Below are 115,343 nucleotides of genomic sequence, written 5' to 3'. Positions count from 1 at the left end.
TGTCGGCACCTTCGCGCTCCAGGCGCTGATCAACCAGTACGGGGACAAGTCCGAACTGGTCGACTGGATGTTCAACAAGCCCGGGGCCACCTTCGCCACCGAGGCCAGTCTCAAGGGCGCGACCGTCTTCAAGAAGTGGGCCGACGCCGGCTACTTCCCGTCCGACGTCAACGCGATCAACTACACGACGATGGTGGCCAACTTCCACGCGGGCAAGGGCCTGCTGATGTTCGACGGAAACTGGGACGCCGCGGGAACCGACAAGGCGATGGGGCAGGGTGCCGCCCGGTTCTTCCTGGCTCCTCCGGCCACCGCCGGCGGCCCGTACGTCGCGATGGGCGCCGCGAACTCGTTCGCCATCCCGGCCAAGGCGAAGAACGCCGACGCGACGGCCTTCTTCCTGAACTGGATCCACACCGACCCCAAGGCCCGGCAGATCGTCGTCGACGTGACGGGCGCCTCCCCCGGCGGCGACCCCTCGCAGGCGATGCCGGAGGGGAAGAAGGGTTCGCTGACCGAGCAGGTCCTCTCGGCGTCGGCGAAGGTCGGATCCGACGACGGATTCGTCGACTTCATGGCCAACACCACGGCCGGGATCTACGCGGGCGCCTTCCAGCCGGACGAGCAGAAGCTGCTGACCAGGCGCATGGAGCCCAAGGCGTTCGTCGACTCCATCCAGGAGTACTACGTGAAGGAGCTGGCCGGTTCATGAGCGACGATGCCCGTAGGCACGAGGCTCCGCCCCTGACGGCGGCGGCCCCCGGCCGGGCCGGAGAGGGCGCTCACGCCACGGGCGTCGGACCAGCTCCTCGCCGGCACGGCCGTTCCTCCGCGCGGGGGGAGGCACGGCGCAGACTCACCGTCGGCTGGCTCTTCGTCCTCCCCGCCCTGGCGTTCTTCTGCGCCTTCGTGATCTATCCGCTGATCACGGCCGTGCGGTACTCGCTCTACAGCTGGAACGGCATCGGCGCCGCCACCTGGACGGGCATCGACAACTACGTCCGGGTCTTCACCGAGCCGGAGTTGCTGATATCGATCGTCAACGCGTTGATCCTCATCGTCTTCTTCACGGTGATCCCGGTCGCCGCCGGCCTGGCCCTGGCGACCCTGATCCGTACGATGCGGCCCGGCCCCTTCGCCACGATCGCCCGTACGGTGCTGTTCCTGCCGCAGATCATCCCGCTGGTCGCCGCCGGTATCGCCTGGTCGTGGATGTACGCGCAGACCGGCACCATCAACACCATCCTCGACTCCGTCGGCCTGGGCTTCCTGTCCCGGTCCTGGCTGGCGGGCTTCGGCACCGCGCTTCCGGCGGTCGGCCTCATCGGTTCCTGGGTGCTCACCGGCCTCTGCACGATCCTGCTGCTCACCGGCATCGGAAAGATCGACGCCTCCCTCTACGAGGCGGCACGGCTCGACGGAGCGGGCTGGTGGCGGGAGTTCGTGACCGTCACCCTCCCCGGGCTGCGGCGCGAGATCGCCGTACTGGTCACCATCACCGTGATCGCCGCGCTGAGCAGCTTCGACATCATCTACACCACCACCAAGGGCGGTCCGGGAAACAGCACCCTCGTCCCCGGCATCTCGATCTTCCGGCTCGCCTTCACCCAGAGCGAAGTCGGCCTGGCGTCCGCCTTCGGCATCGTCCTCCTGGCACTGGTCCTCCTGGCAGTGCTGCCCGTTCAGCTGCTGGCAAGGGAGCGAGACTGATGATCGTCAACAAGGCGGAAGTGATCGTCGGACGCGTCGTCCTCGTCCTGGTGCTGATCCTGACCCTGCTGCCACTCGCGGGAATGCTCTCCGGTGCCCTCCAGCCCGCGGACCGCATCCCCGACGGGTTCTCCTGGCCCAGCGATCCCCAGTGGGGCAACTTCGCCGTAGCCTTCCGGACCGCGCACGTCTGGCAGTTGCTCGGCTCCAGCACGCTCATCATCCTCGGCGTCGTACCGCTCAGCCTGCTCCTGTCCTCACTGGCCGGATACGCCCTGGGCAATCTCCGTATCCGAGGCGGGGGATTCGTCTTCGCCCTGCTCCTGCTGGGCCTGACCATCCCCTTCGAGGCGATCATCATCCCCATCTACTACGAGATCAGCGCCCTGGGGCTGCTCAACACCCAGTGGGCGATCATCCTTCCGCTGATCGGGCTCTACATGCCGTTCAGCGTCCTGTGGATGCGCGCCCATTTCGCCGGGGTGCCCACCGAACTCTCCGAGGCCGCGCGCATCGACGGGGCCGGCACCTTCCAGGAGATTCGCCGCATCCAGCTTCCGCTGGCCATGCCCGCCCTCTCGGCCCTGGCGATCCTGCTGTTCCTGTGGACCTGGAACCAGTTCCTCCTGCCGCTGGTGCTGGTGAACGACCCCGACAAACGCACCATGGCGGGCGCGCTCGGCGCGTTCCAGGGGCAGTACCTCAATCAGCTTCCGCTGCTGTTCGCCGGAGCGCTGATCATCATGCTGCCCACCATCGTGATCTACGTGGTCTTCCAGCGCCAGTTCATCAAGGCGCTCCTCCAGGGCGCGGTCAAAGGCTGAAACACCCTCTCCTCCTTCCCGTCACCCTCACCGGCGCGGCGCACTCACCACGGCGACCGCGGCCACAAGGACGTCATATGACATTTCGCCTGGATCACGCCTGGGTGTGGGACTTCTGGTTCGCCGACGACGGCGACACCTTCCACCTGTACTACCTGCACGCCCCCAAGAGCCTGGGCGACCCGGAACTGCGGCATCGCAACGCCCGGATCGGGCACGCGACTTCGGCGGACCTGACCGAATGGCGGGACCACGGGCCGGTCCTCGGCCCCGGGGCACCCGGGGCCCACGACGAGACCGCCACCTGGACGGGCAGCGTCGTCCGCGGCCCCGACGGTGTCTGGCGGATGTTCTACACCGGAGCCCGCTTCCTCGACACCGGCGGCAACGTCGAGAGCATCGGGGTGGCCCTCTCCACCGACCTGCACACCTGGACGAAGCAGGACGGGCCGGTCTGCCGGGCGGACGGTCGCTGGTACGAGAAACTGGCGGACGCCACCTGGCCGGAGGAGGCGTGGCGCGACCCGTGGGTGTTCCCCGACCCGGCGGGCGACGGCTGGCACATGCTCATCACCGCACGGGCCGGCCACGGTCCCGCCGACGACCGGGGTGTGATCGGGCACGCGACGTCACCGGACCTCCAGGAGTGGACGGTCCGGCCACCGCTCAGCCGGGTGGGCGCGGGCTTCGCGCACCTGGAGGTCCCCCAGATCGCGACCGTCGACGGCGAGACCGTCCTGCTGTTGTCCTGCGACACCCCCCGGCTGTCCGCCGCACGCCGCGAGGCCGACCGGGTCGGCGGTATCTGGAGCGTCCCCGCCCCTGCGACCCTGGGTCCGTACCCCGTGGAGGAGGCCCGGCTGGTCCTCGACGAATCCCTCTACAGCGGGCGGCTCGTCGAGGACCGGACCGGCCGGACCGTCCTGCTCGCCTTCCACAACTCCGGATCAGACGCCGGATTCCCCGGCGCGGTGTCCGACCCCATCCCCGTCAGCTGGTCACCGGACCGCCGCGGCCTCGTACCCCTGACCCTCCAGAGCGAAAGCACCCCGACATGAACACCCGTATCGAGGGCGGCACATCCCCGGGATTCGCCTCCCTCGCGGATGCCTTCGCCGACGCCTTCACCGGCAAGGACGGCATGGGCGCGGCGCTCTGCGTCAGGGTGGGCGGCGAGACGGTCGCCGATCTGTGGGCCGGAACCGCCGACGCGCGCGACGGGTCGCCCTGGACGAAGGACACCACCAGTGTCATCTTCTCCTGCACCAAGGGCCTCACCTCGATTCTCGCGGCCCGCCTCGTCCAGGACGGCCTCCTCGGATACGAGGACCCCGTCGTCGCCCACTGGCCCGAGTTCGCCGCCGCCGGCAAGGAACGGATCACGGTCGCCGATCTCCTCGCCCACCGCTCCGGGCTCTCGGCGCCCCGCGATGTCCTGTCCGTCGAGGACGTCGTCGACTGGGACCGTGTCACGGGCCTGCTGGCGGCCCAGGAACCGTTGTGGCCCCGGGGTGCGGGACACGCCTACCACGCCCTCACCCACGGCTGGCTCGCCGGTGAAGTCGTCCGGCGCGTGACCGGCGGAACGGTCGGTCAGTACTTCGACGAACTCATCGCCACGCCGCTGCACGCCGACGCGTGGATCGGTCTGCCCGACTCGGCGCGGGATCGGGTCGCCCGGCTGCGGGTCGGTGCGAGCCTCACGGCGCTCGTCGCGCGGCAGGCAGCGGCGCGGCCCGCCGGGGAGGTCGACTGGTCCGATCGGGCCATGACCCTCGGGAACGCTTTCCCGACCGAACTCGTCGACGGCGAGCGCGGCTTCAACGACCCACGGATACGGGCGGCGGAGCTGCCGGGAGCGGGCGGCATCGCGTCGGCGCGGGCACTGGCCGCGATCTGGTCGTCCACGGTGACGGAGACCGACGGAGTACGGCTGCTGGACGCCGGCACGGTCGCGGACGCCATACGACCGCAGACCGAAGGCACCCCGGTCTTCGGCGGTCAGCCGCCGTTCCCCCGGTGGGGCATGGGCTTCCAACTGCCCTCCCTCGCCCGCGAGTACCTCGGTCCCGCCTCCTTCGGACACGACGGCGCGGGCGGGCAGGTCGCCTTCGCCGACGTGACGCACCAGGTCGGATTCGCGTTCCTGACCAACCTCATGGAAGCGGGCGACGACCACCGGGCCACGTCGATCGTGGACGAACTCCGCCGTATCCTCCGGGGGTCGGGACGCGGACAGGTGCCTGTGCTCCCTTCCGGGCGAGTCGTCTGACCCGGATCAGAACGCGAACACGGCCCGTCTCGGGTGCGGGATGCCGTGCGGGCCGGACGGAACGGTGCACGTTCGGTGTCCCTGTTCCGCCGGCTGCCCGGCGGACAGCCTTGTCGGCCGGAGGGCCGACAGAGCGGGTCCGTCAGGGCCGTTGCCCGTCCGGGTGGGCGGGGCGGGCCGTCGCGACGAGGCGGCGCAGCGAGTCCTGGGCCGGTGGACCCCAGGTGGGTTTCCCGTTGGGGAGGCCACGGACGCCGTCCTCGCCGATCAGCATGCCGGCGAGGGCGCGCAGCACCGCCCAGCCCCGGGCCCGGCGCAGGGTGGCGGCGTCGACGGTCGGTCGGTACGCCCGGTGGAAGGCGGCCGGGGCGCCGCCCGGCAGCAGGATCCAGGGGGCGGCGAGGTCGCAGGCGGGGTCGCCCGCGCAGAGGTCGCCGAGGTCGATCGCCCCGCAGAGGGTGCCGTCCGCGGTGAGGACGTCGGCGGGGTGGAGGTCGCCGTGCAGCCACAGCGGCGGGCCCTGCCGGTCGGGCGCGGCGACGGCGTCCTCCCAGACGGCGCGGACGGTGTCCGGGTCGGTGATCAGCCCCGCCCGGGTGACCGCGTCGAGCTGCCCGGCGAATCCCTCGTGGTGGCGCGACCGCGCGGCCGACGCGGCGACGTACGAAGAACCGGAGCCGTAGCCGACTTCGATCAACACCGCGCGCCTGCGCACCCGGCTCGGCCCGCCAGGCGGGACCTGTCGGGCACCCCCTACGAAGCGCTGGCGTGCAGCCCGGCGAAACGGGACGTCAGCCAGACCGGGTCCACGATGGCCGAGCCGACCACGACGGCGTGCGCGCCTGCGGCGAAGGCCGCGCGGACGTCGTCCGGTGTCGCGTAGCCGCGCTCGGCGACGACCGGCACTCCGGCGGCGGCCACGAGGTTCTCGACCAGGCCGAGGTCGGGCAGCGGGCCGGTGTTCGCCTTGGCGGGGTAGCCCATGGTGGACGAGCTGACCATCGCGGCGCCCGCCGCCACGGCGGTGCGCGCGTCGTCGATGCCCGGCACGCCCGCCTTGACGGGTCTGCCCAACGCGACGAAGGACGCGACGAGTTCGGACAGGTCCTGCCCGTCGTGGCGGCGGGCCGCCGAGTCCGCCTCCAGTTCGAGGACGTCGGCGCCGGCCTCCACGAGGGCGGCGGCGTGGTCCCGGGTCGGGGTGATGCGGACGACCCCGCCGTGCGAGCCGTCGATGCTCACGGCGAGCACGGGGAGGCCGGGGACGGCGCGTTTCACGGCGCGTACGGCGTCGGGGCCGTCCATCTTCACGGCGACGGCGCCGCCGGCCTGCGCGGCGGCGGCCAGCCGGACGATGTCCTGGACGTGCTGCCAGGGTGACTGGGGCGAGGGGGTGAGCGAGACGATCAGCCCGCGGGGAACGAGGTTCATGCCGTGAACTCCTCTCCGGCGACCAGGACGCGCGCGACGGCGACGTTCTCGTCCGTCACGATCAGGTCGGCCGGGCCGCCGAGGGTGAGTTCCCCGGCGCCGGTGAGGCCGTAGAAGCGGGCGGGGGCCCGGCTGGCCAGGTTCACCGCGCGGTCGACGGGCCAGTCGTGCTCGACCAGCTTGCGGACCTGTTGCAGCAGCGTGACCGTGCTGCCCGCGAGGGTGCCGTCGGGCAGGCGCGGCACGCCGTCGGTGACGGTGACCGTGAAGCCGCCCACGGTGAAGGCACCGTCGCCCGCCCCGGCCGGGGACGCGGCATCGGTGACGAGCATGATGCGGTGCTCGGCGGCCTTGAGCGCGAACAGCGAGGTCTCGCGCGCCAGATGGATGTCGTCGGCGATGAGCTGGATGGCGACCTCCTCCCGGTTGAGCGTCGCGCCCGCGATGCCGGGGGCGCGGTGGCTGAACGGGATCATGCCGTTGAACAGGTGGGTGACGGCGCGGGCGCCCGCGTCGAAGCCCGCGTACGCGGTGGCCGTGTCGGCGCCCGAGTGCCCGGCCTGCACGATGACGCCCTGCCCGGCGGCCCAGGCGATCAGCTCGGGCGCGCCGGGCAGTTCGGGGGCGACGGTGATCGTGCGCAGCGGCCCGGCGTCGAGGAATCGCCGCACGAGACCGGTGTCGGGGTCGCGGAGGTATTCGGTGCGGTGCACGCCGCGGTGGTGCGGGGACAGGAACGGGCCTTCGGCGTGGACGCCGACGATCTTCGCCCCGCGTGGGGCGGAGCGCCGGAGGTCGCCGAGTACGCCGAGCTGGCGGACCACGTTGTCCTCGGAGTCGGTGATGAGGGTGGGCTGTACGTGGAACACGCCGTCCCGGGTGAGCGCGGCCAGCGCCTGTTCGAACTCCGGGGCCGTCGCGGCGTTGAAGTCGACCCCGCCGTACCCGTTGACCTGGAGGTCGACCAGGCCGGGCAGGACGTACCCCGTACCGGTCGACGGGAGGCCGACGCGTACCAGCCTTCCGTCGTCGATCTCGACGTCGCCCTTCACCCAGGCGCCGGCGACGACGGCGCCGCGTGCGGAAACTCTCATGGATACAACCTCGCAAGATGGGGTACGGCGCCGCGGCCGGGGGGTTCCGCCGCGGTCTGGGGGTGGTGTGCGGGGGCGGCCTGGCCCTGGAGGGCGGCGCGGAAGCGGTAGCGGTCGCCGCGGTAGACGCTGCGGCACCACTGCACGACCCGGCGGTTCTCGTCGAAGGTGGTCTGGACGATCTCCAGGACGGGGTCGCCCGAGGTGAGGCCGAGCCGCTCGGCGATCTCGGGGGTGGCGCCGCGTGCCTCGATGACGCAGTCGGCGCGGACGGCGTGCAGGCCGTACCGCTCGGCGAGTGTGGAGTAGAGGGAGGCGGTGGTGAAGTCGTGGTCGCTCAGTCCGGGCGCCGGGCCCTCGGGGATGAGGGAGAAGTCGATCAGGGTGGGGATGCCGTCGAGGTGCCGCAGCCGGACCAGTTCGACCACGGGGGCACCGGGCGCGACACCCAGCAGGTCGGCCTCGTCGAGCGAGCTCGCGCGGGTGAGGCACTTCAGCACCTTCGAGGTGGACGTCAGGCCGTTCGCGGCGGCGAGGTCCGAGAAGCTCACGAGCCCGGTGGCGCCCTCCTCGATCGACTCCGCCTCCGGCTCGCCGGGCCGGAGCGAGGCGGGCGCGGGCGTCTCCGCGCGTACCCACCGGGCACCCGCGACGACGGTGACCAGCCCGGCCGTCTCCAGGTCCTTCAGTGCCTGGCGGACGGTGACCCGGCTGACGTCGAACTGATTGGCGAGAACCCGCTCGGAGGGCATCCTCGATCCGGGGGCGATGACCCCCGACTCGATGCGTTCCCTGAGGTGTTGGGCCACCTTGCGGTGCAGTGCTGGCGAAGTAGACATAGACCTGATTGTGTCCGTTGGAAGGGAGGGGGAGGGACGGCTCCGGTGGCCCGTGGGCGGCCCGTGCCGTACGGAGGCGGGTGTCCGACGGCCGGGCCGGTGACGGCTATTCGCCGTCGTCGAGCTTGGTGCCGGTGTCGAGGAAGAGGAACTCGTCGGGGTCGATGCCCCGTTTCTCCGCCGCGCGCAGTGCCACGTGTTGCAGGAGCGCCGCCACGAAGATCGGAATCTCCAGGGGGCTTCGCGTCTCGACCGGCACCACCAGGGTGCGTTCGCCGTGTGCGACGGGGGCGCCGGTGCGCAGTTCGACGATCTGGCGGCCGAGCGAGCCGAGGGCCCGGACGATCTGCCCGTCGTCGGGGCCGTCGAGGACGAGGTGCAGGGTCGAGGGGTTGGTCGACTCCATCAGCCCGTGCAGGTACTGCCGGGTCTCGAACGACGCGGCGGGCACCCGCACCACCTCGCGCAGCAGCAGCGCGCCGCCCTCGACCGCGCCGTACTGGTCGGCCGGGGCCACCAGATCGATGATCGACGCGGCCGACAGCCGGTCCGCGATCTCCTCGGTACGCGGGGAGTTCGCGGTGAGGAAGGCCGCCAGCCGTTCGCCCAGGGTGAGCCAGGACGCGGACGGTTCGCCGTCGGTCCAGCTCTCGGCGAGCATCGACACGGCCATCGCCGAGGCGGTGAACCCGATGGTCGAGGCGAGGCTGTCGGGCAGGTCGCCGAGGGTGAGGACCGAGTCGGCGGCGGAGGCCATCGGCGAGTCGGTGACGTTGACGACGGCGAGCCTGCGGCCCGGGGCCGTACGCATCACGTCGACGGTCTCGCGGCTGCGGCCCGACTGCGACAGGGCGATGAGCGTGGCGTCCTCGTCGAACGGTCCGGCCTCGGCCGCGTTGAGGCGGACGCTCGGGATGCCGTGTGCGGAGAGGTGGGCGGCCGGGGCGGTGAGGGCCGCGAGGCTCGCGCCGATACCGATGAAGGTCACCCGGGCGGGCCGGCCGGCGGTGGCCGCCGCGGCGAGCGCCCGCTCGCGCAGGACGGGGGCGACCTCGGTGAGCCGGCCGGTCTGGTCCAGCACGCCCTCCTCGAAGGGGATGAAACCCTGTCGCAGAAACGCGTTGACACTCATCGGCCGCTAGCCGCCCTTCCTCGTCGTGCCAGGGAATCGATCACGACGGCGACGACGAGTACAGCGCCGGTGATCACGTATTTGACGGCGGAGGTCTGGTTGAGCAGATCCATGCCGTTGGACACCGCTCCGATGACGAGCATGCCGAGCAGTGCGGAGTAGGCGGTGCCGCGCCCGCCGAAGAGGCTGGTGCCGCCGATGACGGCGGCGGCGATCGCGTTCAGCAGGATGTCGCTGCCGCCGCTGGCCTGGTTGACGGCGAACAGGCGGGAGGCCGCGAGTACACCGCCGAAGGCCGCGAGGGACGAGGCGATCGTGAAGGCGACGACCTTGACCGTGCCGACCTGGATGCCCGCCCGCCGGGCCGCCTCGGCGTTGCCGCCGACGGCGAACAGCTTGCGGCCGAAGGTCGTTCCGCGCAGCAGTATCTCCACGAGCACCACGAGTCCGACGAAGATGAGCAGCGACAGGGGGATGCCGTGCCACCGCGCGAAGACGGTCGTCGCCACGAGGATCACGGCCGTGATCACGGCCGCGGGCACCAGGGTGCCGGTGAGCGGTCGTACGGTCAGCCCCCGCTCGCGCCGCCGCGCCGCGGTGCGGAACGCCCTGCCGAGGGTCGCTGTCGCGTAGAGCAGGGCGATCACGTAGCCGCTCCACGCCGGGAGCGTGGTGTTGGCGAGGGCGGCGATGGGGCCGTCGTAGGGGATGTTGATGGTGCCGTGGTTGCCGAGGACGAGCAGCTGGCCGCCCTGCCAGGCGAGCAGGCCGCCCAGGGTCAGCACGAACGACGGAACGCCGAGCTTGGTGAAGATGAAGCCGTGGAACAGGCCGATCGCGGCGCCGAAGACGACCGCCAGGACGATCGCGAGGACCGGTGGCCAGCCCCTGTTGATGCTCAGTACGACCATCGAGGCGGAGGTGATCCCGCTCACCGATCCGGCGGAGAGGTCGATCTCCCCGATGATCAGGACGAAGACGATGCCGAGCGCGATGACGCCGGTGGAGGCGATCTGGAGGCTCAGGTTGGAGAGGTTCTGCGGGGAGAGGAACCGCTGGTTCGCGATCTGGAAGACCAGCGAGATGACGACGAGTCCGAGGATGACGGGCAGCGGTCCGAAGTCGCCGGTGCGCAGGCGCTGGACTCGCTCCCGTACCCAGCTGCCCTCCGCCGGTGGTGCGGGCGGCACGGCGCCCTGCCGGGGTGGGCGGTCGGTGGCGGTGTTCGTGGTCACGGTCATCCTTCCTCGGCCCGGTCGCGGCGCAGCTTCCGGCGCTTGTGGGCACTGCTGTCGGCGATGCCCGTGATGGCGGCGACGACCTGCTCCTCGGTGGTTCCCTCGACGGGGAACTCGGTGACGCTGCGGCCGAGCCGCAGGCACACGATCCGGTCCGCCACGTCGAAGACGTCGGCGAGGTTGTGGCTCACCATGAGGACGGCGTGGCCCTCGGCGCGCAGCCGCTCGATGAGTTCGAGCACTTCGGCGGTCTGCTCGACGCCGAGCGCGGCGGTGGGCTCGTCCAGGATGACCAGTCGCGGGTCGCCGAGCAGGGACCGTGCGATGGCGACCGACTGGCGCTGCCCGCCGGAGAGTGACGAGACGGGGGCCCGCAGGTCCTTGATCCTCACGGAGAGCCGCTTGAGCAGCCCGACGGCGATCTGTTCCATGTCGAGGGCGCTCAGGAAGCCCCCGTGGTGCTTCTCGCGCCCGAGGAACAGGTTGGCGACGATGTCGAGGTTGTCGCACAGGGCGAGGTCCTGGTAGACGGTCGCGATGCCGAGGCGGGTCGAGTCGATGGGCTTGCGCGGGGACACCTGCTCGCCGTTCACGGACATGGTGCCGCCGTCGCGGGGGTGTGCTCCGGAGACCGTCTTGATCAGGGTGGACTTTCCGGCCCCGTTGTCGCCGACGAGGGCCACGACCTCTCCGGCGGCGACGCTCATGCTGACGTCGCCGAGCGCCTGTACGGCGCCGAAGCTCTTGCTGATGTGCTCCAGTTCGAGCACGGGAGGCGGGCTTCCGCCCGTCTTCTGGACGGTCGGTGTCATCGGCCGTCTCCTTTCGTGTTGCTCGGGTCTGCGGCGGCGACCACGACCGGCCGGGCGCGGTGCCACGCGGCCGCGCCGACGAGGCCGGCGTCGTCACCGCACCGGGCGGCGCGCACCTCGACGTCCCAGGAGACGTGCGAGGTGCCGGTGGAGCGGATACGGCGGTCGAGCTCGTCGAGGAGGTGGGCGCCGGCCGCGCGGGCGAGCCCGCCGCCGACGACCAGGACGTCGGGCGAGGCGACGTGGCACAGGAGCACCGCAGCGGCGGTGGCCGCGTCGGCGATGTCGGCGAGCGCGCCGGCCGCCAGGTCGCGGGCGTGCCGTGTCTCCGGGGCGGTGCCGGTGGCGGCGGCGAGTTCCCGCAGGGTGCGGTGGTCGACGTCCCTGCCGAGTTCGCGGGCGGCCTGTCGTACGCGCTGCCCCGAACCGAGGTCCTCGATCATGGGGCGGTCGGCGCCGAGCAGGTGCAGGAATCCGATCTGGAAGCCGGACAGGCGTCCGGACAGTACGCGGCCCTCGCTCACGACCGCCGCGCCGATCCCGGTGGACAGGGTGAGGTAGGCCGTGGTCGTGGTGGTGCTTCCGGCGCCGAAGTACGTCTCGCCGATGGCGGCCAGTTCGGCGTCGCCGGCCAGTTCGACGGCCAGTCCGGTGACGGCGGCGAGGTGTGCGGCCGACAGCCGGTCGAGGTCGGTGGCCGGGAGGTTCCGCGCCACGTGCAGCCGGCCCCGGACGTGGTCCACCCGTCCGGGCAGGCCGACGACCGCGGAGACGGCGTCCGTACCGGCGGCGGTCCGGGTCATGAGGTCGGCGACCTGCTCGTGCGCCGCGCCGTGCCGGACGGGCTCCTTGAGCCGGGCGGTCAGGGCGCCGTTCCGGTCGACGAGCGCCGCGCGGACCGTGGTGCCGCCCAGGTCCACTGCTACGTACTGGGCGGCATCACCGGTGGGGAGGGTGGTCACTCAGCTGAGTCCCGCCTTGACGCACGCCTTCTTGTAGTCGGCCGTGCAGATCTGGTCGACGGTCAGATAGCCGCTGTCGATCAGGATCTCCTTCATGTTCTCCATCGTCACGGCGATGGATTCGAGCAGGTAGGCGGGCACTTTCTGGGCGCCGTCGTCCACGGTGCCGTTGAGCAGGTCGCCGGAGGGCTTCTTGCCGGTGGCGAGCGCGGCGGCGGCCCTGGCGCCGATCTGCGCCTCGGTCTCGACGGGCAGGTACGTGCTCTCGTAGAGGTCGCCGGCCACCATGTTCTGGATGGCGTCGAGCTGGGTGTCCAGGCCCGTGACGGGCGGCATGGGCTTGACGCCCGCGCTCTTGAGCGCGGCGATGACACCGGTGGCCATGCCGTCGTTGCCCGCGTAGACGCCGTCGATGTCGGACGCGCCGAGCTTGGTGATGGCCTGCTGCATCTGGTTCTGCGCGTTGGCGGCCGACCAGCCCTTGGTGTCGTACTCGGCGGCGACGGTGAAGCCGGACGAGTCGATGGCCCCGTGGGCGCCCTCCTTCTCGGGCTTGGCGCCGGAGTCGACGGGGTCGCCGTTCATCATGACGACGTTGCCGGAGGTCTTGCCGTCCTTCTTCAGCTTGTCGAGCAGTGACTGCATGCCGACGGCGCCCTGCTGGACGTTGTCGAACTTCACCGCGTAGTCGACGCCCGCGTTGTAGATGACGCGGTCGTAGCTCATGACCTTCGCGCCCTGGCGGCGGGCGCTGGCGACCGCGGCTCCGGCGGCGTTGGAGTCGACGGGGTCGATCACCAGCACGCTCGCCCCCTCGGTCAGCGCCGACTCGGCCTGGCTGAGCTGCTTGCCGGCGTCGCCGGCGGCGTTGTAGTAGCGGAGCTGACAGGTGGGGCAGCTCTTGGCGAGCTCCTTCTCGAAGGTCGGCTTGTCCCGCGCCTCGTACCGCGCGGTGGCGTTCTCCGGGAGCAGGAGGGCGACGATCGGGTTCTTCTTGGCGTTGCCGACGGCGGAGCTGCCGGAGCCGGACGCGTCGTCCGTTCCGTCGGAGCCGCTCTGTCCGCACGAGGCCAGCAGGAGGGCTCCCACCGCGGCCACCCCTACGACGGCCATGCGTCGGTGCGAATGAGAAGTAACGTTCATGAGTGTTTTGTCCCCCTCGGGCCATTTGTGGCGGAGTGATGTGACGCACGCTAGAACCGGGGGCAACCACTGGTCAACCCTTTGGTATCACGTATCGATAACTGAACTAGACCACTGGTATTAGTCGCCTCTGGCCAGGCCATCTCCACCTGGCCCTTTCGCATGACGCGCGTCGGGAGCGACTTCGACCCGGCCGGCACTCGGCCGCGAACCCCTCGGGTCCACATCTGGTCCGAACCAGTGGTCATATACCTGGCGGGCCTGCGGGCAGCCCGCGCGGGCCCGCCCGCGCATGCCGACAAGGCCGTCGCCGCCGCTGCGGCCACGGCCTCGTGGGCGGTGCTTCCGGACCCGGTCAGGACCGCCCGGTGTACAGGTCGTCCGGCATGTCCGGGGTGATGCCACGAGCGGTCAGGGAGGTCACGTAGTCGTGCCGGATGCGGGGGTCCTCGCTCTCGTACGGGAGGAGGCTGCCGCCCTCGTGGACGGGGACCAGCACGCCGGGGCGGCCGTCCACGATCGGGTTGCCCGCGCGGCGGACACCCGTCGGGTGTTTCACCCCGCCGCGGAAGGCCAGTTGACGGGCCGCCACCCGGCCCGTGTTGAAGTGCTGGTGGAACCATTTGCTCGGCGGGCTGTAGAGCGAGCCCTCGCCCCACTCGACGCGGACGACCCGGTCGCCGTTGCCGCTCTCGTACGGGCGGCTGCCCGCCTCCTGGGGCCAGATCAGGACGTAGCCCTCGGACCGGAGGCCGTACAGGATGGCCCCGCCCAGGTGGTGGTGCGCCTTGTGGTAGCGGCCCACCGGCCAGGAGGTGATGTGGGCGGCGATGGTGTTGCCCGCCATCTCGAAGACCGTCGCGTCGACCCCTCTGCCCTTGACCCCGAGGGAGTCCAGCGCGATCTCGTTGATGTCGGCGACGAAGTTGGTCTCGGCGATGCCGCCGAAGTAGTTCTCGTAGCGGGTGCTGTGCGCGTAGTACGTGCCGCCGGGCTGGAAGCGGTCGGTGAAGCGGTAGTCGTTGGCGAAGACGAAGTCCTCGTTGTGGAACAGGTCCAGCACCATCGGCGCGTCGTTGACGGCCAGATAGACGACCGGCTCGGAACCGGTGTTGTGCAGGACGTACGAGCAGTTGAGGGGGATCGCGAAGAAGCTGCCGCGCTGCCATTCGAAGGACGTACGGCGGGAGTCGCCGGGCAGCCAGACGTCGGCCGTGCCCCGCCCGGCGAGCACGGTGACGAACTGCTGGTGCAGATGGCGCTGGCGCTCCAGCGAGCGGCGGCCGGCTATCTCGCCGATCTGCGTCCCGGTGAAGCCCTCCATGCCGTGGAGCTGGACGAAGGCCGCCCGGCCGCCGGTCCGCGCCCAGTCGGCGCGCTCCAGTTCCCGGACGTCGGCGACGCCGTACCCGCGGTGGACGGGCAGGCCCTCCTTGCGCATCCAGCCGTCGTAGAAGGTCTCCCGTGCCCGGCCACCGTTCGCTGTCATGCCCGATTCCTCACTGTGTTCCTCGCTGTGCCGTGGAACTCCGCCATGCGCGGCTCGACGCCGTTGTCGGCGCACGCCTCGCGGTACATCTCGCGGACGGCCGGGCTCTCGTCCGCGTAGTCGATCTGGTCGCCGCCGAGCCGGGTGCTGACGGAGGACATGGGCAGTCCGGTGGCGGGGTCCCGGCGCGCGTTCAGATGGCGCAGCGCGAGATAACGGGCCGGTGCGGGGCCGGTGTTGAAGTGCTGGTGGAACGTGTCGCCCGGTGGGACCACCAGGGAGCCGGCGGACCAGTCGAAGCGTTCGACGGGCTCCCCCTCCTTCCACATCAGGCTGTATCCGGTGCCGCCGAGGATGACCACATGGGCGCCGGGCGCGTGACGGTGTGCCTTCTTGTAGGTGCCGACGGGGAATTGGGACACGTGCGCCATCATCGTGTTGCGGGCGAGCCGGAACTGGACGTTGGTGCCGCCCGCGCCGCGTTCGCGGTAGTCCACGAGTCCGAACTCCCGCACGTCGGGGACGAAGTTGCTCTCCCAGAGCCGGCCGGTGAGTGTGCCCTCGCCGCCGAAGTAGCCGGCGGCCCCGGAGTAGCGGGCGGTGAAGTCGTACGGGCAGTCGAAGACGAACTCCGCCTCGTCGAACAGGTTGATGACGACGGGGGCGTTGGTGACGGCGAGGAGGGTGGCGGGCTGTTCCCCGCTGCCGTTGAAGTGCTGGTAACGGAGGTTCAGCGGGATCGCGAAGAGCGAGCCGGTCCCCCACTCGAAGCTGCGCGGTTCCCCGCCGGGTCCCCAGACCGTGGTGCTCCCCCGGCCGGAGAGCACATGGATCATCACCTCGTGGAGGTGCCGTACGGGGTGCAGGGACCCGCCCGCCGGAATCCGGCTCACGTAGCAGTCGTTGCTGCGGTCGCTGTCGTCGTGGTTGATGAAGACGCCCTCCCCGCCCACGCGTGCCCAGGGTTTGAGCGGCAGTGCCCGCAGGTCGGGGATGTGGAAGCCGGGGACGACGTCGATTCCCTGGCCGCGTGACCACCGGGCGTAGGCGGTGGGCCGTTTCGGGGACCGCACGGGACCACCGGGACCCGGGGGCTCCGGGGTCCCCCCGTCCGGCCCGGTCACTGGGGGCCGAGCAGGTCTACGAGCATCGTCTGGAGGCGCTTGACGTCCTTGGTCAGGACGTCCCAGCCGTAACTGTCGTAGTACTCGGTGCCCTTCTCGGGGACGGTGGCGTCCAGATCGGCCGGGACGGGCACGTCCGCGCGGTTGCTGGGCACCTGGAGGGCGTTGGTCCACACGGAGTTCCCGTCCTTGCAGACCAGCCAGTTGACGAGCAGCTTGGCCGCGTTCGGGTGCGGGGCCTTGTTGTCGATCGCCAGCAGGCTCGATCCGCCGGTGGAGACGGCCGGGGCGCCGGTCAGCTTGATCTGCTTCAGCGGCAGTCCCTCGCCGAGGGCCTCGGCGGTCTCCGCGGTCTGGAGGGACAGGCCGAAGGCGTACTTGCCCCGGGCGATGTCGTCCAGTTCCTGGCGCTGGTCGGTCAGCAGGGTCGGCTTCTGGTCGACGTAGAGGGACTTGACGAAGTCGTCGCCGTACGCCTTGTCGAAGGAGCCCACGTCGTAGATGGCGCCGCCGTTGGAGCGCGGGTCGTCCACGACGATCTTGCCCTTCCACTTCGGGTCGAGCATGTCCTCGAACGAGGTCAGATCGCCGTCCTTCACCAGATCGGTGTTGACGACGACGCCGGAGTCGACGTACGTGGAGAGCTGGAGGATCTTGTCCTGCTCGGGGTCGACCCACTTGGGCGCGCCGTCGCGCCAGTTCCCGGCGGTCAGCAGCGCGGGGTCGAGCGCCTCCTTGAGGGAGCCGATCCAGCCCTCGCCGTAGTAGGTGGCGGACATCGTGTTGCCGCCGCCGCCGAAGACGTCGTGGGTGTAGACGCCGGCCTTGCGTTCGGCCTGGAGCTTGGCGGCGATGTCGCTGTTGCGTCCGCCGACGTAGTTGACCTTGACGCCGTACGTCTTCCGGAACTCGCGCGGGACGTCGGTCCGTACGCTGCCGTCCGGTGTGCCGGTCATGACCACCTCGCCCTCCTTCGCGGCGGCTTTCGCGAGTGTGCCGTTCGGGTCGGGGCAGCCCGCCGTGACCTTCGGGCCGTCGGCTCCCGGCGCGGCGCCGCCGTCCGCCGTGTCGTCGGACGTGCCTCCCCCGCAGGCTCCGACGAGCAGCAGTACGGCGGCGGGGAGGAGGAATCTGGCTTTTGTCGTCATCGGAACTGCCCTCACCTGTTCTCGGTGCACCTGAGCGATTGGTCTGCTGATGTCGGGACCATAGCCATGGAGTTCTCACCCGAGGAATGGTGGCGACAGATATTCCTTTAGCGGGAATCAGAGGGGGCGATGCGAGGTACGGGCCGGGCCGGGTCAGCGGAGTACGGCGGCCTCGGCCTCGACCGGCAGGGTCATCTCGCCGAGCCGGCTGATCGAGGTGCGCAGCACGTCGCCCGGCACGATCGGGCCGACACCGGGCGGCGCTCCGGTGAAGATCACGTCGCCGGGGTGGAGCGTCATCATGCGCGAGGCGTAGGAGACGATCCTCGGTACGGAGGTGAGGAGCGCCGAGGTGTTGACGGCCTGCCGGGGCTCCCCGTTGCAGGTCAGGAGGATGTCGAAGTCGGCCGGGTCGCCCGCCTCGTCGCTCGTGGTGAGCCAGGGTCCGAGCGGGCTGAAGGTGTCGTAGCTCTTGCGGCGGGAGCGGTCGGCGGGGCTGCGGACGGTGATGTCGAGTCCGATGGTGTAGCCGAGCACATGGGTCGGCGCGTCCTCCACGGCGATGTCCTTGCCCCCGGCGCCGATGACGACGACCAGTTCGGACTCGTGGTGGATCTCGCTGCCCTCGGCGAGCACCTCGCGCGGCAGGACGATGCCGTCCTCGGGGCCGGCGATCGAGGAGGGGGACTTGAGGAAGACGTCGAAGTTCATCATCCAGGACTCGACCTGCCCCAGGGTCCGTTCCTGGACGGCGTGCATCTCCGCGACGTGTTCCCGGTAGTTGCTGGCGGCAGCGATGATCTTCGTCGGGCCGAGGACGGGCGCGGCCAGCCGGACGGATTCCAGCGGCAGCGCCGGGCCCTGGCGGGCCGCCGCGCGCAGGGCGGGTTCGAGGGAGGCGAAGTCCCGGCACATGGCCCGCCACCAGCCCGCGAGGAGCGGATCGGGCTCGTGCGGCCAGGGCAGGGCGTCGGTGACGTCGACGACGTGGTCGCCGGTGACGACGCCGAGACGGTGGTCGTCGAAGATCGCGAGTCTCATGTGCTCACCGGTTCCTGGTCGGAGGCGACGGTCTCCGGGGACCCGGAGCGGGGAAGCTGCGCGGGGACGAAGACACCGGTGACGTCCTGGGGGGCGTCCAGGGGCTGTTCGCGGTAGACGCCGAGGGCCCGCAGGACGGGGCTGTCCCCGATGCCGAAGAGGTCGGCGCCGTCGGCGCTGGCGTGCTCGGCGGCGGCCCAGGACGGGACGACGAACATGTCGCCGGCCGACCAGTCGAAGTGCCGGCCGTCGATGACCGAGCTGCCGGACCCCTGGTACACGACGAAGACGCTGTTGCCGGTGCGGCGCAGCGGGAGCGTCGCGGCGCCGGGCCTCAGCCGGTGCATGCCGCAGCTGAGCGTCGGCATGACGCTGGCGCCGGTCTCGGGGTTGACGTACTCCAGGCTGACCATCGGTTCGCCGCTCGCGGCGGCGAGCCGGGCGAGTTCCCGGTCGGTGTCGGGCCACCGGTAGACCAGCAGCGGGGAGTGAGCGGTGGTCAGGACGTCGCGGACGGCGCCGTCGACGTAGCGCGGGCCGGGGCCCGCCGCCGTCTCGGACCGGTTGTGCGGATCGGTGTCGGGCTGCCGGAAGTCGGGGTACGGCTCGAAGAACACCGCGTCGAGTGCCTCGATCATGGGCAGGTCGAGCCCGTCGAACCAGAGCATCGGTCCGTCGCTGGCGCTGCTGTGGTCGTGCCAGTTCCAGGACGGGGTGAGGATCAGGTCGCCGGGGTGCATGTCGCACACGTCGCCGTCGACGGTGGTCGCCACGCCGTCCCCGGAGAGGATGAAGCGGATGGCGCCGGGGCTGTGGCGGTGGGCGGGGGCCGTCTCGCCGGGGCCGAGGCACTGGATGGCGCCCCACAGGGTCCCGGCGGCGTAGGGCAGTCCGTCGAGTCCCGGGTTGCCGAGGCTGAGGACGCGGCGTTCGCCGCCGCGCTCGACGGGGATCAGGCGCAGTGCCCGCCCGGCCAGTTCGGCCAGCACGCCCGCGCTCCACAGCCAGGGGATCGCGCGGGGGCGCGGCGTGGGGGGGAGCAGGTCCCGGGTGACGGTCCACAGCGGTCGCAGGTCGACGGCGGCCAGGTCCTCGTAGAGGGAGGCGAGTTCGCGCTCCTCCGAGGGGTCTTCCGCGGAATCCTCCGCCGGGTCCGGCGCGGGCTCCCGCCCCGGGTCCGGTACGCGGTCCTCCCCGGCCCTCGCGCGTGGGGTGTTGTCGAGTGTCATGGGTCCTCTTTCGCCTGCGCCGTGCCCGGTGGGGCCCGGCGGCAACGGTCGGGTCAGCTGGTGGCGTCCGCCGCCTGTTCCCGGTGGCGGACGTCCTGGGGTGGCAGGCCGATGCCGAAGCGGGCCACCGATTCGAGCAGGGAGGCGCGCCGGCACCAGGCGCGGGCCCGGTCGGGGTCGGCGGCGACGGCGCTCAACTCGGCGTGGTTGGCCTGTCGTCGGGCCTCGTCGCGTTCGCTGATGCGCTCGGTGTTGCGTTTGGTGTCCGCCTGGACGTACTCGACGGCCACCTGTCGGCGTATCTCGGCGAACGTCTCCAGTTCGGCCGTCGCGTCGGCGCCGTCGAGCAGCACGCGGGCGAGCCGGCGGGCGAGGTCGACGGCGTCGTGGATGCCGCTGTTGAGACCGACCCCGCCGAGCGGGCTGTTGATGTGCGCGGCGTCGCCGATCAGCGCGCAGCGCCCGGCGACGAAGGTGTCCGCGACCCGCTGGTGCACGTTGTAGATCTGGCGGTCGCCGATCTCGTAGCCGCCGGGCAGGGGCGCGATGCCCTGGAGCCGCGCCTGCATCTCGGCGGGGTCGGTGGCCTCCTCGTACGTCTGGCCGACCGGTACGGGGTACACGGCGCGCCAGGATTCGACGGTACGCAGCAGGAAGAGCCATTCGTCCGGATCGGCGACGTAGTTGACGTCGGCGATGTCGGGGATGAGGGCGCGGAAGTCGGCGGAGGTGCTGGCGATCAGGAACCGCTCGGGGTAGGTGAAGCCGGTGAACCGCACACCGAGCAGCCGCCGGGCGGTACTGCCGGCGCCGTCGGCGGCGACGAGGAAGCTGCCGCGCAGGCTCACCGGCCCCGAGGGGCCGCGCCCCTCGACGAGCACGCCCTCGTCGTCCCCCGTGATGCCGGTGGCCTCGATGCCGTAGGACAGGGTGGCGTCCGGTTCGTCGGCGAGCCGGGCGACCAGCATGCGCACCAGATGCTGCTGGTTGAGCTGGAGCCGGTGGGGGTACTTCGTCTCGTCCTTGAGGACGCCGAAGTCGAACTCGGCCACCAGACCCTCCCGCCGGTCGCGGTACTGGTAGCGGGGCACCGTCAGTCCTTCGGCGTGCATCCGCGCGGCCACGCCGAGTTCGTCGAGGAGTTCGAGCGTGGGCGGATGGAAGGTCGACGCGCGCCAGTCGGTGCGCGGCTCCGGTTCCCGCTCGACGAGGTGGACGCGTACCCCCGCCCTGGTGAGCGCCCAGGCCGCGGTGACGCCGACGGGGCCGCCGCCCAGGACGATCACGGGCGGCTCACGATGATTCGACACGAATGTCATAGCCCAAACCTTAGTGATTGTTCCGCGCCACGAAAGAGTTGGCGCTACTATTCCGGCATGAAGAACTCAGTGCACGATGAACCTCACCACCCCGTCCCGCAGTCGGCGCAGACGGGTCTGTCATCGGTCGACAACGCCCTCCAGTTGCTGCACCTCATCGGCGAGCGGCGGGCACTGCGGGTCGCGGACGCCGCCGACGAACTGGCCGTCGCCCGGTCCACGGCACACCGCCTGCTGACCACGCTGCGCAGGCACGGCTTCGTGACCCAGGACAAGCCGAACGGTGTCTACCGGCCGGGCCGCGCCCTGTTGGAGATCGGACTGGCGGCGATAGGCCGCGTCGACATCCGGCACGCCGCGAGGCCCGTACTGGAAAAGCTCAGCGAGGACACCCAGGAGACGGTCAGTCTGCTGCTGCTGGAAGGGGACTGCGTCCGGTTCATCGACTGTGTGGAGGGCTCCCGGTCGGTACGGGTGGCCACCCGTACCGGGATCGTCCTGCCCGCGCACTGCACGGCGGGCGGGAAGGCGATCCTGGCGGCGCTGCCGGCCAGTGACCTGGGCCGGCGCTACCCCACCAGGCAGCTGGACACCCGTACGCCGAACTCCATCTCCACCTGGGGAGAGTTGACGTCCGAACTCGACGAGATCCGGGACAGCGGGTTCGCGGTCAACTTCGGCGAGGGGGAGAGCAGCATCTGCGCCGTGGGGATGGCGGTCTACGATCTGATCGGCTATCCCCTCGCGGCGATCGCCGTGGCCGTTCCCAGTTCCCGGCTGGAGAACCTCGAACAGGCCCGGGAGATCGCCCCCTTGCTGGTGCGGGCCCAGGAGTCGGTGCGCGACGCGCTCAACGAGACGGACTGAGCGGGGCTGCGGGGCCGGCCGCGGTCCGGCCCGTACCGTCGTGCCGTTCACAGCGAGAACACCAGGGACTTGAGGGAGACCGGTACGGTCCCCGACTTGGCGAGCACGGCGCCGATGTCGACATGGTCGAGTTCGGTGACGCTGATGCCGTCGACGGAGACGACCGGCACGGTGACGCCCTGGTCCAGCAGCAGGGCGCCGACGGACCTCGCGATGTCCCCCTCGAACAGCAGGCACAGCGGCAGCCCGGCCGCGATCCGGTCGCCCAGACCGCGCCGGACGCCCCGGACGAAGGCGTCCAGCCGGGGAAAGCTCGGCAGCCCGGTCCACCGGAATCCGAAGACCAGCGGGTCCTCCGGTTCCATGTCGATCCGCGCCAGATGACGGGTGATCGCCTCGGCGACCCGGTCGGCGTCGACCGTCTCCCCCAGCTCCACCTCGGGGCGCACGACCCGCAGATTGTGCAGCGGGAGCAGCGCGGGATCGCCGATGTGGATCGTGTTGCCGCTCACCTGCACGGTGTACTGGGACGCTCCGAGCACCGTGGCCCTGATGGCCCGGCCGCCGTTCTCCACCGGGCCGGGCAGCCGGCCGGTGCGGGCGGCGAGCGCGCGGCCGAGGAAGGGCCCCAGATCGCCGAAGTCCCGTGACTCGCGGCCGTGGACGTACTCCGCCACTCCCCCGGAGAACAGCACGGCGTCGTAGGGCCCGTGCTCGGTCAGCGGATCGGTGAGCCGGAGACCGGCGAGGGAGAGGGCGCCCGCGTGGATTCTTTCGGAGGATCCGCCGGTCCCGGGGAGGGCGGTGACCTCGGCGAGGACGGCGTCGGCCATCAGCTCGGCCAGTGCGGCGAGTTCACCCGGCGTGGTCCGGTCGCCCAGCGACCAGTCGTGGCCGAGCGCCGCCGCCAGGCGTCTGCCCGCCGGTTCCAGGCGGACGATCCGGCCGTCGCCGTCGACCACGATCAGCCGGGCGCCCAGATGGAGCGCGGCGGTCGACCGTACGGTCCCGGACTCGGCCACCGACAGTTTGGTGGTGCCGCCGCCCATGTCGATGTTGAGCACCCGCGCGTGGCCCCGCTCGCTCCTGGCCACCGCGCCCGAACCGTGCGCGGCGAGCGTCGCCTCCATGCCGTGTCCGGCGGTGGCGCAGATGAACCGTCCGGTGCGGGACGCGAACAGATCGGCGAGGGCGCGGGCGTTGTGGCGGCGGGTGGCCTCGCCGGTCAGGATCACGGCGCCGGTGTCGACGTCGTCGGCCGAGACACCGGCCGCCGCGAACGCCTCCTCCACGATGGTCCCGAGGGCCTCGCCGTCGATGGTGAGCCCCTCGGCGTACGGGGTGAGCACGACGGCCGACTCGTGGACGATCTGCTTGTCCACGACGGCGTAGGCGCTGGAGAGTTCGCGGCCGAGACGGCGCAGCGTCAGCCGGGAGAAGAGCAGTTGGCTGGTGGCCGAGCCGATGTCGACACCGACGCTGGTCAGCACGATCTGGTCGCGCTCCCAGAGGGGGTGGTCCGGGTCCTCGGGCCAGATGCTCACACCGTGGTCGTGGTCGTGGTCGTGCCCGTCGTGGCCGTGGTGACCGTCGTCGCGGTGATGCCCGGGTGCGTGTACGTGGTCGTGCCCGGGTGCGTGTACGTCGTGGTCCACGTGGTCGTGGTCGTGATCGGGTGCGTGGTCGTGCTCGTGCGCGGATGTGTGCTCGTGGTCGGGTGCGTGTACGCGCTCGGGTGCGTGCTCGTGCTCGTGCGCGGATGTGTGCTCGCGGTCGGGTGTCCGCGGCTGCCGGGCCGGGTCCGTCGCGGTCGTGTCCGTCATGTCGCCACCCCTTCCTCGGCGAGCCGCCGGTAGTAGCGCCAGGCGGAGTCGATCAGTTCGGGCCTCGTCCGGCCGTCGCCGACGACCGCCTTCTCGTCGGCCGGGTCGATGCACCGCGGCTCACCCAACTGCCGTGCCAGGAAGTTCAGTTCGGCCAGCTCGTTGAGTTTGACGACGTTCAGCGCCGCCTCCTCGGGGCTCCGGCCCACGGTCGTGACCCCGTGCCCGCGCATCAGACAGACGTCGGCGGGCCCGAGCGCGGCGGCCAGTTCGTCCCCCAACTCCGGGGTGTTGACCAGCACGGCCCGCCCGTACACCGGAACGCCCCGGCGCAGCAGCCGCAGGGCGTACGGGTCGTACGCGCCGATCACCGGGAGCAGCGGCACGTCGCAGACACCGAAGATCACCGGCATCGTCGGATGGACGTGCGCCACGCTGGTGACCTCCGGGCGTGCCCGGTACACCGCGAGGTGAATGGCGATCTCCTGGGGGGCCTTGAGTCCCGGCCCGCCGGAGAGCGTCGTGCCGTCCCGGTCGACCACGACGACGTCGTCGGCGGAGGCGTACCGGAGCCCGGATTCCGCGGGTCCCCGGGCCTTCACCGCGACGGTCCCGTCGTCCAGGAGGACGCTGACATGGCCGGCCGGCTCGCGGGTGAGTCCCAGACGGCCGAGGACACGGCAGGCCGCCGCGACACGCTCGGCCGGGGACGTCATCTCGTCCGGCCTTCGGCGACGGCCACCCTGGCCTGGCCCTGGGAGACGTCGAAGGTGACGCGTGACTTCTCCGGGTCCCGGATGAGGGCCATCGGGTCCTCGCCCGCCCGGACGCGTTCGATCTGCCGGCGCAGCAGCCGCCGGTACATGGCGATGCCCTTGTCCTCGGCGCCCAGGGTCTCCTTGGTGCGGTCGTAGATCGCGCCCTGGGTCTCCCAGGCCATCCGGTCCTGGCTGGTGAAGGTGGTCATGGTGTGGTCGCCGTCGGCGGTCATCTCCGAGGGGACCCGTACGACGCTGGGCTCCTCGTCGTGCACGCGCTCCTCGCCCGGCCGGTCCGGCAGCAGACCGGCCCGGATGAGCATGGTGTGTTCGTCGTCCACGGGCACCCGCCAGTGCATCGCCTGGAGCGGGCCCTCGGGGAGCCGGAGGATGTTGGGGAACACCAGCGGGTGCCCGGTCTCCTCCTCCAGGTCACCGGCGTTGTCGCGGTAGACGCGGCGCTTGATGATGCCCCACTCGAACTCCTCGAAGGAGTACTTCTCGATGGGGCGGTAGTAGTAGCTGCCCCGGTCGATGCCCTTGAGGTGCATGGTGTGGCCGTGCAGCCAGAAGGTGTGCACGGTGTCGACGGCGTTCTCCATCGGCTGGAGCCAGTTGCACCGCAGGTCCTCCTCCACATACAGGGTGAGGTGGCCGTCGCGGCGGTCGAGCACGTCCCACTCCGGCAGGACGGGCGGTTCGCCGGGGCCCATGTAGGTGAAGAGGAGGCCCCGGTAGGCCCGTACGGGATAGGCGGCGATCCTCGCGCGTTCGCGGGCCCGCCGGTTCTCCTGCTCGAAGGGCTGCTCCAGGCACTGGCCCGTGCGGTCGTACTTCCAGCCGTGGTACGGGCAGCGGATCTCGCACCCCTCCACGAAGCCGTAGTAGAGCGACACCCTGCGGTGCGCGCACGACTCCGCCACCAGGGCGTAGTCGTGGTCGTCGGTCAGATAGACCACCAGGTCCTCGCCGAGGATGCGGACGCGCTTGGTGCGCTTGTCCGGCGAGAGGTCGGCGGTGAGGGCGAACGGCTGCCAGTAGCGGCGCAGCAGGTCACCGGCGGGGGTGCCGGGGCCCACACGTGTAAGGAATGCGTTCTCGGCTTCACTGATCATGGTCGTGCTCCTCTTGATTCGGCGGGACCCGGCGCGGGGGCGGCGGCGGTGACCGCCGCCGCTCCCGGCACGGGGCCCCGGCGCAGGGCCGCCAGCAGCATGGCGGCGACGCTCTGCCGGAGGTCGTCGCGCTCCCCGGGGCCCCGCGCCGCCCATCGGTCGACGAGCCGGCGCAGGTACGGCGCGGCGTCCGCGTCCGGGAGGGTCTCGATGAGCGGCTCGATGTCGCGTCCGAGCTCCTCCAGGTAGTCCCACGTCCGGTCGTCGGCCGGGGTCCAGCCGAGGCGGGCCTGGAGCGCGTTGAGATAGCTCCAGAAGTCGATCGCCAGCGTCGGTCCGTCGGCCGCGACGTGGAAGTCCTCGTCGAAACGGCGTTCCAGGCTGATCATGGTCAGCCGGTCCGCAGACCGGCCCGCTCGTAGAGCGGTCCCATCCGGCTCTCGGCGCCGTTCTTCGCGAGATCGGCCTCGAAGGTCGCGCGTACCGAGGGGTCCTCGTCCTGGTACTCGATCTGGTCGCCGCCCTCCGTGGTGGGGCGGTCGATCAGGAACTGCTTGAACAGCGGGTACTTCTTGCTGCCCCAGCGCAGGGCGAGGTAACGGGCGGGCGTGGTACCGGTGTTGAAGTGCTGGTGGAACCAGCGCTCGGGCGGCACCACGATCGAGCCCCGCTGCCAGTCGACCTTGCGGACCGGCTCGCCCTCCCGCCAGAGCAGGGAGAAGCCGGTGCCGCCGAGGATGATCACATGGGCGCCGGCGTTGTGCCGGTGTGCCTTCTTGTACGTGCCGACGGGGAACTCCGACACATGGCCGCAGAGGCTGTTGTCGGCGATCTCCAGCATGACGTTGCTGCCGCCGGCGCCGCGCGCGGCCCACGACTTCAGCTCGATGCCGGCCGCGTCGGGGATGAACCTGCTCTCCCAGACGCGCGACTGGTAGGCCGTCCCGGCGCCGCTGAAGTCGTCCTTCTGGGCGCCGAACCGGTCGGTGAAGTCGAAGTCGCAGTCGTAGACGAACGAGCGGTTGTGGAACATCCGCATCACCAGCGGGGCGCTGGTGACCGTGTAGAACCGGGCGGGCTCGGATCCGCTGCCGTTGAAGTGCTGCGCGTACGCGTTGAGGGGGACGGAGAACACGCTCCCGGCGTTCCACTCGAACGTCGCCTCCGCCCCGGCGGAGTTCCACACCCTGGTCGAGCCCCGGCCGGACACGACGTAGGTGATCTCCTCGTAGAGATGGCGCTCGGGCGCCATCTGCCCGCCGGGGGCGATCTCGATGATGTGGGCGTCGTTGACGTCCTCGGTGCCCTCCAGCCGGGCGACCGCGGCCCGGCAGCCGCGCCGGGCCCAGTCGCCGAGTTCGACGGTGCGCAGGTCCTCGATGAACAGCCCTTCCACGACGGTCAGTCCCTCGTCCTTCAGCCATTGTTCGTAGGCCGTCGGGCGCTGGATCGTGGGCAGTTCGGTTTCCGCCGACGTCATCAGCGTGTCTCCCTGTGAGCTAGTTGGTGCCGATGAGGCTGGTGATCAGGTCCGTCGCGTCCTTGACGCCCTTGGTCAGGAACTCCCACGAGTTGGCGTCGAAGTAGTCCTCGCCGTCCTTCGGGACCTGCCACTCGGGCAGGTTCGCGGGCGGCTCGACGTCGGTGCGGGTGCTGATGCTCCCGTACGCGTCGTTCCACGCCTTGTTGCCGTCCGGGCAGGCCAGCCACTGGGCGAGGACCTTGGACGCCTGGGGGTGCGGGGGCTTGTCGGAGACGGCGAGGAAGCCGAAACCGCTGGTGGTCTGGAGCAGGTCGGGCAGGACGACCTGGACGGGAAGTCCGTCGTCGGCCGCCGTGTCGACGTCCAGCTGGCCGAGTCCGAGGGCGATCGGGTACTTGCCGCGTGCCAGGTCGTCGGTGCCCTGCCGGGAGTCGGTGAGCAGGATCGGCTTCTGGTCCTTGTAGAGCTGCTCGACGAACGCGTCGCCGTACTCCGGGTTGTCCTGGAACATCCCGACGTTGTAGATCGCGCCGCCGGGGCTGCGCGGGTCGATCGTGGCGATCTTGCCCTTCCACCTGGGGTCGAGCAGGTCCTTCCAGGTCTTGATCTCGTCCGGCTTCACCTTGTCGGTGTTGATGACGATCGGGACGCTGATGTAGCGGCTGATGCTGAGGATCTTCTTGTCCTGGTCCACGAAGGGCACGGTCCCGCCGCGCCACGGCTTGGTGTCCAGTTCCTCGGGGGTCAGCACATCGGTGAGCGGGGCGATCCAGTTCCGCGCGTGGTAGGTGTTCGCCATGGTGTCGGCGCCGCCCACGAACACGTCCTGGGAGTACAGCCCGGCCTTGCGTTCGGCGTCGAGGCGGGCCGCGTTGTCCTTGCCGCTGGTGCCGATGTAGTCGAGGTCGATCCCGTACGCCCGGGTGAACGCCTCGGGCAGTTGCCGGCGCACGGTGTCGGTGGGCGGGCCGGACATGACGACCTTGCCCTCCTTCTTCGCCGCGGCGACCAGTTCGCCCGAGGGGTCCGGGCACTGGCTGCCGGCCTTGGCGGGCGCCTTGCCGGCGCTCGTCGTGGCGACCGAGCCGTCGCCGCCGCCGCACGCTGTCGCGGAGAGGGCCACCGCGGCCCCTGCGGCGATCAGCTTCCAGTTGTGGTGAGCGAGGAATGCTTTGATGACGCACCTGCTTTCACTGCGGAGGGAAGTGACGGGCCGGGACCGGTGGCCGGGCGGCGGAACCGCGTACGCGATCCGCGCAGCCGGGACCGGCTGAGCGCGCGGGACAGCAGCGCCACCCCGACGGTGATCATGCTGATGATCACGCCCAGTACCGATGCCTGTTCGAGCACGCCACTGGTGCTGTATTCGAGGAGCAGGATCGACAGCGGCCGGGAGTCGTTGCTGCTGAGCAGGACGACGGTGCTGACGTCACTGACGGCGGAATGGAAGGTCAGAACACCCGCCGCGGCCACCGAGGGGCCGAGGAGCGGGAAGAGGATGTGGACGTAGGCCCGCGCGGGGCCGGCGCCGCAGATCCGCGCCGCCCGGTCCAGATCGGGGCTGACCTGGAGGATCGCGGCCTTCAACTGCTGGGTGCCGGTGGCCATGTGGCTGATCACCAGGGCGATGGTCAGGCCGAACAGGTTGCCGTACAGCACGGTGCGCAGCGGGGTGCCGAGGTAGACCCAGAGCAGTCCGAGGCCGAGCAGCATGCCCGGTACGGCGGCGGGCAGCCACGCCATGATGTCGATGCCGCCCCGGGCGGGCAGTTCGCTGCGGACGACGACGAAGGCGATGACGAAGTAGACGAGGACGCCGACCAGGGTGGCGATGAGACCGATGGTCAGGGTGTTGCGCACCGAGGAGGCGAAGAGGTTGTCGTTGAACAGCGCCGACCAGTGCGCGGTGGTGAAGGGGTCGCTGAGCTGGAAGAAGCCGAACCGGCGCATGAAGGAGCCGAGGAGGATCGCGCCCATCGGCAGGACGACGCTGACGGTCGCGTAGAGCGAGAGGACTCCGGCGACGACCCAGCGGCGTACCCGGCCGAGCCTGATGGGTTCGTCGTTGTAGGTGTGCGCGCCGACGGTGACGTAACTGCGGCTGCGTACGGCGTACCGCTGGATGACCGCCAGCGCGACGAGGACGGGGATGAAGACCGAGCCGAGCGCGGTCGCGGTGCCGAACTGGGGCGGGGAGGACTGGAGCCAGTTGTAGATCTGGGTGGAGTAGACGTTCAGCCCGATCGGGGTGCCCAGGAGCAGTTCGATCTCGAAGGTCTTGAGCGAGTAGACGAAGCTGAGCAGGGTGGCGGCGACGATGGCCGGGCGCATCATCGGCACGGTGATCCGTACGAGGGTGGTGAGGCGGCTCGCGCCGCACATCTGCGCGGCCTCCTCCATGGACCGGCTCATCCGGCGGAAGGCGGGCACCAGCAGGATCACCATGATCGGCACGGTGGTGGCGGTGAGATGGGTCCAGATGATGCCCCAGTAGCTGTAGATGTCCAGCGGGCCGTCGCTGATGTCGCCGAGGCCCGGCAGCCATCGGATCGCCTGGTTGAGCACGCCGTTGGCGGGGTCGAGGAGCAGGATCCAGCCGAGGGTGACGGACAGCGAGGGGATGAAGAAGGAGAACCAGAGGACGACTTCGATGATCTTGCCGCCGGGCATGTCGGTGCGTGCGATCAGCCAGGAGATGACGGTGGCGATCACCATGCCGATCAGGACCCTCGGCACGCCGAGTCGCAGGGTGTTCCAGGCGGACTCCCACATGGCGCCGTTGGCGAAGGCGTGGCGCCAGTTGTCGAGTCCGTAGCGGGCGGCGTCGCCGGGGTCGGCGACGTTGAGGCTGTTGAACAGCAGCAGCGTGACGGGGACGACGGTGACGGCGCCGACCAGGATCAGGACCGCGGTGCCGGTGAGCCGGGAGCCGCTGGAGCGGCGGGCCCTGGCGAGTCGTCCGACCGGTCCCGGCAGTGGTGCGATGTCGTCCGGTCCGGCCGGCGGCAGGACGGCGGTCACAGGGGCCACACCATGGCGCGGGCCGGGTCGGCCTGGACGAAGACGGTGTCGCCGGGCCGGTGCACCACCCGGCGCGGGGCGCTCAGCAGGACGTGGGAGCCGGCGATGTCGAGGACGTACTCGAAGCTGTCGCCGAGGTAGGCCGTGGACAGCACCCGGGCGGCGATCTGGTTCGGCGCGGGTCCGTCGTCGTGTCCGGGCAGCAGGTCGACGTCCTCGGGGCGCAGATACACGCCCACCCGGTCGCCGTTCGCGAGGTCGGCCGGTACGTCGGGGCCGACGATCTCGCCGACCCGGCCCGCCGGGGTGTCGAGCTGGATCAGGCGCCGGCCGGACTCCCCGGAGAGCACACCCTCCACGACGATGAGCCGGCCGAGGAAGTCACGTACGAACGCGGTCCTCGGGTTCTCGTACAGCTCCATCGGCCGGCCGATCTGCTCGACCTTGCCGTTGTTCATGACGGCGAGGCGGTCGGCCAGGGACAGTGCCTCGTCCTGGTCGTGGGTGACGAAGAGCATGGTGATGCCGAGTTCCTGGTTGAGCCTGCGGATCTCGCGCCGCATCTGGACCCGGAGCTTGGCGTCGAGGTTCGACAACGGCTCGTCCAGCAGCAGCAGATCGGGGGTGTAGACCAGGGCTCTGGCGAGGGCGACGCGCTGCTGCTGACCGCCGGACAGAAGGGTGGCGGGCCGTTCGGCGACGGCTTCGAGTCCGGTGACCGCGAGGATCTCCTCGACCCTGCGGCGCCTTTCGGCGCGCGGCACCCGGCGCATACGCAGCGGGAATCCGACGTTCTGGGCGACCGTCATATGGGGCCAGACGGCATAGGACTGGAAGACCATCGCGATATTGCGTTTCTCCGACGGGAGAAATGTGCCCCGGTCGGCGTCGGCGAGTGCCCGGCCGCGCATCGAGATCGATCCCCGGTCGATCTTCTCCAGGCCCGCGATCATCCGCAGCGACGTGCTCTTTCCGCAGCCGCTGGGGCCCAGCAGGGCGAATATCTCGCCCGCCTTCACGTCGAGGTCGATCCCGTCGACGGCGACGACTTCCTTGAACTTCCTGGTCACGCCGGACAGCTGGAGCTGAACGGCGGGCTCGCCGGAAACCTCGTCCACGGGCGCGGTGTGCCGGCCCCTGAGGCGGTCTGTCGTGCTCGCCCACATAGACATCTGTGACTCCTCGGAACAGTCCTGGTTCACACGACCTTAACCAGGAATACCTTATAGAGAAATACTCATTCTCTAAGTTCTTCGATATGGAATTCAGGCCCGGGGGCGGTGGCGGAACACCGGAGAGGGACAGCCGGAGATCCGGCTCAGAGATCCAGAGTGAGAAGGTCCGAGGCCGAGCGGCCGACGCAGATCATCATCGTGTCGCCGCTCTCCCGCTCCTCGTCCGACAGCACGGTGTCGTGGTGCTCCGGCACCCCGGCGAGGACCCGCGTCTCGCACGAGCCGCAGTAGCCCTCCTCGCAGGAGAACCCCACGTCGGGCGCGACCTCTCGGACCACGTCGAGCAGCGTCCGGTCCGGCGGGACCCGCACGGTCAGGCCGCTGCGCCGCAGCTCCACCGTGAAGGCGGCGGCGGCCGGGCCCGCCTCGCCGGCCGGCGTGGCGCCCGGCGGCGCGCCGAAACGCTCGACGTGCAGGGCGTCCGGCACGGCCGCGCAGGCATCGGTGACGGCCCGGACCATGCCCTCGGGGCCGCAGCAGTAGACGGCGGTGCCCGGCGGCGCGGCGCCGACCAGGTCCGTCAGGGGCAGCAGGCCGGACTCGTCCTGCGGGACGAGATGGACACGTGCGGCGCCGAGGTCCGTCAGTACGCCGGTGAACGCCATGCTCGCGCGTGAGCGTCCGCCGTAGTGCAGCTCCCAGGAGGCGCCGTCGGCGACGGCCCGCCGGATCATCGCCAGGACCGGTGTGACGCCGATGCCCCCGGCGAGGAAGAGGTAGTGCGGGGCGGGGACCAGCGGGAAGTGGTTACGCGGTCCCCGGGCCCGCAGCGTCCGGCCGACCAGCGCGGTGCCGTGCACCTCCACGGATCCGCCCCGGCCGCGTTCCTCACGGAGCACCGCCACGGTGTAGTGGCACGGGTCGTCCGGCGGGCCGCACAGGGAGTACTGGCGGACGGTGCCGCTGGGCAGCCGCAGATCGATGTGGGCGCCCGGTTCCCAGGGCGGCAGGGCGCCGCCGTCCGGGTCGGCCAGGGTGAGGGAGACGACGTCGGTCGCCTCCAGGCGGACCTGTTCGACCAGCAGCGGCCGGTCGGCGAGGGGGTCGAGTGGGGTCATGGCGGCTCAGTCCGTGCCGTCCGGGTCCGGCGGGCCGGCCGGCCGGAAACCGTAGATGTCGAGGGTCAGTTCGCCCGTGCCGATCCGGGCCAGACAGCCCGCCTCGGCGGCCTCGCGGGCGAGCCCTGCGGCCAGCACCGCCCCGGCCGCCGCCGCCGGGATCACCACGACGCCGTCGGTGTCCGCCACGACGAGGTCGCCGCGTTCGACGGTGACACCGCCGAGGGTGACGGGTGTGCCGACGGTGCCCGGGTCGTCCTTGACGGTGGTGCGGATCGCGACCGCCGAGCTGAAGACGGGGAAGCCACGCGCGCGCAGCTGGTCCACGTCGCGTACCCCGCCGTCGATCACCAGGCCCCGGACGCCGCGCGCCTGCGCGGCGGCCGTCAGCACCTCGCCCCAGTAGCCGCAGTCCTCGCCCCGCCCGTCGACCACCAGCACGTCGCCGGGCCCGGCCTGTTCGAGGACGAGATGCAGGGGGAGGTTGTCGGCCGGGGCGGTGGAGACGGGCAGGGCGCGGCCGACGAGCGCGGCGCCGGGCCAGACGGGGCGGATACGGGGCGGCAGGAAGCAGTCGAGCTTCGACGCCTCGTACAGGGTGGCGGTCCCGAGCCGCAGGAAGACGTCGGAGTCGGTGCCGTCGGTGTTCTCGTGGGGACCGGTGTGCTCGGTCCGCGTGTGCGCGGCGGTCGTCATGCCTGGCTCCTCATGCCTGGTTCCTCTGGAGGAGGTGGTAGCCGTGGGCGGCACGCGACTCGGCCAGGGTGCGGCCGGCGAGCACGTCCTCGACGATGCGGGACTCGCGTTCGTGGATGGAGTGGCAGATGTCCGCCAGTTCGTCCTCGACGTCGGGGGGTACGGTGACCGCCCCGTCGCCGTCGGCGATGATCAACTGGCCGGGGACCACCTGGATCCCGGCGACGCCCACCGGGCACCCGACGGCGCGCACCTCGACCCGGTCCTTGCCGGTACGCATGTAGCGGCCCCGGGTGAAGAGCGGATAGCCGACGTCGAGTGCCCGCCACACATCGCGGCAGACGCCGTCGATCACCGTGCCCGCGATGCCCCGGTCGTGGGCCATGGCGGTGAGGATGTCGCCCCATACGGTGCAGTCGGTGCGGCCTCCGTTGTCGAGCACCGCGACGTCACCGGGCGCCATGTCGTCCAGGTAGTCGCCGACTGTGCCGGCCGGGCGTCCGGCGGCGACGTACGAGACGGTGTAGGCGCGGCCGAAGATCCGCGCGCCGTCGGACAGCGGGGCGATACCGGGCAGACAGCCCTCCCGGCCGAGCCGGTCGAGCGCGTCGGAGACGGTGGCGGTGGAGTAGCCCGCCAGGGGGTGCGCCGGTGTGCCGGCCGTCACCGGCTCGCGGGGGACGGCGGCGGGGCCGCCGGTCACGGCTTCCTCGGTCACGGGGTGCTCTCCTCGACGGTGGGGAATCTGCTGTCGTGCATGACCTCGGCGACGGGCCGCCCCCGGGCGACCTCCTCGGCCATGGCGGATTCGCGGGCGACGAGGCGTTCGGCGAACGCGACGATCCGCTCGGCGTCGGCGCCGGGGACGAACGCGACCCCGTTGCCGTCGGCGACGACGTAGTCGCCGGGGCCCACGGTGATCCCGCCGAAGTCCATCGGCTCGTCCATGGCGTGCTGGACGATCCGCCCCCGCGCGCTGACGGGCACCACGGCCCGCGCGAAGACCGGCAGACCCAGTTCCCGGCTCTCGCTCACGTCCCGGCAGGCGCCGTCGACCACGACACCGGCGATGCCCCGCGCCGTGGCGGCGCGGCTGAGGATGCCGCCCCAGCAGGACACGTCCGGCCGCCCTCCGTTGCCGATGACCAGGACGTCCTCCGGGCCCGAGACATCCACCGCGGCGGCGGCCACATGACCCGCCGGCCGGTCGGAACGGCGCGGGCCCACCTCGACGGTGCGCACCCGGCCGGCGACGACATGGCGTACCGGCCATACCGGCGCGGGGCCGAGCGTCACCGCCGAGACCCCGTGGGCGTCGAGTGCGTCGGAGATCGCGCACGAGTCGAGGGACCGCAGCCGCTCCACGAGCGAGGCGTCCGGTGCCCGGTCGCCGGCCGTCATGACGCCTCCCCGGAACCGGCGGTGTCCGGGAGGGAGTCGGCCTGCCAGGTCATGAAGGCCATCGCGCACCCGGTGCCCGCCTCCGACCGGTAGCACGGCTCGTAACCGATCAGTTCGGCAGCGAGCGGGGAGGCAGCGGGCACGGAGGCACCGGGGACGGCGGGACCGGGTGTGGCGGCGGCCTGGAGCGGTGGGGCCTGGAGCGCGCCCGCCACGACGATCCAGTTGCGCATCTCCGAGGTACCCGAGCGCAGCACGGCGTCCGGCAGGGCGCACAGATGGCCGGTGTCGCGGCCGGTCAGCGCGGTCAGGAAGGCGCGGTCGAGTTCCTCGTCCACGACGAAGTGGCTCAGCCCGCCGGAGGCCACGATGCCCACGCGCAGGTCGCGCGGGTAGCTCCGGATCGCCTCGCCCAGGGCGACACCGAAGTCGAAACAGCGCCGGGCCGAGGGCGGGTTGGGCTCCCAGAAGGTGTTCACGAAGACCGGCACCGTCGGGGGTGCCTCGCCGCCGCCCAGCACCTGCTCGAAGACGAAGCCCCAGCCGTGCGGGATGCCGGAGTTGCCCCATTCGCCGGGGGGAAGTTCGCGGGAGGCGGCCGGGTCGAACCCGGCCGCGGAGGTGTGCTCGATCAGATACCGGGCCAGCTCGGCGTCGCCCGCCCGGACCGTGCCGACAGCCGGCACGTTGGCCACCTCGGCGACGGCCAGCCCCGGCTTCATCCGGTCCAGCTGCTCCTGGGTGAACGGCTCGTGCCGCATGGTGTCGCCCCAGTAGAAGGCGAACTGCGGCAGCAGTTCGTCGCCGAACACCTCCTTGTGGTCGCTGCTCACGACCACCAGGACATCGAGTTCGGCGGCCTTGATCCGCCGGCCCAGCTCCTCGATGTGCGCCCGGCAGGCGGTGTGGCGGCTGCGGCGCGCGTCCGGTTCGCACGCGGCGGCGAAGCCGGGCGCGCGCAGGGCGAGCAGCTCGTCGTACGGGTACTCCTCACCCCGGTAGACCAGCGCCGGGTTGGCCCGGTCGGCGGCGGCCCGCAGGCCCCAGTCATCGGGCGGTGTGTTCAGCAGGGGGCCGTGGGACGTGCCCACGCCCAGGACGAGGTCGGCCATGCCCGCTCACACCTCCAGGCGGAACAGGTCGACGGCGTTCGTCTCGAACAGCGCCTTCCGGTCGGCGTCGGTCAGCCAGTCGATGTCCTCGATGAGGAGATGGATGTCGTCGATCCAGCGGCCCGTCGCCGGGTCCCGGACCGAGCCGGTGCCGGGCTTCTCCGTACCGAACAGACAGCGGTCGACCCCGACGGTGCGCAGCAGGAACTCGATGGAGTCACGGGTGTAGAGGCAGGTGTCGTAGTGGAGACGCCGCAGGCGCTCCTCGAAGGTGGTGCCGGCGCGCAGGGCGGCGGGGTAGAAGCGGCCCTTCTGGTACGGGACGGCTCCACCGCCGTGCGAGACGACGATCTTCAGCTCGGGGAAGTCGTCCAGGACGGTCGACTGGAGCAGCCCGGCGACGGCCAGCGTCTCCTCCTGCACGAAGTGCAGGGAGTAGCTCTCGCGCGCCGGGGGGCGGCAGGCCGCGGAGTGGATGATCGCGGGGACGTCCAGTTCGCACAGCGCCTCCCACACCGGGTACCAGAAGCGGTCACCGATGGCGGGCGGCTGGCGCAGTCCCTCGTACGGGTCGGTGTTCAGCGTCGCGCCGACGAAGCCCAGCTCCTCGACGCAGCGGCGCAGTTCGCGGGTCCAGGCGGCGGGTTCGAGCTCCATCGACTGGGGCATTCCGGCGACTCCCCGGAAGCGGCCGTCGACCTCGCAGGCCAGGGCGATGACGTCGTTGGTCTCCTCGGTGAACCACTCGACCAGCTTGGCGGGGCTCTCGCTGTGCATCATCTGGAACGGCCGGGGCGAGATGAACTGGATGTCCACCCCGGCCTCGTCGAGGTGCCGCAGATGGGAGACGTTGCCGAAACTCGGATGCGGCGCGTTGAGCGCCTGCTCGACGAGTTCCCTGGTCACCCCGGTCCGCCCGCGCCCGTGGGCACCTCGGTGGGACAACAGTCCGGCCTTGTATGCGTAGAGCTTGTCGGGGGCGGTGACATGCCCGTGAACGTCGATATAGATGGCGCTGCCCTCCTTGTGACCGGAACGGGCGATGCCCGCCGTGGCCGGGCGAGCCGTCCGCGCGGCTTCTGCCCAGGTGTCCAGAACCATAGGGTCGGCGTGCTCTATACGGAATAGATTGCCGGTCAATTCCTTATAGCGGGACGGCCGTCCACCGTGGATCGTCCTTCCGTCCGGCCGCCAGGTCCGGGCCGGGGCTGTCGGCGAGGGGCGGGGCGCGATGGCGCGCGGCTATCGGCCGACAGAGCGCCACAATAAGGGAAATGTCCGCCACGGGACCGCCGCGACGGGATTTCGCCACCGGACCGAGACCTCACGACCGGGACCTCACGACCGGGACCTCACGCCGAGACGTCACGACCGGCGACGCGCGGCGACCGGGCCGGGGGCCGGGGCCGACGGGGGCGGCGCCGACGGGGCGGGGCCGTGCCAGGTCGGAGGGCGGGTCAGGGCAGCAGGAGGGTCAGGGCATCAGGCGGCCGAGGACGGCCGAGGCGAGTGCCGCGTCGAGTGCTCCGACACCGGTGAGGTCGGCGACCGTGATCGCGCCCTCCGGCCGGTCGACGGGTGACGCGAGCAGCAGCCCGGCGGCGGTGTCGGCGTCCGGGGCGGCCGTACCGGCGCGGACCGCGTGGCCGAAGTCGCCGTGGTCGAGACACTGGTCGTGGTCGTCGGTGGCGATGAGCGCGGCGCGGCGGAAGAGGTCCGGCGGGAGCTCGTTCTTGTGCGGCATGTCCGTGCCGATACCGGTGACCTGCGCTCCTTCGCGCACCCGGGCGGCGTCCAGGACCGGGGCCGTCGCCGGGGTCGTGGTGATGACGATGTCGGCGGTGGCCGCCTGGTCCGCCGGGGCGGGCCGGGCGGGCAGGCCGCGCGCCCGGAGCTCGTCGCACAGGGCGGCGGCCCTGCGCGCGTCGCGGCCGTGCACGAGGACGGTGTCGAGCGGGCGGAGTCCGGCCAGCCAGAGCGCCTGGAGGCGGGCCTGTTCGCCGGTGCCGAAGACGGCGAGGGTCGCGGCTCCGGGCCGGGCCAGGGCGTGGGTGACGAGCGCGCCCGCGGCGGCGGTGCGCAGGGCGGTCAGCAGCCCGTGGTCGTCGAGGAGGGCGCGGATCCGTCCCGTACGGGCGCTGATGACGCACACCAGACCGTGGTTGGCGGGAAGGCCCCGGGCCGGATTGCGGTAGAACCCGGTGGCGATCTTGACGGTGAAGTCCGGGGCGCCCGCGACCCTGCCCGCCTTGACGTGGCAGTCGCCGTCCGCCTCGGGGAAGGCCATGTGCAGCGGCGGCGGCACGCTGGTGCGGCCTTCGGCGTGCGCGATGAGCGCGTCCCGGACGGTGTCGAGGACCAGGGGCGTGGTGGCGGCCTCCTCGACGGCGGGCAGGCCGAAGACGGGGAGGGTCATCGCCGCGTACGCATCCACTCGGCGAAGGCGGCCAGGCCCCGCTCCGGATCGCGGCGGCCCATGCCGATACGGAACCGGTCGGCCGGGGTGGCGGTGAGTTCGGAGCGGTAGACACTCGCGGGCAGCAGCAGGACACCGGCCTCCTCCACCAGGCGGGCGCAGAACTCCTCCACCCCGTCGGTGCCGAGATAGCGGGGGTAGGCGACGCACCCGCCGTCCGGTGCCCGCCACTCGAAGTCCTCGGCGAACTCGGCGAAGAACGCGTCGTAGGCGGGCAGATTGGCCGCGATCAGCTTCCGGTTGCGGTCCAGGATCGTGTCGCGGGCCTTCAGCGCGACACGGGCGAGGACCTCGCTGGGCGCGGCGTTGCAGATGGTGGTGTAGTGCTTGGCCCGCTCCAGTCGCGTACGCAACTCCCGGTCCCGGCAGGTGATCCAGCCGATGCGCAGGCCGGGCAGGCCGAGGGACTTCGAGGTCACGTTGAGGGACAGTCCGCGCGGGGAGAGGTCGGCGGCCTGCGGCAGGGTGCGGGCGGGGTCGCGTTCGAGTCCCCGGTAGACCTCGTCGCTGAACAGGTGGATGCCGCGCTCGTCGCACAGGCGCGCGAGGGCGGTGAGGTCGGCGGTGCCGATGACCTTGCCGGTGGGGTTGTTGGGGAAGTTCACCGACACGACACGGGTGGTGGGCCGCAGCGCCGCCGCCACCCGGTCGAGGTCCAGGGCCCAGTCCCGGTCCGGGTCGAGGGCCACGCCGGTGACCTCGCACAGGGCCAGCGGTACGGTCTCGGCGGCCTGGTAGTTCGGGGTCACCACCACCGCGTGGTCGCCCGCGCCGAGCAGGACGTTCATCGCCAGGTAGAGGGCTTCCTCGGCGCCCGCGAAGCAGATGACGTCGTCCGCCCCGGCGTGCTCGTAGGTGCCCGCGATCAGTTCACGCAGGGCCGGATCGCCGAAGGTCTCGGTGTAGCCCAGAGACAGGTTCTCGAAGGCCTCACGGTCGGTGTCGTCGGCCAGTTCGAGCAGTTCGCGCAGCGTCATGGTCTGCGCGTCGGAGGCGGTCAGGTGGTGGCGGGCGGTGAACTCCCAGCGGGAGAAGTACGTCTCCAGCCGGAAGTCGGGCAGGCGGGTCATGCTCGTCGGTCCTCCGCGCTTGGTGTTCTGAGTTCGGCCAGCAGGTCGTAGACGGTGGACCGGGACACCCGCAGCGCCCCGGCGACGACCGGCGCGGCGCGGCGTACCGCGAACACCCGCTCCTCCTCCAGCCGGCCGACGACGGCCAGGCGGTCCTGGCGGGTGAGGCGTTCGACGGGGCGGCCCGTTTCGCGGACGTAGGCGCCGATCACGTGCTGGATCCGCTCGGACCAGTCCTGTGCGAACAGCGGCTCGGGGCGCGGCACGGTCGGGGCGCCGAACGCGGTCAGGACGGCGGCGGCCTGTTCGAGCGGCGTACGGTCGAGGTTGACGCAGAGCACCGCCGACGGCCGGTCCCGCTCGTCCCGCAGGACCGCGCTGACCGACGACAGGCGGCGGCCGTCCGCGAGCAGTTTCTCGTACGGGCCGTACACGTCCCGCGCGGACGGGGCGAGTTCGTCCAGTTCACCGAGGAGCGAAGGGTCGCCCGCGCCCCGGGAGGTCATCGGGTTCCAGACCTCCAGCACCCGATCGGTGTCCGGGTCGTGCAGGACGACCTCCGCGTACGGACCGAGCAGCAGCGCGACGGCCCGGCACACCGGCGCCCATCTGCGCACCCGGGGGTCCAGGGTCTCTTCCGCCTTCTCCATGCCTGGACTGTAAGTCCAGGCTGGACACAAAGTCCAGAGCCAATCGGCGGGCGGGGCACGTACGGAGCGGAAGGCCGTCCGCCACCGGGAGGGTCCGGGCGTCCGGGCCGGACTCCCGCCTCCCCCACGGGTCTCGCCCGCCCTCCCCCGGAGAAGTACCGTGTGCGGGTGGTTTCACCAGGTCGAAGACGGGGGCGCAACGATGGCGAACGGGGTTCGCGCGCAGCAGCGGGAGCAGACGCGGCACACCTTGCTGCGGGAGAGCCGGCGGCTCTTCTCCCGCCTCGGTTACGCCACCGTGGGCCTGTCGGAGATCGTCGGGGCGGCCGGAGTCACCAAGGGCGCGCTGTACCACCACTTCGGAAGCAAGGCCGAACTGTTCCGGGCCGTCCTGGAGCAGGTGCAGCAGGAGGTGGCCGCGCTCGTCGCGGCGGAGGCGGATGTCCAGGAGGACCCCTGGGACCAGTTCACCCACGGCTGCCAGGCGTTCCTGAGCGCGTCCACCGACCCCGCGATCCAGCGCATCATGCTCGTCGACGGGCCGGCGGTGCTCGGATGGCGGGACTGGCGCGCGATGAACGAGGCGACCTCGGGCCGCCATCTGGCCCGCGCGCTCACCGTCCTGATCCAGGAGGGCACCATCCCCGCGCAGCCCGTCGCGCCGCTCGCCCATCTGCTGTCGGGCGCGATGAACGAGGCGGCGTTGTGGCTGGCGACGTCGGAGGACTCCACCGACCTGTCGGACACCCGCCGGGCGCTGGCGCGGATGCTGGAGGCGCTGCGGGCGACCTGACCGGCGCCCCCTCACGGCGTACGGCCTCCGAAGCGGCTCCCGCTCCGGCACACGACTCCCGGACCGGCCGGCCCGGCGCACGACCCCCCGCCCTCCCGGCGGTCAGGCCGGTGCGACGACGTCGATCCGGACTCCGTTGGGGTCGGTGACGACCAGGTGTTTGCGTTCCGGGCGTCCCGCCGCCCCGAGTGCGGCGATCCGGTCCCACTCCTCGGGCCCGCCGTCCACCTCCACGGTGAGCCGCACCGCGCGCACCGGCCGCCGGAGCGACTCCGGCAGCGCCGGGTGGGTGTGGTCGACCAGGGCGAGCTCCTGCTGTCGCCCTCCGGGCCGGGCGAGACCGGCGTACCACCGGGTGGTGAACGTGGCCGTGAAGCCGAACAGCCTCTGGTAGAAGGCGCGGGACACCTCCAGCCGCGAGGTGCAGATCACCGGACAGAAGCTGGTCAGCATGGGGCGCCATCTCCACTCACGTACCATTGGTATGCGAATCGAACCTAATCGCATACCGATGGCATGTCAAATGGACCCCCTCTCCTTCAACGAGCCGACAGCGCCGAGGACATGGCCGTACGCCGACCAATTCAGCTCACCCGGTCCGGCGGGCACCCGTACCCAGCGCGGAACGGCCAGCGCCGCGGCGTGCGTACGGTCCTGCGGCCCGCAGGACAGATTGACGACGCTCCACCCGACGGGCCTGCCCTCTCCCCCCGTTCCCAGGTAGTCCAGGTCGAGCCCCCGGCCGAGCCCGGTGCCCCGCGCCTTCAGATACGCCTCCTTGCGCGTCCACAACCGGCAGAAAGCCAGAGGGAGTTCGGCCCGCCGCACCCGGAGCAGTTCCGCCCTTTCGCGCGGATGCAGCCGCGCCAGGCAGCGTTCGACCGTCCGGCGGCCCGGCAGCCGCTCGACGTCCACCCCGACGGGCACGTCGGCGATCCCGACGAGCGTGATGCCGGCGCAGTGGGAGAGCGAGAAGTGCGGGCCGCCGGGGGCGTCGAGAAGAATCGGCCGGCCGTTCGGGCCGCCGCAGTGCGCGCACCGGTCACGGCCGAAGCGCAGGTCCCGGGGGTGGACGCCGAGCCGGTCGGCCAGCAGCAGCCGCAGCCCGGCGTGCGCCGCGAGGTACGTCGACCGCTCGTGCCGGCGGGTGAAGGACGCCGCCCTGGCCTGTTCCCGCGCGTCGAGCAGGGCGAGCGAGACGTCGTCCCGCCACGGGGGCGCCTGCCGCAGCGCCCATACCCGGACCTGGCCCACCGGACGCGCCGCTGTCATGTCGACCTGCCTTCGATCCGGCGGACGTGACGCGCAGACGGACACCTCGTTGGACAGGACGACCGCGTACCCGCCCAGAACGGTGCTGTGATGATGTCCTCTGCCGTGACCAGCTTCTATCCCGTGCTCTGCACCGAGCGGCTCACCGAGTCCGTGGCCTTCTACCGCACGCTGTTCGGATTCGAGACGACGTACACCAGCGACTGGTACGTCAGCCTGCGGCGCCCCGAGCCGCCCGGGTACGAACTGGCCCTGGTCGCCGCCGGGCACGAGTCCGTTCCGGCGGCCTGCCGACGGCCCGCGCGCGGTCTGCTCCTCAACTTCGAGGTGGCCGACGTCGACGCCGAGTACGCGCGCCTGGTGACGGACGCCGGTCTGCGGGCCGAACTCCCGCTGCGCAGCGAGGCGTTCGGCCAGCGCCACTTCATCGTCGCCGCCCCCGACGGCGTACTGATCGACGTCATCACGCCGGTCGCCCCGACGGAGGAGTACGCGGACGCCTACCAGGACCCGCCGCGTCAGTAGGAGTGGTGTGCGGGCCGCGTCTTGGGACGCGGCCCGCACACCGCCCCCGGGCCGGGGGATCCGGCGTGTCCTAGCCCTTCACGTCGACGGCGGCGGGAACGGCGCCCTCGGCCGGGGCGGCGGCGGCTCCCTCGGTACCGGCGGAGTCCTCGCCCGCTCCGGTCGCCGGGATCTTGATGACCACCGTCACCAGCACGGCGGAGGCGAGCGCGGCCAGTGCGCCGATGCCGCCGATGACGTTCATGCCGTCGGTGAACGCCGCCCGCGCGGAGTCGAGCAGGGTGGTCGCCACGTCCGACGACAGGCCCCGCGCGCTCTCGACCGCTCCCGCGAGTGTCTCGTCGGCGCCCGGCACCCCCGCAGGGACGTCGACCCCGCCCCGGTACACCGCGGCGGCGAGGCTGCCGAGCAGGGCGACGCCGAGCGCCATGCCGAGTTCGGTGCTGGTCTCCGACAGGGCCGCGGCGGACCCGGCCTGCTCGGGCTGGGCCGATCCGACGACGATGTCCGTGCCCAGCGCGACGAGCGGGCCGCCGCCCGCGTAGACGAAGGCGAAGCCCGTCACCACCTGGGCGATGCCGGACGAACTGTCGGCCATGCTCAGCATCACATGGCCGATGCCCGACAGGACGAGCCCGGCGGCCACGACGTACGCCGGGCGGAACCTGCTCGCCGCCATCGGGGACACCACGGCGGTCACGATCAGCGCGAAGGCCGCGGGCAGCAGATACAGACCGGCCTTCATCGGGGAGAGCCCGCCGACGAGCTGGAGGAACTGCGTCACCATCAGATACGTGCCGCCGGCCACCAGCATGCTCAGCAGCAGCGTCACCAGGGCCGTGACGAACGTGGTGTTGCGGAAGAGGGCGAGGTCGAGCAGCGGGCTCTCCAGCGTGCGCTGCCTGCGGACGAACACCACACCGACGGCCACGCCGACGACGATCGCCCCGAGCGCGACCGGGCCGATCCCGTCGTTGGCGATCTCCTTGAGTCCGTAGATCACCGGGAGGATCGCGGCGAGCGACAGGACCACACTGGCCAGGTCGATCCGCCCGGCCTCCTCGTCACGGTACTCCGGCAGCAGCACCGGACCCGCCACGAGCAGCAGCCCCATGATGGGCACGCCGAGCAGGAACACCGAGCCCCACCAGAAGTACTCCAGCATGGCGCCGCCGACCACCGGGCCGAGCGCGATGCCCACGGAGAACATGGTGACCCAGACCGCGATCGCCACGCCGCGCTGCCGTGCGTCGCGGAACATGTTGATGATCAGGGCGAGCGTCGACGGCATCAGGGTGGCCCCGGCGATGCCCATCGCGGCCCGCGCCGCTATCAGCGTGGCGGCACTGTCGGCGAAGACGGCGGCCAGCGACGCGAGGCCGAACGCGGCGGCGCCGATCAGCAGCAGCTTCCGGCGGCCGATCCGGTCGCCCAGGGTTCCCATGGCCACCAGGAAGCCGGCGATGAGGAAGCCGTAGATGTCGATGATCCACAGCATCTGGGCGGCGGAGGGGTCCAGGCCCTCGCTGATGTGCGGTACGGCCAGGTGCAGCACGCTCACGTCGATGGACAGCAGCAAGGTCGGCAGCGCCAGTACGGCCAGGCCCAACCACTCACGGGGTCCGGCCTGCGAGGTGGTCTCGGCGGTGGTACTCACATGTTTCCTTTCGGGGATGGTGCGTGTCGGTGCCCGGTCACGGTCGACGGGCGAGGGGGTGTGGGAGGGACGGCTCCGGCCGGGGGTGGCCGGGGCCGGGGATCAGCCGGGCGGCGACGGCCGCCGCGTTGGCGGGTGTGTAGAGGTAGAAGTGGCCGCCCGTGAACGTCTGCCGGCCGAAGCCGCCCGACGTCTCCAGCGACCACAGGTGCATCCGCTCGTCGATGACGACCGGGTCGTCCAGCGCGCCGAGCGCCAGGATGGGGACGCCGGTACCGGACAGAGGGCGCCGGTAGGTCTCCATGGCCTCCAGGTCGGCCCGGATCGCCCGGAGCGAGGACTGGACCAGGTCCGTACGGTCCACCAGCCCGGGGGACATCCCCCCGATGTCCGTCAGGTGCTTCAGCATCTCCGCGTCGCTCCGCAGATGCGCGAACGGCGGCTCGCTGGGGAAGCACGGCGGCTGACGCGCGGACACCGCGAGCAGCGTCGGCGGCAGGCCCTTCCGCTCCATCGCCCGGGTCAGTTCGTAGCCGAGCACGCTGCCGAAGCTGTGCCCGACGACGGCGTACGGCAGCGGCTCCAGCGCCACCAGGTCGCGGGCGAGGGCGTCGACCAGCGGTTCGACGCGCGTCACCAGGGGCTCGTTGATACGCGTGCCCCGTCCGGGCAGTTGGGCGACGACACACTCCACGTCGTCGGGCAGCACCTGCCACCAGGAGCGGAACGCGGACGGCCAGCCGCCGGCGTGCGGGAGCGCCACGATCCGGAACCGGGCGGGGGGCCGGGGCCCCGCGCCGTCGCGGGCCGTCGGGCGCGCGCCGCCGCCGACCGTCATCCACCAGCCGCTCATCGCGGCACCCCGCTCTCCGGCACGGGCCGCCCGGCCGCCCCGGACGGGGATGCGGACGGTGCGGGCGCCGGGTCCGCGAGCAGCGGGTGGTGCCCCTCCAGGAAGGCGATCACCCGCTCCTGGTGACGTTGCAGACGCTGGCCCGGCAGGTGTTCGAGCGCGTGCAGGAACGGGTCCTGAGGGGCCGGCAGACCGGCGACGGCGGCGGCCGTGCCGAGCACCAGCATCGGCTGGTACCAGGCCGAGTAGCCGCCCTCGTGGGCGAGGACGATCCTGCCGCCCGTCAGTTCGTCCGCCAGCCGGCACATCGTCGACGTCATGCTGTGGAAGGTGCGGCTGGTGCAGAGCATCCGGCCCATCGGATCGTGGCCGCTCGCGTCGACGCCCGCCGCCACCAGGATCAGGTCGGGGCGAAAGGCGCGGGCCGCCGGCGCCACGATCCGGTCCATGACCGCGAGATAGGCGCCGTGGCCCGAGCCTGCGGGCAGCGGCACGTTGAGGGTGCTGCCGACCCCCGCGCCCGCGCCGGTCTCCAGGACGAGACCGGACGCCGCCGGGAACAGCCCCTCCTGATGCACCGAGATGTACAGCACGTCGGGGTCCTCGTAGAAGGTCCGCTGGATGCCGTTGCCGTGGTGCACGTCCCAGTCCAGGATCAGCACGCGGCGTGCCCCCCGGCGCTGCGCCGCGCGGGCGGCCACCGCCAGGTTGTTGTAGAGGCACAGCGCCATCGCCCGGTCCGGTTCCGCGTGGTGGCCTGGCGGCCTCACCAGGCAGTAGGCCCGGTCGAAGCGGCCGTCCAGGACACCGGTGGCGGCCTCCACACAGGCCCCCACGGCGAGCCTCGCGGCCTGCGCGCTGTGGTAGTTGACGTACGCGTACACCCCGGCGTCGCCCGCGCCGGCCGCCGACGCCGCCTCGATCCGCTCGATGTGGTCGGGGACGTGCACGAGGAGCAGGTCCTCGTCGGAGGCCGGCTCCGGGGTGAGGGCGGTGAACCGGTCCATCACCCCCGACGCCTTGACCAGGCCCTCGGCACGCCGCAGGTCCGGGTCGACCGCGAACTGGCGCAACGGCTCGACACCCGGCCCCACCGGCACGTACCCCGATCCGGGGCCGGGGTCGTGCCAGAAACAGATCTCGTGGCTGTACCACGCGAGACGGGAGGTGCTCACCAGCCGGACAGACCCAGCGAGGCCCGGCTGATCCCGGCGACCTTCTCGATGTACTGGAGGTAGTACTCGCGCTCCTCGTCCGGTGTGTGCTTGGTACGCAGCGTCGTACCGAGCAGCCCGAGCACCTCCTCGGCCTCGGTGGGCGTCAGCCGCCGGTCACCGATCTCCTTCTCGAACGCGCGGATCCGCGCGGTGGGCTCCAGCACGCCGGACGCGTACGCGTCCCGGTCGGTGCCGTGGTTCCGGGTCGAGGCGATGGTCTTCAGAATCGCTCCGAAGAACGCCGAGGTGTCGATGTCCGTCATGGTCGGTACCCCCTTGGTTTGCCGTGCGTGGACTGTGTACGGTGCCGGGTCCCGGTGAGCGCCCCGGTCGGGTGGGCCACCGCGTACCGGTGGCCCACCGCGTTCGGAGCGCTCCGCCGGCCGGCGCTCAGCGGATCAGGCCGCAGGCACGGCCGGCCTTCTCCAGCGTCAGGACGGCCGAGTCGAGATCGGCGTCGGAGTGGCTGAGGTTGACGATGGTCCGCAGCCGGGGCAGATTGCGCGGCACGGCGGGGTAGACGATCGGCTGCACGAAGAGGCCGTCCTGCTGGCACAGCCGGGCCATGGTGCCCGCCTGCTCGGCACTGGCGCAGATGATGGGCACCACCGGTGTCTCGCTGGCCAGCGTGTCGAAGCCGAGGGCGCGCAGCTGGTCGCGGTAGCGGATCGTCTTCGTGCGGGTGTCCCGGGTGAGGGAGGGGGCGGCCTCCATCACCTCGATCGCCGCCTTGGCAGCCGCGACCTGGGCGGGAGTGACCGCCGCCGAGAACATCCAGCCCCGCGCGTTGTTCTTCAGCGCGAAGATCAGGTCGCTGGACCCGGCGACGTAACCGCCCGCACTGGGCACCGTCTTGGAGAGCGTGCCCATCTTGACGTCGACCCGTGCGGGGTCGATCCCGAAGTGTTCGGTGATGCCCCGGCCGGTGTCACCGAGAACTCCCAGGCTGTGCGCCTCGTCGACCATCAGGGGGGCGTCGTAGCGCTCGCACAGCTCCACGATGCCGGGCAGGTCGGCGACGTCGCCGTCCATGCTGAAGACGGCGTCGGTGACCACCAGGCGGCCCGCGTCGCCCGCCTTGCGCAGGGCGCGTTCCAGGTCGGCGAGGTCGTTGTGGGCGTAGGTGATGACCGACGCGCCGGACAGCCGGTAGCCGTCGAGGATGCTGGCGTGGTTGAAGACGTCGCCGATGACGACGTCACCGGGGCCGACGAGCGCGCCGATGGTCGCCACGTTCGCCATGTAGCCGCTGGAGAAGACGATGGCGTCCTCGGTGCCGAGGAAGCGGGCGAGGGCCAGCTCCAGTTCCCGGTGCAGATGCAGGGTGCCCGCCAGCAGCCGCACCCCGTGGGCGCCGGTCCCGTGCCGCTCCACGGCGCGCAGCGCCTGGTCCTCGATGTAGTCGTGCCCGATGAGGCCGAGGTAGCTGTAGGAGGCGAAGTTGAGGTACCAGCGGCCGTCGAACTTGATCCGGGGGCCGGTGGCCTCCTCGATGACGGGTTCGTAGAAGTACTGGTCCTTGGCGACGATCAGACGGTCCTCCGTCGACAGCGCGTCGATGCGCCGGTCGAGGAACCTGCCGTGGGGGGCGTCGGCCAGCCGGCCCGGCAGGGTCCGGCGGGGTACTCGGTCGGCCGCCGGGGCGGGAGCGGACGGGGACTGGGCCGGGGCCGGGTAGGGCGTCCGGGCCGGGCCGGGGTCGGCGGCCGGGGTCGCGGCGCGGGGTTCGGGCCGGGCTTCGGGACGGGGCGGCGGAGACACCGGCGGGAGCACGGCGGCGGGGGCGGCGGGCGCGCCGTCCCTGAAGCGGTCCCAGTCCGGGACGAAGGAGTCGGCGGCGCCCGGCACCGTGGCGGCCGACGGCCGTTCCACCACCACGGCGGGCCGGGTCTGCGGGGGCGGCACCGGCAGGTACGCCGACCGGGCCGCGGGTGCCGGCGGTGCGGCGGGCGAGTGCGGTACGGGTGTGTGCGCCCGGGTGGCGGCGGGGGCTCCGGCGGTCGGGGCGGTGCGCGGCAGGGATTCGAGGTGGGCCAGGAGCGCGCCGACGTTGGTGCGCTCGAAGAACACCATGGGGTCGATGTCGAGCCCGTCGGCGGTCAGTGCCGCCGCGAGTTCGACCGCCATCATCGAGTCGAGGCCCAGCTCCAGAAGGTCGTCCTCGCGGGACACACCGTCGAGATGCAGGACATGGGTGAGCGCGTGGGTGAGTGACGGCCACAGGACGGATTCCGGAGTGACAGCGGTCATGGGTACATCCTTCGCTTCAGCGGCGGCGGACAGGACGTAATGCGCGGGACGTCGGCCGAGGGCCGTTCGGAGCAGGTCGATTCCGTCGTTCTCGGTGAGGGCGGGGATGCCGTGCGCGGCGGCCTTCGGGGCGATGGACTCCCCCATCCCGACGGTCCACAGGCCCCAGCCGAGGCTGTACCAGGGGTGGCCTTCGGCGCGTCGGCGGGCGGCGTAGCCGTCGAGATAGGCGTTGGCCGCGGCGTAGGCGCTCTGGCCGAGGTTCGCCCGTACGGCCGCGACCGAGGAGAACAGGGCGACGAAACCCGGCTGTTCGTGCCGGGACATCAGGTCGGCGAGCGCGTGCACGCCGCCGATCTTGGGGCCGAGCACGGTGTCCACCTGCTCCGGCGTCAGGCCGCGCGCCAGTCCGTCGCGCAGCACTCCGGCGGCGTGGAACACCCCGTCGTAGCGCCCGGCGTCGGCCAGTTCCTCGCGAAGTGAGCGGACGTCCGCCGCCACGACGGCCAGGTCGCAGCGCGCCCCGAGCCGGTCGAGGCGTTCGCGGGCCGTTCCCCGGTCGGGCACGGTCCGCCCGACCAGGGTGAGATGGGCGCAGCCCTCCTCCGCGAGGAACTCGGCGACGCGCAGGCCGATGCCGCCCATACCGCCGGTGATCAGGAAGCGGCCACCGGCGTAGCGCACCGGGTCGGCGCCGCCGCCCGTGGGCCGCGGCTGTACGGAGGGCTCGTACCAGGTGTCGTGGCGCAGGGCGAGTTCCGGCCGGTCCTGGCCGAGCACCTCGCGAAGGATCGCGGCACCGTCGTCGCCGGGGCCGACGGTGTTCCCGGGGCCGAGGTCGACCAGGCGGACCCGGGAGCGGGGGTGCTCGACGCGCAGGGTGCGGCCGAGCCCCCACAGGGCGGTCATGAACGGGTCGACGACGTCCTCCGCCACCACCTGGTGCGCGGCGGTGGTGACGATCAGCAGATCGGGCATCGGCGGGCGGGCCGCGAGACGGCGCAGCAGCGCGAAGACTCCCTGGAGGGCCTCCGTCACCGCCGCCTCGCCGGCCGGGCCGGGCGGTGCCACGTACACGACGCCCCGGAAGGCGGCGCCGTCCGGGGGCGTGTCGAGGCCCCCGTCGGTCACCTGCTCCGGCGTCATGCGGACGAACCGAGGGCCCTCGGACTCCGCGTCCCCGGGCGGGTGGGCGTCGTGCGGGCGGGCGTCGTGCGAGGACACGATCAGCACGGGCCCTTCGGGCACGTCCGGAGGTACGGGAGTGGCCTCGGCCTTCCGCCACACCACGGTCTCGGTCAACGGCACCGCCGCCATCCCCTGTTCGGAGTCGGCCGGTGCCGACGCGGCCGTGGCGGTGGGCCGTTCGGGCACCGGGGACGGCGCGGGCTCAGACGCGGTCGCCACGGGCCCGGCGGCCTTGAGGGTGACGCGGTCCAGTTCCAGCAGGACCTCCCCCTGCTGGTTGCAGACGGTGGCCCGTCCCCGTACGGCACCGGCCGGGCCCCCGGTGTCGCCCGGCTCGTCCCGTTCGACCAGGGCGATCACCGTGCCGGAGATCCGGCGGCGGGCCACCAGCCGGCCGACGTACCAGGGCAGGCACGCCCCGGCCGCGCCCCCGTCGAGCATGCCGAGCGCCTGGAAGACGCTGTCCAGGAGCGCGGGCGGTACGAAGGGAGGAGCCGACGCCACACTCGCGTCGTCCCCGGCCCGGAGCATCAGCAGCATCCGTCCCGGGCCCCGGTACGCCGACCGGATCACCTGGTACGCCGGCCCGTACGCGATCCCGCTGGCCTCGCGCCACGCGGCCACCTCCGACAGCGCCACGTGCTCCGTGCACCCGTCCCGCAGCGCGGCCACGTCGACGTAGCGGGGTGGCGGCAACGGGCTGCCGGAGGCGCGGGCGGTGCAGTGCACAACCGGTTCGCCCGGCTCGGGCCGTACGGAGGTGACCGAGCAGGCGCCGTCCTCGCCCGTCTGGACCTCCAGCTCCGCCTCGGCGCCGGTCACCAGCAGCGGTGCCCGGAAGGCGACCCGCTCCAGGGTCCACCAGCGGTCCGGGAGGCGGGCGTCGCAGGCGGACAGCACGGCGTCGATCTGCGCGGCGGCGGGCAGCACGGGGACTCCGCCGATCCGGTGGTGGGAGACCAGCGGATCGGCGGCACGGAGAACCGACCTGACGCCCGTCATGTGAGCAGCCCGAATCTGTCGCTGGCCTGGACGAGACCGTTCACCTGGATGTCGACGCTGTGCTCACCCGGGTAGTACTTGCGGGTCTGCACCTCCTTGATCGTGTGGGTCTTCTCCAGGGACCGCCGCTCGCCGGGGCCGAGTTCGAGGGTGGTCAGCTTGAAGACCTTCGGGATGCTGCGGCCGTTCTTGCGGACGTGGTGCACCACGTAGTCGACGGCGATGCTGTGCGCCCGGCCGTCGGTGTTCTCGATGTCGAAGCTGATGACGAGGGTGTCGCCGATGGTCACCGTGTGGGGCGTGATGCTCAGCCGGGGTACGCGGACATGCTCACCGCCCGTGGCCCCGAGAAGGGCGAGGGCCCGCTGATCGCCCTTCTTCACCAAGGTGCGCAGTCCGTGCCTGACGATCCAGTTGGTCTCGGGGGTGGGGCTCTCCGCCAGCCAGCGCACGGCGGTGTCGAGCGCGAGATCGGGCGTGTCCTTGGAGATGTCGTTGAGGTTGTTGGCGACGGACTTGCGCACGTATTCGGAGGGGTCGCTGCGCAGGACTTCGAGGATCTCCAGGACCGGCCGGGGGTCCTTGACGAACACGGTCAAGGTCCGGGCCCACGGGAGGCGGGAGCGGATTCCCTCGGTCGCGAGGCGCCGCACGTTGTGGCTCGGGCTCTGCGCCCACCGGGCGACCCGCTCCATCGTCGGCGCGTGGTGCTGTTCGAGGTAGGGCCGGATCGCGTACTCACCCGTGTGCCGCTTGGTGATCTCCTCGATGGCGTCCAGGGACAGGTCGGGGTGGTCGAGACCGTACTCCTCGACGAAGCGGGCGACCGGCATCAGGTACCAGCTGGTGTTGAACATCCCTTCCCCTTCGGCGAGTTCGTCGCCGAGGACGGTGAGGAGAAGAGGCAGCGCCTCGGGGTAGCCGGCGGGCAGGCGGGTACGCAGGCCCTCGGCCAGGACGAGGACGCGGTCCTTGAGTTCCTTGTCGGGAATGCGTGACTCGACCTCGGCCGCGTAGCCCTCCACGTCGAACTCGGGGTGGGCGGCACGGACTTTGTCGCCGATCAGACGGGCCGCGTCGCCGTTGAAGTGTCGCTTGAGTCCGTATTCGCTAGCCATGGTTCAGGTGCCTCTTCATCTCGTTCTTCGGGTTCTGCTGGTTCTTCGGGTTCTGCTCGCTGTGCGGGTTGTGCCGGCTCGACGTGGTGTCGTGCGGGGCGGGGGCGATCCAGAACCGCCTTCTGTTGAAGGGGTAGGTGGGGAGGGTGAGGGTGCGCCGGCCCTTGCCCTCGTGGAGTGCGGACCAGTCGAGTTCGGTGCGGGTGTGGTTGTAGTGACCGGCCAGCGCCCGGTGCACTTCGGCCTGGTCGACGCGGTCCCGGCGGAGTGTGCTGAGCCATACGGGCTGTTCCCCGGCCCACGAGGCTTTGGCGAGCGACGTGAGCTGGGGGTGCGCGCCGATCTCCCAGACCACTGCCGGGTTCGCCGCCGCGAGGGTCGCCAACGCCTGCGAGAAGCGGACCGGTTCACGGATCGCCCGGCCCCAGTACGCGGGGGCGGACGCCGTGTCGGGCGCGTGCCAGCCGCCGGTCACGGTCGACGCGAACCCGATGTCCGGTGCGGACAGGGCCCGTTGGGCGACCGCTTCGGTGAACGGTGCCACCGCGCCCTCCATGGACGCCGAGTGGAACGCGTGGCTCACCGCCAGCCGCTGGGTCCGCAACCCCGAACCGGCGCAGAACGCGGACACGTGGTCCACGGGGCCGGTCACCGTCACTGAGCGAGGCGCGTTGAAGGCGGCGACCTCGACACCGGGGAAGTGGGTCAGGGCCGCCAGGACGGCCTCCGGGTCGGCATGGACCACCGCCATCGCGCCCTCGCCGGGCTGGGACTCCATCAACCGGCCGCGCAGCGCGGTCAGTTCGAGCAGGTCCCCGAGATCCATGACTCCCGCCGCCCAGGCCGCCGTCAGCTCACCCAGGCTGTGACCCACCACCACATCGGGCCGCACCCCGACCGACTCCAGCCAGCGCACCAGAGCCACCTGCACGCTCACGATCGCCGGCTGCGCGTACGCCGTCCGCCCCAGCCGCCCGGTGTCCTCACCGAACAGCAGCTCACGCAGGGGCACTTCAGCCTGACCCGCCAGCAACTCCGCGCACTCGTCCAGCGCCGCCCGGAACACCGGCTCCGCCGCGTACAACCCACGGCCCATCCCCACGTACTGCGAACCCTGACCCGTGAACATGAACGCGATCGGCACCCCGGACCCCCCGCGACGGGGCAGTGCTCGGCTGTCCGCCGCGATCTCCCTGAGCCCGGCGGCGAGTTCACGAGCATCCGCGCCCTGGACGGCCACGCCGTAACGGTGTTCGGCCCGGCCCGTGTTCGCGGTGAACGCGAAGTCGCCCAACTCCTCGGCCGGTACGTCCGCCAGAGCGTCCGCGTACGAGCCGGCGAGGGCGCGGAGTGCGGTCTCTTCCGCCGCACTGACCCGCACCACATGCGACTCACCGGCGGGAACGACACGTTCCTCGCGGGCAGGAGCCTCCTCCACGATCACATGCGCGTTCACCCCACCCATCCCGAACGCACTCACCGCCGCACGCCGAGGCTCACCACCCGCACGAGGCCACTCCACCGCACGATCCGCCAGATAGAACGGCGTCTCCTCGAACCGAATATGGTCATTCGGCCGCACCACATGCAACGACGGAGGCACCACACCCCGCTCCATCGCCAACAACACCTTCACCAACCCGGCCAACCCCGCAGCCGGCTCCAAATGCCCCACATTCCCCTTCAACGAACCCAGCGCACAAAACTGCGAACCACCCGAACCCACCCCACCCCACGCACGGGACAACCCCTCCACCTCAATCGGATCACCCAGACTCGTCCCCGTCCCATGCGCCTCCACCAAACCAATCGACTCCACCGACACCCCCGCATCCCGCAGCGCGGCGGAGATGACGGCCGCTTGGGCACGCGGGCTGGGCGCGGAGTAACGGGTGGTGCGTCCGCCGTGGTTGACGGCGGCTCCCTTGATGACGCCACGAATCCGGTCACCGTCGCGGACTGCGTCGTCGTACCGCCGCAACACGACGGCCACGGCGCCCTCTCCCGGCACGAAACCGTCCGCGGTGCTGTCGAAGGCACGGCTGCGGTGCCGGGGTGACAGGGCCATCAGGTCCCCCATCGACCGGAAGTACTCCGGGCTGATCCCGGCGTGCACGGCCCCGATGACCGCCGTGTCGATGTCGCCGGTACGCAGGTGCTGGAGGGCGGAGTGGATGGCGACCAGGGACGACGAGCAGAGGGTGTTGACCAGTCCGCTCGGGCCGTGCCAGTCCATCAGGTACGACAGCCGGTTCGCGATCATCGCCTCAAGTCCGAGGCCCCGCCCCTCGTGCAGGCCGTGGCGTACCCGCTCCTCGTGGTAGTGGTCGTGGCTGTACGCGATCCACAGACCGGTGGTGCCGCCGTCGGCCCGCCGGCCGATCCGTCCGCCGTCCTCCAGGGCCTCCCAGATCGTCTCGTACGCGATCCGCGCCTGCGGATCGATCAGGGGAGCCTCCCGGGCGGAGATCCGGAAGGGGGCCGGGTCGAACTCGTCCACACTGTCCAGGAACGACGCGTTCGGGACCGGTCCGGCCGCCGCGTCCCAGCGTCCCTCGGGCAGCGGGCGGACCGTGTCCCGGCCTTCGAGGAGGAGTTCGGCGAAGGCGGTCAGGTCGCTCGCGGTGGGCAGCTTGATCGCCGCGCCCACGACCGCGACGTCACGGGGTCGTGACACCGGAGGGGCCGCCGGGGTTTCGGCCGGAGGTTCGCGTTCCGGTTCGGGTTCGGGTTCTCGGGACGTGACGGTGGTACGCGCCACCGGGGCGGGCACCTCCGGCGTCGCCGACACCTGATCGGCGACCGGGGCCGCCGGGGCCGCCAGTGTGGCGACGAGTTCCGGGGCCTCGTCCACCAGGAAGTCGGCGAACTGCCGGGGGGTGGGGTACTCGAAGAAGACCGTCGGGTAGAGCGAGAGGCCGTGTTCCTGGGAGATGCGCTCGCTCAGCGCCACCAGTCCCACCGAGTCGAATCCGGCGGACAGGAACTCCGTGTCGGTGTGCTCGTCGGACGTGCCGGTGAACTCCAGGAACCAGGCGAGCGCCCGCGCGGAGGGCGAGGCGGCGGCCGGGACCACCGGGGCCGCGGGTCGGGGTGGCGCCGGCGGAGTCGGCTCCGGCTGCGGCGCCGCGACGGGAGCCGTGCGTACGACCGGGGCGGGAGCCGTGCGTACCACCGGGGCGGGCGCCGTCACGCGTACCTCCGGCTCCACCGGCGCGGACGGTGCGCCGGGCCCCACCGGCTCCGGTGTCTCCCCCGCGCCGAACGCCTGGACGGGAACCCGCTTGGACGCCATGTCGCCGAAGACCAGCAGCGGGGTCCCCGCCTCGTCGGTGACCGTCTGGGTGACCCGACAGGCTTCGTCGTTCCAGAAGGCGATCTCCGTCCGTACGAACGCGGCGTCGTCCAGCGGCCCGAGAACATCCAGGCGGCCCACCGAGAGCGGGATGAACGCGGACGCGTCCGCCGCGCCGAACACCGGGTTGGCCGGGTCGATCGCCGCGACCGTCACGCTGTCCAGGAGCCCGGGGAACAGCTCCACGCCGGGCGGGTTCAGTTCCCGCTGCCGGGCTCCTTCGACACGGGCGAGGGTGCCGCCGTCCGGCAGCCCCGCCACCCAGGAGATGTTCCGGTAGTAGCGGCCGTGGTGGTAGCCGATCCGGCGCAGCCACCGGTAGACGCCCGAACCCGCGTGCACGGCGGAGCCGGAGCAGTCGGCCAGCAGACCGGCCAGGGGTACCGGCAGCGGCGGCTCGGGCGGGCGCCCGGTGACGAGCCGTCCGGTGACGAAGAGTTCCCCCGTCCCGGGGTCCTCCACCCTGAACCGGTTCTCCCCGTCCACCCGCCCGACGACCCGGTGGGCCCCGGACGGGATGAGGGGGCGGTGGAAGAGGATGTCACGAGCGCCGTGGAAGGGTTCGCCCCGCAGCGCGGCGCCTTCGCGCAGGAAGTCGAACCACGCCACGCCCGGCAGCATGAGGGTGCGGTACACCGCGTGCTGGGCGATGGGCGCCTCGGCCGGGCCGAACACGCGGGAGAAGGTGTATCCGGCCGTCCCCTCGTCCGCCACCAGTTCGGCGGGCGCACCGGGTGCGGCCGAGCGCAGCGGCTCGGCGAGATTCAGGGCGGGGCCGCGCAGTTGGGCGGCGGGCAGCAGGCGCTTGCTCCACGGCACTCCGGCCGCCCGCTGGAAGACCGCCCAGTCGATCTCCCGGCCCCCTTGGAAGAGTTCGGCGGCGATCGTGGCGAGCACGGCCGTGACCCCGGCTTCGTCGCGGGCTTCGGCCAGCCGTGCGCCGACGTCGTCGCCGGGGGCCGGGGTACGGCCCGGGGTGTCACGCGCGAGTTCGGCGTCACCCCGCAGGACGTCGGCCAGCGCCTGCTCCAGCGGGACGCGGCCCCGGACGAAGTCCCCGACGGCCTGCCAGCCCGGGGGCAGGTCGACGGCGGCTTCGGGCAGTCCCAGATCGCGCAGCGCGACCGCGAGTGCGACGCCGGACGCGATCCGCAGCAACTCACCCGAGAAGGTGGCCAGTTGGGTGCCCGTGGCGGCTTCGAACAGACCGACGACCTCATGCACGGCCGGCACGGAACGGTCGAGTGCGGTCAGCCACGCGGGCGGGCTCCCGGCCGCCTCGGGACGTACGGACACCGTGGTGCGGGGGCCGCCGGCGGGACGGGTCCCCGGCTGTCCGCCGGCCCGCAGGAGCCGGCCGCGCAGCGCGGCGGCCAGCTGATCGGCGTCCGCCCCGACGACGGCCAGCCGCTCGGTCCGGTGCTGCCGGGCCAGGCGGGCCGTGGCGCACACGTCGCCGAGTTCGCGGGGCCCGTCCGTGAGGGTCGGCAGGAACTCCAGCCACTGGGCGGCGAGTTCGCGCAGCGCGTACGGGGTGTCGGCGGACAGTGGCAGCACCTGGACCGGTACGGACCGGCCGCCGGTGCCCGCCGACCCGGCGGGGATCCGGGGCGTACGGGGGGCGGCCTCGGCCACCACATGGGCGTTGGTGCCGCCGAAGCCGAATCCGCTCACCGCGGCCCGGCGCACCGGGGCGTCCGGCCAGGGGAGAGAGGTGCCTGGCAGGTGGAAGGGGCTGTCGGCGAGATTGAGACGCGGGTTGGGCGACTCGACCGCCACGGCCGGGACGGTGCCCTCGCGCAGGGCGACGATGATCTTCGCCAGTCCGGCGAGTCCCGACGCGGAGTGCAGATGGCCGATCCTGCGCTTGATCGAGCCGAGCGCGACGGAGTTCCGGGCGACGCCGTGCCTCGTGAACACCTCGGTGAGCGCCCGGACTTCGATCGGGTCGCCGATGGCGGTGCCGGTGCCGTGCGCCTCGACGTACTGGACGGTCGACGGGTCGACGGTCCGGTACACCTTGTCCAGCAGCTCGATCTGGGCTTCCAGGTTCGGGGTGGTGACACCCATGGTGCGGCCGTCGTTGTTGACCGCGACCCCGCTGACGGCCCCGAGGATCACGTCTCCGTCGGCCAGTGCGGCGGGCATCGGCTTCAGCACCAGGGCGGCGGCTCCCTCCCCGGGCACATAGCCGTTGGCCTTGCTGTCGAAGGTCTGGCACAGCCCGTCCGGGGAGAGCGCCCCGGTGCGGGACAGGAGGACGAACGTCAGCGGGTCGATCAGCAGGTCCACCCCGCCGACCAGGGCGAGTTCGCAGCTGCCGGCCGCGAGGCTCTGGCAGGCGAGCCAGACCGCCGACAGCGAGGACGAGCAGGCGGTGTCGACCACCAGGCTCGGTCCCGCCAGGTCGAAGCGGTCGGACAGCCAGGCCGCCATGAAGTTCTGCGACCGTCCCCACAGGGCGGCCGGCCCGGGGATGCCGACGGGTCCGGCCGGGCCGGGCGGAACCGTGCCCCGGTTCTGGTCGAATCCGTACGCGTTCATCCGCCCCGCGACGAACACGCCCGCGTCCAGGCGACGGCGTACTCCCAGATACCCGGAGTCCTCCAGGGCCCGCGCGCCGACCTCCAGCATCACCCGCTGCTGGGGGTCGAGGAGCACGGCGTCCCCGGCGGTCATGCCGAACGCCTCGTGGTCGAAGGAGAACGGGTCCACCAGGAAGCCGCCCCGGTGGTGCGTGCCCTGGTGGGGCCCGTCGCCCCGGTACAGCTCGCGGGCCCACCGGCTCGGCGGGACCTCACCGACCTCGATCCCGTCATGGCCGAGCAGGGCCGTCAGGTCGGTGACGTCCTCCGCGCCCGGGAGACGTACCGCGAGGCCGATCACGGCGACGCGGGTGTCGAACTCGCTCACGCTCACAGCAGTCCTTTCGTTCGACTCTCCGGCCGTGCCTGTTCCCTCGCCGGTCATGTCTGTCCCCGCCCCGGTCATGCCTGTCCCCGTCCGCGCGGTCCGTCGTGCGCGAGCAGCGGACGCAGCAGGGCACTCAGGGCGGAGGTGGGTACGGACACGCCGTTCGGGGCGGGTACGGGCGCCGGGACGGGGGCGGATTCGTGGGGCGGGGTGGGCGGACGGTGTGCGGCCGGCGCCTCGTCGGCGGCGAGCCGCGCGGCGATCTCGTCGGCGGTGCGCGCCCGCATCAGCAGCGACGGATCGACGATCAGTCCGCTGCGCTGCTCCAGGGCCGTGGTCAGCTCGGCGATCACGAGGGAGTCCAGCCCGAGGGACGGGAGCGGGCGGTCCCCCGGGTCCTCTCCGAGGACGTGGACGAAGGCGTCCCTGACCCGTGCGCGCATCCCCGCGACCTGCTGCCCGTTGGGCGCGCCCACGGGAAGCCCGGGTGGTTCGGCCGGCACCGCCGCAGGCCCGGACCCGGTGAACCCGTTGGTGTGGATGGATCCGTCGGTGTGGATGGATCCGTCGGTGCGGGCGGGCTCGGCGGACGGGGTGGTCTCCGGGCGGGCGGCGGACGTGCTTCCCGGGAAGATCACGGCTCCGCCCGACCGCAGATGGTCGGCGAAGGCGTCCAGTGCCTGCTCGGCGCCGACCGAGTGCGCGGCGGAGAAGGACGCGTCCGCCTTCATGCCGATGCCCGTCCAGTTCGGCCACGCGTGCGCGGTGACCGTGGTGCCGATGTCGTTCTCCCGCTCGGCGAGGGCGAGTTGGTAGGCGTTGGCGAGGCTGTAGTCGACCAGGCCCCGGCCGGCCGACGCCTGCGTACCGGCGATCGAGGACACCAGGACGGCGAAGTCGGCGCCCTGGTCCCTCGCCAGCCGTACGACGTTCAGCGAGCCGGGGATCTTGGGGGCGAGCACCTTCCGGGCGTCGTCCCAGGCCCGGCGGTGCATCGCCCCGAACGGGTTGACTCCGCCGGAGGAGTGCACGACTCCGACCAGCCGGCCCCAGCGGCGGGCGAACTCCCCGGCCGCGTCGGCGAGCGCAGCCGGGTCGGACACGTCGCAGGCCAGGTACCCGACCTCGGCGCGCGCCGCCAGCGCCCGCAGGGGAGCGGAGGTCTCGGCATCGACGACCGACCGGCCGACGATGCCGATGTGCCGGGCACCCCGCTCGATCAGCCGCTCGGCCAGCCGCGCTCCGACGGCGCCCAGTCCGCCGGTGACCAGGTAGTACCCGGAGGAGGGCAGGGTGTACGACGGTCCGGCTGGCGCGGGCACCCGTTCCGGGACGTACCGGACGCCCTGCCGGTACGCGGCGACCACCGTGCCCGCGTCGTCCCCGGCCACCGGTCCGGCGCTCAGGGCGGCGTACTCGGCCACGAGACAGGCGGCCCGCACCTCGGCGGAGTCGGCCGGGTCCAGGTGGACGACCGCGGTGGGCTTACGGTTCTCCGCCCCGGCGGCCCGTACGGCGGCGGCCATGGCCGCCGCCTCCGGGGACAGGGCGCCGCGTTCGCCGGGGTGTACGGCCACACCGTGGAATCCGGCCCAGAGCAGCTTCCCGTGCGCGGGCAGGGACGTCATCAGACTGCCCAATTCGGCCCAGAAGGCGCTCAGTTCGACGGCCCGGTCGTCCGGTCCCCGGCTGCTGCCCGGGTTGCCGACCACGACGGTCGTGTCCGCGGGCCGGCCGGGCTCCACGACGATGGCGTTGCGGTCCCGGAGGGCCCTTGTCAGCGCCCACCCGATCTCGGGGTCGGCGGCGACCACGCGCACGGTTGCCGGGACGCCGACGAGCGGGGGCGCCAGTTCGCGGGCACGCCACTCGACGCGTACCGCCGCCGCACTGTCAGCCGCCGCCGGTACGCGTTCCGGCGCGCCGTTCGCCGCTGCCGGGGCCGGGGTGACCGTGGGGTCGACGGTGCGCCAGTACGAGCCCCGCGCGAAGGCATAGGTGGGCAGGTTCGTGACGCGGGCACCCGTGGCGGAGAGCGAGGCCCAGTCGATGTGGGCGTAGCCCTCCCTGACCAACTCCACGATGTCGGCGGGCCGGAGAGTGTCGGCACTGGTCCCGGCGCGGCGCGCGGCCTCTTCGGCGGTCAGGTCGATGTCGACCCGAGCGACCCGGACACGGCCGTCGGCGACGGAGCGGAGCTCGGCGGCGAGGTCGGCGGCCGTGCGGCCGTGCACCGCGGACTGGAACTCCATCGGGGAACGGCCGGTGTTCGCGGTGTGGCAGAGGTCGGCGGTCTCCCAGTCGTCGCGGGCCGTGTCGAACCGGTCCGCGTACGAGCCGGCGAGGGCGCGGAGTGCGGTCTCGTCCGCCGCACTCACCCGCATCACATACGAGTCCTGCACCGACGGCTCGCGTTCTTCCCGGGCCGGGGCTTCCTCCACGATCACATGCGCGTTCACCCCGCCCATACCGAACGCACTCACCGCAGCACGCCGAGGCTCACCACCCGCACGAGGCCACTCCACCGCACGGTCCGCCAGATAGAACGGCGTCTCCTCGAACCGAATATGGTCATTCGGCCGCACCACATGCAACGACGGAGGCACCACACCCCGCTCCATCGCCAACAACACCTTCACCAACCCGGCCAACCCCGCAGCCGGCTCCAAATGCCCCACATTCCCCTTCAACGAACCCAGCGCACAAAACTGCGAACCACCCGAACCCACCCCACCCCACGCACGGGACAACCCCTCCACCTCAATCGGATCACCCAGACTCGTCCCCGTCCCATGCGCCTCCACCAGACCAATCGACTCCACCGACACCCCCGCATCCCCCAAAGCCGCCAACACCACCTCCTGCTGCGCCCCACTGCTCGGCACCGTCAACCCACTCGTACGACCCCCGTGATTCACCGCACTCCCCCGCACCACACCCCGCACCCGATCACCATCACGCAACGCCGCACCCAACGACTTCACCACCACCGACACCACACCCTCCCCCGGCACAAACCCATCCGCCCCCGCATCAAACGGACGGGACGCGCCGGAGGGTGAGAGTGCGCGAAGGTTCTTCATCGCGACGTAGTGCAACGGGGACAGTGCGACCCGGACACCGGCGACGACGGCCTGTTCGCACTCGCCGTCACGGATGCTCCGCACCGCCGTGTGCAACGCGACCAAGGACGACGAACACAGGGTGTCGATCGTCATGCTCGGCCCGCGCAGATCCAGGAAGTAGCTCACCCGGTTGGCCAGGAAGGCGTTGTGGTTGCCCAGGCCGCTGGGTGCGTCCAGCTCCGGCTCGATGTTGTAGTCCTTGTAGTGCTGGTAGCTGGCACCGACGAACACACCGGTGGACGGGGACAGTTGACGCGGCGGAAGCCCGGCGTCCTCCAGCGCCTCCCAGGTCGTGCGGAGCAGCCAGCGGGCCTGGGGGTCGAGAACTTCGGCCTGCTTGGGGAAGAAGTCGAAGAACCGGGCGTCGAACTCCTCGACGTTGTCGAGGAATCCGCCGACGTCGGGTTCGTCCGCGTCGGCGTACCGGCCCCAGCGGTGGGCGGGAGCCGGTCGGATCTCCTCGCCCGCGCCGGCGAGCAGCGACCAGAACCGTTCGGCGTCGGGGGCGCCGGGGAGCGCCAGGGCCAGTCCGATGACGGCGATGTCCTGGTCGTTCACGGCCGGTTCGGCCGGAGGCCGGTCGTCGCCCTTGGACGGCGCGGCCCGCTCGTCCCGCGCGGGCGGGGCGAACGCGGCGTTGTCCGTGGGCGGGGCGAACGCGGTGTTGTCGGTGGGCGGGGCGGCGAACACGCCGTCGTCTGCCAGTTCGGCGACATGTGCGGCGAGAGCACGGCAGTCGGCTGCGTCCAGGACGTCCGTGGGGCTCAGGCTCACCCCGTACGCCGCCTCGATGTCGGCCGCCACGGCGGTCGCGAGCATCGAGTCGAGTCCCACCGTCGACAGGGAGGTCGTCGCCATGACGCGGGGGTCGTGGAGGACGTCCCGTACCACGGCGACGATCGCGGCCTCCGCCGCGGCGGCCTGCGGAGCGCGGCGGGCGGGCGCGGGTGCGGGCCGTGGGGTGTCGTTCCCGGTGACGGTCCGGTACTCGATGCCGTCGAGCCGGAGCAGTACCCGTCCGTCGGCGGCGAGGAGGGACGCGTCGCCGCGCCGCGTGCCGTCGCTGTCGGGTTCGGCGCCTTCGAGCAGGACGAACGCCGCCTGTGCCGTGTCGGCCCAGCGCACCGCCCGGCCGATGGAGACCGGCAGATAGGTGGCCGACGGTGCCGAGGCGTCCGCCAGCGTGAGGACGGCCATGGACTGGAGGGCTGCGTCGAGCGCGACCGTCGCGGCCTCCAGGGTGCTGCCGCCGGGCAGGTCGAGCCGTACGAGCACCCGGTCGGGCCCGTAGTGGACCTCGGCCACGGACCGCAGCGGCGCGGTGAACTCCATGCCCTTCGCCGCGAACCAGGCGTAGAGACCGGCCGGTTCCAGTGTCCGGTCGAGGACGGCCCGCAGGTGGTGGAGGTCCACCGGGGCGGGCGGCGTGGCCGGGGCCTCGGCGGGGGTGAGCCGGGCGATGACCCGCCCGGCGTGCCGGAAGGTGGCCGGTCCGGTACGGGCGGGGTCGTCCAGATCGCTGGTGAGGGGATGGTCGCCGGTCCCCCGGCCGGTGAAGGTGATCTGCCGCAGCGCACGGCTCGTCAGGAGACCGAGCGCGACCGGCAGCGCGCCGGGGACGGTCTCCTCCCCCAGGACATGGTGGGCACGCGAGAGCCGCCGTACGACGTCGGCCGTGTCGGCTGCGGTCGGGGCGGCGACCCCCACCGCCGGTTCCGTTCCCTCCGCCTCGGGTCGCGGGCCGAACGGATAGGGCGGGAGGGCGGTTCGGTGCGCCGGCACCCCGGGGTGCACCGGGGCCCAGTCGACGGTGCCGCCGCCGGCGTAGCGGAAGGCGGGGCCGCTGAGCCCGGTCGACGCGGCGTCCAGCACCGTTCCACCGCGCAGGACGGTGCCCGGGGCCCGGTCCGCCAGGCGTATCGCGGTGGCGAGCCCGGCGCTCAGCTCGTCGGCCGTGGCTCCCAGAACCGCCACCCGGTACGCCTGGTGGTCGCGTCCGACGGCGCTGGAACGGCACAGAGCGCCGAGGCTTTCCGCGTGCTGCCCCTGCGTCACCAGTGAGCGGACGTCCGCCAGGCGCCGGGTCAGGGCCTCGGGGGTGTGCGCCGACAGGACCAGCAGGTGCTCGTCCGGTCCGGGGGCGGTGGCCGTACGGCTGTCCCGGGAGGGCTCGTTCCGGGGCGGCCCGGTGTACTCCTCCACGACGATGTGCGCGTTCGTCCCGCCCATGCCGAAGGAGCTGATGCCCGCCCGGCGCGGCCCGTCCGAGGTCCAGGGTCCTGGCTCGACGGGGATCACGAACGGCCCGGCGGACAGGTCCAGATGGCTGCTGGGGGTCTCGAAACCGGCGACGGGCGGGATCTCGCCGTGCCGCAGGCACAGCAGTACCTTCAGCAGTCCGGCGAGTCCGGCCGCGGGCTCCAGGTGTCCGATGTTGCCCTTCACGGTGCCGAGGTGGCACGGCTCGGCGCGCCCCGGGTCACCGCCGAACACCTCGGTCAGCGCGGCGATCTCGATCGGGTCGCCGAGCCGGGTCGCCGTACCGTGCGTCTCGATCAGGGAGACGTCGGCCGGGGCCAGTCCCGCGTCGTCCAGTGCCGCCCGGACGACGGCGGCCTGGGCCTCGCTGCGCGGCACCGGCAGTGCGCTGCCACGGCCCCCGTGGTTGACGGCCGTACCGCGGATGACACCCCAGATCAGGTCGCCGTCCCGTTCGGCGTCGGCGAGCGGCTTCAGCATCATGGCCAGCGTGCCCTCGCCGGGCAGGAACCCGTCGGCCCGCTCGTCGAAGGGCCGGGGCCGGGTGTGGGACAGGGCGCCGAGCTGGCTGAGGCTGCGGTAGTACCAGGGAGTCAGACCGACCTGGCAGGCCGCGACGATCGCGGCGCCGCAGTGTCCCGCGCGCAGCGCGGCGACCGCCTGCTGGACGGCGACGAGGGACGACGAGCAGAGGGTGTCGACGGTCTGCGAAGGGCCGGTGAGATCCAGCGCGTACGAGATCCGGTTGGCCAGCACCGCGTTCATGGAGCCGAGCGCGGTGTGCGGTCCGACGGTCTCAAGTCCCTGTGTGTCGCGGTGGTGCGTGTAGGTGGCGCCGACGAAGACGCCGATGTCGCGGCGGCCGGCGAGACCGCTGTCGTCCCGTACCGTCCAGGCGTGTTCCAGGAGCAACTTCTGCTGGACGTCCATGTCTTCGGCCTCGCGTACGGAGATGCCGAAGAAGGCCGGGTCGAAGCGGTCGACTCCGGTGACGAAGGCGCCGGTACGGCAGTAGGTGCCGGTCATGCCGGGGCCGCGCTGCTCGAAGTGGGCGTCGATGTCCCAGCGTTCGGCCGGTATCTCGGTGAACGCGTGACCGCCGGAGCGGAGCAGGGGCCACAGCTCCGTCACGCCGCCGGCCGCGCCCGGGAGATCGCCGGACACGGCGACGATCGCCACGTCCGCGTCGCGGCCGGTGGCCGGGTGGTGCCGCCTACGGCCTGGGTCCTCCGGGTGGTCGGGGTCGTCCGAGCCGTGGGAGTCGTTCGGCGAGGCGGCGGGGACGGACTCAGCTGTCCCAGCGGGCTCTGCCGAATTGACGGGCGCGGCCGTCCCACCGACCTCACCGGTCACCGGCCCGGCATTCCCCGACCCGGCGCCCTCCGGTGGCGCGACCGCGACGGCCGCGCCGTACCGGCCGGTCAGGGCCTCGACCAGCTCGGAGAATTCGCCGTACTCCAGGAAGAGCGTCGCCGGAAGCTGGATGCCCCACCTGCGGGACAGCTCCTCCGACAGTTCGACGCTCATGATGGAGCTCATGCCGTAGTCCGAGAGGGCGGTGTCGCGGTCGAAGGACGTGACGCCCAGCCGCTCCGCCAGGAATCGTTCCAGGGCGTCCCCGACGCGCTCCCCCGCTCCCTCGGCGCCGACTTCGACGGCCTCGTGTCCGGCGTCGGGCTCCTCGGCGGGTACGCCGGAGGATGCCCCGTCCACCGCACCCGGGGCCTCGATCTCGATCACCACGTCACCGGCGTCCGGGTGGGCGACGACCACCTGACGGGGGCCTTCCTCCGCACCCAGGAGGGCGATCAGCGCGTCCAGGCCCTCCGCGGTGTCCAGCGGCCGGACTCCGCGCTTCCGCAGTTGTTCCGCGACAGCCGTGCCCATGCCCACCTCGCCCCACAGGCCCCAGGCGACGCTCAGCCACGGCGTTCCGTGCGCGTGCGCGAAAGCGTCGAGGTAGGCGTTGGCCGCCGCGTATCCGCCCTGGCCGAGGTTGCCGAACGTGCCGGAGACCGACGCGAACAGCACGGCGAAGTCCAGGTCGTGCCCGGCCACCGCGGCGGCCAGTTCCCTGACGCCGTCGGCCTTCGGCCGCATCACCGCCTCGATGTCGCCGACGGTGGCGCTGCGGATCAGCCCGTCCCTGAGCGTGCCGGCGGCGTGGACCACGCCGTGCAGCTCACCGAACTCCGCGCGGAAACCCTCCACCAGGGCGGTCAGGGCACCGGGAGCGGTCACGTCCACGCCGTAGGAAACGACCTCGCACCCGCGCGCGCCGATCGCGGCCGTCCGTTCGTGGTCGGCACCGGCCGCTCCGGAACGGCTGACCAGCGCGACGACCCCGGCGCCCTCCCGCGCGAACCGGTCGGCGACCTCCAGGCCCAGCCCGCCGTGCCCCCCGAGGACGAGATAGCGGCCGCCCTGTCTGATGGGGCCCTTGGCGCCGTGGGGCGCGGCGTACGCGGACCGGTCGCGTACCCGTACGGGTACGTGGCGGACTCCCCGCCGGTGGCCGACCTCGGTGGGACCGCCCGTGTCGCCGAGTTCGGCCAGCAGGGCGCGGAGCGCGTCGTCGGAGGGCCCGTCGAGGTCGAGGAGGCGAGGGCGCAGGCCCGGGTACTCGATGGCGGCGGTGCGGACGAAGCCCCACAGGGCGCCGCGCGCGGGCACCGGCCGGTCGCCGTGCGCGACCGGCTGCCCGTTGGTGGTCACCACGTGGAAGCGGGACGTGCGCTGCCGTTCGCCGAGGGTGCGCAGGGCCGCGAGGCAGCCGTACAGACCGAGGCGGAGTTCCGTCTCCTCGCCCGGCTCGCCGGCGGGCGCGTCCTCGGCGTTCCACAGGTGCACGACACCCGTGACCGGTTCCCCGATCTCCTCCCAGAGCTGCCGGAACGCCTGCTCGTCCGGCCGTGCGAGCACCCGCCGGTCGCGGTCGGGCGCGGTCGCCCCGGGCGCTCCGGTGCCGACCTCCACCACGCGGGCTCCCTCGGCGCGCAGTCGCCGGGCGGTGCGCTCGCCCAGGCCGCCCGTAGCGCCGTGGTGCAGCACCACCCAGGTCCCCGTCGCGGGGTCGTGCCGCTCGCCGGTCGCCGGCGCGGGCCGCCAGTCGATCCGGGAGATGGGCAGCGTGGCCGCTCTCGGCGGGGCCGGGGTGGCCGCCGGCCGGGACACGGCGGCCGTACGGCGCATCCGCAGCCCCTCGAACTCCGCGACGACCTCGTCCGACGGCCCCAGCAGCTGGGCGTCGGCGGTCGCGTACGCCCCGTCGACCCCGGTCCGGCGCACCAGGACGGTGGCACCGGCCGACAGGGCCGAGAGATCGGCGAGGACCGCGAGGCGGGCGAGGCCGATCGGCAGCATGGGATACGGGCCGGCCTCCCCCGTGAGGTCCTGAAGCGCGCAGCTGACGACCTGGAACACGCCGTCCACCAGCAGCGGATGGGCGTACCAGGGCATGGGCTCGGCGCCGGACCGCAGGGTGGCGCGGGCCACGCCGCCCTGCGTGACGGCGAGTTCGCCGACGGTACGGAAGTCGGGACCGTACTCCAGGCCCTCCCGCGCCCAGCTCGTGTACAGCCGCTCCGGCGTCAGCGTCCGCGCACCCGTCGTCGGACGGCCGGTTGCGGCGGGCGGGGCCTGGACGGTGTCCGGGAGCAGTCGGCCGGTGCCGGTGGACAGCGGCTTGCGTTCGCCGGCGACCACGGTGCTCAGCTCGAAGCGGGCCGGCGGGCCGAAGGACACGTCGAGCCGGACGGGAGCCGCCGCGCCGTCGGCGACGGTGAGGGGGCGCAGGAAGGTCACATCGGTGAGTTCCAGCGGGGTGAACGGCCGCCGCCTGGCGATCGCCACCATCGCCATCTCCAGCTGCACCGCTGCGGGCAGCAGCCCGGTCCCCGCGGAGCGGTGCTGGGCGATGAAGGGCTCCTGGCCCGTGAACGTCTTCTCGTAGGTCTCGCCGGGGTACGTCACTGTCCCTCGTTCCCGTACTCGTAGTGACGGTCGAACAGCGGGTGACTCAGGGTGCTCGCCGTCGTCCCGGTGGCGCGGCGTACGGGCGGTGCGGACAGCTCCTGCCTGTTGAACGGGTAGGTCGGGATGGTGACGGTGCGCCGCCCCTTGCCCTCGTGGAGCCCGGCCCAGTCCAGCTCGGTACGGGTGTGGTTGTAGTGCTCGGCCACCGCCTTGTGCAGTTGCGCCTGGTCGGAACGGTCCCGCCGCAACGTGCTGACCCACGCGGGCTGTTCCGTACCCCACGAGGCTTTCGCGAGCGACGTGAGCTGGGGGTGCGCGCCGATCTCCCACACCACGCCGGGACCGGTCTCCGCGACCGCTTCCAGTGCCTGCGAGAAACGCACCGGTTCACGGATCCCGCGACCCCACAGAGCTGGAGCGGAACCCACCTCGGGCGCGTACCAGTTGCCGGTCACGGTCGACGCGAACCCGATGTCCGGTGCGGACAGGGCCAGTTGGGCGACCGCGTCGGCGAACGGCGTCACGGCGCCCTCCATGGACGCCGAGTGGAACGCGTGGCTCACCGCCAGCCGCTGGGTCCGCAACCCCGAGTCGCGGCAGAACGCGTCGATGGCGTCCACCGGACCCGACACCGTGACCGACCGGGGCGCGTTGAACGCCGCGATCTCGACGCCGGGGAAACGAGCCACCGCCGGCAGGGCGGTGTCCGCGTCCGCGTGGACCACCGCCATCGCGCCGTCGTCCGGCTGGGACTCCATCAACCGGCCGCGCAGCGCGGTCAGTTCGAGCAGGTCCCCGAGATCCATGACTCCCGCCGCCCAGGCCGCCGTCAGCTCACCCAGGCTGTGACCCACCACCACATCGGGCCGCACCCCGACCGACTCCAGCCACCGCACCAGAGCCACCTGCACGCTCACGATCGCCGGCTGCGCGTACGCCGTCCGCCCCAGCCGCCCGGTGTCCTCACCGAACAGCAGCTCACGCAGGGGCACTTCAGCCTGACCCCCCAGCAACTCCGCACACTCGTCCAGCGCCGCCCGGAACACCGGCTCCGCCGCGTACAACCCACGGCCCATCCCCACGTACTGCGAACCCTGACCCGTGAACATGAATACCGAAGGCCGCGCTTTTCCGCCCTTGCGGGAGAAGAGTCCCTCACCGGTCGCGACATTCTTCAGCCCGGCGGCGAGTTCACGGGAATCGGCGCCTTGCACCGCCACTCCGTAACGGTGCGAAGCCCGGCCGGTGTTCGCGGTGAAAACGAAGTCCCCGAGCTTTTCCTCCGATGTGTCGATCAGAGCTTCGGCATAGCCGTCGGCGAGGGCGCGGAGTGCGGTCTCGTCCGCCGCACTGACCCGCACCACATACGAGTCCTGCACCGACGGCTCGCGTTCCTCCCGAGCCGGGGCTTCCTCCACGATCACATGCGCGTTCACCCCACCCATCCCGAACGCACTCACCGCAGCACGCCGAGGCTCACCACCCGCACGAGGCCACTCCACCGCACGATCCGCCAGATAGAACGGCGTCTCCTCGAACCGAATATGGTCATTCGGCCGCACCACATGCAACGACGGAGGCACCACACCCCGCTCCATCGCCAACAACACCTTCACCAACCCGGCCAACCCCGCGGCCGGCTCCAAATGCCCCACATTCCCCTTCAACGAACCCAGCGCACAAAACTGCGAACCACCCGAACCCACCCCACCCCACGCACGACTCAGACCCTCCACCTCAATCGGATCACCCAGACTCGTCCCCGTCCCATGCGCCTCCACCAGACCAATCGACTCCACCGACACCCCCGCGTCCCCCAAAGCCGCCAACACCACCTCCTGCTGCGCCCCACTGCTCGGCACCGTCAACCCACTCGTACGACCCCCGTGATTCACCGCACTCCCCCGCACCACACCCCGCACCCGATCACCATCACGCAACGCCGCACCCAACGACTTCACCACCACCGACACCACACCCTCCCCCGGCACAAACCCATCCGCCCCCGCATCAAACGGACGCAGGGCCTGGGTGGGGGAGAACGACCGCAGCCGTGCGCCCAGTTGGAAGTACTGCGGTGACATCGCCAGGTGCACGCCCGCGACGACGGCCTGTTCGCACTCGCCCTCGCGGATGCTCCGCACCGCCGTGTGCAACGCCACCAGGGACGACGAACACAGGGTGTCGATCGTCATGCTGGGGCCGTGGAGATCCAGGAAGTAGCTGACCCGGTTGGCCAGGATCGCGTTGTGGTTGCCCAGGCCCGCCGCCGTCTGCACGACGTCCCCGACGACCATGTCGCGGTAGTGCTGGTAGCTGGCGCCCACGAACACACCGGTGGATCTGGGGGCTCTTCCCGCCTGGCCGGCGTCCTCCAGGGCCCGCCAGGCGGACTGGACGAGATGACGCTGCTGGGGGTCGATCCACTCCGCCTCGGCGGGCGACAGCCGGAAGAACCCGGCGTCGAAGTCGGTCAGCCCCTCGATGAACCCGGCGCGCCGGAGGTAGACGGTGCCGGGCTTGCCCTCCGTGCCGTAGTACGAGTCGATGTCCCAGCGGGAGGCGGGCACCTCGCTCAGGCAGTCCACGCCCTCCAGCAGGACCTGCCACAGCTCGTCGGTGTTCGCGGCGTTCGGGAACACCCCGTCGAAGCCGATGATGGCGATGTCGTGCCGGTCGGTCTCCTCACGCGGCGCGGCGGCGGCGCGCTCGACCACCTGCGCGCGGGCCGAGACCGGAGGCGGAGCCGTGACCGGCGCCGGAGCCTGGACCGTCGCACGGAACGGGTCCGGAGCCGGGGCCGGAGACGGGCCGGGCGCCGGAGCGGGGTCCGGCATCCGGTCCCGTATCGGGTCCGGGGCCGGCTCGGAGCGCTCCTCGGGCACGGCGGTCGGCGACGCCCCGCCCGTGTCCCGCGCGTCGGCACCGGCGGGCGCCGTCGCCCCGTACTCGTCCCTCAGTTCGGCGGCCAGGCGATCGACGGTGCCGACCTCCAGGAGCAGCGTCACGGGAATGTCCACGTCCAGCTTGGCCCGGATGTCCTGGGCCAGCGAGACCGCGAGCATGGAATCGAGCCCCTGCTCCTGGAGCGGCCGGTCCGTCTCCAGCTCGTCGACGTCCAACTCCAGTGCGGCGGCCACCCATTGGGCCAGGGCCGAGTCGAGACCTCCGGTCGCCGGGCGCCCGGGGGCCCGCGTGGGACGGTGTCCGTTGGACAGGCGCGCCGGGGTCGCCGCCGGAGTCGGTGACGCACCCGCCGAGGCGCGGTGGCCCTTCCAGGTGTCACTTCCCGCGGCCCCCGACGGCGGCGCGTCGGAGAGGCGCTTCCAGGTGATCCCGCGCGCTTCCAGTACGGGTTCGTCGCCGTCGAAGACGACGAGGCTCGCGGTCAGCAGACCGGAGTCCCGTCCGGTGTCCCGGTCCCTCCGGGCGTACACCTGGGCGGCGGCGGGAAGCCGGCCGAGGACGGTGAACCGCTCGATGGAGAACGGCACATACAGTCCTTCCGCGCCGCACGCGGCGAGCGCGATCTGGAAGGCACCGTCGAGCAGCCGGGCGTCCACCGGGCCGTCGGTGCGCGCGTCCCCGCGCAGCACACCCACCGCCTGCCCCGGCGCCACGGACAGCGCGGACACGGTCCGGAAGCCGGCGCCGTAGCTGAGTCCGGCACGTTCGAACGCGTCGTACATCGCGTCGAGGGCGACGGTGGTGAAGCCGTCGGTGCCGACCGCCGGGGTGAGCGTCGTCCGCTCGGGGGCGGTGAGGTCGACGGTGCAGACGAGGGAGCCGGAGCCGTCACGGAAGGCGATGGAAGCGTTGTCGCGTTCGGCCGTGAGGGTCGCGGGGGCCTCGACGGCCGCCCGGAAGGTGAGGTCCCGCAGACCGAACCGCTCCAGGCCGACGAGCTCGGCCACCTTGCCGGGGTAACCGGCGCCGGGCAGCGTCGGTTTGCCGAGTACGAGGTGTTCCTCGGCCTCCGGGTGCCGGGTCCATGTGCTCGTCGTACGGCCGGGCTCACCGTCACCCGACGACACGGCAGCCACAGTGGGCGCGTCCGGCACCGGGGGCACCGCGGACGTGTCCGGCACCCCGGGCACCTCGGCGGGTTCCAGCCAGAGGTACTTCTCCGTGTGCGGCGCGGTCGGGAACCGTACGCCCTGACGGAGCCTCCGCCCGGTGGGCAGGGCTGCCCCCGCGACGAACGCGCGGGCGCTCCCGGTGAGAGCCTCCCTGTCCTGTCCGAGACCGATCGGCCCCGTCGCCGCCCCGGTCTCGGGCACCACCCCCACATGGAGGGAGCGGATGTCCGCGACCCCGGCGAGGAACAGCCGCAGCTTGTCCTCCAGTTGCTCGACGGAGTCCGCGACGCAGGCCAGCCGGTGCGCCGCGGCGGGCCGCCGCCGGCTCGCCTCGCTCAGCTCGTCCAGGGACGGGCAGTACGCGGAACGCAGCATCAGCACCAGGCGGTTGGCCAGGGTGCGCAGCGCGTCGTCCGATCCGGCGGAGAGGGTCAGCAGCCGGGGGCCGGGCTCCGTACCGTCCGGGCCGCCGGCGGGTCCGGCCTCGATCACCGCGTGGGCGTTCGCGCCGCCGAAGCCGAAGCTGCTGATTCCCGCGACGCGCGGGCCGGGGCCCCACGGCAGCAGCCGGTCGGCGACGAACAGGGGCGAACCGTCGAAGTCGAAGGACGTGTTGGGGGTACTGAAGTTCAACGACGGCGGAACGTAACCCGCTTGGAGCGCCAGGATCGTCTTGATCAGCCCGGCGATGCCCGCGGCCGGCTCCAGATGGCCGATGTTGGTCTTGACCGAACCCACCGCGACCGGCCCCCGGCCGGCCGGCTCGCCCAGGACGGCGTGCAGGGCTTCGAGTTCGATGAGGTCGCCCAACTGGGTCCCGGTGCCGTGGGCTTCGACGTAGCCGATGTCGGCCGCCGTACGCCCGGAGCCCGCCAGCGCCTTGCGCAGTACGGCCTCCTGGGCCGGCCGGCTGGGCGCGGTGAGGAATCCGGCGCTGCCCCCGGTGTGGTTGACGGCGGTGCCCCGGATCACGGCGAGGACGGGGTCGCCGTCCCGTACGGCGTCGGCGAGCCGCTTGAGGATGACGGCGCCGGTGCCCTCTCCTCGTACGTAGCCGTCGGCGGCGTCGTCGAAGGTGCGGCACACGCCCTGCGGGGAGAGCATCCCGTTCCGGGCGAAGGAGCGTGTCTTGGTCGGGGTGAGCACCAGGTTCGCGGCCCCGACGACGGCCGCGTCCACGTCGCCCGCCCGCAGATGCATGGCCGCCTGGTGCAGGGCGACGAGGGAGGACGAGCAGGCCGTGTCGACGACGAAGCTCGGTCCCGACCAGTCGAAGACGTGGGACAGCCGGTTGGCGACCATGGAGGCGGCGGTGCCCGTCGCCACGTGCGGGTCGCGGTAGCCGATGCTCCGCTCCACGATCTCCGGGAAGTCGCTCGCGATGGCGCCGACGAAGACACCGGTGGCGGCGCCGAGGGAGGTGTGATCGTGGCCGCAGCTCTCCAGTGCCTCGGCCGTCACGCTCAGCAGGGTCCGCTGGAGGGGGTCCATACGGCGGGCTTCGCGGTCGGTCAGTCCGAAGCGGGCGGGGTCGAAGTACTCGACACCGTCCACCCAGGCCATCGGCACGGCGTCGGTGTCGGACCACAGGTGGGCCCAGCCGCGTCTGCCGTCCGGGGCGTCCCGGACGCTGGACACGCCACCGACGAGGTTCTGCCAGAACTCGTCCGGTGTGGCGGCGCCGGGGAACCGGCAGGCCATGCCGATGACGGCGAGCGCGCCGTCGTCGGCCGGGCGGGCGGGCCCGGCGGGGGCCGGCCGCGTGACCGGCGCGGATTCCACGGAGGCCGGGACGACCGGAGTCGCCAACTCGGCGGCACGGGTATCGGGTTCGGTCCCGGGATCGGCCGACGCACCCTCGGTTGCCGCACCGTCGGTGACAGCGGCCTCGGGTACGGCGTGCTCCGTGACGGCGTCCTCGGCCTCCGGGGCGAGCAGCCGTACCACGCCCTCCGTGCCCAGCAGCCGGGCCAGCTTCATCGGCGTGCCGGTGGCGAAGATCGACGGGGCGGTGACGGTGGCGCCCAGTTCACGGCCGAGCTGTACGGCGGCGAACGTGACGTTGGCCGAATCGCCGCCCAGGTCGAAGAAGTTGGCGTGCGTGTCGAAGCGGGGATGGTCCAGCGTGGCCGCGAACACCCCGGCGATCGACTCCGCCAGTTCCTCCACCGTCATGGTCTCCGGCGATCCCGAGGGCGCGGGGGACTCCGCCGGTGCCTCGGCCGGTCCGGACGGTTCGGCCGGTCCGGCGGCCGAGAGGATGACGTTGTCCCGTGTGGGCGGCGGCAGTTCGGCGCGCGCCACCTTCCCGTTGCCGGTCAACGGAAGGGCGTCGAGGCCGACATAGGCGTCGGGCACCATGTAGCGGGGCAGGGAGCCGCCGACCAGCGCGTCGAGCCCGGACTTGGTCGCCGTACCGTCGCCCACCAGGTAGGCGGTGAGCCTCGGTTCGCCGCGTCCCTCGAACCGGGCCGCGACGACCACGGCGGCGGTGACGCCGTCGAAGGTCTCCAGCACCCGTTCGATCTCCGCCGGCTCGATGCGGTTGCCGCGTACCTTCACCTGGGCGTCGCGGCGCCCGAGCCACTCGATCGCGCCGTCCGTGTGCGCCCGTACCTCGTCACCGGTCCGGTAGAGCCGCACCCCGGTCTCCGGGTGGACGACGAAGACGGCATCCGTCAGGTCCGGCCGGCGGGCGTAGCCGCGGGCGAGTCCGGCGCCGGAGAGGTACAGCTCGCCAGCTGTTCCGGCCGCGCACGGCGCCAACTCCTCGTTCAGGACGTGGAGTTCCATGTTCGGGAGGGGTTCGCCGAGCGGCAGGAAGGAGCCCACCGAGGTGACCTGGTGGCACGAGGCCCAGATCGTCGCCTCGGTCGGGCCGTACAGGTTCCACAGCGCGCGGGCCGGTCCGTGCAGCCGCTCGGCGGTGGCCGGCGGCAGGGCCTCGCCGCCGGAGAGCACGGTGAGCCGTGCGTGCGGAGTCCAGCCGGTGCCCAGCAGCAGACGCCACAGGCTCGGCGTCGCCTGGGCCACGGTGACCTCGGCGGTGAGGGCGGCCAGCAGGGACGGGTCGCCCGCGGTCTCGCGCGAGGCGAGAACGACCGTCGCGCCGACGGTCAGTCCGAGGAACAGCTCCAGCAGGGAGATGTCGAACGCGACCGTGGTGTGCGCGAGGACGGTGTCGTCGGGCGAGACGCCGAGGCGTTCGCCGATTCCGGTGAGGAAGTTGGCCAGCGCGCCGTGCTCGATCTCCACGCCCTTGGGGTCGCCGGTCGATCCGCTGGTGAAGAGCAGATAGGCCAGGTCGGAGGAGGTGACCTGGGGCGGCACGGCCAGCGAGGAGCCGTCCGGCGCGGGCACACCACGCGCGTCGCCCAGCGTCGAACCGAGGACGTGCGTACGGGTGTCGGTGAGGATCAGGTCGCACCCCGAGACCTCCGCGTACCGCTTCAGCCGTTCCACGGGGTATCCGGGGTCCAGCGGCAGGAAGGCCGCCCCGGCCCGCAGGATTCCGAGCATGGCGGGGAGCAGCGGGAGGTCCCGCTCCATCAGTACGCCGACCACGGAACCGGACTCGATGCCCTGGTCGTGCAGGTCGGCGGCGACGGCGTCCGCCCAGGCGTCCAGGCCGGCGTAGTCGAGTGTGCGGGTACCACTGCGGACGGCGACGGAGTCCGGCCGGCCGGCGACCGTGGCCGCGAACAGGTCCAGCACGGTCCCGGTCGCCGACGGGCCGTCGGTGGTGTCCGGCTGCTGCGGGAGCGACTCCGGTGTCCGCGCCTCGGATTGCGGATCGGACTGCGAATCGGGCCGAGGATCGGTCCCCGGCTCGGGGTGGGGCTCGGGACGCGGCTCCTCGCCGTGGAGCAGGGCCGTCAGGACCAGGTCCTCGACCTGCTCGGTGAACTCCAGCGCCTCGGCCTCCGCCATCGCGGTCTCGCGTACGAAGACGGTGGGCGCGCCGTCCCGCAGGCACAGCAGCGCGATCTCGGTGTGCGGTTCGGCGGACGCCTCTTCCCCCGCGTCGCGGTCCAGCACCATGACGCGGGTGAAGCTCGGTTCGTCGGAGCCGAGCGGGCGGCCGGCCAGACCGAGCCGCAGTTCGAGGTCGCTCGCGTACCCCTGGCGGGCGGCGGCCTCGTCCAGTTTGTCCCGCAGGGACCGGGAGGTGTCGCCGTCGAACCGTACGGGGAACCGCGTGGCCGCGATGCCATGGGTCCGCTCCGCGAGGACCCGCGCGGACGCCGGTGACCAGGCGAAGTCGAAGACGGGCTCGCCGGTGCGCTCGGCCACGACGGTGAGGAAGGCGCGGACGACCGCGACGGCCTCCTCCCGTGAGCCCGGGGTGAAGGCCAGCTCGTAGCGGCCGTAGTGGGCCCCGGCGGCGGAGAAGTCCGCGGTGTCCAGGGCGGCGGGGCGCAGCGCCTCCAGCCGTGCGCGCCACCACGGTTCGTGGGGTCGCAGCGTCTTCTGGGCGGCGGCCATGCCGGCCAGCCGCTCGGCGGACACGGCGGGCAGCGGCGCGCCCGGGGTGATGCCGAGGCGCTGCGCGGCGGCCTGGCCGCTCAGCGCGCTGCCGTCGACGGCGGCGCAGTCGCTGAGTACGAGGTCGGCGTCCGGGGCGGCCAGGACGATGGCCGACGTGGTCACGGACAGCACCGTGGTCTCGGTACGCGGGTCCTCGCGCGGGATCAGCCTGACCTGACGGGTGAAGACGGCGCCCTGTTCGGTGACGAGGGTCGGTACCCCGAGCGGGTTCGGGAAGGAGCCGTAGTCCAGGGCCTTGGCGAGCCGGACGGCCTCGACGGCGGAGGTGCCGGCGTGGATGACACCGCCGGACGCCATGCGCGCGGACCGCCGGTAGAAGCGGCGTTCGCGGTCGCTCGTGTCGACGGGCTCGGGCAGGGTGCGCGCCACGACGTGCGGTACGAGCGCGGCGAAGAGGTCGATGCCCACCTCGGCCGTCTCGTACGTCAGCGACAGGGCGGTGGAGTGGTCGCGTACCGGGAACCAGCGTTCCAGCAGCACACCGCCGGCGTCCACGGCCTCCGTCATCCGGTGCCAGGTGGCGGCGTGCCGGGGCGCGCCCTCGTACAGCGCCCAGGCGGGGACGTGGCTGCCGGAGTAGCGGGGCAGCGGCCCGTCGTGGAAGTTGATCGCGGCCGTGGTCGGCAGGTCGAGGATCCCGGCGGGCAGGATCCGGAAGTTGACCATGCTGAACAGGTAGTCGAACGGCTGCGCCGAGAGCGTCGCCGACAGGTCGCCGTGCGGGTCGAACACGGGGATCTCATGGGTGCCCGCCCAGGTCACGACGGCGGGGTCGTCGCTGAAGACGCCCTCGATCCGTACGCCGGCGTCGAGGAGCCGGTCGGCGCACTGGGTGAGGACGCGGGTGCCGCCGATGATGAAGCAGTTGGCTGTCATGCTCACTCCGCGGCCTTCCCGTTCTCGGAGACGGACGCGAGGACCTCACCGTTGACGGCGGTGGCCGCGGGGGCCTCACCGTTGCCGGAGGCGGAGGCGGGGACCTCGCCGTTCGCCTCGGTGGACGCGCGTAGCTCGCCGTTCGGAGCGGTGTCCCGGGGCTCCGCCGACTCGGCCGCGACCCAGGAGTCGATCTGTGAGACGACCTCCTCGTCGAGCGAGAGCTGCCCCGGCGTCCACAGGGGGTTGGACAGGCCGCGGTGGGTCCGCTCGCACATCTCCCAGTCCTCGTAGTTGGCCTTGTCCCAGAGGGCGAACACGGCCTCGTGGGAGAAGTCCGCCTTGGCGGTCTCGGAGGGGTGGAAGAGCCAGAAGTGCCGGACGAAACAGGTGCCGGGGCTCTCGGGCCAGACCCACTGCATCATCACGTAGTCGGCCGTGAACCCGAAGAGGAGGTTGGGCAGGATCGTGATCCAGTTGATCCGCTGCCGGTCCGCCTCGGGTACCAGCTCCATCGGTGTCCGGCCGCTGCGTCCCGTCATGGAGACGGAGTTGTACGCCTTCCGGATGCTCTGCCACGCCCCGACGATGTCGCCCTTGAGGTCGTAGGTGCCGGCGTCGTCGAAGTCGGTGATGCGGTGCAGGTCCTTGTGTGCCGTGGGGAAGTGCAGGCTCTCGTTGACGTTGTGCGCGACGAGCTTCCAGTTCGAGGCGACCGGGTAGTCCTTGGCCTCGACGCATTCGAGGTCGGCCAGTTCGTAGACGCGGGCGAACTCACCGAACTCGCCGAGTGAGGCGTCGAGATCGGGGGCGTCGTCGGACAGGGCGATGAACACGACCCCGAACCGGACCTCGGTCCGCACCGGCAGCAGACCGTTCTTCTCCTTCTCGAAGAAGTTGTCGAAATAGGTGCCGTTGAGGCTCTTGAGCTTGCCGTTCCGGTCGTACACCCAGCAGTGGTAGAGGCAGACCAGGCTCTGCCGCTTGCCGGTGGCCTCCTCCACGAGCTTGTAGCCCCGGTGCCGGCAGTAGTTGTGGTACGCCTGGATCCCGTCGTCCCCGTGAATGATCAGGACGGAACCGGTGCCGATGTTCAGGGTGGCGTAGGAGCCCTTGTCCTTGAACCGGGAGACGTGGTCCACCGGGAGCCAGCGTCTGCCGTAGATACGGGACATCTCCCGCCGGTACTGCTCCTCGCCGGTGTAGAAGTCGTGTGACCTGCCGATGCCGCCCGTCTCGAAGTACGGCCTTTCATCGCCCTGTTCACTGATGAGATCGAACATGCTGGACGCACGCGTCATCTGCTGGTCTCCCTCAGAGGGTCAAGCGCATGGAATGCGGTGCGGGAACGTTGTTGGCGTCGGGGCTGCGACAAGGCCGCACCGAACCCCGGCATGGTGGGGCTGCGTGACAAGTGGAGGCTGAGAGGTGCTGTCCGGGCGGTGCCCGGTGAGGCGTGGGGACCCGGCCACCTGGCGGGCGACGGGAGAGGGGTGGTGGGGTCGGGAAGGGTCCGTTCGGGTCCCTCCGGGGGAATGCCGGAGGGACTCGAACGGGATCGGGCGCACGCCGTCGCGGGGAGAACGACGGCGGATCCGGCGACAACTCACCGGAGGACGACCGGCCTTGTGCTCAAGGGGTGCGCGAGACTGCGGGCGTGCGCGACGCGTGCGCGGCTCACCGGCGTACGGGCGGGTGACGGCACGTCGGGCGCACAGGTCCGACTCGTGTGCCCGGCTTGATGTGCCCCGGTCGGACGGTGCGGCGAACCGCCGGCCGTCAGGCGGACGGGTCGTAGATCCGCTTCTCCTCGGGCACTCCCGCGGAGTCGTAGAGACGCTCCAGGGCGTCCGGCGCGTAGACCTCGTAGTCCGGTACGACTCCGCCGATCAGGCCGAGCATCCGGTCGGTCCACTCCTGGGTCGCGCTCATCGCGGACATCGTCGCCTCGAAGAACGGCGGGAGTTCGGTGAGTTCGCCCAGCGTCGTCGTGAAGTCGTAGACGCCCGCGCTCTCCTCGTCGCGCAGTTTGTTGTACTCGGCCAGTGCCTCTTCCATCGGCCGCTCGCCGGCCAGGCCCTGGTGGACACGCTCCGCGAGGAGTTCACCGTGCGTGAAGGCGTCGGTGATGCCCCAGCCGGTGTACGGGTCCTTGTGATACCCGGCGTCGCCGACCAGCGCCCAACCGGGGCCGTGGGCGCGGCGATAGTAGTTGTCCGGGTAGCGCATGGGCTTGAAGTCCTCTTCGCGCCTGCCCTGGTCGCGCAGTTGCTCGCCCATCTCCGGCGAGACGTCGTCGAACACGGCCTGGAAGTTGGCCTCGACGTCCTGGCGGAATTCCTTGAGGTGGCGCTTGGTGCAGATGACGGCGAGCATGCTCACGTCGCCGTTGGTCGGCCAGGTGCCGAACCACTTCTCGTTGAAGCCGGTCCTGTGGTGCAGACCCCAGTCGAGACCGCTGAAGTACGAGTAGTAGATGAAGCCCGCGGCGGGGCGCACGTTGTACAGCTCCGCGCCGGCCCGCTTGGCGACCGTGGAGTGGAAGCCGTCGGCGCCGATGACGATCGTGGCACGGAACTCCCGCTCCGGCCCGTCCCCTTCGCGCCCCCGGATACCCGTCACGCGGCCGTCGGTGAAGAGGAGGTCGGAGACGGTGAAGCCTTCGATCACCTCGGCGCCGGCGCGGCGGGACGCGTTGAGCAGGATCTCGTCGAGCACGACGCGGCGCGGACAGTACACGGCGTCGATGCCGTCCACCGGCTCGGCGAATCCGTTGAGTTCGATGCCCCGGTAGGAGTAGTTCATCTTGCGGAGCGCCGGGGTCTTGGCCGCGATGATCTCGTCGAGCAGTCCCCACGACTGGAGCCGCAGCAGCCCCGCCTGGTGGATGTAGTGGGTGGATACCGCGTCGCTCGGGAACGAGGCCCGGTCCACGACGAGGACCCGGTGTCCCTCTCGGGCCAGGTGCATCGCGACCGGTGACCCGGCACAGCGTCCACCCACAACGATGACATCGTACATACGATCCCCCGTCAATTTGGTTTAAGGAACCTACGCACCGCTGCAAGCGGCGGGAGTACGACCGGGAGGCTATGGAAATCGACAGATGAAGGTCAAGCACGGGTAATAGCGAGGCAATGGAGGGGCGTCGAAAATCAGTCATTGGAATGATCCATTCCGCTCAAACACCCCATTCTTTGTCCCGTCTTGACGGCTTTTGACCGGCTCCGTTGTGACCTACATCACAAAGAAGTATGGACCTGGATCCGGCCAGCGTCGATAAAGAATTCAGCCCTTTTCGCAAAGCGAAGTTTTTGACTCCGGGCCGTACGACGGCAGGTCGCGAGCAGCTCCGGCCGATAATTAACCGGGCCGTACGTTTAAGTGGGCCGCACCACATGAACGCCGAGGCCACGGCCGCCTCCCGCCCCGCCTCCCGGCACCGTCGGCCGGGGCCCGCCGCCCCTCGACGGGCGTGATCGCGGGGCACAACCGGAACGCGGCCCCGACTCCGGACCGGAATCAGATGATCACTTTCGCAAAGTGGGGGCTTCCTGGTTCAATCCTCGGCCCAGGTTGGCGTATTCCGGTCGGCGGGTGAACTGGACCACCCACGCGAGGAGTTGGGGCCGAAGCGGGCACGGACGAGGCCCGGATCGGCGGGCGCCGGGCCGCTCTCGAGTGCGATCCGCAGGTCGCGTGGCCGGACACCGAAGACACGGCGTCACCGGAAGCTCCGGCCCCCGTTCCACGCTAGGCGCGTAGAACGGGCGAACCTCCGGCCGCCGCGCCCGCCGCCCGCCGGCCTCCGCCCCACCCCGGTTGGCTGGTTCCATCGGCTGGGGACGCCGGACCCGCGTACGCCCGGGGGTTTCGGCTTCCGGTACGCCCTCGGCACCGGTCCCGCACGCGTGAACGGGTGATCACTTGATGGGGTTTTCGGCGGGCGGGGAGTCCCGTCCGGCGGGCACGCTGCTCCCAGGGCCGGACACGACCGTGACCGGCCGGGGTACAGAGGGGTGGGGACCGTGCGCGTACAGCGGGACGTCCGTCGGGACGGCGAGGACGGGACCCGGCCGGTCCTCCTGGTCGCCGGCCTGGCGGAACTGGCCGTGAGCACCTGCGGATCGGCGCTGAAGGCCGCGTACGGACTGCTCGGCCGCTCCGACCTCGGCGCCCTCGCCGCGCAGGGGCGCCAGGACCTCCAGGCACGCGGGCGGCTCGCCGTCGACCGCCTCACCGGGGACCCGCTCGGTCTCGGCGGCGTGGCCCACATGGAGGTGCTCGCCCGCCACTCCCGGCACACCCGCCACACCCAGCACGGTACGGCCGCCGTCCCCGGCGCGGGCGCCCCGGGGGAAAGCGGAGCCGGGAAAAGCCGTCACGCGGAATCCCGCCCCGGGGAAGCCCGCGCCGCCGAGAGCCACCCCGGTGTCTGAACAACCCTTCGGGCAGGCCGAGTTCAAGTCCCGGGTGGACGGCGCGCTGGACCGTTTCGTACGGACCGAGACCGACGCGCTGCTGGCGCTGGACGCCGGACTGGCGCCTCTCGCCCACGTCCTGACAACCGCGACCTCGCGCGGCAAGCGCCTGCGTTCGGCGTTCTGCTACTGGGGCTGGCGCGCGGCGGGGCAGCCCGACAGCGACGCGCTCGTGCGGGCGGCGGCCAGTATGGAACTGGTCCACGCCGCCGCCGTGGTCCATGACGACATCATCGACGACAGCCGGCTGCGGCACGGACTGCCCACCGCCCATGTCGCCCTGCGCGCGGCGTTCGCCGACGGGCCGCGCCCCAAGGCGCGGGCCCGTTCGACGGCGATGCTGGCCGGGGATCTGCTGATGGCGTGGGCCGGTCAGCTGTTCGCCGGGTGCGGGCTGCCCTCGGCGTATCTGGGCCGGGCCCGGGACCTGTGGGCCGTACTGGCCCGTGAACTCATCGCCGGGGAGGCCCTGGAGATCCTGCACACCGGGGCAGCCCCGGACGTCCGGCGGTCACTGAAGGTGATCCGCTACAAGACCGCCAAGTACACCGTCGAGCATCCGCTGCACATCGGTGCCTCGCTGGCGGGCGCCGGGCCCCCGCTGCGCGAGGTGTTCACCGACTACGGTCTCCCGCTGGGCGAGGCGTTCCAGCTGCGGGACGATCTCATCGGCCTGTTCGGCGACCCGGCGACCACGGGCAAGTCCTGCACCGACGACATCGCCACCGCCCGTCCCACCGCGCTCGTCGCGCTCGCCCAGGAGGCGGCGACCGCCGCCGAACGGCGCGAACTGTCGTCGCTCCTCGGCCGGCGCTCCCTCACCGCCGCCCAGGCGGGGCGGGTACGCGAGGTCGTACGGCGCACCGGCGCGCACGACCGGGTCGAGTCCATGATCACCGAACGGGTCGAGGTCGCCGTCCGCGCGCTGGACGGCGCCGGACTGCCCCCTCTCGCCCACCGCGCCCTGACCCGGCTGGCCACCGCGGCCACCAGCCGCCCGGACTGAACGGCGTACGAACAGACCGGCGTACGGGCCGAGTTACGTACGGACCGGCGGGGTCGGCACAGCCCTCCCCCGGATCAACAGCGCCCCGGCCGGCCCGCGTCCGCCGCCGGGCTCCCGGCCCCCGCCTCTCGCACCCCACCTCTCGAAAGGCTCGACCGTGGCCTCCACCGAACCCTCCTCCGACGACCTGCGCGGCTACGGTGACGAACTCGCCGACGCCACCGTCGCGACGCTCTTCGAGCGCGGCGAGGTCGGCAAGTTCAACTCCCTGATGCGGTACGTCTCCACGGTCGGGCAGGAACTCCCCGACGGGCTCCCCGAGGTGGCGCGCGAGTATCTGCACGTGACGAGCGCCCCGCCGTCCTGGGTGGACTGGGACGAGATGGAGAAGGCACGGCTGTTCTTCATCGACAACAACGTGCACATCTCCACCGCCCTGTCCTTCGCCTCCATGCCGGCCTGCTATCTCGTACCGCACATCGCGAAACTGCTGTCGGCGACCCACTCGCTCAAGTACCCCTCGAAGCGGATGGCGGAGACGGGCCAGTTCACCGTCCTCCTCATGCAGCCGGACGCCTTCGAGGCGGGCAGCCGCTTCATCCCCGCCGCCCAGAAGGTCCGGCTGCTGCACGCGTCGATCCGCCATCACCTCGCGCGCGAGGGGCTGTGGGACGTGGCGGCGCTCGGGACGCCGATCTGCCAGGAGGACATGATCGGCGGGCAGATGATGTTCTCCGTCCAGGTCCTGGACGCCCTGCACCGGCTCGGTATCCATATGAGCGTGGACGGGGCGGAGGCGTACTACTACGCCTGGCGGGTCGTGGGCGCGATGCTCGGTGTCGACCAGGAGCACGTACCCGCCGACCTGGACGCGGCCCGCCGCTTCTCGGACCTCTACATGACCCGCCACATGGGCCCGAGCCGGGAAGGCGCCGACCTCACCCGGCAGTTGATCAACCTGTACGAGGACGTCGTGCCGGGCACGCTGCTGGACCCCGTGGTCTCCGCGCTGATCCGGTATCTGATCGGCGACACGGGCGCCGACTGGCTGGAGGTGCCCCGTACGCCCTGGGACACGCTCGTCAAGGCGGCGCCGGTGCTGCTCAACGTGCTGGAGACCGTCGAGGACCGTTCGCCCTTCGGGGCCTGGGCGCTGGACCGCCTCGGCCATCTCACCACCGTGTTCGAACTCTCCTCACTGACGCGCGGCCGGGTGATGCACTACGCGATCCCGGAACGGCTCAAGAAGGACTACGGGCTGTCCTCCGCCGTCCCGCGCACCCGGCGCTGGACTCCCCCGGCCCCGGTGATCGGCACACCGGACACGCAACGCCCGTAACACTCGTCACTTCTGTAACAAGCGTTACTTCTGCAACATCCGCCACACCCGTCACACCTGCAACGCGCGCGACGAGCGTGCCGCGTGGGAAACCGCCGCCGCTGATCATTCGTCTTGAGGAACACGGTCGAGCGGACGGGACGTGATGGTGGAACAGGCGCGGGAGCACGCGGAAGCGGACACAGGGAAGGAGGCGCGGGAGGAAGAAAAGGACGAGGCGCGGGGCCGCCGGTCCTGGCTCCGGCGACGGGGCCGGGCACTCGCCGTGCTCGCGGTGCTGACGGCCGCGCTGCTGGTGTTCCACGGGGTCGTGCCCAACGCGGTCGGCCGGCTGGGCAGTGCCCTGGAGTCGTTCCTGCCGTGGCTCGGCCTGGTGGTCGTGGTGCTGCTCGTCCTGGCCCTGCTGCGCCGCTCGGTCTTCGCGCTGGTGGCCCTCCTGCTGCCGGTGGCGGCCTGGACGTATCTCTTCGGCGGGCTGTTCCTGCCGTCGGCCGGGTCCCGCGCGTACGACCTGGTCGTGGTGCAGCACAACGTCAGCGACGAGAACACCGACCCGGCGGGGACGGCCCGCGCCCTCGCCGAGACCGGGCCCGACCTCATCGCGCTTCAGGAGCTGGTGCCACCCGCCCTCGCGGTCTACGAGCGGACTCTCGCCGCCGCGTATCCGTACCACGCGGTCGCGGGGACCGTCGGGCTCTGGTCGAGGCATCCGCTCTCCGGGAGCCGGCCGGTGGACATCCGACCGCGTGGCATCGCGGACGGGTGGGAACGCGGGCTGCGTACGGTGGTCCGCACCCCGGACGCCGAGATCGCGGCGTATGTCGCCCATCTGCCCTCGGTCCGTTTCGGGGCGGGCGGCCTCGCCTCGGCCGCGCGCGACGAGAGTGCCGGGCTGCTGGGCCGCGCGGTCGCGGGCGAGCGGACGGAGCGGGTGCTTCTGCTGGGCGACCTCAACGGCACGGCGGACGACCGGGGGCTGGCGCCGCTCACCTCGCGGTTGGACGTGGCGGAACGGGGCTTCGCCCTCAGCTTCCCCGCGCGCTTCCCGCTGGCCCGGATCGATCAGGTGATGGCCCGCTCGGCGACCGTCGCGCAGATCCGGACGCTGCCCGCGACGGGGAGCGACCATCTGCCGGTGGCCGCCGGGATCACAGGGCTCTGAGGGTGTTCCGCCACGGGCCCGATCCTGTTCGTGCGGGTCCGGGCAGGGACGTCCCGGCCAAGTTCTTGAAACTTTGAGAAAAAGTACGACCGTGATTGAACGCCGCGCGCCGGTGGCGCGTATCCCCTCACGAACCGGCCGCCGGAGCCGGCCACGGACAGGAGCAGACATGACGGGAACGCAGGGCACCGCGCGGACGGCTTCGGGCCGGACGGTGGCACGCCGGACGGTCGTCGCGGCGGCGGGCGCCGTCGGCCTGGGCGCCGCACTCGTCGCCTGCGGCTCGGACGAATCGCCGGACACCGCGGAGGCCCCGGCGGGCAGCGGCGGGACGGACAACGGCGCCGGCGGTGACGGCGGTACCGAGGACGGCTCGGCCGGCGGGCAGGGCGAGGTCCTCGCCAAGACCACCGACATCCCGGAGGGCGGTGGCAAGGTCTTCGAGGACAAGGGCATCGTGGTCACCCAGCCGACGGCCGGTGAGTTCAAGGCGTTCTCCGCCACGTGCACCCACGCCGGGTGCGTGGTGGGAGACATCTCCAACGGCACCATCACCTGCCCCTGCCACGGCAGTCAGTTCGACGCGGCGGACGGCAGCGTGAAGAAGGGCCCCGCGAGCAAGCCGCTGGGCGCCGCCTCCATCACCGTCTCCGGCGACTCGATCACCCTGGCCTGAGAGCTCCCGGCCCCGCCTGCGAGGCCAGGCCGGCCCCCGGTGAGCGGGAGTTGGCCGTCCGACGGCGTTCCGGGATTCTCTGACGGAGCGTCAGTCCTCCTCCGGACGGGTGTCCTTCAGCTCCCGCGCCGCTTCCTCCAGCGCCTCGACCGCCGCCCTGATCGACGGGCGGCGGTCGGCGTCGGTCCGCCACACCGCGTACACGTGCCGGGACATCCGCTGCCGTACGGGCACGGTCACCACCCCGTCCGGCAGCCGTCCGCGTCCCATCCGGGGCGCGATACAGACGCCCAACCCGGCCCCGACGAGCTCCAGTTGGGTGTGCTGCTCACCGGCCATGTGCTCGATGCGCGGCTCGACCCCCTTCGAGCGCAGCGTGAACACCAGCCACTCGTGGCAGAACTCGCCGGCCGGCCAGGACACCCACGAGTCGTGCGCGAACTCCTCCAGATCGACCTCCCGCCGGTCCGCCAGCGGATGGTCCGCCGGCAGGGCCACGTCCGCCGCGTCCTCGAGCAGCGACGCGGTCGCGAGCCCGCCGGGCACCGGCAGCCGTTTGTTGCTCCAGTCCAGAACGACGGCGAGGTCCAGATCGCCGCGCAGGACCTCGCGGATCGCGCTGTCCGGCTCCGACTCCCGTGAACGCACCCGCAGATCGGGATGCGCCTTGCGCAGCGAGGCCAGCGCCACGGGGAACAGTCCCCGGGCCGCCGTGGGAAACGCCGAGAGCCGCACCTCGCCGATCACCTGCCCGCGCCGCGCCTCGATGTCCGACTGCGCCAGTTCCACCTGGGAGATGATCCGGGCGGCGTGGTCGGCGAGCAGCCGTCCCGCGTCGGTGAGGCGGACGCCGCGCCCGTGCTTGGTGAGCAGCTGCTGGCCGACCTCCCGCTCCAGCTTGGCCATCTGCTGCGAGACGGCCGACGTGGTCACATGGAGTCCGTCGGCCGCGCCGCTCACCGAGCCGTGCCGGGCGAGGGCGTCGAGGATGCGCAGCCGCTCCAGATTCAACATGTAAGCGATGCTACGCGAACGGGTCAAGTTATTCTCGCTTGTCCTAAGAGATTCCTGGGCTCATCGTTGCCCCATGAGCGCAGTGACCCCGCCCCGTACCGGGCGCACCGGACCTTCCCCGGCCGGACCCCAGCCCCTCGGCCCGTCCTCCCGCCGCACGATCGACTGGCGGATCCGCTTCGGTGTGCTCTCGCTGATCTGGGGCTTCAGTTTTCTGCTCATCAAGGTCGGCACCGAGAGCTACGCGCCGTTCCAGGTGACGTTCGGCCGGCTGTTCTTCGGTACGGCCGTGCTGGCCGTCGCCATCGCCGTACGGCGTGAGCGGCTGCCGCGCGGCGCCCGCACCTGGGGTCATCTCGCGGTGGCCGCGTTGATCCTCAACGCCGTGCCGTTCTCGCTGTTCGCGTACGCCGAGCTGACCATCCCGTCGACCCTCGCGGGCATCTGCAACGCCACGTCACCGCTCTGGGGCATGCTGCTCTCCCTCGTGGCGCTCTCCGAGGACCGGCCGACCCGGCGCCGGGTCGGCGGTCTGGGCCTGGGCTTCATCGGCGTACTCACCGTGCTCGGCGCCTGGCAGGGCTTCTCCGGGCTGGACGTCACCGGCACGGCCATGGCCCTGCTGGCCTCGCTGAGCTACGCCGTCGGCTGGATCTACGTACGCCGCACCCTCGCGGGCAGCGGCAGCTCGCATCTCTCGCTCACCGGGGCCCAGTTGTTCCTGGCGACCGTGCAACTGGCCGTCGTCACGCCGCTGTTCACCGATCTGCCGACGTCCTTCCCGGTGGTGCCGCTGCTCGCCGTGGTGGCGCTCGGCAGTCTCGGTACGGGGCTGGCCCTGCTCATCCAGTACGGTCTGGTGGCCGAAGTGGGCCCGACGACGGGCCAGATGGTGACGTACTTCGTGCCCGTGATCGCGACGGCCGCCGGAGTGGCCGTCCTCGACGAGCCGCTGCACTGGAACACCCCGGTCGGCGCGCTCGTGATACTCGTCGGCGCGGCCCTCACCCAGCAGCGGGGCGGCGGTTCCCGCACGGCGGGCGGCTCGGTACCGAAGCTCGCGGCACCGGCCGCCGTTGCGGCTCGGGTACGGCCCCCGGCTCCGATAGCGGCCTCGGCCTCGGTACGGGCCCCTGCCCCCGCGTCGGCCACCGCCGGACCGGCAACCCTGACCGCGACCCTGACACCGACCACGTGCCCGGTCCCGTCACCGGCACCGGCACCGGCACCGGCACCGGGCATGGCTCCGTTCGCCGCCGATCAGCCGTAGGCCGCCGACCGCGGGCCCCATCGACCGCGGGCCGATCAGCCGTAGACGGATCAGCCGTAACTGCGCGCCGGCGCGGCCCCCGCCGCGTCGGCCACCGCGTCCGCGACCGCCTCGATCTCCGTCGCCGTCATGGCCGACACCGTCAGCCGTACGCCGGGCCCGGCCGCCAGCCGGAAGCGTGCCCCCGGCGCGACCGCCCAGCCCGCACGAAGCAGCCGGGCCACCGCGCCGGTCTCCTCCGCCACCGGTACCCACACGTTCATCCCGCTCCGCCCGTGCGCCGAGACCCCGCGCTCCGCCAGCGCCCGTACGAGGGCGTCCCGCCGCTCGGCGTACGCGCGGGCGACATGACGGGTGTCGACGGCGTCCGTCTTCCACAGTTCCACCACCGCGCGCTGCAACAGCCTGCTGACCCAGCCGGGGCCGAGACGCTGACGGCCGGTCACCCGGTCCACGGTCACGTCGTCCCCGGTCAGCACGGCGAGCCGCAGATCCGGGCCGTACGCCTTGGCCGTGGACCGGATCAGCGCCCAGTGGTCGGTGATCCCGGCCAGCGGGTGGAGCGGCAGATCGACGATGCGGTGTCCGTGGTCGTCCTCGACGAGCAGGACCCGGGGGTACGCCGCCAGCACGGCCCGCAGTTCCCGCGCGCGGGCCTCGCCGACCGCCGCCCCGGTCGGGTTCTGCGCCCGGTCGGTGATCACGACCGCCCGAGCGCCCGCGCGCAGCGCCCGTTCCAACTCCCCCGGCAGCGGCCCGTCGTCGTCCAGTGCCATCGGCAGCGGACGCAGCCCGAGGGCGGGCACCAGGTCGAGCAGGGCGCCCCAGCCGGGGTCCTCGACGGCGACCGCGTCGCCCGGTCGCAGATGCGCGGCGAGCACCCGCTCGATCGCGTCCAGCGAGCCCGAGGTCACGGCCACCGGCCCGGCGGGAACCCCGTCCGCGTCCAGCCCGGCACGGGCGAGCCGGGCGAGTTCCGGGAGGACGGCCGCGTCCCCGTAACGCCCCGGGCGGGCCGCGTGGTCGCGCGCCGCCGCCGCGAGGGCGTCGCCCAGCGGCGGCAGCAGGGCGGGGTCCGGATCGCCGTCGGACACCTCCCGCACACCGGGGGGCGCCTCGACACCGATCGAGCCGCGCGGCGTACTCGACGGCCGGGCGCGGACGCGGCTGCCCCGGCGGCCCGCCGTCTCGATCACACCCCGGTCACGCAGGGCGCGATAGGCGGCGGCCACCGTATTCGGATTGACGCCCAGTTCCTGCGCCAACTCCCGCAGGGGCGGCAGTGGTTGGCCGGGCGCCAGATGACCGGCGCCGATCCCCCGCTCCACGCTGGCGGAAATCTCGGCGGCACGCCGCCCCTCGATCCGATACTCTCCTAGCACAAAGAGAACTATGCACTAGTACATAGGAGAGCGCAATGCCGGAGCCGGGCCCCTCCCCCTCGTACCGCCGCACCGACCGCAACGTCCCCACCCGGTCCGCCGACCGCGCCTCGTACGACCGCGATCTGGTGCACGGCATACTCGACGCGGCCTACCTCTGCCATCTCGGCTTCGTCCGCGACGGCGCGCCGGTCGTCATGCCCACCCTCTACACGCGCATCGGCGAACGGCTCTACGTCCACGGATCGACCGGCTCCCGGCCGCTGCGGATGGCACGCGGCCAGGCGGACCCGGGGCTCGCGGTCTGTCTGACGGTCACCCATGTCGACGGGCTGGTGCTGGCGCGGTCGGCCTTCCACCACTCGATCAACTACCGCTCGGTGATGGTGCACGGGACCGCGTACCCGGTGACCGAGCAGGCCGAGCGGCGTACCGCGCTCGACGCGATCGTCGACCAGGCCGTGCCGGGCCGCTCCGCCGACTCACGGCCGGCCAACACGAAGGAACTGGCGGCGACCGCCGTGCTGCGGCTCGATCTGGACGAGGTGTCCGCGAAGGTCCGCACCGGCGGGCCGAACGACGAGCCCGAGGATCTGTCGCTCCCGCACTGGACCGGGGTGGTGCCCGTCGTACGCGGCTACGGGGCGCCGATCCCGGCCGACGACCTGGACCCGGCGGTCGCGCTGCCCGGCTACCTCTCCGCGCTCTGACGGCCGGGGTCCGTCTCGGTGACCGCCCGCCCGGCGGGCGGTCCGCCCTCCGCGACGGCGTCCGTGACATGCGGGGCGTCCGGGTCGGCGGCCGGCAGCTCCGTCCCGCCCGGCCCGACGGCCCGCGCCGCGGGGGTCGACGTCTGGGCGACGAACGCGCCGACGAGCACCACGAAACCACCCAGAACCTGCGGCGCCGACAGGTGCTCGTCCAGCAGGACCCACGCCAGTACGGTCGCGACGACCGCCTCCAGACAGGCGACGACCCCCGCCACCTGCGGCGACAGCCTCCGTACGCTGATCACACCGGTGCCGTACGCGAGCACGGTCGCCAGCAGCACGATCCATCCGAGCAGCAGCGGCGCCGCGACCCGCGTCCCACCGAGGTCGGCGCTGCCGGCCAGCAGCGACCAGTCCATGCCCCAGGGGCGGGCGACCAGGGTCAGCACGAGGGTGCCGACGAGCAGGCCGTACGCGATCACCCCCAGCGGGTCGACGGCCTCGTCCGGTCCCGTGCGGTCGCCGCCCTGGTCGGAGAGGACGAAGTAGCCGACCTGGCAGAAGGCCGCGCAGAGCGCCAGCAGCAGCCCGATCGCGTCGAAGGAGAGCCCGGCCCACACCTCGACCACGCAGGCGAGTCCGCCCACGGCCAGCACGACACCGACGGCGGCGGCGCGGCCGACGGGCGTACGGCGGACGAAGCGCACCCAGAGCAGGACGAGCGCGGGTGCCAGGTACTCGACCAGCAGCGCGACGCCGACGGGTATGCGGGAGAGCGAGGCGAAGTAGAACGCCTGCACCCCCGCCACCGCGAAGAGTCCGAAGCCCGCCAGCAGGGCGGGCCTGCGACGGACCAGATCGCGATGGCGCCACGCGAGCGGCAGCATCACGAGCGCGGCCCCCGCGACCCGCAGCCAGGTCACATGGAGCGGGTCGAGCCCCGCCTCGATCAGCGGCTTGGCCGCGACACCTGATCCACCGAACGCGACGGCCGACAGGAGCGCGAGTCCCAGGCCGACGCTTCTCTTCTGAGACGCGTGCATGAGCACATCATGTCAGTCGCGACAGGAGTGTCGGCGGGTTCACCCCTGTCGGGCTTCTCGGGGCTTCCCGGAACCCGTCACTCACCTTCCGGAGGGCGGGTCGACAGCACGGCCGACGAACATACGCGCGTCCACCCCGGCCCGCGCCAGCACCTCGACGGCGCGGCAGTCGGGGTCGGAGACGAGCGCGGTGAGCAGATCGGGCCCGCCCGCGCGCGGCTCGCCGCGCCGGCGGGCCCGTTCGACGGCGGCCTCCAGGACGGCGACGGCGGACGGGGACCAGCCGGAAACCTCCGGCGTCCGTGCGGCGGGGGCCGCTGCCGAGCGCTCCACCGTGCCCTGCCAGCGCAGCCCGTAGCCGATGCTCCGCTGGACGAGATAGCCGAGGACGCGCGCGAGCTGCGGCCCGCCGTCGAACGCCGCGCGCACCTCGGAGTCCGATTCGAGAAGCGAGTGGAGGAGATGGGCGGTGTCGGTCTGCCGGTCACCGTCGCGGTGCGCCCTCCTGCGGGCCCCGGACACGACGGCCGCGAGACCGGCGGAGAGTCCGGCGTCGATGTCCGCGCGTATCGACACGGCGGAGACGACGGCCGGGTCGGACTGTCCGGGCAACCACGGGGTGGAGGTCTGCACCCTCCCACCTCATCAGCCGACGGGGGCCCGAAGCATCCCCGGCGGGGAGCATTCGGCTCTCCCACCCTGGGTGGGCACAGATACACGGCCTCTCCTCCTTACGGATGAGATCGGCCGCGCACACCGCCGACCGTCGCGCGCCGCCTTGCCGGACACCGCCGGGGGCCACCGGGCCGGCTCCGGTACCGCACGCGCGAAACGCGAAAAGCCCTGTGACGATCGCGGTGATCGTCACAGGGCCCCGGCGAACCCGCCCGGGGGCGGGCAGGTCGCCCGGTCCTCGTCGTTCAGTCCTCGTCGGCGAGGATCAGATAGAGCTTCTTGCGGGTGTCGTTGATGACCCCGAGGGCCTTCTGCCGCTGGTCGGCGGAGCCGGTCTTCCAGACCTGCCCGAACGCCTCCATCAGACCGAAGCCGGCCTGCCGGATCTCGTTCATCGTCTCCCAGTCGACACCGCGCCCGGCCTCTTCCCAGGGGGCGTCGGGTCCCGACTCGGCCTCGGTGCGGCCGGTGTCGGTGAGCGTGAAGAGATTCTTCCCGCCCTCGCTGCGGCTGGCGATGAGACCCTCGTCCTCCAGGAGCTGGAGGGTCGGATAGACCGAACCGGGGCTGGGGCGCCAGGCGCCTCCGCTGCGCTCGCCGATCTCCTGGATCATCTCGTAGCCGTGCATCGGCCGGTCCTTCAGCAGCGCCAGGATCGACGCGCGCACATCGCCGCGCCGCGCCCTGCCTCTGCCTCCGCCACGACCTCGTCCGCCGCCGCCTCCGAAGGGCCCGCCGAACGGCGGCCCGAAGGGCCCGAACGCGGCACGCCGCCCTTCGAATCCTCCCTGCCCTCGATGTCCGGGCCCGCACTGCCCATGTCCGTGATCCTGCTCGTGTCCATGTGAACGCATCGCTACGCTCCTTCCATCGTGATCAGTCGCGAATCTATCGCGATGCCTCAACGATATATCGGAACCGATCGCATGACAACCCACCCCTCCGCCGACCCTTCACGGCTTCCGCCGACGATCGTCAACTCCGCCGGGGACGGCCGCCCTATGATCCGGCGGGAAAAACGTGATCGTTGCGAGCGGTGAACCCGAAGCCGCCGACCGCACCCGGCACCATGATCAGCCGTGCGGTCAACACCCGTCTTCGACGAGGACCCGGTCACCGGCAGCGCGCACACCGCGCTCGCCCCGTTGTGGTCTGCGCGGCTCGGCCGCACCGACCTCACAGGCCGTCAGGGCGCCGCCCGTACGGGTCTGGTCCGCACGTCACTGCGCGGCGCGCGTACGCCGCTGACCGGCCGAGCGGTCACGGTCATCGACGGCGAACTCCTCGTGTCCCCCTGAGGACGTGGGGCGCGCGGCGCGGATCTACGGCGTCGGCAGCCAGTCCACGTGCCCGGCGAGCAGGGCGTATCCGACGAACGCCACGATGTCGAGCAGCGCGTGCGCGGCCACCAGCGGCCCGATCCGCCCCCAGCGCCGGTAGGCCAGCACGAACACCACACCCATGACCATGTTCCCGACGAAGCCGCCGATGCCCTGGTACAGGTGGTACGACCCGCGCAGCACCGAACTGGCCACCAGCGCGGCCATCGGTGTCCATCCCAACTGCCCGAGTCTGCGCAGCAGATATCCGACGACGATGACCTCTTCGAGTACCGAGTTCTGCACGGCGGACAGGATCAGCACCGGGAACTTCCACCACGCCTCCGGCAGTGATTCCGGCACCACGGTCAGGTTGAACCCGGCGGCGCGTGTGCCGATGTAGAAGGCGAGTCCGGCGCTGCCGATACCGGCGGCGAGCAGCGCGCCACGGCCGAGATCGAACCATGGGCGACGCCGGTCGAACCCCAGATCCCGCAGTCCGCTGCCCTCCCTGAGCAGCAGGTGCGCCACCAGTACCACGGGCACCAACGAGCTTGCGATACCGAAGAGTTGCCAGGCGAGATCCAGCCAGGGACGCCCCGGCGCCTGCGAACCGTTGAGCGTGGCCGCCTGATCGCTCAGTCCGCCGGGTCTGGTGACCGACCCGACAAAGCTGATCAGCGCCGACACCGCGCTCGCGCCGAGCGAGAGCGCCAGGACGATCAGTACCTCGGACCGCAGCATCCGGCGCGAGAGGCCCTTCTGAGGAAGAGAATCGGCCACGACGCCGGTCTCCGACTGCACAGCTGCCTCCAGTTGACTAATCGCGCCTCAAGCCCCTTCCCGTCCCGCTAGGGTCTCGAATGCGGGTACGAAGATCGCGCGCGACAGGCCGGGGGACGGGCGTCATTCGATTGGCCGAGATCCCACTGTTTCCTTGTTCACGCCAAGGAGGGGTATCACCGCCATGGAACGTCACAGCTTGCCCGACGACGAAACGACGCGGCGCACCAGGTCCCGCCGTCCTCGCCGCCGCACGGTCCTGATCGCCACGGCCCTCGTGCTGAGCCTGGCCGCCGGGACCGCCGTCGCGGCGCGCGGCGGGTTCCTCCCCTTCGGGAACGGCTGCGCGGACCCGGCCGTAAGGGTCGACCTGGCGGTGTCGCCGGACATCGCCCCCGCCGTCCGGGCCGTCGCCGACCAGGCCCGGCGCGACGGTGTGTCCTCCGCCGGCCACTGCGTCGACATACGGGTCGACGCCCGTGCCAACCACGAGATCGCCGACGCGCTCGCCAACGGCACGACCGCCCCGGAGTACGCGGAGTACGAGGTCTGGCTGCCCGACTCCGACATCTGGGTGGAGCGCGCGCTGGACTCCGGCGGCGGCATCGCGCTGACCCCCGTGGGCAACGCGGCGACCACCCCCGTGACGCTGGCCGCGCTCCCGCCCGCCGCCACGCGGCTCGGCTGGCCCGGGAAGACGTACACCTGGGGCGAGTTGGCGTCGGCGACCGGCGGCGGCACCGGGGGCGCGGTACGGATCGGGGCGGCCGATCCGGCGCGCAGCGCCGCCGGACTGCTCGCGTTCAGCAGCGTCGTCGAGTCCCTGGGGAAGGCGGACCCGGACAGCGGCGCACCGATCGCCGCGACGGCCAAGGCGCTGGCGGCGCGCGCGTCCGACTCGGACGGCCGGGTGGTCGATTCACTGACGCCGGGCGGGCCGGACGAGGGCGCCCCGGCCAACGAAGCGGTCTTCCTCACCGAGCAGGCCGCGTTCACCCACAACAGCGCCAACGGCGCCGGCTCCGCTCTCCGCCTCTTCTACCCGACGGACTCGGCCCCGGCGCTCGACTACCCGCTGAACCTCGTCAACGAGCCGGAGCTGACCCCGGACGAGCGCCGCGCCGCGACGCGGTTCATGTCCCTCCTCAACGAGGACGGCGCGCGGGACGTGATGGCGGAGCACGGCTTCCGTACGGCGTACACCGCCGTGGACGACGGTCTGGTCCGGCTGGCCGGGGGCCGCGCACCGCAGCCGTACGCGCTGACGAAGGCGCAGCCGCCGGCCGCGGAGCTGGTCGCGCAGACGCTCGGCGTGTGGACGGTCACCGTGCAGAACTCCCGGCTGACCGTCGTGGTCGACGCCTCGGGCGCCATGGCGGGGGCCGCGCCGGGGCCGGGCGGCACGACGCGGATGGAGGCCACGAAGGCGTCGATGGTCCGGGCCCTGGGGGCGCTGACGCCGCAGGACGAGATCGGTCTGTGGGACTTCGGGACCGGGGGCGCCGCGAGCTTCCGCGAGGTGTCGGGGACCGCGCCGCTCGGCGAGCGCGCCAAGGGCGTCGGCGCCACCCACCGCGAGGCGATCACGGACGCCTTCTCGGCGCTGACCGCGACCGGGACGGGTCCGGCGCCGGCGAGCGGGATGTACGACGCCACACTGGCCGCGTTCAAGGACGCCCAGGCGTCGTACGTGAGCGGCAAGAGCAACGCGGTGGTCCTGCTCACCGCCGGGCCGGCCTCGGGCGGTTCGGCCCGTACGGCCCTGGTGGACGAGCTGCGCAGGATCGCCGACCCCAGACGCCCGGTCCCGCTGATCGCGCTGGCCCTCGGACCGGACGCGGACCGCGCCGAGCTGCACGAGATCGCGAGGATCACCGGCGGCGCGGGGTACGCCGTGGACGACCCGGCCGACCTCCAGGCGGTGATGACCGAGGCGATCATGTCGGTGGCCCGGGGCACGGCGTAACGGCACCACGAGGCCGGCGCTTGCGCGGGCGCCGGGTCGCACGGGACCGGTCCCAGCAGGTGGCGGTCCCCACAAGGCCGGTGCGTCCGGGAGGGCGACTCACACAGGGCGGTCCGTACGAGACCGGTCCGCGTGAGAGGGCGGCTCGCACAAGGCGGGCCCTGCAAGGAGCGGTCGGCGCAAGGCAGGTCCGCAAGAGACCGGTCCGCACCAGGCGCGGTCCGTACGAGACCGGTCCGCGTGAGAGGGCGGCTCGCACAAGGCGGGCCCTGCAAGGAGCGGTCGGCGCAAGGCAGGTCCGCAAGAGACGGGTCCGCACCAGGCAGGTCCCTGCGAAAGCCGGGTCGCACAGGACCGGGCCCTGCAAGGAGCGATCCGCGCAAGGCAGGGCCGCGCGGGGTCCCCACGAGACCGGTCCCTGCGAAAGCCGGCTCGCACAGGACCGTTTCCCGCAAGGAGCGGTCCCCACAAGGCCCGTACCAGTCAGGTCCCTACCAGCCGCGGTCCCACGAGCACCCGCACGAGCGCCGACCGGGTCCGCTCACCCCGTCAGGTCCGGCATCCTCGACGGCGCGGGAAAGCCCACCGGCCAGGTGTGCACCGGCTCCCCCTGGTGCATCAGCTCGGCGTAGCGCCGTGTCGTGGCGGCGAGCGCCGCCTCCCGGCGCAGCCCCGCCTCCTGGGCCCGGTGGAAGGTGTCCACCTGCCACGAGGCCCCGTTCACGCCGCGCTCGCAGCGCCCCTCGATGACGCCGAGGTAGAAGTCCCGGTCGGCCGGCTCCACGTTCCACGCGTCGAGCCCGGCGGCGGCGAGCGGCAGCAGTTCGTCACGGATGAGCCGGACCGCGGACACCTCGGAGACACCGTTGCCGGCCCGGCCGCCGCGCGGCCACTGGAGCCGGGCCTCGATCCCGTCGCGGCACGCCGTCTCGAAGTTCCGCTCGGCGGTGGCGAACGGCAGTCGGGTCCAGACGGGCCTGGCCTCCTCGGCGAGCGCGCGCACGAGCCCGTAGTAGAAGGCGGCGTTGGCGACGACGTCGGTGACGGTCGGCCCGGCCGGCAGGACACGGTTCTCGACCCGCAGGTGGGGATGTCCGTCGGCGACGTCGTACACGGGCCGGTTCCAGCGGTAGACGGTGCCGTTGTGGAGCACCAGTTCGGCCAGGCGCGGCGTACCGCCCTCGTTCAGGACCTGAAGCGGGTCCTCGTCGTCACGCATCGGCAGAAGCGGCGGGAAGTAGCGCAGGTTCTCCTCGAAGAGGTCGTACGCGGAGTCGATCCAGCGCTCGCCGAACCAGGTCCGGGGGCGTACGCCCTGGGCCTGGAGTTCCGGCGGCCGGGTGTCGGTCGCCTGGAGGAAGAGCGGCGGCCGGGATTCACGCCACAGCTCTTTCCCGAACAGGAAAGGGGCGTTGGCGCCGATGGCGATCTGGACGGCGGCGACGCACTGCGCCGCGTTCCACACGTCGGCGAAGCGGTCGGGTGTCACCTGGAGGTGGAGCTGGACCGACGTGCAGGCCGCTTCGGGCGCGATCGACGGAAAACTGCAGGTGAGACGCTCGACACCGTCGATGTCGAGCGCGAAGTCCTCGCCGCGCGCGGCCACCATCCGGTCGTTGAGGAGGGTGTAGCGGTCGGCGTCGGAGAGGTTCGTCGAGACCACGTCGTCGAGGGAGAGGGTCGGCAGAATGCCGATCATCACGATCCCGGCGTCGACCTCATTCGCTTTGCGGTGGGCATATCCGAGACCGGTGCGCAGTTCCTCGGCGAGCTGGTCGAGAACGCGTCCCCCGAGCCGGTGCGGGGCGATGTTCACTTCCAGATTGAACATACCGAGTTCCGTCTGGAAATCACGGCTCGCGATACGCTCAAGAACTTCCGCATTCATCATGCGAGGCATCCCGTCGGTGCCCGCGAGATTCAGCTCGATCTCCAGACCCATCAGATTCCGGGGGCGGTCGAACCGCTTCTCCCCCAGGAGCCGCCCCAGTACCGACAGGCACTGCTGGAGCTTCCTGCGGTATTCCTGCCGATCGGACACACCGGTACGGCCCGATTCGACCTTCTCCCCCATCGGAGGATCCCTCCTTCGCCTCGGCCTCCCGGTGGCACCGGGGATCGCTTCACGTTCGATAGTGCCCAGACTGCGTGATCCATAACGTCCCGTTCGCGCGCCGCACCCGCTAGACTGGACAGAACGCCCCTGCGGCACATTCCTTCGGCAAGGGACAGTGAGCAAATTCACCCCTGCCGGGCCGCGAAAATTGCGGACGAGTTTCGGCCGACCGCGGCCCCGGAATCGTCCCAGGCCACGGCATGCTTTCGGTGTCCGTCGCCCAGTTCTCCCACGGTGCTTGGATGCCGATTCGGCACGGGATGGACCTGATACGCACTTGCGTGCAATACGGGCGACAGCTAGAAGAAACATTCTGTGAACACGTATCGGTTAAACTCTGTGCGAACGAGGCAGAGAGTCTGAGCCCGGGTGTGTCCCAGGGCCATCCTCTGACCATGAGCGCCGACAGCGACGTCCGCGCCCGCACCCACCCGCACCACACCGGCACCATCCGCACCACCGACGCTTCACTGTGCCTACTGAGCGAGAGGCAACCCACCATGCCGCTGCATGTCCCCCTGGCTCCAGCGCCCGCCCTGCGCAGCGTTCTCGCGGCCCTCGGTTCTCCCACCGCCGTACGCGAGGCCCGTACTCCCGCTCTCCGGTCCGTCCAGGGACCGCTGAGCCCCGAACTGCCGCTTCCGGTACACGTACTGGAGCAGATCACTCCCAGCAACGACGTACCGCAGACCCGGCTGGCCGGGTGGCGCTTCCTGATCCGCAGCGGTGAGCGCGCCGTCGCCGCGGCCGACACGATGCTCACCCCCGACGGCTGGGCGTTCTCGCACTTCTTCGAGGGCCCCTATCTCTCCTCCACGGAGCGGGCGCTGCGCCAGGCCGAGACGCTGAAGTCGGCGTACCAGCCGCGGCTGCTCTCCGTGCCGGGGCTCTACATGCTGACGCTCTGGCTGCACCAGGACACGGAGGCGGACCCCTCGGCCGGCGCTCCCGCCCCGGCCGATCTCCTGATCCCGCTGGCTCCCGCGCCGCCCGGCATCGTGGCGCACCGGCCGCACCGGGTCGCGGATCTGCTTCCGACGGTGGGGCTGCGGCTGGTGTCGGGGCTCTCGGCGGCACCGGCGGTCACCGCCACGTCCGCGCCGCTGCTGACCTCCACCGCCTGACCTCCACCGCCCGACCCTCCGCCGGGGTACGCACCGCCGCCCAGCCTCCACCGCCCGCGCCGCCGGTGTTCCCCTGCCGGGAGCGCCCCCGCACGGCTGACTCCCAACCGTCCCTAGCGCCTTACACTGCCCCGTGAGCCTCATCGGTCACGGGGCAGTGTGCTGCCCAACGCACCGGCCCACTCTGACTAGTCCGGACGGGCCACCCCGAACCACCCGAAGGGACAGCCCGGTTGAGCTGAACCATCCGGGTGGGTGACACGTCTCTCAGCAGAGAACGAGCGGTGCCGCGAAACCCCTGCGGAACGGCGGCCGTGGGGCAACACTGGGGTACGGACCAAGAGAAAACGGGGGCGGCCATGAACCCATCGAGCCGCAGGACACTCACCACGACGCAGCGAAAGAAACCCTCCATGTGCCAGCACCAGCCAGCCTGCCCGACAGCCGACTCAGCCGACCGGGAGGCCGCCCGTCTCGCGGCACACCACCCCGAGCAGGGCTGGAGCCTGCTGTGCAACGGGGTCCTGCTCTTCGAGGACACCGGGGAGCTGCTGCCCGACGGCCAGATCATCGCCCCGCACCGGCCCTCCGGGAGCGGGCACGTGGTGACGGCGGCCTGACGCCGTCCCAACGGGCACCCGGCGACGGCGGCTCGACACCTCCGTACGACGTACGCCGTGACACCTCCGTACGAAGGGGGCCGGCCCGGAGAGTTCACTCCGCACCGGCCCCGGCACACGGGCGGCCCCGAGGGGTCGTCCGTCAGTGGTCGTACTCGTCCAGCGGCGGGCAGGAACACACCAGATTGCGGTCGCCGAAGGCGCCGTCGATACGGCGGACCGGCGGCCAGTACTTGTCGGCGGCCGAGACCCCGGCCGGGAAGACCGCCTCCTGACGGCTGTACGCGTGGTCCCACTCACCGCCGAGCGCGGCGGCCGTGTGCGGCGCGTTGCGCAGCGGGTTGTCGTCCGCCGGCCACTCGCCCGACGCGACCTTCTCGATCTCGGTCCGAATCGCGATCATGGTCGCGCAGAACCGGTCGAGTTCGGCGAGGTCCTCGCTCTCCGTGGGCTCGATCATCAGCGTGCCGGCGACCGGGAACGACATCGTCGGCGCGTGGAACCCGTAGTCGACGAGCCGCTTGGCGATGTCGTCGACACTGACACCGGTCGCCTTCGACAGCGGACGCAGATCCACGATGCACTCGTGCGCCACCAGGCCGTGCGGCCCGGTGTAGAGCACCGGGTAGTGCGGCTCCAGGCGCTTGGCGATGTAGTTGGCCGCCAGGACGGCGACCTGGGTGGCGCGCTTGAGGCCCTCGCCGCCCATCAGCCGTACGTACGCCCACGAGATCGGCAGTATCCCCGCCGAGCCCCAGGGGGCCGCCGAGATCGGTCCCACACCCGTCTCGGGACCGGCGGCGGGCTGGAGCGGGTGGTTGGGCAGATATGGCGCCAGGTGGGCGCGCACGCCGACCGGACCGACGCCGGGGCCGCCGCCGCCGTGCGGGATGCAGAAGGTCTTGTGCAGGTTCAGGTGCGACACGTCGGAGCCGAACCGGCCCGGCTTGGCCAGACCCACCAGCGCGTTGAGGTTCGCTCCGTCGACGTACACCTGGCCGCCGGCGTCGTGCACGGCCGCGCAGATGTCGGAGATGTGCTCCTCGAACACGCCGTGCGTGGAGGGGTAGGTGACCATCAGGACGGCCAGTTCGTCGCCGTACCGCTCGATCTTGGCGTGCAGGTCCTCGACGTCGACGTCACCGTCCTCGCGGGTCCTGACCACGACGACCTTCATCCCGGCCATGACCGCGCTGGCGGCGTTCGTGCCGTGCGCGGACGACGGGATGAGGCAGACGGTGCGGCCGGTGTCGCCGTTGGCACGGTGGTACGCCCGTACGGCCAGCAGCCCGGCGAGTTCGCCCTGGGAGCCCGCGTTCGGCTGGAGGGACACCGCGTCGTAACCGGTGACCTCCGCCAGGCGCTCCTCCAGCTCACGGATCAGGGTGAGATAGCCATCCGCCTGGTCGGCCGGGGCGAAGGGGTGCAGCGAGGCGAACTCCGGCCAGGTCACCGCCTCCATCTCGGTGGTGGCGTTGAGCTTCATCGTGCAGGAGCCGAGCGGGATCATGCCCCGGTCCAGCGCGTAGTCCCGGTCGGCGAGCCTGCGCAGGTAGCGCAGCATCGCGGTCTCGGAGCGGTACTGGTGGAAGACGGGGTGCGCGAGGTAGTCGTCGGTGCGCAGCAGGGCATCCGGCAGTGCGTCACGTGACGCACTGTCCAGGACCTCGATGTCGCCCTCGACTCCGAAGGCGGCCCACACGGCGGCCAGCTGGGCGCGGCCGGTGGTCTCGTCGCAGGCGACCGAGACGTGGTCGGCGTCGACGAGGCGCAGGTTGACCCCGCCCTCGCGGGCGGCGGCGACCACCTGGGCGGCGCGGCCGGGGACCCGTACGGTCAGCGTGTCGAAGAAGGCGTCGTGGGTGATCCCGACGCCGCCCGCGCGCAGGCCGTCGGCGAGGACGGTCGCGTAGCGGTGGGTGCGCTCGGCGATGGCCCGCAGCCCGTCGGGGCCGTGGTAGACGGCGTACATCCCGGCCATGACGGCGAGCAGGACCTGCGCGGTGCAGATGTTGCTGGTGGCCTTCTCGCGGCGGATGTGCTGCTCGCGGGTCTGGAGGGCCAGCCGGTACGCCTTGGTGCCGTCGGCGTCCACGGAGACCCCGACGAGCCGTCCGGGCAGGCTGCGGGCGAACTTCTCGCGTACGGCCATGTATCCGGCGTGCGGTCCGCCGAAGCCCATGGGGACGCCGAAGCGCTGGCTGGTGCCGACGGCGATGTCGGCGCCCAGTTCACCGGGCGGGGTGAGCAGGGTGAGGGCGAGCAGGTCGGCGGCGACGGTGACGATCGCGCCGAGTTCGTGGGCCTGCTCGACGACGGGCCTGATGTCGCGTACGGCTCCGGAGGCGCCCGGGTACTGGACGAGGACACCGAAGACACCGCGCTCGGCCACCTCGGCGGGGATGCCGTCGGTCAGGTCGGCGACGACGACCTCGACCCCGGTCGGTTCGGCCCGGGTGCGGATCACGGCGACGGTCTGCGGCAGCGCGTCGGCGTCGACCAGGAAGACGCCGTCCTTGACCTTGCCGACGCGGCGGGCGAGGGCCATGGCCTCGGCGGCGGCGGTGCTCTCGTCGAGCAGGGACGCGCCGGAGGTGGGCAGCCCGGTCAGGTCGGCCACCACGGTCTGGAAGTTGAGCAGCGCCTCCAGGCGGCCCTGGGAGATCTCGGGCTGGTACGGCGTGTAGGCCGTGTACCAGGCGGGGTTCTCCATGACGTTGCGCAGGATGACCGGCGGGGTGAACGTGCCGTAGTAGCCGAGCCCGATCATCGGGGCAAGGACCTCGTTGCGGTCGGCGAGGGCCCGCAGCTCGGCCAGTACCTCGGCCTCGGTGCGGGCGGCCGGCAGCGCGAGGGCCTCGGCGCTCCGGATGACGTCGGGTACGGCGGCGGCGGTCAGCTCGTCCAGCGAGCCGTAGCCGACCTGCGCGAGCATCTTGGCCTGCGCGGCGGCGTTGGGGCCGACATGGCGCTGCTCGAAGGGGGTGCCGCGCTCGAGCTGCGAGAGCGGGGTGCGGTGGGCTGTCATACGGGCGGCCTCCTGGTCGGTCGCGACCTGCGAGGGGCACCGTTGTACGGGTGCCCGGACGGCCTCCCCCTCTGTCATTCAACCTGAGAGTTTCACCGGTCCGCCCAGGGAACGGGCCGGCTTTCACCGTCGGTGAGAGCGGGTGCCGTCGGACACTGCTCTGCTTTCCAGAGTGACCTCGTCCATGCGGTACGGGGGCCTGAGAGTTTCCGGGGAGGATTTGCTCCTTCGGCGCCTCCGGCAGTCTCACCGGACGGCTCTCCCGCACGGGGTCGACAGCCACCGGCCAGCCTACCAGCGAGCTTTCCGCGCCGGCTCCGAGTGGCCGATACCCGCGAAGTGCCCTTTCGTAGGGTGCGGGAGCGTGTGCGACCAGTTGGAGGGACCGTGCAGACCGACATCGACCCGCGCAGCCTGATCGGCCGCAAGGCGTACGACCGCGACGGGCACAGGATCGGTACCGTCGACGAGGTGTATCTGGACGACGCGACGGGTGTGCCGGAGTGGGCGGCGGTACGGACCGGGCTGTTCAGCAGGGACGCGTTCGTCCCCCTGGCCCCGAGCACGTTCCGCGACGGGTCTCTGCACGTCCCGTACGAGCGCCGCCTCGTCAAGGGCGCCCCCGACTTCGGTGTCGGCCGGCATCTCTCCCCGGACCAGGAGATCCAGCTCTACCGGCACTACCGGCTGGACCTGCCGGGGCCCCCGGCCCCGGAACGCCCCTCCCGCCCGCCGGACCGCGACTTCGGCCGGATCGCGGGCCGGGACGACCCACGCGACCCGGCCCGCTAGGCCCCCTCCCGGCCCGCCGGATCCCCGGCGCCCCCGCCCGCCCGGGGCGGCTCCGGCGGCACCGCCACCAGCGGCAGCGGCTCGGACAGCGCCAGCTCGGGATCGTCCGTACGGAAGGTCCGCACCCGCCCGGGTACGAGCGACGTGGGCTCCTCGAACCGTACGGTCACCCGCCCCACGCCACTGCCCTGCACCCACCCCGCCCCGTACTCGGCGTGGCGCACGTCGTGCCCCGCCGGCCAGCGCCGCCCGGCCGGCGGCTCCGCCCCGGACTCCGGCGGCGCCGGCTCCCCGTCGGGGGGCGCGGTCCCGGGGCCGGCCTCCCGGGCGAGGGCCACGGCGTCCGCGTCGGCCGCCGCCTGTGCGAACAGGTCCTCCTGCGTGTAGTCGGTCAGCCCCGTCACCCCCACCCCCAGCAGCCGCACCCCGCCCATGGTGTCCAGGGTCTCCAGCAGCCTCCGCGCGGCCTCGCGCACCACGACCGGGTCGTCCGTGGGGCCCCGGAGCGTGTCGGAGCGGGTGAGCGTCGAGAAGTCGTACCGCCGCACCTTCAGGACGATGGTCCGCCCGGAGTGCCCGGACGCGCGGAGCCGCCGTACACACCGCTCGGCCAGCCGGTCCACCTCCGTCCCGATCCGCACCCGGTCGTGCAGATCGACGTCGAAGGTGTCCTCGACGGACACGGACTTGGTCTCGCGCTCGGCGACCACCGGCCGGTCGTCACCCCCGGCCGCCATCCGGTACAGGGACGAGCCGTGCGCCTTCCCGACCAGCCGTACGAGCTCGTCCTCCCCGGCCGCCGTGAGATCCGCGATCGTGGTCAGCCCGGCGCGGCGCAGATGCTCACCGGTGGCGGGCCCCACCCCGGGCAGCGTCCGCACGCCCATCGGCGCCAGCAGCTCCCGCTCGGTGCCCGGTTCCATGAGCACGAGCCCGTCCGGTTTGGCCTGCTCGGAGGCGATCTTCGCCAGCATCTTGGACCCGGCGAGCCCCACCGAGCCCGTCAGCCCGGTCACCGCCCTGATGTCCGTCCGCAGCCGCTCGCCGGCCGCCCGCGCGGACGCGGAGTCGGATGCCACACCGCCCGCCGCCAGATCCACGAACGCCTCGTCCAGACTGAGCGGCTCCACCAGCGGCGACAGCCGGCGCAGCAGCTCCATGACCTGCTCGCTGACCGTGCGGTAGAGGGTGAAGCGGGGCACCAGATAGGCCGCGTTCGGCGCGAGGCGCCGCGCCTGCGCCATGGGCATGGCCGAGTGGATCCCGTACCGCCGCGCCTCGTACGACGCCGTCGAGACGACCCCGCGCGGTCCGAGCCCGCCGACGACCACGGGCTTTCCGCGCAGGCTCGGCTTCGCCGCCTGCTCGGCCGCGGCGAAGAAGGCATCCATGTCCAGATGCAGGATGGTCGGTGCGGGTCTCACCCCACCGATGCTCCCCCACGGCACTGACAACGGCACCGGACCGGGGTCCGGCGGCCGGACCGCGCCGGGCTCAGACGGCCCGGTCGCGGCGCCGGCGGGCCAGTTCGTCGGCGGGGTTGTGGCGGATCAGGGTCTCGCCGGTGTCGACGCGCTCGCCGTGCAGCTGGGAGAGCGCCGCCTCGACGTCCCGCCACACCACCCCGACGGCGATCCCGAAGATGCCCTGGCCGCCCTGGAGGAGATCCACGACCTCGTCCGGCGACGAGCACTCGTACACCGTCGCGCCGTCACTCATCAGCGTCATGCGCTCCAGGTCCCGCGCCCCGCGCCCGCGCAGATGCCCGACGGCCGCCCGGATGTTCTGGAGGGCGACACCGGTGTCCAGGAAGCGCTTGACGATCTTGAGGAAGACGACGTCGCGGAAGCTGTAGAGCCGCTGACTGCCGTACCCCTTCGCGGGCCGCACGCTCGGCTCCACGAGGCCGGTGCGCGCCCAGTAGTCCAACTGGCGGTAGGTGATGCCCGCCGCCGCGCACGCGGTGGGCCCCCGGTAGCCGACGAGGTCGGTCGTGGGGTCGGACGTACTGCCGTGAAGCGGGTACGGGCCGTTAGCCGTACCGTCGCCGCTGCTGCTCACACCGACCTCCGTCCTTGACCTGCCCCGTCGACGGTAGGCAGTCCCTCCGGGTGCGTCAACGATCGCCACGCTGGGCACGGCGAGTGATAATCACCCTGAGGGTGGTTTCGCGTGTCCCACGACGGGGAATGGCTGGCCGGATGCGCGGACGGAGCCCGGTACGACGGTCTCCGTCCGCGCGGCACTCACTGGCTGTTGGTCCCGAAATCCTCCGGCGAGATCTGGTCGAGGAACTCGCGGAACTTCTCCACCTCGTCCTCCTGCTCGTCGGGGATCGCGATGCCCGCGTCGTCCAGCACCCCGTCACTGCCGTAGATCGGCGTGCCGGTGCGCAGCGCCAGCGCTATGGCGTCGGACGGCCTGGCACTCACCTCGACACCGCTCGCGAAGACCAGCTCCGCGTAGAAAACTCCTTCGCGCAGGTCGGTGATCCGTACCTGCGTCAGTTCCTGCCCCAGGGCCTCAAGAACGTCCTTGAAGAGGTCATGGGTCAGTGGTCGGGCCGGTGCCATGCCCTGCTGGGCGAAGGCGATGGCGGTAGCTTCCCCGGGCCCGATCCAGATGGGAAGGTACCGGTCGCCTCCCACTTCACGCAGGAGCACGATCGGCTGGTTGGAGGGCATTTCCACCCGGACACCCACGACGTCGAGCTCGTTCACACACCAACCCTAGGACGTGCCCGGTCGGTTTGGGTAGTCGGACTCCCCCAAGATCAGGTCAGCCGGACGCCCAGAGCCGTCTGAAGGAGTGCCGCGTGCAGCCGTACCGAGAGGGCGGCCAGCTCCTTCGTGGCGGCCTCGGCACGTGCTCTGGTCTGCGGATTGCGGTGCAGCCGCAGGGGCGCCACGACCTGGTCGAGCAGTCCGGCCTCCCGGTCGGCGGCGGCTTTCACGGATCGCAGATGCCGGGGTTCCAGACCGAATCTTCCGAGCTCCGCCACCAGTTTGGCCACGTTCACGGTCTCGGAGTCGTAGCCGCCTTCCGCCATCGGGGCGATGAGACCGTACGCCTCCCACGCGTCGAGGTCGCTCTCGGCCGCCTCGGTGGCCGCCAGCAGCTCCGTACGGCCGATCCTCGGGGCGGTGGGCCGCTCGGGCTCCGCGTCCCACCCGGAGCCCAGGAGCTCCCGCTGGGGGCCCTGGGAGACCTGCGCGGGCAACGGGGGCCGCTCACCCCGCGCGACGGCGTCGAGATGCTCCCTGATGACCTTGAGGGGCAGGTAGTGGTCCCGCTGCATGCGCAGGACCCGCGCGAGACGCTCGACGTCCGCGGGGCTGAACTTCCGGTACCCCGACGGGGTCCGCCGGGGCTCGACCAGGCCCTCGGCCTCCAGGAACCGGATCTTGGAGATGGTGACCTCGGGGAACTCGCCCCGAAGCTGGTTCAGCACCATGCCGATACTGACCAGACGGTCCCCCGTGGGGGCGGTGCCGTGACCGGCACCGCCCGTCGGTGGTCGCAGCATGGACCTTCCCTGAAGGGTCACACGCCCCGCTGGCTCGCGTAGAAGACCAGCCGGTATTTGCCGATCTGGACCTCGTCACCGTTCGACACCGCGACGGCGTCGATCCGCTCCCGGTTGACGTACGTGCCGTTGAGACTGCCGACGTCGGAGACCGTGAAGTGACCCTCCGGGCTCCTGCGGAACTCGACGTGCCGCCGCGACACGGTGACGTCGTCGAGGAAGATGTCGCTCTGCGGGTGGCGTCCGGCCGTCGTCAGGTCGCCGTCCAGCAGGAAGCGGCTGCCCGAGTTGGGGCCGCGCCGGACGACCAGCAGGGCCGAGCCGCGCGGCAGCGCGTCCACCGCGGCCTGCGCCTCCGGTGACAGGGAGGGCACGGCCGTCTGGCCGGTCACCTCCGAGTCGTACGCCTCCAGACCCGAGATCGAGATGGTCGAGGTCGTCTCCGAAGGACGCTCCGCGGGAGTCCCCGCCCGCAGCGGCGCGCCACAGTTGGAGCAGAACCGACTGTCCTGGGTGTTGCGGTGCCCGCACCTCGTACAAACCGGCAAGGCCGCCATGGACGGACCCTCCTGACCGGGGGGAAACCCTCCACCCGTACGTGAGGTCGATGGTCCACCGAAACCTATGCCGCCGGAGTTCGCGGGGTCAACAGGCGACGCGCCGTGACCGGCCGTGCCGTCCTCGCCCACCTCGTCACGGAAGAGCGGGCGCTCGCCGCCCTGCTCCGCCTCCTGGCCGTGGCGCGGGGCGCGGTGCCTGGCATTGCCGCCGTCCTCGCGCGCGCTCCTGCCGAACAACTTTCCAAACAACTTCACGGGCGATTCCCCTTGACCTGAACAGACCCGCCCGTGGGGCAGGACGAACCCTGAATGAACACACCTGCCGACTCGGACATCTTCACAACGTCCGTATCCGTCAGACAGTTTCCACCACGCACCGCACGGATTGTGCGCCGACCCCCCGGAACCTTCTGCCCTGGTCCCGGGCGCCCCATGCGCCCCCGCCCCACTACGAAGACGACCGAGCGTAGTCAGGCCGATGCGCCGGTCGCAAGGCATCGACGACGATCTTCTCAGCGGCCACCACCGTGGCCGTGGCCTGCTCCTTCTCCAGCGTCTGCACCACACCCCCGGGGATGTTGAGCGCGGGCTCCAGATCCTGCGGTTTGCCGATCACCTTGAAACGGTACGGCGCGCTGATCCGTTTCCCGTCCACCTCGATCTCCCCGTCGCTGCCGGAGAAGTACGTGGCGGCGACCACCCGTACCCCGTTCACCTGGATCGCCTCCGCGCCCGCCGCCCGCAGCTCCTGGATCGCGTCGAGCAGCATGTCCGAGTCGACGGTGGCGCCGTCGTCCTGGACGGTCAGTGTGATACCGGGTCCCTCGGCGGCGACCGTGCCGGCCAGGATGCCGAGCTGCTGCTCCCGCTCCCGGGTCTGCCTGCGCGCCTCCTCGGCCTGGTCGGAGCTGGTCTCCAGCTCCGTCTGCTGGTCGTCCAGCCGCTGCTTCTCGTCCTCCAGCCGCTCGGTGCGGCCGTCGAGCTCGTCCAGGATCCGTACGAGGTCCTCCTGACGGGCACCGCGCAGGGCGCTGTCGTCGTTGGTCGACCGGACCTGGATCGCCAGCCCCAGCCCCAGCACGAACAGCAGCAGGGCGACAACGAGTTGGGCCCGGGTCACCCGAGGCGGCCAGAGACCGGCGACGAGCCGCTGACGGCCCGTCATCTGCGGAGGGCCGGAGGGCTGCCCGCTCGCGGGCGGCGGAGGCGTGTGCGGGGCCTGAGGGGGCAGCGGGTGCCGCCGGGGCCGGGGACTCTCGTCGTGGTTCATCGGCCTCACGCCCGGAAGACATGCCGGCGGATCGCGGCGGCGTTGGAGAAGATACGGATACCGAACACGACGACCACACCGGTGGACAGCTGCGCGCCGACCCCGAGCTTGTCGCCGAGGAACACGATGAGCGCGGCCACCACCACGTTCGACAGGAACGACACCACGAACACCTTGTCGACGAAGATCCCGTCGAGCATGGCCCGCAGTCCCCCGAAGACCGCGTCGAGAGCGGCGACGACGGCGATCGGCAGATAGGGCTCGACCACCGCCGGCACTTCGGGCCGAACCAACAGTCCGACCACGACTCCCACGACGAGGCCAAGTACCGCGATCACGATGTGCCCTTCCCTGTGTCTGCCGAAGCCGCTGGATCGCCCTTCCCCGGGGCGGCGGCCTTCGGCTCCGCTGTACGTACGATCAGGCTCGGCGCGGCAGGAAGACGCACCGAGTCCTGGTCGGAGATGCTGGTGCGGACACCGAAGTTGTCCCGCAGCGACCGGAGATACCGGCCGTCGGCGCTGTCCTGGAACGCGGTGCTCAGACCGTCCCCGTCCCCCACGGCCAGTACCGTGTACGGCGGCACCAGCGGCTTGTTGTCGACCAGTATGGCCTCACCGGCGGCCCTGATCGCCGAAAGGGCCGTCAGGCGCTGGCCGTTGATGGAGATCGCCTCGGCCCCGGACTCCCACAGACCGTTCACGATCTGCTGCATGTCCCGGTCCCTGACCCGCCCCGTGTCCGAGAAGTTGGTGCTCTCACGCGGCCCGCCCGCGCTCTCGTCGGCGGACCTGGCGTCGTCGACGACGAGCTTCACGCCCGGCCCCTCGACCTCCGTGGAGCCCGCCAGCAGACCCACCAGTTCGCCCTGGTCCCCGCCGTGGTCACGCAGCGCCTCACGCTGCCGGGCGCCCACCTCGTCACGGAGCTTGTCCACGGTGCGTTCGAGGGCGTCGGCGGACGACGTCTCGGCGTCGATCCGGTCGATCAGCTCCTCGCGCTCCTTGGCGACGACCGGCGCGTCGATCCGCGCCTCGGCCGCGCCCACGGTGACGACCAGCGCGGCCAGCACGAGCCCCGCCGCGAGTCCGAGCTTCGCCCGCAGCGTACGGGGCAGCCCGCCGTCCTCGGCCTCCCTGCGGGCCGCCGCCTCCGCGTAACCGGCGTCCAGACTGTGGTCCATCACGTTGTTCAGCAGCGACATGGACGCGTCGGGACGCCGGGGTGGCGAAGGGGTACTCGGTGTACTCCGAACGGGGGGGTGCTGCGGCATGCCGCACATCGTCGCACGGCACGGGCGCTACCGCCGAATGGCCCCACCGGTGTGCCGGAGGGCGTCGGCCACCCGCCTCCGGCACACCGTGATCAGGTCACTGACCTGCGCTGTCCACCACCGCGGCCCATTCGTCGAGCAGTGCCTGGGCGGAGGCGTCGTCGGGCCCCTCGGCCCACAGATGGGTGACGGCCTCGGCGGGCGCCGGCAGCACCATCACCCACCGTCCGTCGGCCTCCACGACACGGACGCCGTCGGTGGTGTCGACATCCCGGTCACCGGCCGCCTCCACGACCCGGCGCATGACCAGACCCTTGACGGCCCAGGGCGTCGCCAGATCCCTGCGCAGCACATGGGCACGGGGTATGCGGGCGTCGATCTGGCTGAGGGTGAGCTGGGTCCGGGCGACCAGCCCCAGCAGCCGTACGAAGGCAGCCGTACCGTCCAGGAGACTGCTGAACTCCGGCACGATGAACGCGCCGCGGCCGTCACCGCCGAAGATCGTGGTGTCCTCGCGGCCGACCCGGGTCAGATCGTCCGGAGAGGTGGTCGTCCACTCCACCTGGGTGCCGTGGTACGCGGCGACCTGCTCGGCGATCCTGGTGGTCGTCACGGGCAGCGCCACCCGCCCGCTGCGGCGCTCGGCGGCCACCAGGTCGAGGAGCACCAGCAGGGCACGGTCGTCCTCGATGATCCGTCCGCGCTCGTCCACGAGCGACAGCCGCTCACCGACGGGGTCGAACCGGACCCCGAAGGACGCCCGAGCCGAGGCCACGATCTCGCCCAGCCTGACCAGCCCCGACCTGCGGGACTCGACGGTCTCGGTGGGCCGTGCCTCGTCGAGGCCGGGGTTGATGGTGAGCGCGTCGACCCCGAGCCGCCCGAGCAGGCTGGGCAGGACGAGCCCGGCGCTGCCGTTGGAGGCGTCGACGACGACCTTGAGCCCGGCCTCGGCGATGCCGGTCGTGTCGACGTTCCTGAGCAGTGAGCCGGTGTACGAGTCGAAGACGGTGGCCGGGAAGTACAGGTCCCCGATCTCGCCCGGGAACGCCCTGCGGTACTCCTGCCTCGCGTACACCCGGTCCAGCTTGCGCTGTCCGGCCTGTGAGAGGTCGGCGCCCCGTTCGTCGAAGAACATGATGTCGACGGAGTCGGGCACACCGGGTGTCGTCCGGATCATGATGCCGCCGGCACTGCCCCGTCCTGTCTGCTGCCGGGCGACGGGCAGCGGCACGTTCTCCAGGTCCCGTACGTCGATGGCACTGGCCTGGAGGGCGGAGATCACGGCCCGTTTGAGAGCGCGCGCACCACGCGAGTGGTCACGCGCCGTGGTGACCGTGGAGCCCTTCTTGAGGGTGGTGGCGTACGCGCCGGCCAGCCGCACGGCCAGTTCGGGCGTGATCTCGACGTTGATGATGCCGGAGACACCACGGGCGCCGAAGAGATGCGCCTGGCCTCTGGACTCCCAGATCACCGAGGTGTTGACGAAGGCACCGGCCTCGATGGTCTTGAACGGGTACACCCGGACGTTGCCCTGGATGATCGATTCCTCACCGACCAGGCACTCGTCACCGATGACCGCGCCGTCCTCGATCCGGGAGGCCCGCATGATGTCCGTGTTCTTGCCGATCACACAGCCGCGCAGATTGCTGTGGTCGCCGATGTACACGTTGTCGTGCACGACGGCCCGGTGGAGAAAGGCCCCGGTCTTGACGACCACGTTGGACCCGATGACGGTGTGTTCACGGATCTCGGCGCCCGCCTCGACCTTCGCGTAGTCACCGATGTAGAGCGGGCCGCGCAGAACGGCGTCGGGGTGGACCTCGGCGCCCTCCGCGACCCACACACCGGGCGAGATCTCGAAGCCGTCGAGATCGACGTCGACCTTGCCCTCCAGGACGTCCGCCTGGGCCTTCACATAGCTCTCGTGCGTACCGACGTCCTCCCAGTAGCCCTCGGCGATGTAGCCGTAGATGGGCTTGCCCTCTTTCATGAGCTGGGGGAAGACGTCGCCGGACCAGTCGACGGAGGTGTCGGCCTCGACGTAGTCGAACACCTCGGGCTCCATCACATAGATGCCCGTGTTGACGGTGTCCGAGAACACCTGGCCCCAGGTGGGCTTCTCCAGGAAGCGTTCGACCTTGCCGGCCTCGTCCACGATGGTGATACCGAATTCCAGCGGATTCGGCACCCGGGTCAGACACACCGTGACCAGTGCGCCCTTCTCCTTGTGGAAGGCGATGAGATCCGTCAGATCGAAATCGGTGAGCGCGTCACCGGAAATGACGAGAAAAGCGTCGTCCTTGAGCGCCTCTTCGGCGTTCTTGACACTCCCCGCAGTGCCGAGCGGCTTCTCCTCATTGGCATAGGTGAGCTCCATTCCGAGCTCCTCGCCGTCCCCGAAGTAATTCTTCACGAGTGAGGCGAGGAACTGGACGGTGACGACGGTCTCATTGAGCCCGTGCCGCTTGAGCAAACGCAGCACGTGTTCCATGATCGGCCGATTCGCCACCGGCAGCAACGGCTTGGGCATGCTTGAGGTCATAGGGCGAAGGCGTGTGCCTTCGCCGCCAGCCATCACGACGGCCTTCATGTCGGAAGCGTCCTCCTTGAGAGACGGTCTCGCCGACGTGTACCCATCCGGACAGGCCCTATGGCAGGCATCTGGTGTGGGCCGGCGACTCTGCGCGGCACCACATCGACGAGCTCAATCGGTCACTCTGTCCGCTCTGACGAGCCGGCGGACCTGGACCACGTAGAGGATCCCTGCCCACCAGTACAGAGTTGTACCCCATCCGGCGAACGCCCATCCGAAAACTTCGGCGAGTGATGCGAGCCATCCGTTCCCGTCGCTGAGAAGCAGCAGCGGGAAGGCGTACATCAAGTTGAAGGTAGCCGCCTTTCCCAGGAAGTTCACCTGGGGAGGTGGATAACCGTGCCTGCGAAGGATTCCCACCATCACCAGGAGCATCAGCTCACGGGCCAGGAGCGCCAGAGTGAGCCACAACGGCAGGATCTCACGCCAGGTGAGTCCGAGCAGGGTGGAAAGGATGTAGAGCCGGTCGGCGGCGGGGTCGAGGAGACGGCCGAGGCCGCTGATCTGGTTCCAGCGGCGGGCGAGATAGCCGTCGAGATAGTCGGTGACCCCGCTGAGCATCAGGACGAGCAGTGCCCAGCCGTCACTGTTCGGGCCGCCGAACTCGGGACGGAGGATGAGCCACAGGAACAGCGGCACACCCAGGAGCCGGCCCATGCTCAGGATGTTGGGGATGGTGAACACCCGATCCGTCTGGACGCGGGTCTCCTGAACCTCCACCCGGGGGCCTCCTGTGCGGGATGTACCGATGATGCCCCCTGACCCTACCCGGACGGCCGGTCGGCGGACGCCGTGGGTTCGGGTGGGAGAAGGGCCTTGATCGTCTGTCGTCTGTCGTCGGGAAACGCGCCCGAACGCAGAAATGCCCCGCACCAGAAGGTGCGGGGCATTTCCCAATGATTGTTCGGCGGCGTCCTACTCTCCCACAGGGTCCCCCCTGCAGTACCATCGGCGCTGAAAGGCTTAGCTTCCGGGTTCGGAATGTAACCGGGCGTTTCCCTAACGCAATGACCACCGAAACACTATGAAACTGTTGAACAACCGGGCGAAAACACAGTCATTCGTTGTCTCAGAACTAACACAGTGGACGCGAGCAACTGAGGACAAGCCCTCGGCCTATTAGTACCGGTCAACTCCACACCTCACAGTGCTTCCATATCCGGCCTATCAACCCAGTCGTCTACTGGGAGCCTTACCCCATCAAGTGGGTGGGAGTCCTCATCTCGAAGCAGGCTTCCCGCTTAGATGCTTTCAGCGGTTATCCCTCCCGAACGTAGCCAACCAGCCATGCCCTTGGCAGGACAACTGGCACACCAGAGGTTCGTCCGTCCCGGTCCTCTCGTACTAGGGACAGCCCTTCTCAAGACTCCTGCGCGCGCAGCGGATAGGGACCGAACTGTCTCACGACGTTCTAAACCCAGCTCGCGTACCGCTTTAATGGGCGAACAGCCCAACCCTTGGGACCGACTCCAGCCCCAGGATGCGACGAGCCGACATCGAGGTGCCAAACCATCCCGTCGATATGGACTCTTGGGGAAGATCAGCCTGTTATCCCCGGGGTACCTTTTATCCGTTGAGCGACGGCGCTTCCACAAGCCACCGCCGGATCACTAGTCCCGACTTTCGTCCCTGCTCGACCCGTCGGTCTCACAGTCAAGCTCCCTTGTGCACTTACACTCAACACCTGATTACCAACCAGGCTGAGGGAACCTTTGGGCGCCTCCGTTACTCTTTAGGAGGCAACCGCCCCAGTTAAACTACCCATCAGACACTGTCCCTGATCCGGATCACGGACCCAGGTTAGACATCCAGCACGACCAGAGTGGTATTTCAACGACGACTCCACAACCACTGGCGTGGCCACTTCACAGTCTCCCACCTATCCTACACAAGCCGAACCGAACACCAATATCAAACTGTAGTAAAGGTCCCGGGGTCTTTCCGTCCTGCTGCGCGAAACGAGCATCTTTACTCGTAGTGCAATTTCACCGGGCCTATGGTTGAGACAGTCGAGAAGTCGTTACGCCATTCGTGCAGGTCGGAACTTACCCGACAAGGAATTTCGCTACCTTAGGATGGTTATAGTTACCACCGCCGTTTACTGGCGCTTAAGTTCTCAGCTTCGCCACACCGAAATGTGACTAACCGGTCCCCTTAACGTTCCAGCACCGGGCAGGCGTCAGTCCGTATACATCGCCTTACGGCTTCGCACGGACCTGTGTTTTTAGTAAACAGTCGCTTCTCGCTGGTCTCTGCGGCCACCCCCAGCTCACACTGCAAGAGTGATCACCAGAAATGGCCCCCCTTCTCCCGAAGTTACGGGGGCATTTTGCCGAGTTCCTTAACCATAGTTCACCCGAACGCCTCGGTATTCTCTACCTGACCACCTGAGTCGGTTTAGGGTACGGGCCGCCATGAAACTCGCTAGAGGCTTTTCTCGACAGCATAGGATCATCCACTTCACCACAATCGGCTCGGCATCAGGTCTCACCCTCAATAAGAGACGGATTTGCCTATCTCTCGGGCTACACCCTTACCCCGGGACAACCACCGCCCGGGCTGGACTACCTTCCTGCGTCACCCCATCGCTTACCTACTACCACCTTGGTCCGACGGCTCCACCACTCCCCTTTGCCCGAAGGCTCCAGGACGGCTTCACGGTCTCAGCATCAGAGGATTCAGTACTGGGCGTTTCAAAGCGGGTACCGGAATATCAACCGGTTGTCCATCGACTACGCCTGTCGGCCTCGCCTTAGGTCCCGACTTACCCTGGGCAGATCAGCTTGACCCAGGAACCCTTAGTCAATCGGCGCACACGTTTCCCACGTGTGTATCGCTACTCATGCCTGCATTCTCACTCGTGAACCGTCCACCACTGCCTTCCGGCGCGGCTTCACCCGGCACACGACGCTCCCCTACCCATCCGCACGCCCGTTGGGGCTACATGTACGAATGACACGACTTCGGCGGTACGCTTGAGCCCCGCTACATTGTCGGCGCGGAATCACTTGACCAGTGAGCTATTACGCACTCTT

At 71.5% G+C, this 115,343-nt stretch carries 81 protein-coding genes, 2 rRNA genes, 2 pseudogenes and 1 riboswitch (2 of these 86 only partly in view); of the genes and pseudogenes, 20 read left to right on the top strand and 65 right to left on the bottom strand.

Annotated elements, in window-relative coordinates; translation table 11 throughout:
* The 5 genes from OG875_RS27625 to OG875_RS27605 all read left to right on the top strand — a co-directional run.
* Nucleotides 1-712: the 3' portion of an ABC transporter substrate-binding protein gene (locus OG875_RS27625; RefSeq protein ID WP_330176936.1), read on the top strand. Its footprint begins 668 nt before the window's first position; only the last 712 of its 1,380 coding nucleotides appear in the window; its start codon lies off the left edge, out of view; its stop codon occupies nt 710-712.
* Nucleotides 709-1,710, top strand: a complete 1,002-nt coding sequence (locus tag OG875_RS27620; RefSeq protein ID WP_330176935.1) for a carbohydrate ABC transporter permease — start codon at nt 709-711, stop codon at nt 1,708-1,710. Before OG875_RS27625 ends, OG875_RS27620 begins: the two co-directional genes overlap by 4 nt.
* Nucleotides 1,710-2,534 (top strand): carbohydrate ABC transporter permease, encoded by an 825-nt coding sequence (locus OG875_RS27615; RefSeq protein WP_330176934.1) that lies wholly within the window; start codon nt 1,710-1,712, stop codon nt 2,532-2,534. Before OG875_RS27620 ends, OG875_RS27615 begins: the two co-directional genes overlap by 1 nt.
* A gap of 77 nt (nt 2,535-2,611) precedes the next feature.
* Complete coding sequence (locus OG875_RS27610) at nt 2,612-3,592, top strand: glycosyl hydrolase family 32 (protein WP_330176933.1); 981 nt, start codon at nt 2,612-2,614, stop codon at nt 3,590-3,592.
* Nucleotides 3,589-4,806, top strand: a complete 1,218-nt coding sequence (locus OG875_RS27605; RefSeq protein WP_330176932.1) for a serine hydrolase domain-containing protein — start codon at nt 3,589-3,591, stop codon at nt 4,804-4,806. The genes OG875_RS27610 and OG875_RS27605 overlap by 4 nt, the downstream gene beginning before the upstream one ends.
* 142 nt (nt 4,807-4,948) lie before the next feature.
* On the opposite strand, the pseudogene OG875_RS27600 reads toward OG875_RS27605, so the two are convergent.
* The 15 genes and pseudogenes from OG875_RS27600 to OG875_RS27530 form a co-directional block, all read right to left on the bottom strand.
* Nucleotides 4,949-5,440: pseudogene (locus OG875_RS27600) on the bottom strand (phosphotransferase); the annotation flags it as partial.
* A gap of 119 nt (nt 5,441-5,559) precedes the next feature.
* Nucleotides 5,560-6,237, bottom strand: coding sequence for an N-acetylmannosamine-6-phosphate 2-epimerase (locus tag OG875_RS27595; RefSeq protein ID WP_330176931.1), 678 nt, complete (start codon nt 6,235-6,237; stop codon nt 5,560-5,562).
* The gene (gene nagA, locus OG875_RS27590; protein ID WP_330176930.1) at nt 6,234-7,331 is read right to left on the bottom strand and encodes an N-acetylglucosamine-6-phosphate deacetylase; all 1,098 of its coding nucleotides are present in this window, start codon (nt 7,329-7,331) and stop codon (nt 6,234-6,236) included. Before nagA ends, OG875_RS27595 begins: the two co-directional genes overlap by 4 nt.
* The gene (locus OG875_RS27585) at nt 7,328-8,170 is read right to left on the bottom strand and encodes a GntR family transcriptional regulator (RefSeq protein ID WP_330176929.1); all 843 of its coding nucleotides are present in this window, start codon (nt 8,168-8,170) and stop codon (nt 7,328-7,330) included. Before OG875_RS27585 ends, nagA begins: the two co-directional genes overlap by 4 nt.
* A 106-nt stretch (nt 8,171-8,276) precedes the next feature.
* Nucleotides 8,277-9,302 (bottom strand): SIS domain-containing protein, encoded by a 1,026-nt coding sequence (locus OG875_RS27580; protein WP_330176928.1) that lies wholly within the window; start codon nt 9,300-9,302, stop codon nt 8,277-8,279.
* Complete coding sequence (locus tag OG875_RS27575) at nt 9,299-10,537, bottom strand: sugar ABC transporter permease (protein ID WP_330176927.1); 1,239 nt, start codon at nt 10,535-10,537, stop codon at nt 9,299-9,301. Before OG875_RS27575 ends, OG875_RS27580 begins: the two co-directional genes overlap by 4 nt.
* A gap of 2 nt (nt 10,538-10,539) precedes the next feature.
* The gene (locus tag OG875_RS27570) at nt 10,540-11,352 is read right to left on the bottom strand and encodes an ATP-binding cassette domain-containing protein (protein ID WP_330176926.1); all 813 of its coding nucleotides are present in this window, start codon (nt 11,350-11,352) and stop codon (nt 10,540-10,542) included.
* Nucleotides 11,349-12,314, bottom strand: a complete 966-nt coding sequence (locus tag OG875_RS27565; RefSeq protein WP_330176925.1) for an ROK family protein — start codon at nt 12,312-12,314, stop codon at nt 11,349-11,351. The genes OG875_RS27570 and OG875_RS27565 overlap by 4 nt, the downstream gene beginning before the upstream one ends.
* Complete coding sequence (locus tag OG875_RS27560) at nt 12,315-13,427, bottom strand: substrate-binding domain-containing protein (RefSeq protein ID WP_330176924.1); 1,113 nt, start codon at nt 13,425-13,427, stop codon at nt 12,315-12,317.
* 385 nt (nt 13,428-13,812) lie between these two features.
* Nucleotides 13,813-14,946: a hypothetical protein gene (locus tag OG875_RS27555; protein WP_330176923.1), complete on the bottom strand. Its 1,134-nt coding sequence runs from the start codon at nt 14,944-14,946 to the stop codon at nt 13,813-13,815.
* A complete protein-coding gene (locus OG875_RS27550; protein WP_330176922.1) occupies nt 14,943-16,019 on the bottom strand; it encodes an ethanolamine ammonia lyase-activating protein in 1,077 nt (358 codons plus the stop codon). The genes OG875_RS27555 and OG875_RS27550 overlap by 4 nt, the downstream gene beginning before the upstream one ends.
* 47 nt (nt 16,020-16,066) lie before the next feature.
* Entirely contained in the window at nt 16,067-17,218 is a 1,152-nt protein-coding gene (locus OG875_RS27545) for an ABC transporter substrate-binding protein (RefSeq protein ID WP_330176921.1), read from the bottom strand.
* A 153-nt stretch (nt 17,219-17,371) separates the two neighbouring features.
* The gene (locus OG875_RS27540) at nt 17,372-18,259 is read right to left on the bottom strand and encodes a fumarylacetoacetate hydrolase family protein (protein ID WP_330176920.1); all 888 of its coding nucleotides are present in this window, start codon (nt 18,257-18,259) and stop codon (nt 17,372-17,374) included.
* A complete protein-coding gene (locus OG875_RS27535; RefSeq protein WP_330176919.1) occupies nt 18,256-19,488 on the bottom strand; it encodes a cupin domain-containing protein in 1,233 nt (410 codons plus the stop codon). The genes OG875_RS27540 and OG875_RS27535 overlap by 4 nt, the downstream gene beginning before the upstream one ends.
* A gap of 53 nt (nt 19,489-19,541) precedes the next feature.
* Nucleotides 19,542-20,807: an FAD-dependent oxidoreductase gene (locus tag OG875_RS27530; protein ID WP_330176918.1), complete on the bottom strand. Its 1,266-nt coding sequence runs from the start codon at nt 20,805-20,807 to the stop codon at nt 19,542-19,544.
* Nucleotides 20,808-20,864: 57 nt separating this feature from the next.
* Here OG875_RS27530 and OG875_RS27525 point away from each other — a divergent pair, with 57 nt between their 5' ends.
* Complete coding sequence (locus OG875_RS27525; RefSeq protein WP_330176917.1) at nt 20,865-21,674, top strand: IclR family transcriptional regulator; 810 nt, start codon at nt 20,865-20,867, stop codon at nt 21,672-21,674.
* 47 nt (nt 21,675-21,721) lie between these two features.
* Here OG875_RS27525 and OG875_RS27520 read toward each other — a convergent pair whose 3' ends face one another.
* The 17 genes from OG875_RS27520 to OG875_RS27440 form a co-directional block, all read right to left on the bottom strand.
* Nucleotides 21,722-23,497: an ethanolamine ammonia-lyase reactivating factor EutA gene (locus OG875_RS27520; RefSeq protein WP_330176916.1), complete on the bottom strand. Its 1,776-nt coding sequence runs from the start codon at nt 23,495-23,497 to the stop codon at nt 21,722-21,724.
* The gene (locus OG875_RS27515; RefSeq protein WP_330176915.1) at nt 23,494-24,213 is read right to left on the bottom strand and encodes a class II aldolase/adducin family protein; all 720 of its coding nucleotides are present in this window, start codon (nt 24,211-24,213) and stop codon (nt 23,494-23,496) included. The genes OG875_RS27520 and OG875_RS27515 overlap by 4 nt, the downstream gene beginning before the upstream one ends.
* Nucleotides 24,210-25,370 carry a Rieske 2Fe-2S domain-containing protein gene (locus OG875_RS27510; RefSeq protein WP_330176914.1) on the bottom strand — a complete coding sequence of 387 codons (1,161 nt, stop codon included), beginning with the start codon at nt 25,368-25,370 and terminating at the stop codon, nt 24,210-24,212. Before OG875_RS27510 ends, OG875_RS27515 begins: the two co-directional genes overlap by 4 nt.
* Nucleotides 25,367-25,759 carry a hypothetical protein gene (locus tag OG875_RS27505; RefSeq protein ID WP_330176913.1) on the bottom strand — a complete coding sequence of 131 codons (393 nt, stop codon included), beginning with the start codon at nt 25,757-25,759 and terminating at the stop codon, nt 25,367-25,369. The genes OG875_RS27510 and OG875_RS27505 overlap by 4 nt, the downstream gene beginning before the upstream one ends.
* Nucleotides 25,760-25,761: 2 nt before the next feature.
* Nucleotides 25,762-26,850 carry a cupin domain-containing protein gene (locus OG875_RS27500; protein ID WP_330176912.1) on the bottom strand — a complete coding sequence of 363 codons (1,089 nt, stop codon included), beginning with the start codon at nt 26,848-26,850 and terminating at the stop codon, nt 25,762-25,764.
* Between the two features lie 19 nt (nt 26,851-26,869).
* Nucleotides 26,870-27,976, bottom strand: coding sequence for an ABC transporter substrate-binding protein (locus OG875_RS27495; RefSeq protein ID WP_330176911.1), 1,107 nt, complete (start codon nt 27,974-27,976; stop codon nt 26,870-26,872).
* Nucleotides 27,977-27,993: 17 nt separating this feature from the next.
* Nucleotides 27,994-29,874 (bottom strand): ABC transporter permease, encoded by a 1,881-nt coding sequence (locus tag OG875_RS27490; protein ID WP_330176910.1) that lies wholly within the window; start codon nt 29,872-29,874, stop codon nt 27,994-27,996.
* On the bottom strand, nt 29,871-30,992 hold the full coding sequence (locus tag OG875_RS27485; RefSeq protein ID WP_330176909.1) for an ABC transporter ATP-binding protein: 1,122 nt from the start codon (nt 30,990-30,992) through the stop codon (nt 29,871-29,873). Before OG875_RS27485 ends, OG875_RS27490 begins: the two co-directional genes overlap by 4 nt.
* Before the next feature lie 200 nt (nt 30,993-31,192).
* Nucleotides 31,193-32,167: a PDR/VanB family oxidoreductase gene (locus OG875_RS27480; RefSeq protein WP_330176908.1), complete on the bottom strand. Its 975-nt coding sequence runs from the start codon at nt 32,165-32,167 to the stop codon at nt 31,193-31,195.
* A gap of 6 nt (nt 32,168-32,173) precedes the next feature.
* Complete coding sequence (locus OG875_RS27475; protein ID WP_330176907.1) at nt 32,174-32,863, bottom strand: 4-carboxy-4-hydroxy-2-oxoadipate aldolase/oxaloacetate decarboxylase; 690 nt, start codon at nt 32,861-32,863, stop codon at nt 32,174-32,176.
* A gap of 10 nt (nt 32,864-32,873) precedes the next feature.
* Complete coding sequence (locus tag OG875_RS27470) at nt 32,874-33,581, bottom strand: RraA family protein (RefSeq protein WP_330176906.1); 708 nt, start codon at nt 33,579-33,581, stop codon at nt 32,874-32,876.
* On the bottom strand, nt 33,578-34,264 hold the full coding sequence (locus OG875_RS27465) for an RraA family protein (protein ID WP_330176905.1): 687 nt from the start codon (nt 34,262-34,264) through the stop codon (nt 33,578-33,580). Before OG875_RS27465 ends, OG875_RS27470 begins: the two co-directional genes overlap by 4 nt.
* Complete coding sequence (locus OG875_RS27460) at nt 34,261-35,376, bottom strand: hypothetical protein (RefSeq protein WP_330176904.1); 1,116 nt, start codon at nt 35,374-35,376, stop codon at nt 34,261-34,263. The genes OG875_RS27465 and OG875_RS27460 overlap by 4 nt, the downstream gene beginning before the upstream one ends.
* 6 nt (nt 35,377-35,382) lie before the next feature.
* Nucleotides 35,383-36,477: an amidohydrolase family protein gene (locus tag OG875_RS27455; protein WP_330176903.1), complete on the bottom strand. Its 1,095-nt coding sequence runs from the start codon at nt 36,475-36,477 to the stop codon at nt 35,383-35,385.
* A 373-nt stretch (nt 36,478-36,850) separates the two neighbouring features.
* Nucleotides 36,851-37,792, bottom strand: a complete 942-nt coding sequence (locus OG875_RS27450; RefSeq protein WP_330176902.1) for an ornithine cyclodeaminase family protein — start codon at nt 37,790-37,792, stop codon at nt 36,851-36,853.
* Entirely contained in the window at nt 37,789-38,922 is a 1,134-nt protein-coding gene (locus OG875_RS27445) for a pyridoxal phosphate-dependent aminotransferase (protein WP_330176901.1), read from the bottom strand. Before OG875_RS27445 ends, OG875_RS27450 begins: the two co-directional genes overlap by 4 nt.
* The gene (locus tag OG875_RS27440; RefSeq protein ID WP_330176900.1) at nt 38,919-39,572 is read right to left on the bottom strand and encodes a helix-turn-helix transcriptional regulator; all 654 of its coding nucleotides are present in this window, start codon (nt 39,570-39,572) and stop codon (nt 38,919-38,921) included. Before OG875_RS27440 ends, OG875_RS27445 begins: the two co-directional genes overlap by 4 nt.
* Before the next feature lie 202 nt (nt 39,573-39,774).
* On the opposite strand from OG875_RS27440, the gene OG875_RS27435 reads away from it, so the two are divergent.
* Nucleotides 39,775-40,365, top strand: a complete 591-nt coding sequence (locus OG875_RS27435; RefSeq protein ID WP_330176899.1) for a TetR/AcrR family transcriptional regulator — start codon at nt 39,775-39,777, stop codon at nt 40,363-40,365.
* A 102-nt stretch (nt 40,366-40,467) separates the two neighbouring features.
* Here OG875_RS27435 and OG875_RS27430 read toward each other — a convergent pair whose 3' ends face one another.
* Nucleotides 40,468-40,818: a VOC family protein gene (locus tag OG875_RS27430; protein WP_330176898.1), complete on the bottom strand. Its 351-nt coding sequence runs from the start codon at nt 40,816-40,818 to the stop codon at nt 40,468-40,470.
* Between the two features lie 66 nt (nt 40,819-40,884).
* On the bottom strand, nt 40,885-41,637 hold the full coding sequence (locus OG875_RS27425; RefSeq protein WP_330176897.1) for a 4'-phosphopantetheinyl transferase family protein: 753 nt from the start codon (nt 41,635-41,637) through the stop codon (nt 40,885-40,887).
* 90 nt (nt 41,638-41,727) lie between these two features.
* Here OG875_RS27425 and OG875_RS27420 point away from each other — a divergent pair, with 90 nt between their 5' ends.
* On the top strand, nt 41,728-42,162 hold the full coding sequence (locus OG875_RS27420) for a VOC family protein (protein WP_330176896.1): 435 nt from the start codon (nt 41,728-41,730) through the stop codon (nt 42,160-42,162).
* A 70-nt stretch (nt 42,163-42,232) separates the two neighbouring features.
* Here the strand turns inward: OG875_RS27420 and OG875_RS27415 are convergent, their stop codons facing one another.
* The 11 genes from OG875_RS27415 to OG875_RS27365 form a co-directional block, all read right to left on the bottom strand.
* Nucleotides 42,233-43,819 carry an MFS transporter gene (locus OG875_RS27415; RefSeq protein ID WP_330176895.1) on the bottom strand — a complete coding sequence of 529 codons (1,587 nt, stop codon included), beginning with the start codon at nt 43,817-43,819 and terminating at the stop codon, nt 42,233-42,235.
* A 37-nt stretch (nt 43,820-43,856) separates the two neighbouring features.
* On the bottom strand, nt 43,857-44,672 hold the full coding sequence (locus OG875_RS27410) for a thioesterase II family protein (protein WP_330176894.1): 816 nt from the start codon (nt 44,670-44,672) through the stop codon (nt 43,857-43,859).
* A complete protein-coding gene (locus OG875_RS27405) occupies nt 44,669-45,847 on the bottom strand; it encodes a class II histone deacetylase (protein WP_330176893.1) in 1,179 nt (392 codons plus the stop codon). The genes OG875_RS27410 and OG875_RS27405 overlap by 4 nt, the downstream gene beginning before the upstream one ends.
* Nucleotides 45,844-46,152, bottom strand: coding sequence for a hypothetical protein (locus OG875_RS27400; protein WP_330176892.1), 309 nt, complete (start codon nt 46,150-46,152; stop codon nt 45,844-45,846). Before OG875_RS27400 ends, OG875_RS27405 begins: the two co-directional genes overlap by 4 nt.
* A gap of 127 nt (nt 46,153-46,279) precedes the next feature.
* Nucleotides 46,280-50,329 carry an aminotransferase class I/II-fold pyridoxal phosphate-dependent enzyme gene (locus OG875_RS27395; RefSeq protein WP_330176891.1) on the bottom strand — a complete coding sequence of 1,350 codons (4,050 nt, stop codon included), beginning with the start codon at nt 50,327-50,329 and terminating at the stop codon, nt 46,280-46,282.
* A complete protein-coding gene (locus OG875_RS27390) occupies nt 50,326-51,447 on the bottom strand; it encodes a DNA alkylation repair protein (protein ID WP_330176890.1) in 1,122 nt (373 codons plus the stop codon). Before OG875_RS27390 ends, OG875_RS27395 begins: the two co-directional genes overlap by 4 nt.
* Nucleotides 51,440-57,715 carry a beta-ketoacyl synthase N-terminal-like domain-containing protein gene (locus OG875_RS27385; protein WP_330176889.1) on the bottom strand — a complete coding sequence of 2,092 codons (6,276 nt, stop codon included), beginning with the start codon at nt 57,713-57,715 and terminating at the stop codon, nt 51,440-51,442. The genes OG875_RS27390 and OG875_RS27385 overlap by 8 nt, the downstream gene beginning before the upstream one ends.
* A gap of 74 nt (nt 57,716-57,789) precedes the next feature.
* Entirely contained in the window at nt 57,790-67,071 is a 9,282-nt protein-coding gene (locus OG875_RS27380; RefSeq protein WP_330176888.1) for an SDR family NAD(P)-dependent oxidoreductase, read from the bottom strand.
* Nucleotides 67,068-76,577 (bottom strand): amino acid adenylation domain-containing protein, encoded by a 9,510-nt coding sequence (locus OG875_RS27375; RefSeq protein ID WP_330176887.1) that lies wholly within the window; start codon nt 76,575-76,577, stop codon nt 67,068-67,070. The genes OG875_RS27380 and OG875_RS27375 overlap by 4 nt, the downstream gene beginning before the upstream one ends.
* A gap of 2 nt (nt 76,578-76,579) precedes the next feature.
* On the bottom strand, nt 76,580-77,878 hold the full coding sequence (locus tag OG875_RS27370; RefSeq protein ID WP_330176886.1) for an aromatic ring-hydroxylating oxygenase subunit alpha: 1,299 nt from the start codon (nt 77,876-77,878) through the stop codon (nt 76,580-76,582).
* A gap of 478 nt (nt 77,879-78,356) precedes the next feature.
* A complete protein-coding gene (locus OG875_RS27365) occupies nt 78,357-79,598 on the bottom strand; it encodes an NAD(P)/FAD-dependent oxidoreductase (RefSeq protein ID WP_330176885.1) in 1,242 nt (413 codons plus the stop codon).
* Nucleotides 79,599-80,605: 1,007 nt separating this feature from the next.
* On the opposite strand from OG875_RS27365, the gene OG875_RS27360 reads away from it, so the two are divergent.
* The 5 genes from OG875_RS27360 to OG875_RS27340 all read left to right on the top strand — a co-directional run bounded on the left by OG875_RS27360 (nt 80,606) and on the right by OG875_RS27340 (nt 85,241).
* Nucleotides 80,606-81,016, top strand: a complete 411-nt coding sequence (locus OG875_RS27360; protein ID WP_330176884.1) for a hypothetical protein — start codon at nt 80,606-80,608, stop codon at nt 81,014-81,016.
* Nucleotides 81,009-82,064, top strand: a complete 1,056-nt coding sequence (locus OG875_RS27355) for a polyprenyl synthetase family protein (RefSeq protein WP_330176883.1) — start codon at nt 81,009-81,011, stop codon at nt 82,062-82,064. Before OG875_RS27360 ends, OG875_RS27355 begins: the two co-directional genes overlap by 8 nt.
* Before the next feature lie 157 nt (nt 82,065-82,221).
* Nucleotides 82,222-83,403 (top strand): oxygenase MpaB family protein, encoded by a 1,182-nt coding sequence (locus OG875_RS27350; RefSeq protein ID WP_330176882.1) that lies wholly within the window; start codon nt 82,222-82,224, stop codon nt 83,401-83,403.
* Nucleotides 83,404-83,548: 145 nt separating this feature from the next.
* The gene (locus OG875_RS27345) at nt 83,549-84,565 is read left to right on the top strand and encodes an endonuclease/exonuclease/phosphatase family protein (RefSeq protein WP_330176881.1); all 1,017 of its coding nucleotides are present in this window, start codon (nt 83,549-83,551) and stop codon (nt 84,563-84,565) included.
* A gap of 169 nt (nt 84,566-84,734) precedes the next feature.
* Nucleotides 84,735-85,241: a Rieske (2Fe-2S) protein gene (locus OG875_RS27340; RefSeq protein WP_330176880.1), complete on the top strand. Its 507-nt coding sequence runs from the start codon at nt 84,735-84,737 to the stop codon at nt 85,239-85,241.
* A 90-nt stretch (nt 85,242-85,331) separates the two neighbouring features.
* Here OG875_RS27340 and OG875_RS27335 read toward each other — a convergent pair whose 3' ends face one another.
* Nucleotides 85,332-86,255, bottom strand: a complete 924-nt coding sequence (locus tag OG875_RS27335) for a LysR family transcriptional regulator (RefSeq protein WP_330176879.1) — start codon at nt 86,253-86,255, stop codon at nt 85,332-85,334.
* A gap of 73 nt (nt 86,256-86,328) precedes the next feature.
* Here OG875_RS27335 and OG875_RS27330 point away from each other — a divergent pair, with 73 nt between their 5' ends.
* Nucleotides 86,329-87,525: a DMT family transporter gene (locus tag OG875_RS27330; protein ID WP_443079208.1), complete on the top strand. Its 1,197-nt coding sequence runs from the start codon at nt 86,329-86,331 to the stop codon at nt 87,523-87,525.
* A gap of 50 nt (nt 87,526-87,575) precedes the next feature.
* On the opposite strand, the gene OG875_RS27325 is transcribed toward OG875_RS27330, so the two are convergent.
* Nucleotides 87,576-88,907 carry an aminotransferase class I/II-fold pyridoxal phosphate-dependent enzyme gene (locus tag OG875_RS27325; RefSeq protein WP_330176877.1) on the bottom strand — a complete coding sequence of 444 codons (1,332 nt, stop codon included), beginning with the start codon at nt 88,905-88,907 and terminating at the stop codon, nt 87,576-87,578.
* A 35-nt stretch (nt 88,908-88,942) separates the two neighbouring features.
* On the opposite strand from OG875_RS27325, the gene OG875_RS27320 reads away from it, so the two are divergent.
* Nucleotides 88,943-89,617: a pyridoxamine 5'-phosphate oxidase family protein gene (locus OG875_RS27320; RefSeq protein ID WP_330176876.1), complete on the top strand. Its 675-nt coding sequence runs from the start codon at nt 88,943-88,945 to the stop codon at nt 89,615-89,617.
* Here OG875_RS27320 and OG875_RS27315 read toward each other — a convergent pair.
* The 3 genes from OG875_RS27315 to OG875_RS27305 all read right to left on the bottom strand — a co-directional run bounded on the left by OG875_RS27315 (nt 89,599) and on the right by OG875_RS27305 (nt 92,189).
* On the bottom strand, nt 89,599-90,660 hold the full coding sequence (locus tag OG875_RS27315; protein WP_330176875.1) for an EamA family transporter: 1,062 nt from the start codon (nt 90,658-90,660) through the stop codon (nt 89,599-89,601). The genes OG875_RS27320 and OG875_RS27315 overlap by 19 nt on opposite strands.
* 81 nt (nt 90,661-90,741) lie before the next feature.
* Complete coding sequence (locus tag OG875_RS27310; protein WP_443079207.1) at nt 90,742-91,293, bottom strand: Clp protease N-terminal domain-containing protein; 552 nt, start codon at nt 91,291-91,293, stop codon at nt 90,742-90,744.
* A 287-nt stretch (nt 91,294-91,580) separates the two neighbouring features.
* The gene (locus OG875_RS27305; protein ID WP_330176874.1) at nt 91,581-92,189 is read right to left on the bottom strand and encodes a PadR family transcriptional regulator; all 609 of its coding nucleotides are present in this window, start codon (nt 92,187-92,189) and stop codon (nt 91,581-91,583) included.
* Nucleotides 92,190-92,435: 246 nt separating this feature from the next.
* Here OG875_RS27305 and OG875_RS27300 point away from each other — a divergent pair.
* Nucleotides 92,436-92,633: pseudogene (locus OG875_RS27300) on the top strand (PhzF family phenazine biosynthesis protein); the annotation flags it as partial.
* Nucleotides 92,634-92,657: 24 nt separating this feature from the next.
* Here OG875_RS27300 and OG875_RS27295 read toward each other — a convergent pair.
* Entirely contained in the window at nt 92,658-93,398 is a 741-nt protein-coding gene (locus OG875_RS27295; protein WP_443079293.1) for a CPBP family intramembrane glutamic endopeptidase, read from the bottom strand.
* Between the two features lie 223 nt (nt 93,399-93,621).
* Between OG875_RS27295 and OG875_RS27290 the strand changes: the two genes are divergently transcribed.
* Nucleotides 93,622-95,403 carry a substrate-binding domain-containing protein gene (locus tag OG875_RS27290; protein ID WP_330176873.1) on the top strand — a complete coding sequence of 594 codons (1,782 nt, stop codon included), beginning with the start codon at nt 93,622-93,624 and terminating at the stop codon, nt 95,401-95,403.
* Nucleotides 95,404-95,944: 541 nt separating this feature from the next.
* Here the strand turns inward: OG875_RS27290 and OG875_RS27285 are convergent.
* A complete protein-coding gene (locus tag OG875_RS27285; protein WP_330176872.1) occupies nt 95,945-97,477 on the bottom strand; it encodes a glutamate--cysteine ligase in 1,533 nt (510 codons plus the stop codon).
* A 542-nt stretch (nt 97,478-98,019) separates the two neighbouring features.
* Here OG875_RS27285 and OG875_RS27280 point away from each other — a divergent pair.
* Entirely contained in the window at nt 98,020-98,643 is a 624-nt protein-coding gene (locus OG875_RS27280) for a hypothetical protein (protein ID WP_330177923.1), read from the top strand.
* A 413-nt stretch (nt 98,644-99,056) separates the two neighbouring features.
* Nucleotides 99,057-99,263, top strand: coding sequence for a DUF5999 family protein (locus OG875_RS27275; RefSeq protein ID WP_330176871.1), 207 nt, complete (start codon nt 99,057-99,059; stop codon nt 99,261-99,263).
* A gap of 142 nt (nt 99,264-99,405) precedes the next feature.
* On the opposite strand, the gene gcvP is transcribed toward OG875_RS27275, so the two are convergent.
* Complete coding sequence (gene gcvP, locus OG875_RS27270; protein WP_330176870.1) at nt 99,406-102,291, bottom strand: aminomethyl-transferring glycine dehydrogenase; 2,886 nt, start codon at nt 102,289-102,291, stop codon at nt 99,406-99,408.
* A gap of 177 nt (nt 102,292-102,468) precedes the next feature.
* Nucleotides 102,469-102,566: riboswitch (glycine riboswitch) on the bottom strand.
* 112 nt (nt 102,567-102,678) lie between these two features.
* Between gcvP and OG875_RS27265 the strand changes: the two genes are divergently transcribed.
* On the top strand, nt 102,679-103,083 hold the full coding sequence (locus OG875_RS27265; RefSeq protein WP_330176869.1) for a PRC-barrel domain-containing protein: 405 nt from the start codon (nt 102,679-102,681) through the stop codon (nt 103,081-103,083).
* Here the strand turns inward: OG875_RS27265 and OG875_RS27260 are convergent.
* From OG875_RS27260 to OG875_RS27205, 12 genes are all read right to left on the bottom strand, one after another.
* Nucleotides 103,080-104,507 (bottom strand): DNA polymerase IV, encoded by a 1,428-nt coding sequence (locus OG875_RS27260; protein ID WP_330176868.1) that lies wholly within the window; start codon nt 104,505-104,507, stop codon nt 103,080-103,082. The two genes, OG875_RS27265 and OG875_RS27260, sit on opposite strands and share 4 nt — an antisense overlap.
* A 70-nt stretch (nt 104,508-104,577) precedes the next feature.
* Nucleotides 104,578-105,144: a MerR family transcriptional regulator gene (locus OG875_RS27255; protein WP_330176867.1), complete on the bottom strand. Its 567-nt coding sequence runs from the start codon at nt 105,142-105,144 to the stop codon at nt 104,578-104,580.
* A 185-nt stretch (nt 105,145-105,329) separates the two neighbouring features.
* Nucleotides 105,330-105,803 carry a bifunctional nuclease family protein gene (locus tag OG875_RS27250; RefSeq protein ID WP_330176866.1) on the bottom strand — a complete coding sequence of 158 codons (474 nt, stop codon included), beginning with the start codon at nt 105,801-105,803 and terminating at the stop codon, nt 105,330-105,332.
* A gap of 53 nt (nt 105,804-105,856) precedes the next feature.
* The gene (gene ftsR, locus OG875_RS27245; protein WP_330176865.1) at nt 105,857-106,609 is read right to left on the bottom strand and encodes a transcriptional regulator FtsR; all 753 of its coding nucleotides are present in this window, start codon (nt 106,607-106,609) and stop codon (nt 105,857-105,859) included.
* Nucleotides 106,610-106,626: 17 nt separating this feature from the next.
* Nucleotides 106,627-107,532: an FHA domain-containing protein gene (locus tag OG875_RS27240; protein ID WP_330177922.1), complete on the bottom strand. Its 906-nt coding sequence runs from the start codon at nt 107,530-107,532 to the stop codon at nt 106,627-106,629.
* Nucleotides 107,533-107,617: 85 nt separating this feature from the next.
* Nucleotides 107,618-108,439 (bottom strand): DUF881 domain-containing protein, encoded by an 822-nt coding sequence (locus OG875_RS27235; RefSeq protein ID WP_330176864.1) that lies wholly within the window; start codon nt 108,437-108,439, stop codon nt 107,618-107,620.
* A gap of 5 nt (nt 108,440-108,444) precedes the next feature.
* The gene (locus OG875_RS27230) at nt 108,445-108,777 is read right to left on the bottom strand and encodes a small basic family protein (protein WP_023543062.1); all 333 of its coding nucleotides are present in this window, start codon (nt 108,775-108,777) and stop codon (nt 108,445-108,447) included.
* The gene (locus tag OG875_RS27225; protein WP_330176863.1) at nt 108,774-109,721 is read right to left on the bottom strand and encodes a DUF881 domain-containing protein; all 948 of its coding nucleotides are present in this window, start codon (nt 109,719-109,721) and stop codon (nt 108,774-108,776) included. The genes OG875_RS27230 and OG875_RS27225 overlap by 4 nt, the downstream gene beginning before the upstream one ends.
* 88 nt (nt 109,722-109,809) lie before the next feature.
* Nucleotides 109,810-112,305 (bottom strand): mannose-1-phosphate guanyltransferase, encoded by a 2,496-nt coding sequence (locus OG875_RS27220; RefSeq protein ID WP_330176862.1) that lies wholly within the window; start codon nt 112,303-112,305, stop codon nt 109,810-109,812.
* Nucleotides 112,306-112,419: 114 nt separating this feature from the next.
* A complete protein-coding gene (locus OG875_RS27215; protein ID WP_330176861.1) occupies nt 112,420-113,028 on the bottom strand; it encodes a CDP-alcohol phosphatidyltransferase family protein in 609 nt (202 codons plus the stop codon).
* A 182-nt stretch (nt 113,029-113,210) separates the two neighbouring features.
* A 5S ribosomal RNA gene (rrf, locus tag OG875_RS27210) occupies nt 113,211-113,327 on the bottom strand.
* An 80-nt stretch (nt 113,328-113,407) separates the two neighbouring features.
* Nucleotides 113,408-115,343, bottom strand: a 23S ribosomal RNA gene (locus OG875_RS27205); it runs 1,188 nt beyond the window's last position.

The organism is Streptomyces sp. NBC_01498, assembly GCF_036327775.1.
Lineage (GTDB): Bacteria > Actinomycetota > Actinomycetes > Streptomycetales > Streptomycetaceae > Streptomyces.
The sequence above is the reverse complement of the archived record's forward strand: the minus strand, read 5'-3'. Positions and strand labels throughout refer to the sequence as shown.

What these genes read in the sequence shown, in the direction of transcription:
- OG875_RS27620 (WP_330176935.1), top strand. Translation starts at nt 709, where the DNA reads ATGAGCGACGATGCCCGTAGGCACGAGGCTCCGCCCCTGACGGCGGCG.
- OG875_RS27615 (WP_330176934.1), top strand. Translation starts at nt 1,710, where the DNA reads ATGATCGTCAACAAGGCGGAAGTGATCGTCGGACGCGTCGTCCTCGTC.
- OG875_RS27610 (WP_330176933.1), top strand. Translation starts at nt 2,612, where the DNA reads ATGACATTTCGCCTGGATCACGCCTGGGTGTGGGACTTCTGGTTCGCC.
- OG875_RS27605 (WP_330176932.1), top strand. Translation starts at nt 3,589, where the DNA reads ATGAACACCCGTATCGAGGGCGGCACATCCCCGGGATTCGCCTCCCTC.
- OG875_RS27595 (WP_330176931.1), bottom strand. Translation starts at nt 6,237, where the DNA reads ATGAACCTCGTTCCCCGCGGGCTGATCGTCTCGCTCACCCCCTCGCCC.
- nagA (WP_330176930.1), bottom strand. Translation starts at nt 7,331, where the DNA reads ATGAGAGTTTCCGCACGCGGCGCCGTCGTCGCCGGCGCCTGGGTGAAG.
- OG875_RS27585 (WP_330176929.1), bottom strand. Translation starts at nt 8,170, where the DNA reads ATGTCTACTTCGCCAGCACTGCACCGCAAGGTGGCCCAACACCTCAGG.
- OG875_RS27580 (WP_330176928.1), bottom strand. Translation starts at nt 9,302, where the DNA reads ATGAGTGTCAACGCGTTTCTGCGACAGGGTTTCATCCCCTTCGAGGAG.
- OG875_RS27570 (WP_330176926.1), bottom strand. Translation starts at nt 11,352, where the DNA reads ATGACACCGACCGTCCAGAAGACGGGCGGAAGCCCGCCTCCCGTGCTC.
- OG875_RS27560 (WP_330176924.1), bottom strand. Translation starts at nt 13,427, where the DNA reads ATGGCCGTCGTAGGGGTGGCCGCGGTGGGAGCCCTCCTGCTGGCCTCG.
- OG875_RS27555 (WP_330176923.1), bottom strand. Translation starts at nt 14,946, where the DNA reads ATGACAGCGAACGGTGGCCGGGCACGGGAGACCTTCTACGACGGCTGG.
- OG875_RS27545 (WP_330176921.1), bottom strand. Translation starts at nt 17,218, where the DNA reads ATGACGACAAAAGCCAGATTCCTCCTCCCCGCCGCCGTACTGCTGCTC.
- OG875_RS27540 (WP_330176920.1), bottom strand. Translation starts at nt 18,259, where the DNA reads ATGAGACTCGCGATCTTCGACGACCACCGTCTCGGCGTCGTCACCGGC.
- OG875_RS27535 (WP_330176919.1), bottom strand. Translation starts at nt 19,488, where the DNA reads ATGACACTCGACAACACCCCACGCGCGAGGGCCGGGGAGGACCGCGTA.
- OG875_RS27530 (WP_330176918.1), bottom strand. Translation starts at nt 20,807, where the DNA reads ATGACATTCGTGTCGAATCATCGTGAGCCGCCCGTGATCGTCCTGGGC.
- OG875_RS27525 (WP_330176917.1), top strand. Translation starts at nt 20,865, where the DNA reads ATGAAGAACTCAGTGCACGATGAACCTCACCACCCCGTCCCGCAGTCG.
- OG875_RS27520 (WP_330176916.1), bottom strand. Translation starts at nt 23,497, where the DNA reads ATGACGGACACGACCGCGACGGACCCGGCCCGGCAGCCGCGGACACCC.
- OG875_RS27515 (WP_330176915.1), bottom strand. Translation starts at nt 24,213, where the DNA reads ATGACGTCCCCGGCCGAGCGTGTCGCGGCGGCCTGCCGTGTCCTCGGC.
- OG875_RS27510 (WP_330176914.1), bottom strand. Translation starts at nt 25,370, where the DNA reads ATGATCAGTGAAGCCGAGAACGCATTCCTTACACGTGTGGGCCCCGGC.
- OG875_RS27505 (WP_330176913.1), bottom strand. Translation starts at nt 25,759, where the DNA reads ATGATCAGCCTGGAACGCCGTTTCGACGAGGACTTCCACGTCGCGGCC.
- OG875_RS27500 (WP_330176912.1), bottom strand. Translation starts at nt 26,850, where the DNA reads ATGACGTCGGCGGAAACCGAACTGCCCACGATCCAGCGCCCGACGGCC.
- OG875_RS27480 (WP_330176908.1), bottom strand. Translation starts at nt 32,167, where the DNA reads ATGACCCCACTCGACCCCCTCGCCGACCGGCCGCTGCTGGTCGAACAG.
- OG875_RS27475 (WP_330176907.1), bottom strand. Translation starts at nt 32,863, where the DNA reads ATGACGACCGCCGCGCACACGCGGACCGAGCACACCGGTCCCCACGAG.
- OG875_RS27465 (WP_330176905.1), bottom strand. Translation starts at nt 34,264, where the DNA reads ATGACGGCCGGCGACCGGGCACCGGACGCCTCGCTCGTGGAGCGGCTG.
- OG875_RS27460 (WP_330176904.1), bottom strand. Translation starts at nt 35,376, where the DNA reads ATGGCCGACCTCGTCCTGGGCGTGGGCACGTCCCACGGCCCCCTGCTG.
- OG875_RS27455 (WP_330176903.1), bottom strand. Translation starts at nt 36,477, where the DNA reads ATGGTTCTGGACACCTGGGCAGAAGCCGCGCGGACGGCTCGCCCGGCC.
- OG875_RS27450 (WP_330176902.1), bottom strand. Translation starts at nt 37,792, where the DNA reads ATGACCCTCCCCGTCTTCGGCCTGCCCGCCGTCGAGGAGGCCGCCACC.
- OG875_RS27445 (WP_330176901.1), bottom strand. Translation starts at nt 38,922, where the DNA reads ATGACCCGCCTGCCCGACTTCCGGCTGGAGACGTACTTCTCCCGCTGG.
- OG875_RS27440 (WP_330176900.1), bottom strand. Translation starts at nt 39,572, where the DNA reads ATGGAGAAGGCGGAAGAGACCCTGGACCCCCGGGTGCGCAGATGGGCG.
- OG875_RS27435 (WP_330176899.1), top strand. Translation starts at nt 39,775, where the DNA reads ATGGCGAACGGGGTTCGCGCGCAGCAGCGGGAGCAGACGCGGCACACC.
- OG875_RS27430 (WP_330176898.1), bottom strand. Translation starts at nt 40,818, where the DNA reads ATGCTGACCAGCTTCTGTCCGGTGATCTGCACCTCGCGGCTGGAGGTG.
- OG875_RS27425 (WP_330176897.1), bottom strand. Translation starts at nt 41,637, where the DNA reads ATGACAGCGGCGCGTCCGGTGGGCCAGGTCCGGGTATGGGCGCTGCGG.
- OG875_RS27420 (WP_330176896.1), top strand. Translation starts at nt 41,728, where the DNA reads ATGATGTCCTCTGCCGTGACCAGCTTCTATCCCGTGCTCTGCACCGAG.
- OG875_RS27410 (WP_330176894.1), bottom strand. Translation starts at nt 44,672, where the DNA reads ATGAGCGGCTGGTGGATGACGGTCGGCGGCGGCGCGCGCCCGACGGCC.
- OG875_RS27400 (WP_330176892.1), bottom strand. Translation starts at nt 46,152, where the DNA reads ATGACGGACATCGACACCTCGGCGTTCTTCGGAGCGATTCTGAAGACC.
- OG875_RS27395 (WP_330176891.1), bottom strand. Translation starts at nt 50,329, where the DNA reads ATGACGGGCGTCAGGTCGGTTCTCCGTGCCGCCGATCCGCTGGTCTCC.
- OG875_RS27390 (WP_330176890.1), bottom strand. Translation starts at nt 51,447, where the DNA reads ATGGCTAGCGAATACGGACTCAAGCGACACTTCAACGGCGACGCGGCC.
- OG875_RS27375 (WP_330176887.1), bottom strand. Translation starts at nt 76,577, where the DNA reads ATGACAGCCAACTGCTTCATCATCGGCGGCACCCGCGTCCTCACCCAG.
- OG875_RS27370 (WP_330176886.1), bottom strand. Translation starts at nt 77,878, where the DNA reads ATGACGCGTGCGTCCAGCATGTTCGATCTCATCAGTGAACAGGGCGAT.
- OG875_RS27365 (WP_330176885.1), bottom strand. Translation starts at nt 79,598, where the DNA reads ATGTACGATGTCATCGTTGTGGGTGGACGCTGTGCCGGGTCACCGGTC.
- OG875_RS27345 (WP_330176881.1), top strand. Translation starts at nt 83,549, where the DNA reads ATGGTGGAACAGGCGCGGGAGCACGCGGAAGCGGACACAGGGAAGGAG.
- OG875_RS27340 (WP_330176880.1), top strand. Translation starts at nt 84,735, where the DNA reads ATGACGGGAACGCAGGGCACCGCGCGGACGGCTTCGGGCCGGACGGTG.
- OG875_RS27335 (WP_330176879.1), bottom strand. Translation starts at nt 86,255, where the DNA reads ATGTTGAATCTGGAGCGGCTGCGCATCCTCGACGCCCTCGCCCGGCAC.
- OG875_RS27330 (WP_443079208.1), top strand. Translation starts at nt 86,329, where the DNA reads ATGAGCGCAGTGACCCCGCCCCGTACCGGGCGCACCGGACCTTCCCCG.
- OG875_RS27320 (WP_330176876.1), top strand. Translation starts at nt 88,943, where the DNA reads ATGCCGGAGCCGGGCCCCTCCCCCTCGTACCGCCGCACCGACCGCAAC.
- OG875_RS27315 (WP_330176875.1), bottom strand. Translation starts at nt 90,660, where the DNA reads ATGCACGCGTCTCAGAAGAGAAGCGTCGGCCTGGGACTCGCGCTCCTG.
- OG875_RS27305 (WP_330176874.1), bottom strand. Translation starts at nt 92,189, where the DNA reads ATGCGTTCACATGGACACGAGCAGGATCACGGACATGGGCAGTGCGGG.
- OG875_RS27295 (WP_443079293.1), bottom strand. Translation starts at nt 93,398, where the DNA reads ATGCTGCGGTCCGAGGTACTGATCGTCCTGGCGCTCTCGCTCGGCGCG.
- OG875_RS27290 (WP_330176873.1), top strand. Translation starts at nt 93,622, where the DNA reads ATGGAACGTCACAGCTTGCCCGACGACGAAACGACGCGGCGCACCAGG.
- OG875_RS27285 (WP_330176872.1), bottom strand. Translation starts at nt 97,477, where the DNA reads ATGGGGGAGAAGGTCGAATCGGGCCGTACCGGTGTGTCCGATCGGCAG.
- OG875_RS27280 (WP_330177923.1), top strand. Translation starts at nt 98,020, where the DNA reads ATGCCGCTGCATGTCCCCCTGGCTCCAGCGCCCGCCCTGCGCAGCGTT.
- OG875_RS27275 (WP_330176871.1), top strand. Translation starts at nt 99,057, where the DNA reads ATGTGCCAGCACCAGCCAGCCTGCCCGACAGCCGACTCAGCCGACCGG.
- gcvP (WP_330176870.1), bottom strand. Translation starts at nt 102,291, where the DNA reads ATGACAGCCCACCGCACCCCGCTCTCGCAGCTCGAGCGCGGCACCCCC.
- ftsR (WP_330176865.1), bottom strand. Translation starts at nt 106,609, where the DNA reads ATGCTGCGACCACCGACGGGCGGTGCCGGTCACGGCACCGCCCCCACG.
- OG875_RS27235 (WP_330176864.1), bottom strand. Translation starts at nt 108,439, where the DNA reads ATGAACCACGACGAGAGTCCCCGGCCCCGGCGGCACCCGCTGCCCCCT.
- OG875_RS27225 (WP_330176863.1), bottom strand. Translation starts at nt 109,721, where the DNA reads ATGTGCGGCATGCCGCAGCACCCCCCCGTTCGGAGTACACCGAGTACC.
- OG875_RS27220 (WP_330176862.1), bottom strand. Translation starts at nt 112,305, where the DNA reads ATGAAGGCCGTCGTGATGGCTGGCGGCGAAGGCACACGCCTTCGCCCT.